This is a genomic window from Marmoricola sp. URHB0036 (genome assembly GCF_000426045.1).
Lineage (GTDB): Bacteria > Actinomycetota > Actinomycetes > Propionibacteriales > Nocardioidaceae > Marmoricola.
This window is the reverse complement of sequence record NZ_AUEP01000014.1, coordinates 1-114447: the sequence shown is the minus strand read 5'-3', so window position 1 is coordinate 114447 and position 114447 is coordinate 1. Positions and strand designations below refer to the sequence as shown.

Sequence of the window (114447 nt, the reverse complement as noted above, 5' to 3'; positions counted from 1 at the left end):
GACCAGGGCGCCGGTGATCGCGAACACGAAGATGCCCGCCAGGTCGAGCACCAGCAGCAACGTGTCCTGACCAGCCATGCGCCCGAGCGTAGATCGGCGAGTCGCCCTGCTCAGTCGCGCCTCGCGCTGAAGTAGGCTCGGGCCGCAGGTGGAAGCGAAGGAGCGAGAGATGGCCAGGTCCAGGGGGGCGTGCAAGCGAGCGCCGCTCAACGCGTGCGCTGGCAAGGCGGAGGAGGGAGCCGTGGCGGAGCCACGGCGACTGACGACAACGCCGTCCAGCGTGCGTGGTGAGTGGGGCGTAGCGTGCGCCCCCCTGGGCGTGGCCATCTAGAGATGCAGGACCTCACCCCGGTGGGGCTGAACGAGGACGGCACACGGCTGGTCCTGGTCAATGCCTCGGGCGAGGAGTTCTCGGTTCCGGTGGACACCCGACTGCGCTCGGCTATGCGTGGTGAGAACGCACGACTCGGTCAGTTGGAGACGAAGATGGACAGCGCACTGCGCCCCCGAGACATCCAGGCGCGCATCCGCGCGGGCGAGTCGCCCGAGGACGTCGCGGCCGCCGCCCAGACGAGTGTCGAGGCGATCATGCCCTTCGCCGGCCCGGTGATCGCCGAGCGCCAGCACGTCGCCAGCACCGCGCTCAAGGCGTCGCTGCGACGACCCGCCGCCGACTCGACCTCCCCGCGCACCCTCGGCGAGGCGGCGGACCTCTTCTTCGAGGAGCACTCCCTGCACGACGAGGACGTCGAGTGGGACGCCTGGCGCCGGGCCGACGGTCGCTGGGCGCTGGTGGCGACGTACGCCGTCGGCGGGAAGCCCCGCCGCGCGGAGTTCACCCACGACCAGCCGGGTCGCTATGTCGTGGCCGACAACGACGACGCCAGGATCTTCACCGGCGAGCTGCGCGCCCCCGACCAGCCGGGCGCCCCGGCCCGCCCCCAGGCGCGCCGGCTCAGCTCGGTGCACACCCAGGACGAGCTGCCGCTCGGCGACGACGCCATCGAGCTGGTCCGGGACGCCGACCCAGCGCCCCCGGCCGGACAGGTCACCGACGAGGTCACCGAACAGGCCGTCGACCCGACGGCCGACACGGCCGACGCCGACTGGCTGGCCGACCCGGTGCCCACGCCCGACGACGTACCCCTGATCGAGGAACCGGCCGCCGAGACGCCGCTGGACGGGCCGGTCGAGGAACCTGCCGCCAGCACCGACGAGGAGCCCGCCGTCGAGGACGCCGCCTCCGAGACGGACTCCGAGGACACCGTGGAGGTCAAGCAGGCGTCCTCGAGGCGCAAGGGACGCTCGTCGGTCCCGTCGTGGGACGAGATCATGTTCGGCGGCAGCTCCAGCGAGGACTGACCACTCCTGGGCGGGGGCTGACAGTCGGGGTTACCGACCGGTAATGTGCGCCGCATCGCGTGACCGCAGCTCGCGCGACGAGTTGAATGGCTCGCAGGACACTCCCCCATCAGCGAGAGCGGTGTACTCACCATGGCCTACTTCGTCACCGGCGCCACCGGCTTCATCGGTCGATTCCTCGTGCAGGAGCTGGTGGACAACCGCGAGGGCGAGATCTTCGCGCTCTGCCGGGAAGGGTCGCGGGACCGCCTCGAGCGGTTGATCGAGGAGTGGAGCGCCGACGGCGGGGACGGCAACCGCGTCACCCCGGTCATCGGCGACCTGAGCGAGCCTGACCTCGGCCTCGACCCGGAGTGGATCGAGTCGCACCGCGGCCAGATCGAGCACTTCTTCCACCTGGCGGCCATCTACGACATGACCGCCTCCGACGAGATGAACGAGACGATGAACGTCGGCGGCACCCGCAACGCCGTGGGGCTGGCCGGCAAGCTCGAGGTGGGTCACTTCCACCAGGTCTCCTCGGTGGCCGCGTCCGGCGACTTCCGCGGTGTCTTCGACGAGTCGATGTTCGACGAGGGACAGCGACTGCCCTCACCGTACCACCGGACCAAGTTCGAGTCGGAGAAGATCGTCCGCGAGGAGGCCGAGGTGCCGTGGCGGGTCTACCGCCCGGCGATCGTGGTCGGCCACTCCGAGACCGGCGCGATGGACAAGATCGACGGGCCCTACTACTTCTTCCCGCTGCTCAAGCGGATGCGTGACACGCTGCCCGGCTGGGTGCCGCTGGTCGGGGTCGACCTCGGCGACACCAACGTGGTGCCGGTCGACTACGTCGCCAAGGCGATGGACCACATCGCGCACCAGCCGGATCTCGACGGCCAGGCCTTCCACCTGGTCAACCCCGAGCCGCTGAGCACCGTGGGACTGATCAACTCCTTCGCCTCGGCCGCGAAGGCGCCGCAGTTCGCCGTCCCCGTCGATCGCACGGTGACCTCCAAGCTGCCCACCGCCCTGCTCCCCCCGGCCCTGCGTCCGGCGGCGCTCGTCGGGGCGGCCCTGCGGCTGGCGCCGGTGCACGTCGCGCTCAACCAGACGATCGGCCGGATCGGCGTACCCCCCGAGGTGCTGGAGCACGCCTCGTTCCCCTCGGTCTACGCCTCCCGGTCCACCGAGAAGGCGCTGGCGGGGTCCGGCATCTCGGTGCCCGACATCGAGTCCTACGCCTCGACGCTGTGGTCGTACTGGGAGGAGATGCTCGACGACTCCATCAAGGGCCAGAGCTCGGTCGTCAAGGCGCTCTCGGGCAAGACGGTCGTCATCACCGGGGCGTCGTCGGGCATCGGTCTGGTGACCGCCGTCCAGGTCGCGAAGGCCGGTGCGATCCCCATCCTGGTGGCGCGCGGGGCGGAGAAGCTCGAGGCCACCAGGCGGCTGATCGAGAGCCAGGGCGGTACGGCGTACAGCTATCCCTGCGACCTCTCCGACCTGCACGCGATCGACGCGCTGACCAAGCAGCTCTCCGAGGACTTCGCGCACCTCGACTTCGTCGTCAACAACGCGGGCCGCTCGATCCGGCGCTCGCTGAAGCTCAGCGAGGACCGGTTCCACGACTTCGAGCGGACCATGCAGCTGAACTACTTCGGCGCCATCCGGCTGGTGATGGGGATCCTGCCGAAGATGCGCGAGCAGAAGTCCGGCCACGTCGTGAACATCTCCTCGATCGGCGTGCTCACCAACCCGCCCCGGTTCTCGGCGTACGTCGCTTCCAAGGCCGCCCTCGACGCGTGGAGCAACGTGGTGTCAAGCGAGCTGATCAGCGACGGCATCTCCTTCACCAGCATCCACATGCCGCTGGTGCGCACGCCGATGATCGCGCCGACCAAGATGTACGACCGCTTCCCGGCGATCAGCCCGGCCCAGGCTGCCGGCAAGGTGATCACCGCCCTGGTCGAGAAGCCCCACGAGATCAACACCAAGACCGGCAACCTCGGCGCGCTCGCCCACACGCTGGCGCCCAAGGCCGCCTTCCGGGTGCTGCACGTCGCCTACCAGGTCTTCCCCGACTCCTCGGCGGCCCGGGGGGACAACCCCGAGGCCCGCACCGAGAAGGTCAGCCTGCAGAAGGCGCTGGCCAGGGCCTTCCAGGGCGTGCACTGGTAGTCGATGGAGATCTTCCACATCGCCACCGAGAACGACTGGGCCGGTGCACAGCATTCCGGCGCCTACGCGACCTCGACCCGAGGCCGGACGCTCGAGGACGAGGGCTTCCTGCACGCCGCCCGACGCGACCAGGTCGCCGGGGTGTTCGACCGCTACTACGCCGACGCCGACGAGCCGCTGGTGCTGCTGACGATCGACACCGACCGGCTCGACGTGCCGTGGCGGGAGGACCCCGTCGGGGACGACACCTTCCCGCACATCTACGGACCGCTCGCCCCGGCTGCCGTCACCGACACGCGGCCGCTCAGCGGTCGCCCGTAGCCACCGGCCGCCCGGGATCGGCCACCCACTCGCTCCACGAGCCGGGGTAGAGCGTCGCGTCGATGCCGGCCACCGCCATCGCGAGGATGTCGTGGACAGCGGTCACGCCCGAGCCGCAGTAGGCGGCGGTCTCCTGCTCCCGGGCGGCGGCGTACACCTCGGCCAGCTCGGCGGCGGACCGGAACCGTCCGTCGTCGCGGAGGTTGGCGCCGGTCGGGACGTTGACGGCGCCCGGGATGTGCCCGGCGACCGGGTCCACCGGCTCGACCTCGCCCCGGAAGCGCTCTGGTGCGCGCGCGTCGACGAGCACGTGGGCAGCGGCGAAATCGAGCACGTCGTCGGCCTCGAGGACGGGTAGCTGCCCCGGCCTGGCGGTGAAGTCCCCGAGCGGAGGGGCCACCGGCTCGGTGGAGACCGGGTGCCCACCGTCGACCCAGGACGACCAGCCGCCGTCGAGCACGCGGACGTCGCGATGCCCCGCCCAGCGGAGCAGCCACCAGCACCGCGCGGCGGCCCGGCCGGCCCAGTCGTCGTACACCACGACGGGGAGGTCGTCCCGGACGCCGGCCGCGCGCATCGCCTCCTCGAACACCGCCACCTCGGGCAGTGGGTGCCGGCCGCGAGGGCCGGGCGCGGCCGCGAGGGCGGTGTCGAGGTCGACGTACGCCGCGCCCGGGACGTGGCCGGCGGCGTACTCATCGGGGCCGGACGGGCCGCCCATCTGGTAGCGGACGTCGAGCACCGAGCAGTCCTCACCTGCGACCAGACCGGCCAGCTCCTCGACGGAGATCAGGGGACGGGAAGGGGATGCCTGCATGGCATGATCCTCCCCGATGGCTGAACTCCAATTCTTCACCGGCACGATGGATTCCGGGAAGAGCACCCTCGCGCTGCAGACCAACCACAACCACGCGGCGCGTGGACGGGTGGGCCGGATGTTCACCACCCACGACCGCGCGGGCGACGCGCTGATCTCCTCGCGGCTCGGCCTCACCCATGACGCGATCGAGGTCGACGAGGACTTCGACTTCTGGACCTACGTCGTCCGCGAGCTGACCCATGGAGCGCGGATCGACTACCTGATCTGCGACGAGGCCCAGTTCTACACCGGCGTACAGATCGAGCAGCTGGCCAAGATCGTCGACGAGCTCCAGATCGACGCCTTCGCGTTCGGCATTCTCAGCGACTTCCGTACCGAGCTGTTCGAGGGCTCGCGCCGCCTCGTCGAGCTCGCCGACCGGATGAACGTGCTCCAGGTCGAGGCGCTGTGCTGGTGCGGCAAGCGCGCCACCCACAACGCGCGCACCGTCAACGGCGAGATGGTCACCGAGGGCGAGGTCATCGTCGTCGGCGACGTCGAGAACGAGGAGCTCCCGGCCGAGGTCGCCTACGAGGTCCTCTGCCGCGCCCACCACCGGCGGAAGATGACCGCCGCCAGGGCCCGGGCCATCTCGATGATCGCCGAGCCCCTGCCGTTCGCGTGAGGGGTGCACGGATACCCGGTCAGCCGGGTGCTCCGTCACCCCTACCCCACGAGGATCGGGATGTTCATCTCCCGCGGCGTGAGCGAGCCGTGCAGGCCGATCAGGGTCATCTCGTACTTGAAGTCGACCGAGCTCATCAGGGCCCAGTTGTCGTGGGCGGCCGCGACCACGTCGCCGAGACGCAGCCGGACGCGGGAGTCGACCTGGCCGAACCAGCCGCGCGCGATGGCGTCGTCGCGGGTCAGGACAGTCGCCCGGTCGCGGAGTACGCCGCGCCAGCTGGCGACCACGTCGTCGACCGCTCCCGCGTGGCAGTACACGTGGCGGAAGCGGGCCTCGCCGCCCAGCAGGACCACCCCGTCGCGCAGCGCGGGGTGCTCGTCGACGTCGATGTGCGACTCCTTGGTCGAGTCGACCATTCCGTGGTCGGCCACCACGAGGAGGCGCACGTCGTCGGGCAGCTCGTCGCGCAGCTCCTGCACGTCCTCGTCGATGTCGCGCAGCTGCGCCCGCCAGCGCTGCGAGTCGACCCCGGCGCGGTGGCCGTGCCAGTCCAGGTCACCGTCGTACACGTAGGTCAGCGACGGCCGCCGCTCTGCCCCGGCGAGGGCGCCGGCGATCCGCTCGCCGATGTCGTCAGCATCGACGTAGGTCGCACCCCGCTGACCGCAGCGAGTGAGCCCGGAGCTGCGGAACTCGCGCTTGCTGACGACGCTCGTGTGCACCCCCGCCGACTCGAGCCGCGCGAACGCGGTCGGGTTCGGCTGCCACTCGAGCGGGTCGACCGGCTGGTCCCAGAACAGCGAGTTCAGCAACGCGCCGGTCTCCGGCACGCGCGAGGTGAACCCGACCAGGCCATGCTGCCCCGGGGTGAGTGCGGTGCCCAGGGAGGTGAGCGAGGTGGCGGTTGTCGAGGGGACCCCACAGGTGGCGGGCGGCTGACCCAGCAATGAGTGGAGGTACGGCGCCTGCACCCGGTGCTCGGCCAACAGGTCGTGGCCGAGGCCGTCGACCAGCATCACGACGTACGCCGGGGCCGGCGGCAGCACCAGCGCGCTCGACTCGAATCCGGGCACGCCGAGGGAATGGGCGACTGCGGGCAGCACGTCGCCCAGCGTGCGGCCGGCGTAGTCGGGCTCGATGAAGTCGGGCTCGACCTGGGTCCCCGCCACCTCAGCCCTGGGTGCGGGCGGACAGCGTCTCGGCGAACGCGAGCAGCGCGTCGACCGCGTCCTGTCCGTCGGCGGCCGAGCTCAGCCGGAGGGAGAAGTCGTCGGAGGCCAGGACGCCGGTGTAGCCGTGGTCGGCGTCGCAGTCCGGGTCGGCGCAGGCCGCCGGCTCGAGGTCGATGCGGTTGACCCCACCCCAGCCGACGGTGACGACCGCCTCGCTGGGCGTGGGCTCGCCGCCGCCGTCGAACGTCGCCGGGTTGGCCACCATCCGGTTCACCACCACCGCGCGCACCTCGGCCAGCCGGATGGCCTCGGTCGAGGTCGACGTGTAGGGCTCGGGCAGCAGGTCGTCGGGCGCGTGCTCGTCGGTGTGGCACAGGATCAGCCGGGTCGAGGTGAGTACGACGACGGTGATGTGGCGGCGAACCTCGTCGCGGTCGATCGTCGGCTCGTGGTGCACCAGGAAGGAGACGACCTCTTCGCCCGCGACCGCGGCGCGTACGCCGGCGGAGACCACCTGCGGGTAGTAGCCGGTCTTCTCGATCGCCACGACGAGATCATCGAAGCTGTCCCTGGAGGCAACAGAACGCATGCGACCAGTCTGTCACGCCGAAAACGGTGGTCGAGGAGCGAGCGCCACCGACCAGCCGTGACTAGCCGGGAAGGGTGTCCCCGGCCGGTGCGGTGAGGCGGCGTACGAACAGGTCCGAGCGGGCGTCGGCCACCCGTGCCACCCGGCCGGAGGCATGCAGGACGCTGACTCCCTCGGCGGTCGCGTGCACGAGCATCAGGTCGATCTGGCTGACCTGCGGCAGGTCGATCTTGAGCTGCGCGACCCGCCGGATCAGGTCCTCGACCGCGGCGACGTCGACCTGCTCGCTACCGCGGTAGCCGAACAGCAGAGGGGCCGCCTTGATCGCGCGCACCGTCTCGGCCGCGTCGAGCGCGCTGATCGGCGGGATTCGGTAGACGCGGTCGCCGACGAGGTCGGTGAGGGCGCCGGAGATGCCGAAGGAGATCGCCGGCCCGAACAGGGGGTCCTCGAGGCCGCCGATCGCGACCGGGACGCCCGGCGGAGCCGTGCGCTGTACGACGAACTCGGCATCGGCCGGGTCGCTGATGATGCCCATCAGCGACTCCCAGGCGTCGCGCATCTCCTCCGCGTTGTCGATGTTGCGCCAGACGTGGGCCTGGTCGGGGCGCTGGCGCAGTCGCTCGGCCGTGGCCTTGAGCACGACGTCCCAGCCCAGTCGTTCGCCCGCGGCAATCGCCTCGTCCACGGTGGCGGCGTGGATCCGCTCCCACACCTTGACGCCGTAGCTGCCCAGCAGCTCGCAGAGTTCGTCGTCGGTGAGCTCACGACCGTCGGGGCTGTCCATCAGCACCTTGTTGGCCAGCCGCTTGGCGCTCTCGGGATCGATCTCCTCGACGACGCTCGCGGAGTCGTCGTGCCGTTGCAGCCACGCGGCGTACTCGACCACCCGCGCCAGCGCCCGGACCGCCGCCTCGACCGCGGGGTAGGACGGCACCGAGCCACGACCGGCGGTGTGGCCGGCCAGGTCGGGCACGCGGAGCAGCTCGGGGACGCCCTCACGCCCCAGGAAGGTGGAGACCAGCGGCTTGTCGGACTGCTCCCCCACGGCCGCGAGCACGTTGGCGACACCCTCGCCGCCGGCGTCGAGCGGCGGGATGTAGACGGCCACGACGGCGTCGACGTGGCCGTCGTCGATGGCCGCGTCGAGCGCGTCCTCGAAGTCCTCGGCCGTCGCATCGGCACCGAGGGCGGTGGCGTTGGTGACGGTGAGGCCGCTGGCCACGGCCGCGTCGACGGCCAGCAGGCCGAGGGCGTCGGAGTTGCCCACGATCGCGACCCGGGACCCGCTCGGCAGCGGCTGGTGCGCGAGCAGCTGGGCGACGTCGAACATCTCGTCGAGGGTGTCGACCTGGATGATCCCCGCCTGGCGGAACATCGCGTCCACGGCGGCCGGCGGGGCGGCGATCTGGCGTACGGCGTGTCCCATGGGCACCCCCTGCGTCGTACGACCGGAGCGCACGGCGATCACCGGCTTGACCCGCGAGACCCGGCGGGCGATGCGGGAGAACTTGCGCGGGTTACCGATGGACTCCAGGTAGAGCAGGATCACCTCGGTGGCGTCGTCCTCCTCCCAGTACTGCAGGAGGTCGTTGCCGGACACGTCGGCGCGGTTGCCGGCGCTGACGAAGGTCGACAGGCCGAGGCCGCGACCCCGCACCTTCTCCAGGATCGCCGTGCCGAGGGCGCCGGACTGGCAGAAGAAGCCGGCCCGGCCACGGGGCGGCATCAGCGGTGCCAGCGAGGCGTTCAGCGACACCTCGGCAGCGGTGTTGATGACGCCGAGGCAGTTGGGGCCGATGAGGCGGAGGCCGTAGGAGCGCGCCAGCCCGACCAGCTTGCGCTGGCGCTTGCGACCCTCTTCGCCGGTCTCGGCGAAGCCGCTGGAGATGACGATCAGGCCGTGCACGCCCTTGGCCGCGCAGTCGAGCACCACGTCCTGGACCGCCTCGGCCGGGACGGCGACGATCGCGACGTCGACGTCACCGGGGATGTCCCCGACGGAGGGGTACGCCGGCATCCCGGCCACCGCGTCGGCCGCAGGGTTCACGACATAGACCCGGCCCGCGTAGTCACCGAGGACGAGGTTGCGCACCAGCGCCGCCCCGATGGTGTCGCTGCGACGCGAGGCACCGATGACGGCGACGTTCCTGGCGTTCAGGAAGGTCGCGATGGACGCCGCCTCGGAACGGTGCTCGCGGGCCGCGATGACGCCGATGGCGGTCTCGGTCGGGTCGATGTCGAACTCGAGGTGCATCACGCCCTCGTCCCAGCCGCCCGTGACCTGGTAGCCCTGCTCGCGGAAGACCTGCATCATTCGGCGGTTGTCGGGCAGCACCTCGGCCACGAACCGCTCCACCCCGCGTTCGCGACCGGCCTGGGCGAGGTGCTCGAGCAGCAACTGGCCGATCCCGCGTCCCTGGTGCGCGTCCTGGACGAGGAAGGCGACCTCGGCCCGTCCGGGCTCGATCACGTCGTAGCGGCCGACGGCGATGATCCGCTCGGCCACCGTCATCACGAACGCGACCCGGTCGCGGTAGTCGACGTTGGTGAACCGCTGGACGTCGCGGTCGGAGAGGTTGGGCATCGGGGCGAAGAACCGGAGGTACTTCGACTGCTCGGAGACCTGGGAGTAGAACTCGACCAGTCCCTCGGCGTCCTCCGGCACGATCGGCCGCAGGTGGGCCGTCCGCCCGTCACGCAGCAGGACGTCGGCCTCCCAGTGCTCCGGGTAGTCCCGGGGCGTCGGGGTGGGCTCTGCGTCCTGCGCGGTCATCCGTGAAATGTACCGAAGGGAGGCGAGGGGGTGCCTCCCCGTCCTCTGCCGTCGCGAGCGTCGTCCGGTGGAGTGCATCGCAAGGCGGAGGAGGGAGGCGATGCGCCAGCATCGACGACCGACGACAACGCCGCGAGGTGCCCACCGGGCGGCGTGCAGCAGGCAATGGGGCGGGGAGTCGCCCCCTTGCGGCGTGGCCCGGTGAGATTGCGCTCGGGCGTTGGGGAGAATCACCTCATGGCACGCCGTACCGCCCCCATCCCGGAGGACTTCGAGGAACACATCGTCGACATCGACGTCGGCGACGAGATGCGCACCAGCTTCCTGGAGTACGCCTACTCGGTCATCTACTCCCGCGCGCTCCCCGACGCCCGCGACGGGCTCAAGCCGGTGCAGCGCCGGATCCTCTACGCGATGCACGACATGAACCTCCGGCCCGACCGCGGCCACGTGAAGTCCTCACGCGTCGTCGGCGAGGTCATGGGCCGGTTCCACCCCCACGGTGACGGGGCGATCTACGACGCCCTGGTGCGGATGTCGCAGTCGTTCTCGATGCGGCTGCCCACGGTCGACGGGCACGGCAACTTCGGCTCGCCCGACGACCCGCCCGCAGCAATGCGCTACACCGAGGCCCGGATGGCTCCGGCCGCTGTCGCGATGACCGCGTCCATCGACGAGGACACCGTCGACTTCCGGCCCAACTACGACGGCCGCGAGCAGGAGCCGTCGGTGCTGCCTGCCGCGATCCCCCACCTCGTGGTCAACGGCGCCTCCGGCATCGCGGTCGGCATGGCCACCAACATCGCACCGCACAACCTGGTCGAGGTCATTCAGGCGCTGCGTCACCTGGTGACCCATCCCAAGGCCGACCTCGACGCCATCATGCGGTTCATCCCGGGCCCCGACCTGCCGACCGGCGGCAAGATCATCGGGCTCGACGGCGTCCGCGACGCCTACGAGTCGGGACGCGGCAGCTTCCGGATGCGCGCCACGACCCGCATCGAGTCGGTGACAGCGCGGCGCAAGGGCATCGTCGTCACCGAGCTGCCCTACGGCGTCGGCACCGAGCGCGTGATCGCCGCCATCAAGAAGCTCGTGCAGACCAAGAAGCTGCAGGGCATCGCCGACGTCAAGGACCTCACCGACCGCGAGAAGGGCCTGCGGCTGGTGATCGAGGTCAAGAACGGCTTCCACCCCGAGGCCATCCTCGAGCAGCTGTTCAAGAGCACCCCGATGGAGGAGTCGTTCGGCATCAACGCCGTCGCCCTCGTCGACGGCCAGCCGCGCACCCTCGGGCTCAAGGAGATGCTCGAGGTGTTCCTCGAGCACCGCTTCGACGTCGTACGCCGGCGCTCGACGTACCGCCGCGGCAAGGCAGCCGACCGGCTGCACCTCGTCGAGGGGCTGCTGCTGGCGATCATCGACATCGACGAGGTCATCCAGCTGATCCGCGGCAGCGACAATGCCGAGCAGGCGCGCGAACGACTGATGTCGGTCTTCGACCTGACCGAGATCCAGGCCAACTACATCCTCGACATGCCGCTGCGCCGCCTGACGAAGTTCTCCAAGATCGAGCTGGACAAGGAGGCCGACGAGCTCAAGCTCACCATCGAGGCCCTCGACGAGATCCTCGGCGACGACACCCGGCTGCGGAAGGTGGTGGCCGACGAGCTGGCCGAGGTCGCGAAGACCTACGGCACGCCCCGTCGTACGGTCCTGCTCGAGTCGTCGGGTCAGACGACCACTGCCTCGGCGACGCCGCTCGAGGTGGCCGACGACCCCTGCTACGTGTTCCTGTCCTCCTCCGGACTCCTCGCCCGTACGACGAGCCTCGATCCTCCCGGCGACGGCGGTAGCCGGACCCGTCACGACGCGATCGTCTCGGCGGTCGCCACCACCGCGCGCGGCGAGGTCGGCGTGGTCACCTCGGCCGGCCGTGTGGTCAAGCTCGGCGTGCTCGACCTGCCGACCCTGCCGAGCACCGCCAACCACCCCAACCTGCAGGGCGGGGCGCCGGTCGGCGAGTTCGTGACCCTCGAGGGCGAGCGGGTGCTGTGCCTCACCGGCTTCGATCCCGACTCCGCGGGGCTGGCCCTCGGCACCCGCCAGGGCGTGGTCAAGCGGGTCAACCCCGAGTACCTCTCCGCCCGCGACGACTGGGACGTCATCACGCTCAAGGACGGCGACGAGGTCGTCGGCGCGGTCGAGCTGCGCACCGGCGAGGAGACGCTCTGCTTCGTCACCAGCGACGGGCAGCTGCTCCACTTCGGGGCCGGCGGCGTACGACCGCAGGGTCGCTCCGGGGGCGGCATCGCCGGCATCAAGGTCGGTGCGGGCGCCCGGGTGATCTCCTTCACCGCGCTCGACCCGGACGACGCCGTGCTGGTGTCGGTCTCGGGCGCCTCCTCGGCCCTCCCGGGCACCGAGGCCGGGTCGGTCAAGGTGACCCCGTTCTCGGAGTACCCCGCCAAGGGCCGCGCCACCGGTGGCGTCCGCTGCCACCGGTTCCTCAAGGGCGAGGACGAGCTGGTCTTCGCCTGGGCCGGCGCTGCCCCGCCGCTCGCAGCGGCCGACAGCGGAGCACCGGTCGACCTGCCCGAGCCGGTCAACCGGCGGGACGGTTCGGGCACGCCGGGCAGCCAGCCGATGATCGCCTGCGCCGCTCCGGTGAGCTCGTCCCTGCCCGCCTCGGCGGGGAGCGACGTGGCAGGCTGACGCCATGCTTCCCGGTCCTCACCCTGCCCGCGGCCGCCTGACGTCGCTGCTCGGCGTGCTGCTCTCCGCCGCGCTCCTGCTCTCCGGCTGCGGCAGCGGCAGCGACTCGAAGGACAGCCCGAAGTCCAAGAGCCCGACCGAGGTGATGGAGCACGCCAAGAAGCTCTTCGACGACGCCTCCAGCGTGCACCTGGCGCTCTCCACCGACTCCAGCCCCCCGGCCGGCTCCAACGGTGTCCTCGGGGCGACCGGCGACCTCACCCACGACCCGGCGTTCAAGGGCGACGTCAAGGTGGTGCTGAGCGGCCTCACCGCGACCGTCCCGATCACCTCCGTCGACGGCAAGGTCTACGCCAAGCTGCCGCTCTCGACGGGCTACGCGACAATCAACCCGGGCGAGTACGGCGCCCCGGACCCGGCCGACTTCGCCGACCCCGAGAAGGGCCTGTCCTCGTTGCTGACCCAGCTCGACGGGCTGGAGAAGGGCAAGGACACCCGCTCCGGCGACCAGATCCTGACCACCTACACCGGCACCCTGCCCGGCGCCGCGGTCAAGCAGATCATCCCGAGCGCGAGCGCCAAGGAGACCTACGAGACCGCGATCGGCGTGGACGAGAAGGGCTACGCCATCACGGTGAAGATCACCGGGATCTTCTTCAGCGCCGGCAAGGACGTCACCTACAACGTGAAGTTCAGCGACTACGGCAAGGGTGTGAAGATCACGGCTCCCTGAGCCTGGTCGCAGTCTGATGCCGAGCCCCAGGGCCGTGACCGCCAGACCGGGGCGTTCGGCCCGGCTGCTGCTCGGCCTGGCCGCCGTGGCGGTGATGTTCGCGGCCGCCGACACCTACGTCGTGGTGCTCTCGCTGCCGGACATGATGGGCTCGGTCGGGCTGAGCGTCGACCAGCTCCAGCGGGCCGCCCCGATCGTCAGCGGGTTCCTGCTCGGGTACGTCGCGATGCTGCCGCTCATCGGCCGGATCGCCGACCTGCGCGGACGGACGCCGGTGCTGGTCGCGGCACTCGTCGTGTTCGCCTTCGGCTCGCTGGTCACCGCGGCGGCGTACGACCTCGGCTCGCTGGTGACAGGCCGCTTCCTGCAGGGCGTCGGCGGCGGCGGGCTGGTGCCGGTGACGCTCGCCCTGGTCGCCGACCTCTACCCCGCCGAACGCCGCGGCGTACCCCTCGGCGTCGTCGGCGCGGTCCAGGAGCTCGGCAGCGTGCTCGGTCCCCTGTACGGCGCCGTGGTGCTCGCCTTCGGCACCTGGCGCGACATCTTCTGGATCAACCTCGCCGTCGGCCTCCTCCTCGCCGCCGCGATCCTCACGCTGGGTGGATCAGCCAAGCCGGATAGTCCCGAACGTTTGGCCCCCTCCGACCGGCGTGTCGAGGGTCCGAACGCTCGGGACTATCCGCTTCGGCGGTTCGACTGGATCGGGCTGGTGCTGCTCGCTTTGACCCTGGTCTCGCTGCTGCTGGTGATGCGGCAACCGAGGTCGCTCGTCACCTCGGTGGACCTGGGTGGCCCGTTCGTGCCGTTCTCGCCCGGCGGGTCGATCTGGGCCTCCCGGATCGGGGTGACGACCGCCGTGCTCGGCGTACTCCTGCTGGTGCGGCTGCTGACCGCTCGGCGACCGCTGGTGGACCTGCGCGACTGGTGGGGATCTGTGCGGGAGGCCGACCTGCTCGGCGCCGCACTGCTCTCGGTCGCGCTCGGCGGCATCATCCTCGCCTTTGCCACCGCCGACCCGGAGGTGCACGTGTTCAGCCCGGCCGGTCCCTGGTACCTCGCCATCGCCGCCGTCGCCGCCGTGCTGTTCATCCTGCACAACCGCCGCTCGCGTGCGCCGCTGGTGCCGCACGGTGCGTTCGCGACGCGGGCCGCCTGGGGCTCGATCGTGGTCAGCTTCTTCGTGGGCGCGGCCCTGATCGCCGCCCTGGTGGACATCCCGATCTTCGCGCGGATCACCGTCGCCGACGGTTCGCAGATCAAGGCGGCCCTGGTGCTGGTCGAGTTCCTGGTCGCACTGCCGGTCGGAGCACTGCTGGGCGGCGTACTCACCCGGCGACAGCCGGCGGGGGTGGTCGCCGCCGTCGGGATGGTGCTCGCCACGGTCGGGTTCTGGCTGATGTCCGGGTGGGGCCACGATTCGCTGCACCACCTGTCCTCCTCGGTGGTGCTGGCGATGGCCGGGCTCGGCTTCGGCCTGGCCCTGGCACCGGTCAACGCCGCCCTGCTCGCGAGTACGGCCGACAAGGTGCACGGCGTCACCAGCGCACTGCTCGTCGTGGCCCGGATGGTCGGGATGCTGGTCGGCATCTCGGCCCTGACCACGATCGGGCTGCGGCGCTACTACGCCGTCGAGTCCGGCATCCCGTCACCCAACAGCGTGTGCGGCGGGGACAAGACCCGGTGTGCGGCGTACACCCGGCTGGTCGAACAGGCTGGCATCGAGCAGCTGCAGGCGATCTTCCTGGGCGCCGCCCTCTGCGCGGCGCTGGCCGGGATCGCGGCGATCTTCCTCTTCCACGGCGCCCGCACGCGCGGCATTCCCGCCGACCGGGCCGTGCTCGGCACCGGGTAGTTTGCTCCCGTGGCTCACGACTTCGACGACCTCCTCGAGGCGAACCGTCAGTTCGCCGCTACCTTCGACAGCTCCGGGTTCGACGGTGTCGCCCATGCCGGCATCGCCATCGTCACCTGCATGGACTCCCGGATTGTGCCGCTCGACATGCTCGGTCTCGGGCTCGGCGACGCCAAGATCTTCCGCAACCCCGGGGGTCGGGTCACCGCCCAGGCGCTCGAGGCACTGGTCCTCGGCGTACACCTGCTGCGGGTCGACCGGGTGCTGGTCATCCCGCACACCCGCTGCGCGATGGCCTCCGCCACCTTGGCCGAGCTGCGCGAGCGGGTCGGCGAGTCGGCCGGCCTGGACGCGACCTGGCAGCCGTTCAACGTGGTCGAGGACCAGCGCGCCGCCCTGCGCGACGACGTCGCCAAGGTGCGCTCCCACCCCCTGATCCCCGAGACCACCAAGGTCGGCGGCTTCCTGTACGACGTCGACACCGGCCTGCTCGAACAGCTCACCTGACGTCCGGTCGCCCTTGCGTCATACGAATCGTGGCCTTGAGCCCACGATTCGTATGACGCACAGGACGGTTCAGTGGCCGTCGTCCTGCTCCGGGGCGATCGGCCACTCCTCGAAGTGGGAGCAGCGGCCGTCGTCGGCGAACCGGAGCACCCAGAGGTCGCGCCACCGTTCGCCGGTGTCGACGTAGTCGACCTGGGCGCGGACGACCGCGGTCCTGCCGTCGACCGCGACCACCTCCGAGCTCATCGTGAACTCCTCGTCAGGACCGTCGCGCTCGTCGTCCCAGAACTCCGCGACGGCCGCGAGTCCCTCGACGGGATCGGCCCACGGGGAGGCGAGGTAGCGGACGTCCTCGGTGAAGACGCCGGCCAGCTTGTCGGTTCCCGGAGAGCGCCAGGCGGACTCGTACATCCGCACCCAGCCCCTGACGTCCGTGTGTTCCATGGGTCCATCATGCGCATCGCGGCAGACTGAGTTCATGGAACTCGACCGCGCCATCGACTTCATCCGCAGCAACCACCGCGCCGTGCTCGCCACCCGCACGCCCGACGGCATCCAGCAGAGTCCCGTGCTCGTCGGTGTCGGTGAGGACGGCCGCCTGGTCGTGAGCAGCCGCGAGGCGGCGTACAAGACCAAGAACCTGCGCCGCGACCCGTGGGCCCAGCTGTGCGTCTTCAACGACGGCTTCTTCGGCGACTGGCTCTACGTCGAGGGCGAGACCGAGGTGGTCTCGCTGCCCGACGCGATGGACCTGCTCGTCGAGTACTACCGCGGCATCAGCGGTGAGACCGACTGGGACGACTACCGCGCCGGAATGGAGCGCGAGCACCGCGTCGCCCTGATGATCACCCCGAAGAAGGCCGGCCCCGACCGCAGCGGTTGATCAATGGGGCTGACGCTCAGGCGTCGATCGCGTCGGCATCCACTTCATAGGCGCCGGCGACCAGGAAGTCCTTGCGCGGCGCGACCTCGGTGCCCATCAGCAGCTCGAAGACCTCGGCCGCCTGCTCGGCGTCGTGGGCCGTGATGCGCCGCAGGGTGCGGTGGCGCGGGTCCATCGTGGTCTCCGCCAGCTGGTCGGCGTCCATCTCGCCGAGGCCCTTGTAGCGCTGCACGGGGTCCTTCCAGCGCACGCCCTTCTTGGTCAGCTCGGCCAGCTTCCGCTGCAGCTCGGGGTCGGAGTAGGTGTAGATGTACTTCTCCATCCCCTTCTTGGGGTTGGTCAGCTCGATCCGGTGCAGCGGAGGTACGGCGGTGAACACCCGCCCCTTGGTGACCAGGTCGGGCATGTACTTGAAGAACAACGTGGCCAGCAGGCAGCGGATGTGCGCGCCGTCGGAGTCGGCGTCGGCCATGAAGATGATCCGGCCGTAGCGCGCCGCCTCGAGGTCGAAGGTGCGGCCCGACCCGGCGCCGACCACCTGGATGATCGAGGCGCACTCGGCGTTCTTGAGCACGTCGGCGACGGTGGCTTTCTGGACGTTGAGGATCTTGCCGCGGATCGGCAGCAGCGCCTGGAACTCCGAGTTGCGGGCCAGCTTCGCCGTACCGAGCGCCGAGTCGCCCTCGACGATGAACAGCTCGGAACGGTCGACGTCGTTGGACCGGCAGTCGGCGAGCTTGGCGGGCAGCGCCGAGGTCTCCAGGGCGTTCTTGCGGCGCTGGGTCTCGCGGTGCTGGCGCGCGGCCAGCCGGGTCTTGGCTGCCCCGGCGACCTTCTCCATCACCAGCTTGGCCTGGGCCTTCTCGGCGCGCTTGGTCGAGGTCAGGAAGCGCTTCAGCTCCGCCGCCACCACCTTGCGTACGACGGACCGGGCAGCCGGCGTGCCGAGCACCTCCTTGGTCTGTCCCTCGAACTGCGGCTCGGCGAGCCGGACGGTCACCACGGCCGTCAGTCCCTCCAGCACGTCGTCCTTGATGACGTCGGTGTCTCCGGCCTTGAGCACCCGCGACCCGCGCATCGACTCGTTGAAGGTCTTGGTCAGCGCCGCCTCGAAGCCGGCGACGTGGGTACCGCCCTTGGGGGTCGCGATCACGTTGACGAACGAGCGCATCTCGGTCTCGTAGCCCATCCCCCATCGCACCGCCACGTCGACGGTGAGCTCGCGCTCGACGTCCTGGGGGGTCATGTGTCCCTTGTCGTCGAGCAGCGGCACCGTCTCGGTGAAGGAGTCCGACCCCTGGAGCCGGAGCACGTCGGTGACGGGTTCGTCGTGGGCCAGGAAGGTGCAGAACTCGGTGATCCCGCCGTCGTGGCGGAACGACTCGTGCAGGGGCTCGGAGCCGCGCAGGTCGGTGAGGTTGAGCTGGAGGCCGGGAACGATGAACGAGGTCTGCCGGGCCCGGGTGACCAGCTCGTCCCAGGTGAACTTCGCGTCCTTGGTGAAGATCTGGCGGTCGGGCCAGAACCGCACGCGGGTCCCGGTCACGCCCTTCTTGACCCGACTGCCCTTGTGCAGCCCCGACTGGGCCTCGAACGAGGCCGAGGGTCCGTCGCCGGAGAAGACGCCGGGGAAGCCGCGCTGGAAGGACATCGCCTGGGTCGCCGGCGAACGGTCGACCTCGACGTCGAGGCGCGAGGACAGGGCGTTGACCACGGAGGCCCCGACGCCGTGCAGGCCACCCGTCGCGGCGTACGAACCGCCGCCGAACTTCCCGCCGGCGTGCAGCTTGGTGTAGACGACCTCGACGCCGGAGAGCCCCGTCTTCGGCTCCTTGTCGACCGGGATGCCGCGGCCGTTGTCGTGGACCTCGGCCGAGCCGTCGGGGTGCAGCGTGACGTCGACCTTGGTGCAGTGGCCGGCCAGGGCCTCGTCGACGGCGTTGTCGATGATCTCCCACAGGCAGTGCATCAAGCCGCGGGTGTCGGTGGAGCCGATGTACATGCCCGGGCGCTTGCGGACCGCCTCGAGCCCCTCGAGGACGAGCAGGTGCTGGGCGTTGTAGGTGTTGTCGATGGGTCTGACCTCTGTGCGCGTCGGCGGAGCGTGACGAAACCGGTGAACCCGAATCTACCTACCCGGGTGCGGCGCCAATCCGCGACGCGCCACGTCTCGAATCACCAGCGGGCAGTTGGAGCGATGTGCTGAACTGTCCAGAACGGGCACTTCCAAGGTGAGTTGGTGGGTTTCGCTCCGTATTTACGGGGCGGGGAGCACACTCTTCATCAAGGACGTGTGAGGAGCACCACCCATCTCAACGATGGGAGGCCTCCCGACCGGGAAGCATCCCCCGTGGTTGACTGTTGTGACTGATGAAAGCGAATGAGCAGGGAACGTTCTCCTTGTTGCTTCGTTGAGAAAGTCACCCAGATGAGAGTGAGGCCCGACGTGACCACTGCGACAGCCCCCACCGCCGCGCCGCTCACGGCGATCGACCGGTGTGACCGATGCGGCGCCCAGGCCTACCTCCGCGTACAGCTCAAGAGCGGCGGCGAGCTGCTCTTCTGCGCCCACCACGCCCGTGAGCACAGCGAAAAGCTGCGCGAGATCGCGGAGCACGTGCACGACGAGACCGGCAAGCTCGGCGACACCCACGCCACCCCGGCCGACGACGCCTGACCCACACCAGACGCATCCCGAGGCCCCGGTCAGCTGACCGGGGCCTCGGCGTCTGTGTGGGGGCTCGGTGAGAGAGTCCTCCCATGAGCGGAGTCGAGGTGCTGGTGGCAGTGGCCATCGCGATCGGCGTCGTGGGGGTGGTGGTGCCGCTGCTCCCGGGCTCGTTGCTCGTGCTGGGCGCGATCCTGGTCTGGACCATCCACGAGGGCGGCGCGACCGCCTGGACCGTGTTCGCCGTGGCCGCGGTCGTGCTCGGCCTCGGCGTGGTCGTGAAGTACGCCGTGCCGGGTCGCCGGCTCAAGGAGGTCGGCATCCCCGGCTCGACGATGGCGCTCGGCGCTGTCCTCGGCGTCGTCGGGTTCTTCGTGATCCCGGTGGTGGGTCTGCCCGTGGGCTTCGTCCTGGGCATCTACCTCGCCGAGCTCAACCGGGTCGGCGGGTCTGCGGCGTGGCCGGCGACGGTGCATGCACTCAAGGCCGTGGGCCTGTCGCTGCTGATCGAGTTCACCGCGAGCCTGCTGGCCGCGGCCGTCTGGGTGACGGGGGTCGTGCTGACGTGAGCGGGCCGAGATGATCACCGTTCTGCTCTCGCTCGGGGCGGCGCTTGCCTACGGGCTCTCCGACTTCCTCGGCGGCGTCATCTCGCGACGTACGTCGGTCTGGCCGGTCGCCATGCTGGCCTGCGCCGGAGCCGCGCTGGGCACCCTCGTGCTTGCCGTCACCGTCTCCGGGACGGCCACCGGGGCCGACATCGCCTGGGGGCTGCTGGCCGGGGTGGGCAGCGGCACCGGCACCGCCTTCCTCTACAGGGGGTTCGCCAAGGGCCGGATGGGTGTGGTCGCACCCGTCTCCGCGGTGGGCGCCGCACTCCTCCCCGCGGCCATTGCGGTCCTCACCGGCGAGCGTCCGAGCGCGGTCGTGTGGGTCGGCATCGTCGCGGCCCTGCCCGGCATCTGGCTGGTCTCGCGCGAGCCGGCCACCGACGCCTCTGCGGGCCGGGCCGCCGGGTTCCTCGACGGGATCCTCGCCGGCGCCGGGTTCGGCGTCCTCTTCGCCGCCCTGGGCCAGGTCCCCGACGGTTCCGGCTACTGGCCGGTGATGGCCGCCCAGATCGTCTCGCTGATCTCCGTCGTGGTGGCCGCCCTGCTCCTGGGCGGGGACCCGCGCCCCCGCCAGGTCGAGGCGTGGTGGGGGCTGGCCGCCGGTCTGCTCGCGACTCTGGCCGTCGTCGCCTTCCTGCTGGCGACCCACGAGGGCCTGCTCAGCGTGGCCGCCGTGCTGACCTCCCTCTATCCGGCCTTCACGGTCCTGCTCGCCACCCTGCTGCTCGGAGAGCGGCTGCATCGCAGCCAGACCATCGGCCTGGCCCTCTGTGCCGTCAGCGTGGCCTGCGTGGCTGCCGGTTGAGCGACAGTCAGACGGCTGCGTGCCGTCTCTCCAGCACGGCCTGCAGCGGGTTGCTCAGGAGCAGCACCAGCAAGGCGAGGTAGCCCAGCTGGGGAAACGCCAGCGCGAGCACCAGCGCCAACAAGAGCGTCACCGCGACCGAGAGCGCACCGGCCATGCTGGAGTAGTCGGGCCGGTTTCCCTGCCCCCAGATGACGGGGCTGCGCAGCACCAGGAGGCTCATCCCGGTCATCACCAGGGCGTTCACGAGCATGGTGCCGATGTAGATGACGGTCTGCAGGCGGTCGGTCTTCATCGAACCGACCATGGCGGTGACCACCGGGAGCACGACCACCGTCAGCATCCACACGATGTTGAGCACCATCAGCCATCCGGTCCAGCGCTCCACCGAGTCGAAGAGCCGCTCGTGGCTCACCCAGAAGCGCGCGATGATCGCGAAGCTGAGCACGAAGGCAAAGATCTGGTCGCCGTGGTCGCCGAGGTAGGTCGCCGTGTCGACGCCGTCCTTGGCGGCGTCAGAGACGCTCTCCAGGAGCGGCAGGATGAGCAGCGTCATGGCGATCGCGACGACGGCGTCGGTGAAGAACTTCAGCCGCTCCGCGCTGTCCAGCCCCGTCGACTCGGCCATGCGCCGGAATCTACCGGCAGCGCAGGTCTCAGTCGGGCACCGACAGCGACAGGGCGAAGTCGTCGGCCGGGTCGGTCCACCAGTGCACGAGCCGGAGGCCGGCGGCGGCGAGCTCGCCCTCGATGCCTTCGCGGCGGAACTTGGCCGAGATCTCCGTGCGCATCTGCTCCCCGGCGGCGAAGGAGACGTCGAGGTCCAGGGCCGCGACGTGGACGCGTTGCGCCTCGATGGACTCCAGCCGCATCTCGATCCACTCGTGCTCGGCGTCCCACACCGCGCGGTGCTCGAAGGCCTCGGACTTGAAGTCGGCTCCGAGCTCACGGTCGAGGACCGCGAGCACGTTCTTGTTGAAGGCGGCCGTCACACCCTGGTCGTCGTCGTACGCCGCGACCAGGCGGGCCGGCTCCTTGACCAGGTCGGTGCCGAGGAGGAAGGCATCGCCCTCCCCCAGCGTCGCGCGGACCTCGGCCAGGAAGGTCGAACGGGCGGCCGGCTCGAGGTTGCCGATCGTCGAGCCCAGAAAGGCCAGCAACCGGCGCGGGTGGCGCGGCAGCTCGCCGAGGTGGCGCTCGAAGTCGCCCACCACCGGCTCGAGCTCGAGTCCGGGGAACTCCTCGGCCACGGCGACGCTAGCCTCCTCGAGGACCACGGGGTCGACGTCGAAGGGCACGAACCGGCGCAGGGTGCCGGCGTCGGTGAGGGCGCGCAGCAGCAACCGGGTCTTCTCCGAGGTGCCGCTGCCGAGCTCGACGAGCGTCTCTGCGGAGGTCAACCGCGCGATGTCGTCGACATGGCCGTCCAGGATCGAGCGCTCGGTGCGGGTCGGGTAGTACTCCGGGAGCCGGGTGATCTCGTCGAACAGCTCCGAGCCGCGGGCGTCGTAGAAGTACTTGGGCGGCAGCGTCTTGGGGGTCGAGGTCAGCCCGGCGCGCACGTCGGCGGCCATCTGGCCGGCGAGGGCTCCCGGGTCGAGGTGGACGTGCGGCTGGACGGTGGTCATCGCTCCTCCAGAGCAGTCACGGCGACGCGGTCGGGAGTCGCCTCCAACAGGTGTCGATCGGGTACGTCGACCCAGCGCGGGTCGTCGTCGTAGGGCTCACTGGCCACGACGACGCCGTCGGGCTCGACGAGATAGCTGAGCGGGTCGCCCCACGTCGTCGCGAGGATCCGTTCGCCGTCGCTGAGCAGCAGGCTCAGCCGAGCCACCGGGTCGAGCCGGGCCACCTCGGTGACGATCTTGGCGAGGTGATCGGGACCCTGGGCGAACACGTGGGCCGCGAGAACGGCCGAGTCGCACACCGACTCTGCCTCGGCGTACGACGGCAGCACGGCGCGGTCGACCCGGCCGTTGTGGGAGAGCAGCCAGCGGCCGTCGGTGAACGGCGCCGAGGCACTCTCGTCGGTGGGCATGCCGGGCGTGGCGGAGCGTACGGCGGCGACCACGCAGCCCGAGCTGAGCACCGGTGCGACCGAGGCGAACGACGCGTCGCTCCACAGCGGGCGCGACGAGCGCCAACGCACCGGCTCGGCGCGATCCGGTGCGAGCAGGCCGACGCCCCAGCCGTCGGCGTTCATCAACCCGTGGGACTGTCGACGCGGCTGGTAGCTCTGTCGCAGCAGGCCGAGCTCGGGCTCCAGCACGAGCGAGGAGACCGTGCGCGGCTCGCCGAGCCAGGCCAGGTGCCTACACATCCCAGGCCAATCGCAGACCGGTGAAGATCTGGCGGCGGATCGGCAGGTCCCAGTTGCGGAACGACGGCCGGATGGACGCGCCGCCCACCGCCCAGGAGCCGCCACGCAGGACCTTGTAGTCACCACCGAAGAACGGCTTGCTGTAGTCGGCGTAGAGCATCGTCTCGAACCCGGGCCACGGTTCGAGGCTCGACGACGTCCACTCCCAGACGTCGCCGATCAGCTGCTCCACCCCGTAGGCCGAGGCACCCGTCTCGTAGGCGCCGACCGGAGCCGGACGCAACGCCTCGCCGCCGAGGTTGGCCAGGGCCGGCGTCCACTCGGAGTCGCCCCACGGCCACCGGCGCCGCCGTTGCGCGACGGGATCCCAGGCGCACGCCTTCTCCCATTCCTGCTCAGTGGGCAACCGTGCTCCGGCCCACGCGGCGTAGGCCTCGGCCTCGAAGAAGCAGACGTGCTGCACCGGCTCGTCAGCCGGGATCTCCTCGACGATGCCGAAGCGGCGTCGTGAGCCGTCGGCTGCCCAGAACAGCGGCCGGTCCAGCCCCGCGTCCAGGCGGTGGCGCCAGCCGCGCTCGGACCACCAGTGCGGCTGGTCGTAGCCGCCGGCGTCGATGAAGGCCTGCCACTCACCGTTGCTCACCGGGACGCGGGCGATCCGGAACGCGGGCAGGTCGACGGTGTGGGCCGGGCGCTCGTTGTCGAGCGACCACGGCTCGCTCTCGCCGTCGACGCCGAGCGTGAACGGTCCGGCCGGGACCAGCACCGAGTCGGCGGGGACCACCCGTCCCGGCGGCAGCGGCGCGCCCTGGCCGAGCAGCGGCTCACCGACCCGGAGCTGGTGGGTGGCCGTCATCGTCTCGACGTGCTGCTGCTCGTGCTGCTCGACCATCACGTAGGGGAAGAGCTGCCCCGGGTCTGGGTCCTCGAGCCGGTCGAGACCGTCGAAGACACGGCCCCGGACGTCGGCGATGAAGCTGCGCGACTCGCGCGGCGACATCAGCGGCAGGTCGATCCGGCTGGCGCGCGGGTGCTCGAAGGCGTCGTACAGCTGCTCGATCTTGCACTCGAGGAGCCCCTGCGCCGCCGCGTTGCCGCCACGCAGCAGCCACAGGTCTTCCTGCTGGCCGATGTGGGCGAGGTCCCAGACCAGCGGGCTCATCAGCGGGCTGTGCTGGGTGGTCAGCTCGACCTCGTCGAGGTCGGTCAGCCGCAGGGTCCTGTTGCGGGCGGCCTCCAGGCCGCGTGCGGTCTGCTCACGCATGCGCTTCCTCCTCGAGTACGGCGAGCGGGCCGCCCTGCTCGACCCGGCTTCGCAGCTCGCCGCTGGGCGTGCGTCCGGACGCGATCAGCTCGGCGTAGTCCTCGACCTCGTCGCGGAGGCCGTCGGGTGCCCGGCGAGCGGCCAGGTCGACACACGCCGTCGCCGCCGCGCGGATCAGTGGATGCTCCAGACCACGGCGAGCGGCGGTCTGCCAGGCATCGGCCACCGGCGCGCACAGGTCGGCGGCCTCGTCGGCGGCCACCGGGTCGTCGACCAGGGTCGCGACCATGGCTGCCACTGCCGGCCACCAGCGGTCGGGCAGCGCGTCCAGACAGCGGATCTCCACGTAGCCGCGGGGCCGCACCGGTGGGAACAGGGTGGTCAGGTGGTAGTCGAGGTCGACCATCGTGGGCCGGCGGCCGAAGGGAGCCCGGCCGCCCAGCCAGTCGGCCAAGGACACCCGCGACGTCACCGGCCGGAGCTGTCCGCCGGAGTCGACCAGCATCACCGGGGCGTGCAGCGCATAGGTGGCCCATGCCTCGGTCGGCTCGCCCTTCGGCACCGGGTCACTGCGGCCGTGGTCGATCCCCTGCCAGGTGCCCTGGCGCATCGAGTGCCACCCGGAGGTGTGACCACCCAGGTAGGGCGAGGTGGACGAGGCGGCGACCAGCATCGGCACCAGGGTCCGGATCAGGGAGAGCCGCTGCGACCAGCCGGCGATCGGTCCGGCGTCGAGGTTGACCTGGAGGGCGGCAGTGGCCGTCATCATCTCCTTGCCGGCACCCGCGCAGCCGAGCGCGTCGAAGTGCATCTCCATCGCCTGGTAGCGCGCTCCCGGATTGATCCGCGCGACCGGTCGCGCCAGGTCAGCGCCCAGGGGCGCCGCCCCGAACCCCTCGTCGCGGAGCCGGGCACGGAGGACCTCCCGGTCGGCCCGGAGCGCAGCCACGGCCGAGACCACGTCGCCGCCCGGCGGCGTGGAGAGCTCGATCTGGCCGCCGGGCTCGAGCGTGACCAGGCTGCGCGACGGCAACGGGCCGATGCCGTCGGCCAGCCGGGTCGCCTCGGCCCAGGTGGGCCGACGAGCAGGATGCACCAGGTCGACGAGGTGGAACTCCAGCTCGAGCCCCACCTGGCCCCCAGGACCGTCGGTGAGAGCCGCCTCGGCGACGTGCTGCCGGGCGGTCTCGAGCGGGTCGGAGGACGCCAGCAGTGCGTCCTCGATCAGGTCACGACCAGGGGTCGTTGCGGTAGTGAGTCGTTGAGCGGTCATCCGCCCCCTCCAGGTCCGGACCGGCTGCGTGGGGCAGCCGCGGGTCGGTGCGGGGGCGGCCGTCAGGGTCCCGACCGTCCTCGTGGTGCTTTCGACCACCCTTGCAAAGGGCACTGACAATTCCAACCGGGGACCAGGCCGGTCAGCGGTTGTTCACGCAATCGTGAGGACTTCGCCGGCCGGTAACGGAACGGTCAGGCTTGCTCGGGCTCCGGTCGCCAGGCGGCGTGGCTGCGTTGCGGCGGTGGCCGGTGGGGCTGCGGGGACTCCGAGGGTGCGTAGACCTCGGTGCCGAAGTAGCAGGCGACGTCCTCCAGCAGGTCGCGAGAGCGGGAGAAGAACACGTAGCGCTTGCGCATCCGCGGGCCCAGCATCGGAGCCCGGAAGTCGAGGTGGTACCCGGCGTCGTTGGCGATCATCCGCAACGAGCGCGGCGAGTAGTACGACGTGTGGTCGGGGTAGAAGATGTAGCCGTCGCGGGCCAGGTCGTTGCCGGCGTGGATGTTGGTGGAGGCGACGATCAGCCCGTCGTCGGCGACGTAGCCGAAGAGCCGCTCGAAATCGGTGCGCGGGTCGCGGAAGTGCTCGACGACCTCACTGGCGACCACGATGTCGAAGCGTTCCCGGGCCGGTTTGGTCAGGTCGACGAACTCCGCGTCGTCGCGCAGCTTCATGATGTCGCCGATCGCCACCCGCTTGACCTGGTCGAGCTGCTCGATGTGCAGGTTGTCGAGGTTGCCACCGGCGCCGTACACCAGCACCGAGAGTCCGTCGCGCCCGAGGATGTCGGCCGCCAGCTTGCCCATGTGGAACTCCCGACCGACCCGCTCCGCGGTGCCGACACGGCCGGAGGAGTGGTCGAGGCTGGTCTTCTCCTTCCAGATGCTCTCCTCGGTGCGCAGGATGGCGACGTAGCCGCAGTCGAGGCAGCGGCGGATGTCGCACTCCTTGGTGGTATCGCGCACGAAGGTGAGGTGGCGGTGGCGCAGGTGGCCGCTGCCGCACACCCGGCAGCCTTCCCCGGATGCCGCTGGGGAGCGGCGCAGCAGTCTTCGCGCCAGGGAACGCGTGCGGGGCAACCGGGTCATGCGAGCGACCCTAACGTGGTGCGACCGCCACCGAGCCTCACACGACGCGCAGCGCGGCCGCCGTTCTCTCGAGGTCGTCGACGGTGAGGTCGACGTGCGGGCTGAGCCGCAGCCACGGCTCGTCGATCCGCTCCCCCGGCGCGCGCCACGGCAGGCAGAGGCTGGTCAGGATCTCGTGCCGGTGGAGCAGCAGCTCGCGGGCTCGCACGGTGTCCTGCCCCGCGGTCGACCGCAGCGAGGTCGTCGCTCCCGCCGGCGCGTGCGGGTGGACGACCTCCCACCCGTCCAGGGTGGCGGCCATCTCGCGCACGGCACGTCCCACCTCGGCGAGGCGGTCGGCGACGGCACCAGGTCCGTGGTCGAGGTGCTCGCGTACGGCGACCCCGAGCCCGACCCGGCCCGCGACATGGGCCTCCTGCGACTCGAGCAGCTGGACGACCGGTACGTCGGGCAGCTTCGCGGGTCGTCGTACGCGGAGGTCGGGGCGGTGCTGCTCGGCCACCGCCACCATCCCGACGCCCCGCGGACCGGTGAGCCACTTGCGGCTGGTGGCGACAACCGCGTCAGCCGGGGGTACGGCGACGTGGCCCACCGACTGAGCCGCATCCAGCCACACGGGTACGCCGTGCTCGTGCGCCACCGCGACGATCTCGGCGGCCGGTTGCACCAGCCCGCGATGGGCCGAGACCTGGTCGACCAGGACGACGTCGACCGGCCCCGCGCCGACCCGACGGCCAAAGGCGTCGAGGTCGACCACACCGTCGTCGTCGGTCGTGATCGGCTCGGTGACCAGACCATGCCGCTCCAGCAGCTCGAGGTTGGGTCCCCATTCCGACGGCGCGACGAGCACGTGTGCGCCGGGTGCGAGCGGCCAGGCCCGCACCAACGTGTCCAGGGCCGTCATCGCGCTCTCGACGAAGGCGACCCCGTCCGTGTCGGTGCCGAGCAGCCCGGCCAGGTCACGTCGCAGCTCCTCCAGCTGTGGCGCCGCCTGCTCCTGGGCCACGTAGCCACCCCGCTCGGCCTCCAGGCGAGCGTGTCCGGCGACCGCCTCGAGGGTGGCGACCGACGAGCGTCCGACGGCAGCCGTGTCGAGGTGCAGGAGCGAGGTCGGCGGTCGGGCCTCCCGCCAGGCCACCCAGGCGTCGTCGGTCACGGGCGGACGAGGGCGTACTTCACGTGCGTCACGCCGGGTGACGCCACCACCTGGACCGGTTCGAGGTCGGTGCGCGGCACGCCGTCGAACAGCCGCTCCCCCGGTCCGCCCAGCACGATCGGCGCGATGTGCAGGTGCAGCTGGTCGACCAGTCCGGCTGCGAGGTACTGGTTGGCCGTGCTCGCGCCGCCGGCGATGGCGACCCGTTGCTCACCCGCCGCTGCCCGTGCCTCGACGAGGGCCGCCGCGATCCCCTCGGTCACGAACAGGAAGGTCGTCTGCCCGACCTGGATCGACGGGCGTGGACGGTGGCCGAGGACGAACACCGGCACGCCGTACGGCGGCTCGTCGCCCCACCACCCGGTCCAGTCGAGGTCCCACTCGCCACGGTCGGGACCGAACATGTGCCGCCCCATGATGTAGGCGCCCACACCGGTCTGCCACTCCTCGACGATGGCGGCGTCGGCGCCCTCGGCACCGAAGTGCCACTGGTGCAGGGCCATCCCGCCTTCGCCGATGGGGTTCTCGACCGACTGGTGGGGGCCGGCGACGTAGCCGTCCACGGACACGCTCAGGTCACACGTCACGATGCTCATGCGCTGTCGACCTGCGTCAGGACTTCGACTCATCGGTCGCCAGCGGTTCGGGCTCTGGTTTCGCCGCGGTCCGGGACGGCTTGAGCACCTTGCCGTAGACCAGCTCGATGGCGAACCCGACGCCGGTGAAGGCCCAACCGAGCGCCCGCGCCCACTCCTGGTGGCCGATGCCCCAGCCGAGGATGATGAACACCCCGCCGATGCCGATCATGATGAACTCGACCCGCCGCGCCAGCACCGCCCGCGCGTTGGTGTCGCTCGTGGTCGGGACCTCCGATGCGTCGCTGCTCACGTCTCGCAGTGTAGGCGTCAGGTCGGTCCGTCCCGTGGTTCGCCTGGCGAGACGATGCGTGACCTCCGTAGTTCCCGTCGAGTTGTTCAGGGTGTCAGCACACTCACGAGACGCTCGGGAGCCAACCATGGAAGACAGGCCAGCCGGTCAGGACGTCGGGGTCGGATCAGTGAGCGCGTTCATCGAGGTGCTGCACGAGCCGGGGCTGAACGACCAGCTCCCGCCGTGCCCCGACTGGCCGGACCTGAACTGACCCCACGCACCGAGAAGCCCTGATCGCCCATCCCCCCGGACGGACGATCAGGGCACACGGGTTCAACGAAGGGCTCGACCGTCCGGTACGGCGCTGCCCACGGGGCGAAACGCGCGTCTCACGGCCGGCCTCATTGAGGGGGACGTGGCCCGGAATTGGTGGAGTCGTCCGAGACCCATCAACCCGGAGTGGCCTCGGACGACTCAGCACGTCAACGACTCACTCGCCTCATTGGTCACGCTCGACCCAGCGAGGAGTATCCGGGCCCCGAGCGGGTAGGAGACAGGAGTCACGAGGCGGGCAGCATGCCCGGATCCCTCCATGAGGGCGCCGCCCGCAGACCGGTCCTCGTGACAACGGAGCCGTCCGTGCGCATCAACCCCGCACGGGCGGCTCCGGCGAACTGGTCTGGTCCATCCGCTCGCGTTCGGCGCCAGCGTGGAGGGATTCGGTCGCCGGGGCCTTACGTTGCTTGCTCGGCGTCCAGAGGCGCTCGTCATCATCGACACACGGGGGAAACTCAGTGCGCATCAAGGCAAGCCTCGCCGCGGCCGCAGTAGCCATCGGATTCGTGACCGCCTCGACCGGATCCGCGGTGGGTGCCACGACACCCGCGCCGAAGAACGGTGACCTCGTCTTCCTCGTTGGCTTCGGTGGCATCACCACCCAGGCGCCGGGCGAAGGCAGCTACCACGGGGTCACGGAGGGTGACGAACCGAAGTACTCCCCCAACGGCAAGCAGCTCGCCTTCCTCCGGAGCGGCGACGTGTGGGTGCGCACGCTCAGCACCGGAGCCGAGCGACAGGTCACGCACACGGGAGGAACCGTCGGCGCCTACCTGGCCTGGTCCGGGGACGCGAAATCCATCGTCACCTCCGACGGCAACCAGCTGGAGAAGGTCAAGGTGTCGACCGGTGCCGTCACCACCCTCTACACGGCCAGCACCGCTGTGCAGCAGCCCGCCTGGTCACCTGACGGCACCCTGATCGCCTTCAGCACCGGCACCGCCATCAAGACGATCACCTCCAGCGGCACCGGGTTGAGGACGGTGTCCTCCGGCGGCAGCAACACCTTCCCCGACTGGCGACCCGACTCGAAGGTCCTGGCCTTCATCACCACTCGCTTCACCGGCAAGAGCGAGATGGTGACCGTGCCCCGCACCGCGACGTCAGCCACGACACCCTTCCGGGTGAGCTGGAAGGCCTACCCGCAAGGCCTGCACCACATCGGCGTCGCCTGGTCACCGGACGGCAAGAAGATCGCGGTCCTGCAGTTCAACGCCAACCACGAGCCCAACGACCAGGACACCGACGAGCGCTTCAAGGTGCGCGCCTACCTGCCCGACGGGACGCACAGCTACTCGCTGACCGGTCCGATCGTGGGCGACGACGGCCCCGAGGGACTCGACTGGGCTCCCAAGCTCACCTCGTAGCCGCGGTTTCCGCGGGCGCCCGGGGTGACTTCGGATCTCAGGCGAACCTCAGTCGAGGTAGTCGCGCAGAACCTGCGAGCGACTCGGGTGGCGCAGCTTCGACATGGTCTTGGACTCGATCTGGCGGATCCGCTCACGGGTCACGCCGTAGACCTTGCCGATCTCGTCGAGCGTCTTGGGCTGGCCATCGGTGAGGCCGAAGCGCATAGAGACCACGCCTGCCTCGCGCTCGGAGAGCGTGTCCAGCACGGCGTGCAGCTGCTCCTGTAGCAGCGTGAAGCTCACCGCGTCGGCCGGCACGATCGCCTCGGAGTCCTCGATGAGGTCGCCGAACTCGGAGTCGCCGTCCTCGCCGAGGGGGGTGTGCAGGGAGATCGGCTCGCGGCCGTACTTCTGCACCTCGATGACCTTCTCAGGGGTCATGTCGAGCTCCTTGGCGAGCTCTTCCGGAGTGGGCTCACGGCCGAGGTCCTGCAGCATCTGGCGCTGGACGCGGGCGAGCTTGTTGATGACCTCGACCATGTGCACCGGGATGCGGATGGTGCGGGCCTGGTCGGCCATGGCGCGGGTGATCGCCTGGCGGATCCACCAGGTGGCGTACGTCGAGAACTTGTAGCCCTTGGTGTAGTCGAACTTCTCGACGGCACGGATCAGCCCGAGGTTGCCTTCCTGGATGAGGTCGAGGAAGAGCATGCCGCGGCCGGTGTAGCGCTTGGCCAGTGAGACGACGAGTCGCAGGTTGGCCTCGAGCAGGTGGTTCTTGGCGCGACGGCCGTCCTCACAGATCCACTCGAGCTCGTCCTGGGCCTTCGGCGTGATCTTGCCGCCCTTGTTGAGCTTCTCCTCCGAGAACAGGCCGGCCTCGATGCGCTTGGCGAGCTCGACCTCCATCTCGGCGTTGAGGAGGGGCACCTTGCCGATCTGCTTGAGGTAGTCCTTGACCGGGTCGGCGGTCGCGCCGGCCACCATGACCTGCTGCTCGGGCTCGTCGGTCTCGTCGGCCGAGGAGACGATGAAGGTGGCCTCCTTCTCGTCCTCCTTGATCGTCGGATCAGCCTTGACGTCGACCTCGAACTGCTCGTCGGGGACGTCGGCGAGGACCTTCTTGCCGTCAGGACCGACCGCGACGACCTCGGCCTGGATCTGCTCGGCCGTCTTGGTGGGACTCGCCTTCTTCGCTGCTGCCTTCTTGGCGGGGGCCGACTTGGCGGTGGCTGACTTCGCCGGTGCCTTCTTCGCCGCGGTCTTCTTGGCGGTCGAACTAGCAGAACTCGAGGACACGAATACCTCTCGGGTTGTCCATTCAGGGGCTTCTCAGGAATCTACAAGGGCGCGACAAGACCCGTAGGTGTCAACAGCCGCACCCCCTATTGTGTCATGCCACCCAAGGTGGTTCGACCAGACCTCATGCGCGCGCAGCCGCCTTCTTCTCCTTCTTGTACGCACGGACCTTGTCCAGCGAGGCGGCGTCGACGACGTCGGCGACCGAGCGGTAGCCCTCGAGGCTGTAGTCGCCCACGACGGCCTCCCAGCCCTCGGGGCGTACGCCGAGCTGCTTGGCCAGCAGGGCCACGAAGATCTGGGCCTTCTGCTTGCCGAACCCGGGCAGTGCCGTCATCCGCCGGAGCAGCTCCGTGGCATCGCCGGACTCCGTCCAGATGCGCTCGGCCCGACCGTCGTACTCCTCGACCACGATGCGGGCCACCGCCTGCACCTTCTGGGCCATCGAGCCCGGGAAGCGGTGCACGGCCGGCGGCTCGGAGCACAGCGAGGCGAACTGCTCGGGATCGGCGGCCGCGATCTCGGCTGGCTCCAGGCTGCCGAAGCGGTCCAGGATCTTCGCCGGGCCACGGAACGCGTGCTCCATCGGGTACTGCTGGTCCAGGAGCATGCCGAGCAGCAGCGCGAACGGCGACCCGTCGAGAACCTCGTCGGCCTTGTCGTCGCCGGTGATGTGGATGGCCATCAGGACATCATGCCAACCCTGTGGAGCGACCGGTCGCCGCGGGCCGTCCTGGGGCAGGGTGGGCGACATGCAGGCCGAGCTCGCCGAGGCGATCACCCACGAGCTGCGGGTCTTCGTGGCGGCGGCCAGCACCAGACGGTCGCTCCCGAGCACCGTCCACGTCGGGCAGCCGGCCGGGGAGCACGTCGTGCTTCCCGAGGTCGTCGACCAGGGTCTACGGACCGACCTCGTCGTGCGGGCGATCGACGGGCTCGTCGCGACCGAGGGCGCGTGCGGGTGGGTGACCCGAGGAGGCGAGATCGGCACCACCGACCTCGACGCCGCCTGGTTCGCAGCGACGCGGGCGGGGTTCGCGCGGCACGGCCTGGTGCTGCCGGCCTTCGCGGTCGTGACGAGGACGGCGTGGTTCGACCTGGTCAGCGGCGAGCAACGGGTCTGGCGACGGATCCGGACCCGCCGCCGTGTGGCGTAGCCCTGCTCAGAGCGGCCAGGTGTGCACCGGCTCGTTGGCGTGCATCAGCTCGCGGTACTCCTGCAGGGTCAGCCGCAGTGCCTCGGCCCGGTCGGTGCCGTCCTCCTCGAGCGCGGTGACCCGGTCGACGTACCAGGAAGCGCCGTTGCGGCCCAGGATGCAGCGCTGCTCGATGATCCCGAGCAACCGCGACGCCTCGTCGGCCTCGACCCCCCACCGCTCCAGCCCGGCGTGGGCCATCGGCAGCAGCCGGCGCAGCACCAGCTCGGTGGCGTCGACCTCGCCGATGCCCGGCCAGTAGACCCGGGCCCGGATGCCGTGCTCGGCGGCGACGTGGAAGTTCTCCTCAGCGGCCGAGAACGACATCTGCGACCACAGCGGCCGGTCGTCCTCGGCCAGCGTGCGGGTGAGCCCGAAGTAGAAGGCTGCGTTGGCCATCGTGTCGATGACCGAGGGACCGGCCGCGAGGACGCGGTTCTCCACGCGCAGGTGCGGCACGTCGTCGACGACGTCGTACACCGGGCGGTTCCAGCGGTAGATGGTGCCGTTGTGCAGCTTGAGCTCGGAGAGCGTCGGTGTGCCACCACCCTCGAGCACCTCCAGCGGGTCCTCGTCGTCGGTGATCGGCAGCAGTGCCGGGAAGTAGCGGACGTTCTCCTCGAACAGGTCGAAGATCGAGTTGATCCACCGCTCGCCGAACCAGACGCGGGGCCGGACACCCTGCTCCTTGAGCTCCTCGCTGCGGGTGTCGGTGGCCTGCTCGAACAACGGGATGCGGGTCTCCTGCCACAGCTGCTTGCCGAGGAGGTACGGCGAGTTGGCGCCGACCGCGAGCTGGATGCCACTGATCGCCTGCGAGGCGTTCCAGTACGCCGCGAAGTTGTCGGGGCTGACCTGGGTGTGCAGCTGGGTGCTCGTGCACGCCGCCTCGGGCATGATCGAGTCCGACGTCGTCTGCAGGCGCTCGGGACCGTTGATGTCGATGACGAGGTCCTCGCCGCGCGCGGCCAGGATCTGGTCGCTGAGCAGCTTGTAGCGCGGGTTGGGGCTGACGTTCGACGGGCTGAGGTGGCCGTCCTCGAGGGTCGGCAGGATGCCGATCATCACCATGTGGGCCCGGACCTCGTTGGACTTCGCCTCGGCATGGTTCAGGCTGCTGCGCAGGTCGTCCTCGAAGCCGGAGACACCCCGGGCACCCAGCCGTCGCGGCCGGACGTTGATCTCGAGGTTGAACTGCGCCAGCTCGGTCTGGAAGCTGGGGTTGGCGATGGCCTCGAGAGCCTCCGCGCTCTTCAGGGAGGGGTGCCCCTCGTCGTCGACCAGGTTGAACTCGATCTCCATCCCCGTCATCGGGTCCTCGATGTCGAAGTAGGACTCGCGCAGCATCCGGGCGAAGACGTCGAGGCAGCGGCGTACCTTCTCGCGGTGTCGCGTGCGATCGGAGCGGGAGAACTCCTGCAGGTCGACTTCGGTACCCATGCCGGAACAGTAGACCGATGAGCGGGCCGCCTACGAGGGTCGAACGGCCCTGCCGGTCGACGGTGCCTCCCCGGCGAAGACGGGCAGGTCCTGCTCGGGGATGGGCTCCCAGACGCTCGGCGGCACGGCCCCGGTCAGGATCTGGGCCACGCAGTGCGCCATCGAGTAGTCAGGGTCGACCTCGAGGCAGCGGTCGACGGCGCACCAGGCCAGGGCACCGTCGCCGTGCTGCCACGCGGCGAAGGCGAGCAGCGAGCAGGCGCCGGGCAACAGGTCACGAGGCGCGCGACGCACCAGTCCGCGCCAGAGCTCGACGTGCTGGCCGGAGGACTCGCGGGTGATCTCGGCCCAGGCGACGTCACGGGTCGCGACGATCGAGGCGAGCACCAGCAGCCGGCCGGCGTCGACCGCCGCGACGGGAGCGTCGAGGTGCGACCTGATGAAGCCCTGCAGCCAGCGGGCCTCGGTGCGGAGCATCCCGGTCTCCGCCGAGGACGCGACCAGGTCGGCGAACCGGGTCGCGGCCAGGGCCACCTCGACGGCGTCATCGTCGTCGGTGCCCACCAGGGTGTCCGCCAGCGCGGCCCGGTCGCGGTGCACGACCTGGCCGTCGTAGACGCCCTGGGCGGTGAACGGGTGCCCGTCGAGGTCGTACGCCGTGCCGGGTGAGCCGTCCTCCGGAACCACGTGCCAGCGACCCTCGTCGACGCGGAGCACCTCGATGACCTCGACACCGTGGTCCAGCAGCCGCCCGAGCAGCAGGGTGGCCTGGGAATGGGCGACCTCGACGTCGTCGGTGTAGAGGAGCACCGCCACGCGATCGACCCGGTTGGCAGCGACGGCTCCCATCAGCAGGTCGGCCACCTCCTCCTGCTCGCCCATCGCCAGTGGGAGGTCGACCCGGGCGTGGAAGGCAGCACCGCGACCTCGTCCCGGCCCACCGAAGGTGAGCACCACCACGGAGTCCCGCGGATGGAAGCCGAGCACCACCGGCACGACGGCGACGAGGTCGGTGGCACTGCGGGCGATGAACGTGGAGGCACTGGTCGAGGACATGGCTTCACCCTCGGAGCGCGGACGGACAGGCGGCAGCCACCCACCGGCGACCGGTGGACAACCGTGGGGTCGGGCTGCCCTGTGGACGCGAACTGGGCCGCACGAGCGCGGAACCGGTCGGTGCTGCGTGACACCATCACGGCGTGCGCTCCGAGTCGACGATCCTGCACGTGGATCTCGACGCCTTCTTCGCGGCCGTGGAGCAGCGCGACAAGCCGTCGCTGCGCGGCAAGCCGGTCGTCGTCGGTGGCGTCGGCGGTCGCGGCGTGGTGGCGACCGCCTCCTACGAGGCACGCACCTTCGGCGTGCACTCGGCGATGCCCACCGCCGAGGCGCGCCGCCGCTGTCCCAACGCGGCGTTCCTGTCCGGTCGGTTCCACGCCTACCGCGACACCAGCCGGGCGGTGATGGCGCTGCTGCGCGAGATCAGCCCGCTCGTCGAGCCGCTGTCGCTCGACGAGGCCTTCGTCGACCTCGAGGCCGCCGACCTGCCGGACCTCTCGGTCACCTCGGTCAGCGCCCTGGGCCGTGAGCTCAAGGAGCGGGTGCACGAGGTGACCGGCGGGCTCACCGGCTCGGTCGGCATCGCCACCTCCAAGCTGGTGGCCAAGATCGCCAGTGACCTCGACAAGCCCGACGGTCTCGTCGTCGTGGCACCCGGGATGGAGCAGGACCTGCTGCGCCCGATGCAGGTCACGGTCATCCCCGGCGTCGGGCCGGCCACCGCCGAGCGGCTGCGCCGTGTCGGGGTGCACACCGTCGAGGAGCTCGAACGACTGACCCAGGACGAGCTGGTCCGGTTGCTCGGCCGGGCCCACGGCACCGGCCTCTACGCACTCGCGCGGGCCGAGGACGACCGCAGCGTCGAGCCCGAGCGCGAGACCAAGTCGATCAGCGTCGAGGACACCTACGACACCGACCACGTCGACCCGCGGCTGCTGACCGCGCTGCTCGAACGGCAGGCCGTGAAGGTCACCGAGCGGCTGCGCAAGTCCCACCTGTCCGGCCGGACGGTCTCGATCAAGGTCCGGCTGCACGACTTCTCCACGCTGAGCCGCTCGGCCACGCTGTCCGAGCCGTCCGACGACGCCCGCCAGATCTCGCGGGTGGCGCGGACCCTGCTCGGCGAGCTCGACACCTCCGGCGGCGTACGCCTCCTCGGCGTCGGTGTCTCGGGCCTGGCCGACTGGATCCAGGAGGACCTCTTCGCCGACGACGAAGGCGAGGACGGGCCGGAGCCCGACCATGCGGACGGCTGGGACACCGAGGCGGCCGTGGCCGCGGCCTCGCGCCACCGCGGCTGGGCGCCGGGCATGGACGTCGTGCACGAGGCCCACGGGCGCGGCTGGGTGTGGGGCTCGGGCCGGGGCGTTGTCACGGTGCGCTTCGAGACCGCCGAGACCGGACCCGGGCGGGTGCTCAGCTTCGCGGTGGACGACTCCGCGCTGGCGCCGTTCAGGCCACCGGAAGAGTGAACGAGTCCGGCGCAGCGTCTCGGCGTGGGCCGCGGACCTCGGCCGTGCCGCCGCACTCGAGGAGCAGGGCCCGGTCGCCGAACGAACGCACACGCATGTGGCGATCCTCGCAAACCGTTGTCGGCGCGGACGGGATGCGGGCACTCTGGTTGCCGAAGATCAGCACGGAAAGACCAGCTGAATTAGACGTGGGGTCTGCGGAAAGTATGAGTTTCCGCAGACCCCACTCGCTGGGACGCGTGTGATGCCCCGTCCCGAACCAGGGACTACCGCGGATCCGGTCGCCCCATCACAAGCAACCTCCGACGAGTCACCCCGTCGGACGGATCCGCTGTATTCATCCGATCCCCCGCGGCCCTTGCGGGCTGCGGTGAGAGATTTCTACGCGACGCCGGGGCCGGGCACAAGAGCAATTCAAAAGTTGTTCCGACCATTTTCGGCCGACGGCCACCTCACCCACAGATCTCGGTGATTCCTCCACAGCGGTGGGCAGTTGTCCACACGTCGTCCACAGGATCCTGTGGACAACTGGGCCGCTCCGGACTAGCCAGGTGCCTTCTCACCGGGCCCATGGCCGCACGGCGTACCCGGCCCCGGACAGCGCTGCACATACGGCGCGCGCGGCATCGACCGCTCCGGGCGAGTCCCCGTGCACGCACAGCGAACGCACCACGCCGTCCCGAGCCATCTGCACGGGTGACCCGGGTCCCGGACTCCTCGGCGATCGTGGTCAGCAGGTCCACCTGTTCGCGGACCCACCCGGCGAGCACCTCGTCTCCCGGGTCCATCTGCCGGCGCCCGAAGTTCTCCCGGTCGAGGTAGGAGACCTGGGTGCCGACCACGACGCCGCGAGCAGCCGCGGCCGTGCACACCGAGCGCATGGTGGCCTCGTCGCGGCGTGGAAACCGCAGGCGAGGTTGGCGCTGGTGACCACCTGCAGCAGCCCGTCGTCGTCGGTCACCCCCTCGCCGAGGTCGGCGTTGAGGTCGATCTGCGTCTCAGCCCCGGAGACGGGGTGAGAGTCCGAGTGCATGGATCCAGCCTGCCCGGGCACTGGACCCGCACCGGGGCATCACTGAGAAGTGCCTGAGAAGTGTGGTCAGGGTGCAACTTCACGGAGGGTCGGGCCGTCACTACAGGTGAGACCGCACGGCGCGGTCACACCGACGGGGCACCGTCCGTGGGGAATCCTCCGGCCCGGGACAACGTTGGACATGGCAGGACCAGTTCCACCGGTCCACCCCTGTAGGAAGGGAGCACGTCACCCCCATGGCTACCACCGCCACCACCACCCGGAACGACCGCGAGATCGAGGGCCGCGACAGCGTTGGGCTGTACCTCGACGAGATCGCCCGCACACCGCTGCTCGACGCCGCCACCGAGGTCGAGCTCTCCAAGACCATCGAGGCCGGCCTGTTCGCCGGCAAGCTCCTCGAGGAAGGCCGCGTCGGCCGCAAGAAGGGCGGCGCGCCCAAGTACGCCAACGAGGCCGAGCTGCGCTGGCTCGTCGACGAGGGCGAGCGCGCGATGCAGCGCTTCATCAACGCCAACCTGCGCCTCGTGGTCTCCATCGCACGCAAGTACGGCCGCAGCCAGATGCCGATGCTCGACCTCATCCAGGAGGGGAACACCGGCCTGATCCGCGCGGTCGAGAAGTTCGACTACGCCAAGGGCTACAAGTTCTCGACGTACGCCACCTGGTGGGTCCGCCAGGCGATCACCCGCGGCATCGCCCAGCAGGCCCGCGTCGTACGCCTGCCGGTGCACGTCGTCGAGGAGCTCAACCAGGTGGGCTCGGCCCGCCGAACGCTCGAGCGCCAGCTGGGCCGCGACCCGGAGCCGGAGGAGATCGCCGCCGAGCTCGACATGGACATCGAGCGCGTCCTCGACCTGATGTCGTGGGGCCGCGACCACGTCAGCCTGGACACGCCCGTCGACGAGGACGGCGACACCTCGCTGGGTGACCTGATCGCCCAGGAGAGCTCGCCCGGCCCCGACCTGACGGTGCTGGACACCGAGTCGCGCGACCGGCTGAACACCCTCGTCGACCTGCTCGACGAGCGGTCGGCCGACATCGTGCGGTCCCGCTACGGGCTCACCGACGGACGCCAGCACAAGCTGGCCGACATCGGCGCCCGGCACGGCATCTCCGCCGAGCGGGTACGCCAGCTGGAGCGCGAGGCGATCACCAAGCTCCGCCGGCTGGCCGACCCCGACCTGGCGGCCTGAGCAACCCAGCCCTGTCGAGACCGCTCGGCGGGCTCGGAACGGCCTGACCGCTCAGCCGCCCGGTTGCTCCGCCGAGACCACCTCAGCAAAGACCTCCGCGACCCGCCCGCGGAGGTCTTTGCGCGTCCCGGTGTTCTCGATCACGTGGGTGGCGATGGCTCGTCGTTCCTCGCGCGTCGCCTGGGCGGCGATCCGGGAGCGGGCGTCATCCTCGGTCCACCCCCGGTCGCCGGTCATCCGCTGCAGCTGCAGTTCTTCCGGCGCGTCGACCACGATCACCGCGTCGAAGTCCCCGGCCCGGCCATTCTCGGCGAGCAGCGGGATGTCGTGCACGACGACGGCGTCGGCAGGGGCCCGCTCCTCGAGCTCCACGATCCGCTCGAAGACCAGGGGATGCACGATGGCTTCGAGCCGGCGCCGGGCGGACTCGTCGCCGAAGACCAGCCGTCCCATCGCGGGACGGTCGAGCTCGCCGTCGGGGCCGAGCAGCTCCTCGCCGAACTCCTCGACGACAGCGGCCAGTCCCGGCGTACCCTTCGCCACCACCTCGCGCGCCAGCGCGTCGGCATCGATGACCACGGCGCCCAGCTCCTCGAGCATCGCCGCGACGGTGCTCTTCCCAGACGCCACTCCTCCGGTCAGCCCCACACGCATGGGCGAGACGCTATCGGGTGAGGGTCAGTCCGTGGTCCCGGTCTCGCCGCGCTCGCGGCGCTCGCGCTCCAGCCGCTGCTCGCGATAGGCGCGCCGCTGCTCCTCGGCCCGCTCGCGGACCTTGCGCAGGAACTCCTCGTCGTCGTCCGGGCTGGTCGCGGCAGCGCGTCCGGGCCGGTCGTACTCCGGATACGTCGGCACCGCCCGCTCGTAGCGAGAGGGCCGCGACGGCCCCGCCGGACGCCCGGCGACCAGCCACGCGACCGAACCCGCGAACGGGAAGAACAACACGATCAACAGCCACCACACCTTGGGGAGGTGGCGGATGGCACCCTCGTCACTGCTGATCACGTCCACCAGGGAGAAGACCCACATGGCGAAGACGATCAGCCCGAAACCCAGCTCGAAGCGAATCACGACGAGAAGTGTGCGGTACGACGGACGTCCTGTCCCGGTTTCTGCGCAACTGTGACCGGCTGACAGGATCGACCTGTGGACCCGCACGACCTCGCACCCGGCGACCGGGTCGTCCTGCTCGTCCCCGGGTCCGTGGCGTACGCCGAGCTGGTGATCTCCCTGCTGCGGCGGGGCGTCTTCCCGGTGCCGATGGACGTCAAGCTGACTGCGAGCGAACGCGCCGGGCTGCTCGCCGACCTCGACCCGGCCCTCGTGGTGACCAGGCAGGGGCAGCTCGAGGACCTGCTGGCCGCGCTGCCGGACGATCCGTCGCTCGGACCTCCCCGTGGTCGCCCCATCCACCTCACCAGCGGCACGACCGGCCGACCCAAGGGCGTCTTCTCCGGCCTGCTCGATCCGGCCGACGCGGAGGCACTGGTGGCCGAGGAACGCGAGCTCTGGGGGTTCTGCGCCGACGACGTCAACCTGGTGCTGAGCCCCCTCCACCACTCGGCCCCGCTGCGGTTCGCGATGGGCACGTTGCTCGCCGAAGGCCGGGTCGCGCTGCCGGGTCAGTTCGATCCGGCCACTGCAACGGCCACCATCGTCGAGGAGCGGCCGACCTCGATGTTCTGCGTCCCGGCGCACCTCCAGCGCCTCTTCGCCCACTGGGACGAGCACGGGTCCCCCGACCTGTCGTGCTTCCGGCTCGTCGCGCACGCCGGAGCGCCCTGTCCGGAGTGGGTCAAGCGCCGGCTGATCGAGGAGTTCCCGGCCGGTTCGACGTGGGAGTTCTACGGGTCCACCGAGGGCCAGTTCACCGCCTGCCGGAGCGAGGAGTGGCTCGAGCACCCCGGCACCCTCGGTCGTGCCCGGCCCGGCCGGGAGATGACCGTCGACGAGGACGGCCACCTCTGGTGCGTCGTACCTGCTCATGCGCGGTTCAGCTACTTCGGCGACCCCGGGAAGACGGCCGGGGCATGGCGCGGGCCGGCGTTCACCGTCGGCGACCTGGGGCGCATCGACGAGGACGGCTACGTCTACCTGGACGGCCGCCGCGAGGACCTGATCATCAGTGGTGGGGTGAACGTCTACCCAGCCGAGGTCGAGCAGGTGCTCGGCGAGGTCGCGGGTGTCGACGACATCGCGGTCTACGGCGTGGACGACGAGCAGTGGGGCCAGCGGGTCTGTGCTGCCGTGGTCGGTGCGGCCGAGCACGCCATCCTCGAGGCCCATGCCCGCGCGCACCTGGCCCCGGCCAAGCGACCCAAGGAGTACCACCGCCTCGACTCCCTCCCCCGCACCCCCACCGGCAAGGTACGACGCCTCGACCTGCCCGACCTGTTGACCGTGGAGGACTGATGGGCTTCACCACCGAGGAGCTGCAGGCCTTCCGCGACGTCGAGGTGCCCGACCTCCTTCCCGAGCCGCCCGACCCGCTGAAGCTCCTCTTCGTCGGCATCAACCCCGGCCTGTGGACCGCCGCGGTGCAGACCCACTTCGCGCACCCGGCCAACCGGTTCTACCCGGCCCTGCTCGGCGCCGGCATCGTGACCGAGCCGGTGAGTCCGTCGGCCGGGATGACCGACGAGGACCGCGACCGGTTTCGCAAGCGCGGCCTCGGCATCACCAACCTGGTCAGCCGGGCCTCCGCCCGCGCCTCGGACCTGAGCGCCGCTGAGCTGCGCGAGGGTGGCGAGCACCTGCGGTCCCTCGTTCGCGAGCGGAATCCACGGGTGGTCGCGATCCTCGGCATCACGGCGTACCGCCAGGCGTTCGGCGCCCGCAAGGCCACCCTCGGTCTCCAGCCGGAGCCGTTCGAGGGTGCCGAGCTGTGGGTGGTGCCCAACCCGAGCGGCCTGAACGCCCACGAGACGATCGCCTCGCTCACCGAGGCCTACGCCGAGCCGGCCCGCGCGGCCGGAGTCATCTGAGGCGCGGGAGTTTCTCCAACCGCTGGTGCGGCGACGTCCGACGCGTCACCATGGGATCAGTGGACCAGGCAGGTCCGTCGTCACGGGAGGCAGCATGCGCGCACTACTGCAGAGACTGTGGCGGGAGCACCGGGTCCGGAAGTACGCCAAGACCCGGTATCGCGAGGAGCTGACCGACCAGCGCGAAGCCGAGCACCTCGAGCGCCAGCGCGCCGGGATCCGCGACGTCCGAGGGTCCAGCTTCTAGCGGCACCCGACACCTCGCCGCGCTACCTGGTGGCGCGGACGGCCAGCGTCACGTGGTCGGCCAGGGCTGCTCTCATCACCGACCGTGCGTAGACGAGCAGCGCGCGGTGGTTCCCGGTGCCGGCCGGTCGCAGCCGCGTCACCCGGACCAGCAGGTCGACCGAGCGTCCAGGCGCCAGGGCAGCCGTGCGCAGGCTGCCCGCCACGGCACCGGCAGTCACGTTGCGACCGCCCAGGAAGTAGCTCACCCGGAACTTCCGGTTGCCGGGCGTGGCACGGACCTGGAGCCGGTCCGGGCGGACGCCGTCGTTCTGCAGACGCACGGCCGCCGCCCGCACGGCACCGTCGCGCGGGAACAACCGCCGGAGAGTCTGCCCGGCCTGCGTGGAGTAGACGTCGCCGCCTAGCCAGGCGCCACCCGCTCCTCGGATGAGCGCGTCGGGCCGGAACAACGGCCTGACCGTGTAGCCGACGTCGCGGGTGGTCCGGTTGCCCGCCCCGTCGGTGGCGACCACCCGGAAGGTGCGCCGCCCGCTCGTGGAGGTGTCCAGCCGACCGCGCGCGATCGCACAGGACGCCAGGCTGGAGCCGCCGCGGTCGGTGCAGCTCGCGTCCACCGTGACCACCTGCCCCTGGGTGTACGACGCTCCCTGGACCGGCGTGGTCACCACAACGACCGGGCTCTCGACGTCGGGCACGACGGCGGGGATCGCGCGGTAGGACAGATAGCCCGCGTCGTTCTTGAGTTCCCAGAGGGTGGTGCCCTGGGGAGACACCTCGCTCGCCGTGGCCGCGGTGGCAGCAGCCCAGCCGACCAGGGTGTTGCCGTTGCCGAGCCGACGGGCCGACCCGGCGAAGTAGGTGAACCTCCCGTTGACCTGAAAGCTCCAGACCAGCGTCGCCGTGCCCACGCCCGGATCGAGGGCGTACTCGGTGACCCGCGACTGCTGTCGAGCGATCGTCGGTCCCGTCGGGTCCGCCGGGTCGACACAGTGCTTGGGATCAGAACCCAGCGTGATCGAGCCGTTGTCGTAGATCAGGATGTGTCCGTTGGCGAGCTGGGTCGCGGAGTGCTGAGCACACGGCCCGCTCGGATAGGGGTCGTCCACGAAGTCGAAGTCGCTGTGCCGTCCACCGAGCCGCCACACGACGTCACCGCGCTGGAAGCCGTCGTGCGGGTGCCAAGCGATCTTCAGGACCGCGCTCAGGTGCCGGAAAGACGCCAGGATGTCGCCGTCGGACATCACCGCGATCGAGTTGAGGTGGGCGTAGTCGGCATCGCCCGGGGTGGTGGTCGTCTCGGCCGCGGGGTCCAGGTGCTCCGCGCTGTTCCAGGTGTAGACGACGTCGCCGACGGCATCGACCTCCTGGATCACGGCGTCGGTCAGGTGGGTCTGGCTGTTGGGCTCGTACGCCAGCAGGATCCGGCTGCCGTCGGCACGCAGCAGTGAGTCATGGTTGTCGGTGTTGAAGAGCCCCTGGGTCTCGTAGCGGCGTACCTCGTGGAATTTCGCGTCGAGCTCGACCAGCTGCGTGCCCGACCGGCCGGGAGTGGTGGTCGGCCGGCCCACGGTGAAGTGGCCAGGGGCGCCACCGGGCTTGAAGTCTCCCGAGACCTGACCTGCGGGGAACGACTGCACGTGCCGGGGCACGCCGCGACGGTCGAGCACGGCCTCGAAGTTCGGGGTGTCGTCGTTGGTGTACCTGCTCAGGTTCACCAGTACGTCGCTCGTGCTCGTGCCGGGGGCCGCCGGGACCGCCTCGGTCATCTTCGGGAAGCCCATCGGGAGGTAGACGAGCGAGTAGGCGCTGCTGCCTCCGGAGTCCTCGAAGATCACCGAGATCTCGTCGCCCTCGGTGAGTTCGTCGACTGTTGCGTTGCCTCCGGGTGCGACCCGGCCGTCCACGAGCACGACCCCTGCCACGTCACTGGTGGTGGCGTGCACGGTGACGCTGCCCGCGGTACCGGCCGTCGTGGTGAGGCCGTAGCGCGCGACCTCGTTGGAGAACGCCGGCCACATCTCCACACCAGTGCCGGTCACGGTGATCGAGTGGGTGGCAGGAGGCGCCGCAGTGGCCGTGCCGGTCGTGGCGACCATCGCGGGGATCGCGAGCACCGCGCAGCACAGCACGAAGATGCCGAGAGGTCGCCTCATCCCCGGAGGCTAGCGGCGATCGACCAGGGCAGTGGGCAGAACGCCCAGGAGCCCGGCCCCCTCGCGGGGACCGGGCTCCTGTCTCAGATCGACCAGCGGGTCAGTTGCCGCCGCCGGTGAGCTTCTCGCGCAGCGCCTGCAGCGCCTCGTCGGAGGCGAGCGAGCCGCCCTCGGCCTCGCTGCTGCCGCCCTCGGCCGCGGCGGTGTCGCCGCCGCTGGAGTACGACGTGGCCTCGCCGGCCTCGACCTCGGCCTGCGCGGCCTCGGTCTGCTGCTTGACGTGGGCCTCCCAGCGGGCGTGCGCCTTGGCGTACTGGTCCTCCCAGAGCTTGCGCTGCTCGTCGAAGCCCTCGAGCCACTCACCCGTGTCGGGGTCGAAGCCCTCGGGGTAGATGTAGTTGCCCTGCTCGTCGTAGGTCGCGGACATGCCGTAGAGGGTCGGGTCGAACTCCTCGGACTCGGCAGCGGTCGCGGTCTCGTTGGCCTGCTTCAGCGACAGCGAGATCCGGCGACGCTCGAGGTCGATGTCGATGATCTTGACCATCACGTCGTCGTTGACCTGGACGACCTGCTCGGGGATCTCGACGTGGCGCTCGGCCAGCTCGGAGATGTGCACCAGGCCCTCGATGCCCTCCTCGACGCGGACGAACGAACCGAACGGCACCAGCTTGGTGACCTTGCCCGGGACGATCTGGCCGATCTGGTGGGTGCGGGCGAAGTGCTGCCACGGGTCTTCCTGGGTGGCCTTCAGCGACAGGGAGACGCGCTCGCGCTCCATGTCGACGTCGAGCACCTCGACGGTCACCTCGTCACCGACGGTGACGACCTCGCTCGGGTGGTCGATGTGCTTCCAGGACAGCTCCGAGACGTGCACCAGGCCGTCGACGCCGCCGAGGTCCACGAACGCACCGAAGTTGACGATCGAGGACACGACGCCCTTGCGGATCTGGCCCTTCTGCAGCTGGGTGAGGAACCCGTGGCGGACCTCGGACTGGGTCTGCTCGAGCCACGCACGGCGGGAGAGCACGACGTTGTTGCGGTTCTTGTCCAGCTCGATGATCTTCGCCTCGAGCGTCTGGCCGACGTACGGCTGCAGGTCGCGCACGCGGCGCATCTCCACCAGCGACGCGGGCAGGAAGCCACGCAGGCCGATGTCGAGGATCAGGCCGCCCTTGACGACCTCGATGACGGTGCCCTCGACGACGCCGTCCTCCTCCTTGACCTGCTCGATGGTGCCCCAGGCGCGCTCGTACTGCGCACGCTTCTTGGACAGGATCAGCCGGCCTTCCTTGTCCTCCTTCTGGAGAACCAGGGCCTCGACCTTGTCGCCGACCTCGACGACCTCGTTGGGGTCGACGTCGTGCTTGATGGAGAGCTCGCGCGAGGGGATGACGCCCTCGGTCTTGTAGCCGATGTCCAGGAGGACCTCGTCGCGGTCGACCTTGACGATGGTGCCTTCGACGATGTCGCCGTCGTTGAAGTACTTGATCGTCTCGTCGATGGCGGCGAGGAAGTCAGCCTCGGAACCGATGTCGTTGACCGCTACCTGCGGCGCATCGGAAAGAGTGGGGGTGATCGTCATGTGGAAGGAGATTCCTTGGATGGATGGGTGTCGTGCGGGCACGCGCAGAAACCCTTTTCACCATCACGATGTGTTTCGCTGCCCAGCACGGTTTCCCACGTTGGGCCGACAGCGAGCGAGAGGCTGCTCCGTCTGAGACTCAGGCAGACTTCTGGCGCACCGCCCAGTCTATCGGCCTGCAGGCGCGAGCGTCCAACCGAGCGCCCGCGCGGGCACGGGTGAGGGCTGGGGCTAGCCTGCCAGCGTGTCAGGTGTACGCCCCGAGCGGCGCGAGGTCGACGAGGCGGAGTCCCTGCGGGCCAACCGTGCCGATTGGGACGCCTACGCCGACGAGTACCAGTCCACCCACGGGGAGTTCCTCGGGGACCACGGCTTCCTGTGGGGTCCGGAGGGGGTCCGCGAGGACGACCTGCACGCCCTCGGTGACGTCGAGGGCAAGGACGTGCTGGAGATCGGCAGCGGCGCCGGGCAGTGCTCGCGCTGGGTCCTGGTCCACGGCGGTCGGCCGGTCGGCATCGACGTCTCCATGAGGCAGCTCCAGCACAGCCGGCGCATCGACGAGGAGCACCGGGTCGTCGTACCCACCCTGTGTGCGTCGGCGGCCGGGATGCCGTTCGGAGACGCGACCTTCGATGTCGTCTTCTCGGCCTTCGGCGCCCTTCAGTTCGTCGCCGACGCCGAGGCCCTGGTCGCCGACGTCGCGCGGGTGCTGCGGCCCGGAGGCGTCTTCGCGTTCTCGATCACCCACCCGACCCGCTGGATGTTCCCCGACGATCCCGGCGAGGAGGGACTGGTCGCGTCGCAGTCCTACTGGGACCGGACGCCGTACGTCGAGGTCGACGACGTGACCGGCGAGACCAGGTATGTCGAGCACCATCGCACCCTCGGCGACTGGGTGGGCGCGCTGGCCCACTGCGGCTTCCGGATCACCGACCTGCACGAGCCGGAGTGGCCGGCCGAGCACGACCGGACCTGGGGCGGCTGGAGCCGGGTCCGGGGCATGCTGACGCCAGGTTCGGCGGTCTTCGTGGCCCGGCTCGACGGACCCCGCCCCGGCCGGGCGACCTAGCCGACCCGGTCCGGCAGGTGGTCGTGGGCCCAGAGCGCGGCGCTGGTGCGGTCGGCGACACCGAGCTGGCGGAACACCCGGCCGAGGTGGGCCTTGACCGTGCGCTCGCTGATCCCGAGGCGGCGCCCGATCTGCTTGTTGGCCAGGCCCTGCGCCACCAGCCGCAGGACCTCGAGCTCGCGGGGGCTCATCGCATCCTCGGGACGACCACCCGAGTCGGGGAGCAGCACGCCGGCCACACGCGGGTCGAGCGGGACGTGGCCCGCAGCGGCGGAACGAACCGCCGCGAGGAGGTCACCCGGCTCGCAGTCCTTGAGGAGATAGCCGACCGCGCCGGCGCCGAGTGCGTCGCTGACCCGGCCCCGGTCGGAGAAGCTGGTGAGCACGACGATCTTCACCTCGGGCTGTTCGGCGAGGATCCGGCGGGTGGCCTCGACCCCGTCGACGCCGGGCATCGACAGGTCCATCAGGACGACGTCGGGGTAGGTGCGCGCGGCCTCGGTGACCGCCTGGTCCCCGCCGCCGGCCTGGGCGACCACCCTGATGTCCTCGGTGGCGCCGAGCAGGGCGTCCAGTCCGGCGCGGACCATCTGGTGGTCGTCGACCAGGAGCACGGTGATCAGCGACGGGTTCGGTTCAGTCATCGGGGGTGTCCTCCGGCTCGGGGGGGGTCGGGTTCGGGTGGGTCGCCGCGGCCTGCGGCACCCGCAGTCGCCAGTGCGTGCCGCGGCGCGGAACCGAGGCGACCTGCAGCAGGGCTCCCCCGGTGGCCGCAGCGTTGGCGAGCAGCTGCAGGCCGAAGTGGCCGGGCTCCGGGTCGGCGAGCTGGGCGTCGACGTCGAAGCCGTTGCCGTCGTCGAGCACGTCGAGGACCACCTCGTCGCCGACCCGGTAGAGCGTCACGCTCGCGGTGCACGGCACCGCGTGCTTGGCCGCGTTGCGCAGCGTCTCCTGCGCGACCCGGTAGACGAGCCGCTCCTGCTCCGGAGTGAGTCCGAGCTCGGCCTCGTCGTCGTGGTGCAGCCGGACCTCGAGCCCCGGAGCACGCACGGACTGCACGAGATCGCCGAGGGCGGCCCCGAGACCGGCCTGCGCGAGGCTGGCCGGGTAGATGTCGACCAGCAGCGAACGCAGGGCCCGGATGCTCGCACGCACCGAGCCGGCGACGGTCTGGAGCTCGTCGACCAGCCAGTGCTGGCCGGCCGCCTTGGCTCGCGCCGTCGCGCCCGCGACCACGAACGAGGTCGCGGCGAGGTCCTGGACAGGGCCGTCGTGCAGCGAGGCGGCGATCAGGCGACGCTCGTTGCTGGAGGCGTCCACCGACCGTTGCAGCAGGAGCTCGCGTTGGCGCTGGTTGCGGCGTACCCGCGACATCAGGTGCCAGAACAGCGGCGTGATCAGCAGCAGGAAGAGGAGCAGGCTGCTCAGGGTGACGCCGGCGAAGCCGCGCCAGAGCTGGCTGGTGCGCTGGCCGACCTGCTCGTACGGCGCGTAGATCTCGAAGAGCAGCTTCTTGCCCGAGTCGGTGTAGACGGGTCGGTAGACCTCCACCAGCTTGTCGCCGGCCTTGCCGTCGAGGGTGTTCTCGTCCCGGTCGAGGTGGGAGATGTCAGCCCGGGTCTCGGACTTCTCGAGCGCATCGGTCTGGTCCTCGTCGAGGTGGAAGGTCCGCCCGACCAGGCCGGACTCGTCTGCGTAGACGACCTTGCCGCCAGGGGTCCAGAGCTTGACGTGCGTGACGGACGGCCCAAGGACGTGGGCGTGCACCAGGTTGTCGAACGTCTTCCGGGCGGCCGGCTGTCCAGCGGCCAGCTGGTCGGTGAGCGCCGGGCGGATGACCGTCTCGGCGAAGACGTCGGTCAGGTTGACGGCGTCGTTGACCGCCTCGCGCTCGGCCAGCTTGCGGGCGGCCAGGGATCCGCCGACCGTGACCGCCACGAGCACCAGCACGATGCCGAGCACGAGCTGGGCGACCACGCGACGCACCTGCATCGGCTCCTCGCCCATGACCTCGCGCTCGGGCGTCGCGATCGTGCGCCAGCTGACGTCTGACGGCCCGTTCTCCGCGCTGTCGTCGGCACCCTGGTCCGGCGTGGCCGACGCAACGGAGGACTGGAGGTCAGTCGTCGGATCCGTGGCCACCGGACCCACCGTCGTCCGAGCCACCGCCGTGGCGTCCGTCGTCACCGCCCGAGTGGTGCCCGCTGTCGTTGCTGCCGTCGCCGCCACCCGAGTGGGAGCCGCGGTCGTCGCCGGCATCGTGGTTCGCACCGTCGTCCGCGCCACCGCCACCATTGCCGCTGGTCGACCCGGGACCCTGGTTGTCACCCGACCCGTCGTGGCCTCCGCCGCTGCCCGACGAGCCACGCCCCGAGCTGTCGCCGGAGCCGTCGTCGCCGCCCCGGTTGCGGTCATCGCCCCGGTCGTCGTTGGCGTCGTGGTTCGGACCGTCGTCCGCGCCTCCCCGCCCACGGTCGTCGGCGGCGTCGTGAGTGGGGGCGGTGCTCGGCTGCGGCGTCGGGGTGCTGCTCGCGTCGTCGCGCGACACCTGGTCAGGGACGCGCACGGGGACCGACTGGGAGAACGAGGCGTTGCCCGTGAGTCCCAGCACGGCCGGGACCAGTGCGACGACGATGCCGGCGACGTAGAGGTAGATGCGGTTCATCGGGACTCCAGGTGATAGCCGGGGCGCGGTGCTCCCTCAGCCACAACCATGGATCCTAGACAGGACAGCCCGCTATCGCGCGATGGTCGTAGTACCTCCGCCGTCGGGAGCCCCTGGCGTCAGACGTGGGCAGGCTCGCGGTGTTCCGCAGTCGGTGTGTCGCGGCGGCGGCCGGCGATCAGCAGGAACGCGGCGATGCCGAGGCAGATCACGCCACCGACGATGCCCACGACCGGGACGATCCACTCGACCAGGCTGAGCAGGCGCAGGTTGCTGTCGGAGTCGTCGACGCTCTGCTGCTGCTGGGCGCTGGTGAAGGCCAGCTGCAGGTCGAGGACCTTCTCGCCGCTGTCCAGGAAGCGCTGCTGGTCATCGGTCTGGTTGAGGATCGCACCGGTGCGCGGCTCGACGTAGATCGTGGTCTCGTCGGTGTAGGTGCCCTTGACGCCCTCGGCGATGTCGATCGGTGCGTCCTTGGTGACGACCTTGAAGACGTAGGTCTCGGCGCCCTTCACCTTGGCCGTGCCGGAGTACTTCGCGTCGACGGCCTTGCCGAGCGTGCCTTCCCAGTAGGGGTAGGTCTTTTTCTCGGTGTCGAAGGGGAACTTGTTCACCAGTCCGTGGTGCTCGACGGCGTCGGAGGGGAGGTACTTGCTGTCGTTGACCGCCAGCGCCGACACGCGGTCGGTGGCGAACACGTCGGTGCTGGCCGATATGAGGCGCGGGTCCTGGCCGTCAACGCAGTCCGGAGGGTTGTCCGTGTCGATGACCAGGCAGCTGCTGTTGGTCCAGACGACGACGTTGTCGCTGGAGGCCTTCGAGTCCGTCTTGGTCACGCTGGTCGCGTTCACGGGGTTGGACTCGAGCTCCCCGGTCGCGGTGTTGAGCTTCTGGGCCTGGCCGCTGAGGTGAGTCGTGGTGCTCACGTCGAGCGGGGTCTTCTTCACCACTCCCGGTGCCCAGAGCCAGCAGACGAGGCCTGCTACGAGAAGAAATCCACCGAGTCCGAACAGCACCGGAATGATCTTGCGCATGTAGTCCCTCCCAGAACTCGTCGGCGTAAGGTAGCGCACTCCGTGCCGGGGGCGCATCAGGCGCCCCGATATGTGCCGGACACCCTCCCGAAACAAGGACGTAGGATTCGGGCGCCCAGCATGATGGCCTCCACGCGATGCCACGCCGTGCGTGCCACGCGTCGCAGCCGAAGGAGGACGGGGTGCTCGCAGTGACCACCCCGTTGCGTGCGCTCGCGGCCGTCTGGACCTCCCGGGACCGTGCCCAACGAGTCTCCGCCGTCGCCGCCGTCATGGTGGTCGCGCAGGTCGCCTTCCGGGCGTGGGTGCTGCTCCCGTCGTGGTTCCTGTACGACGACTACAGCTTCCTGTACGACGCCCGCAGGTCTGCCCTGAGCGTCCATTTCCTGATGCGCCCCTACGAGGGTCACCTGATGCCCGGTGGGCGCCTGGTCACCTGGATCGTGGCCCACTCCGGCGAGCTCAACTGGACCCTGGCCGCCTCGTTCACCCTGGTGCTCCAGGCCGCCGCCAGCCTCGCGGCCTGGTGGATGCTGCGCACCCTTTTCGGCACCCGACCGGCCATCCTGGTGCCGTTGGCGATCTACCTGACCAGCGCCCTGACCCTCCCGGGTTTCACCTGGTGGATCGCGTCCCTCACCTCGCTGCCCGCCCAGGTCTCCTTCTTCGTCGCCGTCGGGGCGTGGGTGGTCCACCTGCGCACCAGGCGCTGGCTGCCCCTGGCGGGGACCGTTGTCGCCGTGGCCGTGAGCCTCGCCTTCGACGTGAAGGCCGTGCTGGTGCTGCCCGTGCTGGCCTACCTCGCCGTGGCCTACTTCTCCTCCGGCTCGCTGCTGCGTCGGCTCTGGCACGTGCTCTGGTCCTACCGCTACAGCTGGTTGCTGCTGATCCTCCTGGGCGCGGCCTACAGCGGCTACTACCTGCTCGAGGTCCCGCAGATCACCAAGGACGCACCCACGACGTCGCTGGGCGAGCTGGTCTCGCTGCTCTTCGGTCGAGCCCTGGTGCCCGGAATCCTCGGAGGACCGTGGCAGTGGCGCGACCCGAGCCCGCCGACGGCGTTCAGTGACACCCCGGACCTCCTGGTGAGTGCCTCGTGGGCCCTGGCCGCGCTGGTCATCGTCTACCTCGCCCTGCGCCGGACCCGGACGCTGCGTGCCTGGGTCCTGCTCGGCCTCTACCTCGTGATCGTCGCCGGGCTGCTGGCCAGCGCCAGGTCCGACTACGGTCAGGTCGCCGGGCGCGACTACCGCTTCCTCACCGGAACGGCGTGCGTGGCGGTGCTCTGCATCGCACTCGCCTCGATCGAGCTGAAGGGTGCGGTCGAGAGCAGCGAACCGCGCGAACAGCCGTTGGTGCTGGCCCTCCCGCGGTGGTGGCCGGTGTTCCTCGTCTCGCTGGTCAGTGTCTCGGGGATCGCCAACTCGGTGGCGTACGGCCACATCTGGCACACCGGGAACGCCAGCAACGCCTACGTGCACAACCTGCGCAACGACCTTCGGCACGCCGGCCGAGCGGACCTCGTCTCGACCAGCCCGCCCGAGTCCGTGCTGACGCGACTCCTCTACCCGCGCAACACCACCGAGCTGCTGGCGCGGCTCGTCTCCGAGCACGTGACCTTCCCGTCAGTGAGCCGGCGGCTGCTGGTCGTCGGGCCGAAGGGTGGGCTCCACCGGGCCGACATCAAGCTCGGCGTCGCGTCACGCGAGGGACCGTCGGAGGGCTGCGGCTGGCACGTGACCTCGGCGGGGCTCGACATCCCGCTCGAGGGCCGGGCCTTCGAGTCGACCTGGTGGCTACGGGTCGGCTACCTGGCCAGCGACCCGTCCGAGCTGACCATCACCACCGGCGACGACGAGCGTCGAGTCCAGGTTCCCGGTGGTCTGGGTAATCTCTTCCTGCGGGTGACCGGGACGTTCGACTCGGTCCGCATCGACGGGCTGGAGCCCGGCCAGACCATGTGCGTCGACCGCATCGAGGTCGGACAACCGGTGGCAGGGGGAAGTCTGTGACGCACGAGGACACGATCTCCTCCCCCGTCCTGACCCCCGAGCAGGGTCCGGTCTTCCCTGCTCTCGACGCCTTGCGCGCGGTCGGTGCCTTGGCAGTGTTCACCACGCACGCGGCGTACTGGGCCGGCGCCTACATCGGGCACGGCGTGTGGGGCTCGGTGCTGGCGCGCCTCGACGTGGGAGTGGCGATCTTCTTCGTCCTGTCCGGTTTCCTGCTGGCGCGGCCCTACCTGGCCCGTGCCCTGGACCGCCGTCCAGCACCCGCGCTGGGGCACTACTACTGGAAGCGGGCCCTGCGGATCCTGCCGTTGTACGTCGTGACGGCACTGCTGGCGCTGGGGCTGATCACCAAGAACAACGACCTCGGGCCACGCGACTGGGCCGTCACCCTGGGACTGGGCAACACCTTCGTCGACCGCCAGCTGCCGGACGGGCTGACCCACATGTGGAGCCTCGCGGTCGAGGTCTCCTTCTACGTGCTGCTCCCGCTGTTGATGCTGATCGCCGTCGGCCGGTCGGGCCGGCTCCACCCGCGCCGGGTGCTGGCGCTCGTGCTGGTCCTGGTGGCGGTGACGGTCGGCTGGGAGCTGTGGGGTTCGCCGTGGGCGAGCGGGTGGACGTCGGGGCAGCCCAACGAGTGGCTGCCGGCGTACCTCTGCTGGTTCGGGGTCGGCATCCTGCTTGCCCTGGTCGAACTGCTCCACCGGCGCGGCAGCACGTCACGCTGGATCTCGCGGGTCGTGTCCCTGGCCGGGCAACCCGGCAGCTGCTGGGCGATGGCCGCCGGGCTGATGCTGGTCGCCGCCACTCCCCTGGCCGGCCCGTCGATGCTGGTCGCACCGACGCCCGGGCAGCTGCTGGCCAAGAACCTCGTGTACGCCGCGATCGGCGGCCTTGTGGTCATGACCGGGATCTTCCCGGCACCGGACAGCGCGTATGCGCGGGTGCTGAGCCAGCGCTGGGCACGCCACCTCGGGTTCATCTCCTACGGCTTCTTCTGCCTGCACCTGCCGGTGCTGCACTTCGTCATGTGGGTGACCGGGTGGCCGCTGTTCGAGGGCCGGTTCGTGGCCATCTGGGCGATCTCGCTGGCGCTCAGCCTGGCGGCGGCCGAGGTGGCCTACCGGCTGATCGAGGTGCCCGCGTCGCGCCTGCGTCCGCTGGGCCGGGGCGAGAGCCCGATGAGCGCGGCCACCACCGGGGCCAGCACGAGGTAGTGCGGCCAGGACTCCTGGCCGGCCCAACCCGCGACGTCGGCCCAGGGGTGGAAGAAGTAGCCCACCGAGGCCAGCAGGCACAGGCCACCGAAGATCCATGGACCCGCCTGTGCCAGCTCCCCGCGCAGGGCCGCTGAGCCGACGGCCACGATGACAGCGACGAGCAGGCCCGCCCAGCCGGCCACCAGCAGCGCACCACCGCCGGCCAGGCCGTAGGCCAGCAACCAGGGCACCCTCGCCTCTCCGAGTGGAGGCGGCTCGGGGCCGCGGCGTCGACGCAGCCCCAGGAGGACGGTGGCGCCGATGAGCACGGCGAGGCACAGCAGGCCGACCCCGAGCCCGATGCGGTAGAGGGCGTCAGGTCGGAACGTCGCCACCACCGGCCTCGAGTCGCGCAGCTGCCACCCCTGCTGCCATCCGTTGAGCACGACCGGCGCGAGCGTGTGCCCGTCCTGGCCGGCCCGCCAGCCCGGGTTCGCGTTCTGGCCGAGGTTGACCACGTCGTGCGAGCCACCGACGGTCGGCTGGATCACGGTCCGGACGGCGCCGTGCCGGGTCGAGGGGGCGGCGTACGACGCACCGCCGGCGCTCGCCGCGGCGGTGTTGCGCAGGACGAGCGACTGGAACTGGAAGGCATCGGATCCCCGCACGGTGACCTCGTTGGTGCCGCCACGAAGATCGACCGGGCTCGTCGGAGTCGCCGTCTGACCCGCCGTACAGATCCTGGCCGGCACCGGCCGCCCTGAGAACAGCCGCGCTGCGGTGGCGACGACCCGGGTCGGGTAGGACGTGCCGTTGACGCTCACCTGCGGGCCGGTGCCGCAGCTGGTGCGGGTGACGCGGGTCGAGAGCACGGTCGGCACGTAGGGCAGCCCGCGCAGGCGGAGCTCCCCGATGCCGACGCCGATCTGGCTCGAGCGCCCGTCGAAGCCCACGTCGGTGGCGAACGCAGCCTCCCGCACCAGGATCCGCAGCCGCGCGGTGCGGATGGCCGGGAACCGCGCCTGGCCGTCGGCGTCGAGCGTCACGTCGCGGTGGCCTCGCGGCCAGATGAGGGTGATCTCCCGGGGTTGGCGGGCGGCGACGTCGTCGGAGGTGCTCATGCTCACGCCGCTGATGGCGCGGCGGCCGATCCAGCTCAGGTCGAGGGTTGGCTTGAAGTCGGCCACGTTCGCGATCCAGGTGGTGCCGGGGTCCCCGTCGATGGCGGCGATCGGCGAGGCTCGCGGGTCGGGGACTGCCGTCGAGGACGCCGTGATGTTGATCGGCTGGCCACGCAGGATGAGCGCGTCGAGGGCCTCCCCCGCGAGCGGTCGCACCCGCATCCGGGGCGCGAACCGGCCCACCTCCGGCAGGGTGAAGGCCCGGCCGACGCCGGTGGCCTCCTCGCTCGGCCGGTCCTTGTCCTGGGCACAGCGCACGCTGCCGTCGACCTGGGTGCAACCTCGTCGGGCATCGAGGTCGGCGCGCAGCACCACGGCGCTCGGATCGCCCCAGGAGTCGGGGACACGGGGCAGCACCAGCTCGCGGTGCACGTCGAGACCGTCGAAGGACACGTCGGCCAGGGCCATCAGCCGGTTGTTGGTCCCGGGCGCCTCGACCTGCACCCAGCGGGTCCGTCCGGGCGGTGGCGTGAGGTCGACCTTCTCCCGAGGGCCGGTGGCCTGGGCCGCGCTCACGCCGTTCTCGGTGCGGACGCGGACCACGCCGTTGTCGACCGCGCGCGAGCCCAGGTTCACCGTCACCGTCCCGACGTCCCGGGCTTCGGGCAGCGTGACGCGCCACCAGATGTGACCCGACCGCGAGGGGTTCGAGACCCACTCGGTGGCGGTCGACCCGTCGACGGCGGCGTACGGCAGCTCGCCGCGGCGGGAGCCGCCGGGTGCGTCGGAGTCCGACTCCGAGGAGGAGGCGGTCACGGAGCGCGCCCCGACGTAGCGGGCGACGGTCTGCCAGCGACGTTGGTGGGCCGTCAGGTAGTCCAGGTGCGGGTTGAGCGCTCGCGCCCGGTCGCGTTCGGCCTGGGTCGCGGAGTAGCCGTCGTGGATGCGGGCGTAGGAGCGCTCACGTCGGCGCAGCCCGTCGGTGAGCACGTACGGCGCCGCGCCCGGTCCCACCTCGACGTGCGAGTCGACGTCGGAGCCGAGCACCGTCGGTTCGGTCCCGATCACGTGGAAGTCCTGGAGGTCGAGGAGGTCCTCTGGCCCCCCGACCACGACGGTCGGACTGGTCCCCGAGGTGGTCGAGGAGACGCCCGGCACCCGGTAGATCTCGACCGCGGGGTACTCCGCCTGCCACCCGCCGTTGACCACGGTCCGGATCTTCCCGGTGGTGAGGTGTGCGCCTCCGCCGACGTCCGGCCCGAAGTGGGCGACCCTGGTCAGTCCGGGCGACTGGGCGATGGCCTGGTGCACCACCACCGGATCCGGCACGTCACTGCTCGGATGGAGGTCGTTGCGTACGACGAGGAACCCGATGCCGTTGCGCTGGAGGTACCTCGTGAACCCGATGGACCCGTGGCCCTGGGCGAAGCGGTCCTCGACGGTGTCGAGCATCCGGATGTTGTTCACCGGTGCGAGCGGGATGGCGTTGCGCACGGCCCACGGCGAGTGGGCCAGGAACTGGAGCGGCTCGTCCTTGGGTGACCCCCACAGATAGGTCCCGAAGGCCGAACCTGGCGCGAGCAGGGCGGTGCCGTCGCCGGGGTGGGCCGCGAGATAGGTGGCCGTCTGCTTCCAGTACGTCGGCACCTCGGCCACCGGGTTGGCCGGTTCGAGCCGACCGACCAGGATCGGCGAGAAGGACCCGATGAGCCCCACCATCACCAGGCCCAGCACCGCGGTCTGGTTGACGCGTTCGAGCATGGGACCGACGTCGTCCGTCGTCCGTGGGGTGGCGCGCCGCGCCGCGAGCAGTCGCTCGACGACCAAGGCCAGGCCGATCACGAGCGGCAGCCTGATGATCGGGTCGAACTTGTGCACGTTGCGCAGCGGTGCCAAGGCACCGTCGAGCAAGGTGCGGATGTCCCCGGCGAAGAGACCGTGGACGGTGCCGGTGTGACCAGCCGTCACCATCAACAGGCCGGTGAGCACCGAGATGGCGAGGAACGGTCGGTGCGGGTTGCGGCGGTCGATCAGCCCGGCGAACCCGGTTAGCAGCAGGACGCCACTGTTCACGGCGAGAAAGCCCGCGGTGACGAGGTCGTTGCCGGCTCGGGAGTCGGGGCTGACGTAGGGGATCCAGTTCGACGTACCCCTCAGTGCGTCGAAGACCGTGGTCGGGAACGTCGTGACCGACGTCGTCTCGATGAAGTCGAGGAAGGGCGGGCTGTAGGAACCCATCACGAACAGCGGCACCAGCCACCACAGCGTCCCGACCAGCGTGAAGGTCGGCCACCAGATCATCAGGCTGCGACGTCGCGGGCCGCCAGTCCGGGTGAGGATCCAGATGACGCCGAGCGGCAGCACTGCGAACGTGGCCGAGGCGTTCACCCCGCCGACCAGGGCGACCGCGACGGCCGACAGCGCGGCTGCGCGTCGGGGTGATCCCGAGTTCGAGCCCAGGATCAGCGGCAGCAGGACCCACGGCGCCAGTGCGCTCGGCCAGGCCTCGATGGAGATCGGTCCGAGCACGGTGAGCATGCGCGGGGAGAGTGCGAAGGCGAGCCCGGCCGAGATGCTCGCCAGGTCCGAGCGGACGCCCAGCGCCCGCACCACGCGGACGGTGCCCAGGAACGCCACGATCATGATGAGCGCCTGCCACAGCCGCTGGACGATCCAGCCGGGAACGGCGGCGGCGTGCAGGAGCGCGAAGAACGGCCCCATCGGCCACAGGTAGCCGTAGGCCTGGTTCTGCAGCTGGCCGAAGGCGCCACCGTCGTCCCACAGGTGCAGGGCGCGCTCCAGGAACTGCTGCGGCGACACCGCCAGGTCGAACTTCGTGTCCGAGACCAGGAAGCCGGAGTTCTGGATGAACGCCAACCCGACCAGGAGCAGACAGACGGCGAGCAGGCGGACGGCGGTGCGGAACCTCACCTCTTGCGCAAGACGATCACGAGGTTCCACGTCACCACCTCTCGTACCAGCGGCACCCGCAGCAGCCATCGCGACCACCAGGGGTTGTACCGCGGGGTCAGGGCGATCACGTCGGCGGCGGTCTGCTTCCTGGCCCAGCGCAGCCCGGCGCTGACCGTGACCGGGAAGAGTGACTCGCCGTACTGGTTCTTGGGCTCGTGGCCGTGGGTGCGCCGGTAGCGCCGTCGCGCGTAGCGCCCGCCGAGGTAGTGCCAGGGCCCGGTCTCGTGCCCGCCGTGGGGGCCCCACCAGACGGTGTAGCTGATGAACACGGTCCCGCCACTTCGCGTGACACGCACCATCTCCTCGGCCATCAGCCACGGATCCGGCACGTGCTCGAGCACGTTGCTCGAGTAGCAGAGGTCGAGCGAGCCGTCCCGGAACGGCAGCCGCATGCCACTGCCGATCACCGTCCGGTGGGAGATCTCACCCAGGCCGGCGAGCTCGCCGACGTCCGCATCGAGGGCGAGGTACGTCGCGCCCGCGGCCTCGAACGCGTCGCGGAAGTAGCCCGGTCCACCGCCGACATCGAGCATCACCGCACCGGTCAGATCGGTGTAGCTGCTCAGCTGGGCCGCCGAGTCCGCGGCCAGCGCGGTGTAGAAACATCCCGGGTCGGGCTGCTCGTAGCGGAACTCGCGCAGCAGCCTCACCGAGCGGCTCCACGACGCCCGCCACGACGACGCAGACGTGGCGGGCGGGCTGGACACGCGGTGACCCTACCGGCGCATTCCACAGAACGAGACGCGGGCTAGCCTGTCCGCCATGACCGAGCTGGAGCAGCTGGCCGGGAAGCGCGTGGTCTTCCTGAGCTGGCGCGACACCCACAACCCCGAAGGGGGCGGGGCCGAGCTCTACCTCGAGAAGGTGGCAGCGGGACTGGTCGACCGCGGGTGCGAGGTCACCATCTTCTGCGCGGCCCACGCGGCCGCGCCGCCCGACGAGACCGTCGACGGCATCCGGTTCGTGCGACGCGGTTCCAAGCTCTCGGTCTACCCCGTGGGCATGGCGTCCCTGCGACGCGGCGATCTCGGCGACCCCGACGTGGTCGTGGACGTCCAGAACGGACTCCCCTTCTTCTCCCGCTTGGTCACCCGAAAGCCGGTCGTCGTGCTCGTCCACCACGTGCACCGCGAGCAGTGGCCGGTCGTCTATCCCGGGCTGACCGGGCGGGTCGGCTGGTGGATCGAGCGCCGTCTGGCGCCGTGGCTCTACCGGCGAGAGCAGTACGTCGCCGTGTCCCGGGCGACCCGGGGTGAGCTCCGACAGCTCGGCGTCACCGGTCCTCGCGTCGCCGTGGTCCACAACGGCACCGATCCTGCCCTGGCGGTGGACGTCACGAAGTCACCGACCCCGATGATCGCCGTGGTCGGACGCCTGGTCCCCCACAAGCAGGTGGAGCACGCCATCGACGCGGCCATCTCCCTGCGCGCCGAGTTCCCCGACCTCAGGCTGCACGTCGTCGGTGGCGGCTGGTGGGAGGGCAACCTGCACGAGTACGCCGAGCAGCAGGGAGCAGGGGACACCGTCGTCTTCGAGGGCCACGTCGAGGAGCAGCGCAAGCACGAGGTCTACGAGCAGGCCTGGGTGCTGGCCCTGCCCTCCCTGAAGGAGGGCTGGGGTCTCGTGGTCGGCGAGGCGGGCATGCACGAGACACCCGCGGTCGCCTACCGGAGCGCCGGTGGGACGCGGGAGTCGATCGAGGACGGCGTGTCCGGAATCCTGGTCGACAGCCAGGCCGACCTGACCGACGCGCTGCGCGAGGTGCTACGCGACCGGGCGCTGCGAGCGCAGCTGTCGAAGGGGGCGCGCGAGGTGAGCGACACCTTCACCTGGGGGCACGCCCAGGAGTCGTTCGCCGTCGTGCTCCGGGAGGTGCTCGACGACCGCCGGGTGGACAGCCAGGACCCGGAAGAGCCCGAGCTCTAGGCGAAGGGGACGACGCTCCGAGGCGTCAGCCGTTGCTGCCGTAGTCGATCGTGACCGGCTTGGTCGCGTCCGTGGGGTTGGCCCCCGGTGACGTCTGCTGGTTGACCAGACCGACGACGGTGACCGTCGCGATCACCGCACCTGCAAGCACGCTGCCCACGGTCGCCAACAAGGCTGAAATACCCAATTTATTTTGTCCTCCCTCAAACCCGCGGGTAACTGTAACAGCGGGTCAGCGGTTTGGTGCTCTTCTCCGGACGCGGCGTCGGAGGGCCACCACGACGGCCGCCAGGGGCGCCGCCACGAAGACCGTCCAGGCGCCTGCCATGGCCACGATCCAGGGCGTCGGCGTCGTCTGCTCGTGCACGTCCCGCAGCTGCTGCACGAGCACCCCGGGCCGGTCGAGCAGCGCGTGTCCGGCCACCAGCGGCGACCGTCCGGCGTCCCGCTCGGTGACGACGAAGCCGACCCCCAGCCCACTGAGCCCACTGGCTCGTTGCCCCGGGGTGGGCGCTCGCAGGACTGCGGCAGCGGCCCGCGCCCGCTTGTCCTCGCCGGCGATGCGCACCCCGTCGACGAAGAGGTCGTCGCTGGCCACGTAGTCGAGGGGCAGCAACCGGCCCACCGGGTCGAGCACCTTGTTCCCGTGGTTCCAGGACGGCTGCCGATAGCTGCTCATCGGCAGCAGCAGCACGTCGCCCGGCGCTCCCCGGTCGTGTGCACTCGCCACCACGCCCCGAGCCGCGAGCAGGTCATCGGGGTAGGCGACCGGCTGGAGCCGACCGGCGATGCCGAGGGCCGCGTCGGGCAGCAGGGCCAACGGCACCAGCACGAGGGCGAGCAGGGTCCCGGGGCGCGCGGCGACCGGCAGCCGGCGTACGAGCGTCGAGGCGCCGTACCCCGCCACGACCGCCAGCCCGACTGCGCTGAGGGACAACAGCCGCGAGCCGTCGCGGAGCAGGCCGAAGCCCGGGACGTGTGCGACCAGCCAGCCCAGGGGCGTCGGGGCCAGCCAGGTGAGTACGGCGAAGCCCCAGCCGACGGCCCAGCACCACACGAAGCCCGACACGTCACGAGCTCCGACGTCACGTCGCCAGCGGCGCCAACCGACCGCGACGATCCCGACCACGAACAGCAGCGAGACCCAACCGAGGACGCCGGTGCGCGACGCAGGGACCACCTCGCTGTTCCAGATGCCGCCGAGGGACAAGGCGGCGAGCGGCGCCGGCACGGACCCCTCGCCGTGCAGCGCGAAGGTGCCGGCCCCGACTGCGCTGGTCACCGTGTCCCCGGCGTGCAGCAGGCCGGACACGATCCACGGGGCGTTGCCCGCCAGCACCAGCGCCACGAGCATGCGCGCGCGTCCGGCACCACGGACCAGCGCGAACGCCAGGAGCGCGACGGCCGTGGCCAGTCCGGCACTGGCGCTCAGGCTGCCCACCGGCACCAGCCACCACAGCCGGAGCGGCAGCTGCCCGCTGGTGCGCCACGTCTGCGCGGCGTCGATGACCCAGGGCAGCACGGCGTACCCCACCAGCACCGGCCAGTGCCCGATGACCAGCCGCTCCGCGACGAACGGGTTCCAGACGTAGGCCGTGACAGCGACCAGCTGGGCGGCCAGGGATCTCTCGGTCAGCCGCACCACCCCGGCGCCGGCGACCACCAGCACCCCCAGCAGCACGATCTTCTGGAGCAACATGCCGGGGACGATCTCGTCCAGCACGGCCACGACCGCGTCCGACGGGACGGCCCGGGGCAGTCCGCTGCCGAGGCCCAGGAACGACGACCGCAGGCTCAGGTCGGGCACCCAGACCATGTCGTAGCTGAGCACGTATCCCCGGCCGAGAGCCGGGCCGAGCATCAGTAGTGCCAGCGCCACCGACCAGACGTAGGGCACGTACCGGCGCCAGCTCGCCACTCGTGCCTCCGTCCCACCGCCGAGCGTCGATGCCCGTACCTATCCCCGGTCGCGATCGTGTCGTCACCGATCCAACCATCCGCGCAACAGGCCCGTACCCTCACCGATGTGATGGCCGAGCGAAAGCAGCTGCGGGGTGGCACCACCCTCGCGGTGGCGATGGGCATCATGAACGTCACCACCTACCTGTACACGATCCTCGCCGCCCGGCTGCTCGGTCCGCGCGACTACGGCGCCTTCGCCGCGCTGATGGGTCTGCTGCTGGTCATCACGGTCGCCTCGCTCGCGCTCCAGGCGACGGCGGCTCGACGCATCGTGGCCACGCCCGGCCACGTGCACCAGATCGAGCAGCTCATCCTGCGCGTCGGGGTGCAGGCCTCGGTCGGCCTGGGCGTGCTGTGCCTGCTGCTCTCCCCCGTGATCAACCAGGTGGTGCGCCTCGACAGCCTCGGCACGGCGGCGCTCGTCGCCTTCGCGGCGGCGCCGCTGACCATGATGGGTGCGCAGGCCGGCATCCTCCAGGGCGAGCGCCGGTGGATCGCGCTCGCCATGATCTACGTCGGGGCGGGCGTGCCCCGACTGATCATCGGCACGGTGCTGATCGTGTGGTGGCCGAACGAGTTCGCCGCGCTCCTCGGCGTGGCCATCGCGGCGTACATCCCGGTGGCGGTGGGCTGGCTCGCCCTGCGACGTCCGCGCGACCCCGGCGAGCACTCCGAGGAGCACCGGGTCGGCGCCCTGTGGAGCGAGACCCTCCACAACTCCCACGCGCTGCTCGCGTTCTTCGCCCTCTCCAACGTCGACATCCTGGTGGCCCGCAACGTGCTCGACGAGCACCAGGCCGGCCTGTACGCCGGAGGCCTGATCCTGGTCAAGGCGGTGCTGTTCCTCCCCCAGTTCGTGGTGGTGCTCGCCTTCCCGTCCATGGGCGTGGCGGAGTCGCGCCTCCGCACGCTGCTGCAGAGCCTCGTGGCGACGGGGCTGATCGGCGCGATCGTGGCTCTCGGCGTCACCGTGCTCTCGGGGTGGGCGATCATCTTCGTCGGCGGCAAGCAGTACTCCGCGATCAGCGACTGGCTCTGGGCCTTCGCCCTGCTCGGAGGCGTGCTCTCGATGCTGCAGATCGTCGTCTACAGCGTGCTGGCCCGTCAGGCGCGCAAGTCGGTGTACCTGCTGTGGTTCGCCCTGGTCGCCGTCATCGGCCTCGGCTCGCTCGCCGACACCTTCGACGAGCTGTTGCGGAGCGTGCTGGGCGTCGACACGACCGTGCTCGTCATCCTGGTGGCGATCAGCCTCGTGAGGCTGCGCCACCCCACCGCCGCGGCCGGGCCCGGGTCAGTGGGCGGCGGCGTGCCAGCTGCTCCCGGTGCCCACGGAGACGTCGAGGGGGACGGTCAGCGACGCGGCTGAGGCCATCTGCTCGCGGACCAGCGCCTCGAGGGCGTCGTGCTCGCCGTCGGCGACCTCGAAGACGAGCTCGTCGTGGACCTGGAGGAGCATCCGGGACGCCAGCCCCTCGTCGCGGAGGGCGCGGTCGACGTTGAGCATGGCGACCTTGATGATGTCGGCCGCCGACCCCTGGATCGGGGCGTTCAGCGCCATCCGCTCGGCCATCTCGCGGCGCTGGCGGTTGTCGCTGGTCAGGTCGGGCAGGTAGCGGCGTCGACCCATGATCGTCTCGGTGAAGCCGCTGCGCCGGGCCTCGTCGACGATGCCGCCGAGGTAGTCGCGGACGCCGCCGAAGGTCTCGAAGTACTCGTCCATCAACCCCCGGGCCTCGCTGGTGTCGATGCGCAGCTGCTGGGAGAGGCCGAAGGCCGAGAGCCCGTAGGCCAGGCCGTAGTTCATCGCCTTGATCTTCGCGCGCATCTCGCCGGTGACCTCGGTCGGCTCGACCCCGAACACCCGGGCCGCGGTCACCGAGTGGAAGTCGTGGCCCGAACGGAAGGCGGCGATGATGCCGTCGTCCTCGGAGAGGTGCGCCATGATGCGCATCTCGATCTGGGAGTAGTCGGCGGTCATCAGCTCGGAGTAGCCGTTGCCCACCACGAAGCCCTCGCGGATGCGGCGGCCCGCCTCGGTGCGGACCGGGATGTTCTGCAGGTTGGGGTCGGTGCTGGAGAGCCGTCCGGTTGCTGCGATCAGCTGGTTGAAGGTGGTGTGGATGCGGCCGTCCTCGGCCACCGTCTTGAGCAGTCCTTCGACCGTCTGCCGGAGCCGGATCGCGTCGCGGTGCTCGAGCAGGTGCTCGAGGAACGGATGACCGGTCTTCTCGTAGAGGCCCTGGAGCGCGTCGGCGTCGGTGGTGTAGCCGGTCTTGGTGCGCTTGGTCTTCGGCATGCCGAGCTCTTCGAAGAGGATCACCTGGAGCTGCTTGGGCGAGCCGAGGTTGACCTCCTTGCCGACCACGCCGTAGGCCGCCTCGGCGGCGTCGCGCACCCGGGTCGCGAAACCCTCCTCGAGCTCGGTGAGCAGGTCGTGGTCGACCGCGATGCCGACCTGCTCCATGCGGGCGAGCACGTCGATGAGCGGGAGCTCCACGTCGGTCAGCAGGCCGGTGCCGCCGCGGTCGTCGAGCTCGTCGTCCAGCGCGGCCGCGAGGTCGAGGACGGCGCTGGCGTGCAGCATCGCCGTCTCGCTCGTGTCGTTCTCCAGCCCGTCGAGGCTGAGCTGTCCGTCGTCGGCCTCGCTCTGCTTCAGCTCGCGCTTGAGGTAGCGGACCGTCAGGTCGGCCAGGTCGTAGGAACGCTGGTCGGGGCGGGCGAGGTACGCCGAGAGCGCGGTGTCGCGACCGAGGCCCACCAACGGCCACCCCCGAGCCGCGAGGGCGAGCATCGGACCCTTGGCGTCGTGCAGCACCTTGGGCTGCTCGGGGTCACCGAACCAGGACACGATCGCCGCGTCGTCCTCGGGCGTGATGTCGGCCACCACGACGTGGGCGGCGGTGCCGTCGGCCGTCGCGAACGACAGTGTCTGCACGTCGCCCGTGCCGCCGCGCCAGGATCCCTCGGCGAAGACACCGACCCGGCGGCCGTCGCGGGCGTTGTCGGCCAGCCAGCCGCCGACCTCACCCGGCGCCAGTCGCGTCATGTCGAGCGCGAAGCCGGAGTCGTCGATGTCCTCCTCGGACTCCAGGGTCTCGAACAGCCGGTCGCGCAGCACCCGGAACTCCAGCCCGTCGAACAGCGTGTGCACCTCCTGGCGGTCCCACGGCTGCATCGCGAGGTCGGCGGGCCTCAGCGGCAGATCGAGGTCGAGGACCAGCGCGTTGAGCTGGCGGTTGCGGATCACGTCATCGAGGTGCTCGCGCAGGCTCTCCCCCGCCTTGCCCTTGATCTCCTCGGCCTGGTTGACCACGTTGGTGAGCCCGTCGTAGGTCAGGATCCACTTCGCCGCCGTCTTGGGGCCGACACCCGGCACTCCGGGCAGGTTGTCGGACGACTCACCCACCAGCGCTGCGAGCTCGGGATAGCGCTCCGGGGGCACGCCGTACTTCTCCTCCACCGCGGCCGGGGTCATCCGCTTCATCTCGGAGACGCCGCGCATGGGGTAGATGACGGTGGTGCGCTCGCCGACCAGCTGGAAGGAGTCGCGGTCGCCCGAGCAGATCAGCACCTCGAAGTCGTCCTCGAGCGCCTGCGTGGCGAGGGTGCCGATGATGTCGTCGGCCTCGAAGCCGTCCTTCTCCACGAACGGCACCCGCAGCGCGTTGAGCACCTCCTTGATCAGGGAGACCTGTCCCTGGAACTCGTCGGGCGACTTGGAGCGGTTGGCCTTGTAGTCGGAGTAGGCCTCGCTGCGGAAGGTCTGGCGCGAGACGTCGAAGGCGACCGCGAGGTGGGTTGGCTGCTCGTCGCGCAGGACGTTGATCAGCATCGCGGTGAAGCCGTAGACGGCGTTGGTGTGCTGGCCGGTCGTCGTGGAGAAGTTCTCTACCGGCAAGGCGAAGAACGCGCGGTAGGCCAGCGAATGACCGTCGAGGAGGAGGAGGCGCGGACGGTCGAGGGTGACATGGCTGGGGGCAGTGTCAGGCACGGATTCGACCCTAACGCCTGCCACCGTCAGGTTCCCCCGCGCATATGCTCCCTACGAGCAACCAGCCCGCCAGGCGTCCACAGGGAGGAAGGTACGACGGTGAGCGAACCGACCCCGCTCCGTCGAGCCGACCCGGGCGAGTCCCCTGACCCGGCGAGCTTCAGCTACTCGATCGTCATCCCGGTCTTCAACAGCGTCGGCGTCGTCGCCACCACCATCGACCGGGTGGTCGAGGTGTTCGAGAGCGCCGGTCTGCGCTACGAGATCGTGCTGGTCAACGACGGCAGCCGCGACGGCAGCTGGGACGTGATCGCCGAGCGCGCCCGCACGTCGCCACACGTCGTCGCGCTCAACCTGCTGCGCAACTACGGCCAGCACCACGCCAACCTGGCCGGGATGCGCGAGTCCACCGGCGACTACGTCATCACCATGGACGACGACCTCCAGAACCCGCCCGACCAGGCGCTCCTGCTGATCGAGAAGGCCATGCTCGGCCGCCACGACGTCGTGTTCGGCCGGTTCGCGCAGAAGCAGGCCGGCGGCTACCGGCGGCTGGGCAGCAGGCTGATCAGCCTGATCAACCGCCGCGTCTTCGGGCAGCCTCCCGGGCTCGCCGTCTCCAACTTCCGGATCCTGCGCCGCGACGTGGTGGAGCGGATCTGTGAGTCGCGCACCGCCCACCCCTACATCACCGGCCAGGCGCTGCTGTACTCCAACAACGTCGCCGACGTCGTGGTCCGGCACGACCCGCGACCGGTCGGCACCAGCAACTACGGCATGCGACGGATCATGTCGCTGGTGCTGGCGATCCTGTTCAGCTACTCGGTCTTCCCGCTCCGGGCCGCTGCGGGGGTCGGTTTCGTGGTGGCGCTCGGCAGCTTCGTGCTCGGCGCCTTCTACCTCGTGCGGTCGCTGTTCGTGCAGACCCACGTCGAGGGCTGGACCACGATCGCCGTGCTGCTCGCCGTGTTCAACGGGGTGGTGATCATGCTGCTCTCGATGCTGGGCGAGTACGTCGTACGCACCCTCAACGCGGTCAGCGCGGTGAACACCTACCACGTGACGGAGCGGGTCTCCTCGTGATCCACCGGCGACCGGGACACCTGCTCGTCATCGGCGCCCAGCGCTCCGGGTCGTCGTACCTCAGCAAGGCCCTGGACGCCCATCCCCAGATCACGATGGCCCGGCCCCCGTGGCCCGAGCCCAAGGTGTTCTGCGACAGCGACCAGGCCGCCCGTGGCCTGGAGTGGTACCACGCGACCTGGTTCGCACACGCCCGCGACGAGCATTTGCTGGGTGACAAGAGCACCAGCTACCTCGAGGACCCGAAGGCTCCGGTGCGGGCGGCGGACATGCTCGGCGAGGCGCAGGTGGTCGCCGTGCTGCGCGACCCGGTGCAGCGCGCCGTGTCGAACTGGAGGTTCAGCACCAGGCACGGTCTCGAGACCAGGCCGCTGGAGGTGGCGCTGCGCGCCGATCTCGAGGCCGAGCAGCCATGGGACCGGACCAGGACCTCGGTCTCCCCGTTCGCCTACGTCCGGCGCGGCCGCTACCTCGAGTACCTCGAGCCCTGGACCGCCACGTTCCCGGGCACCACCCACGTGGTCCTCACCGAGGAGCTGCTCGCCGATCCCGCCGTCCTCGACGGCCTGTTCCGCGACCTGGGCGTCGACCCCGGCGTGGCACCCGCCCCACCCGGCGAACCGGTGAACACCAGCCTGGGCGACCCCCCTGTGTTGAGTGACGCGCTTGTGGGCACACTTCAGTCGTACTTCGAGGCGAGCAACGCCGCCTTGGGTGCCCACCTCGGCAGGACGCTGCCGTGGTGACCGAGGCAGAGGGAAGGGGCCGGCCGGTGGAGCTCCCGGAGATCCCGTTCAACGTCGCTGCCGTGGCGGGCCGCGAGCTCGAGTACATCCAGCAGGCCATCCAGGGTGGACACCCGGCGTCCGGCGGCGAGTTCACGCGCCGCGCCGCACAGGTCCTGGCCGAGCACACCGGCGCGGCCGAGGTGCTGATGACCACGTCGTGCACCTCGGCACTCGAGCTGTCCGCCATGCTGCTCGACCTCCAGCCCGACGACACGGTGATCGTGCCGTCGTTCACCTTCACCAGCACGGCGCTCGCGTTCGCGCGTCAGGGCGCCGGGCTCGTCTTCTGCGACATCGAGCCACGCACGCTGAGCGTCGACCCCCAGCACCTCGCGTCCCTGCTCGACGAGCACGTGCGGGCCGTCGTCGTGGTGCACTACGCCGGCGTCGCGTGCGACATGGAGGGCATCCAGGAGGTGCTGGCCGCGTGGCCCGAGGTCCGCCTGATCGAGGACAACGCCCACGGACTCTTCGGCAGCTGGCGGGGACGGCCGCTGGGCAGCCTGGGGCGCTATGCCGCGTTGAGCTTCCACGAGACCAAGAACTTCGTCTGTGGTGAGGGCGGCGCACTGGTGCTCAACGATCCGGTGGACGTCGACCGGGCGCGGGTGCTCTACGACAAGGGCACCAACCGGCGCGCGTTCATGCTCGGGCAGGTCGACAAGTACACCTGGAAGGACACCGGATCGTCGTTCGGTCTCTCCGACGTGCTGGCGGCGTACCTCCTCGCGCAGCTGGAGGAGCGCGACACCATCCAGGCCAAGCGCCGCACCATCCACGACCACTACTCAGCGGCGTTGGCGCCGTACGCCGAGGAGCTCGACTTCCAGCTGATGCAGGTGCCGGAGGGACGCGAGTCGGCGTACCACATGTTCTACGTGCTGCTGCCCGGGCGCGACCGTCGCAACGACTCGCTCGAGATGCTGCGCAAGCTGGGCGTGCAGGCGACCTTCCACTACCTGCCGCTGCACACCTCGGACGCCGGCCGGGCGTTCTCGGTCCGCGAGACCGAGTGCCCGGTCTCCGAGCAGGTCAGCGACCGGTTGCTGCGCTTGCCGTTCTACAACGACCTCAGCGAGCACGACGTCGACCGCGTCGTGGCCGCTTTCCTCGACACCGCTTCCGCGACCCTGCGCGACAGGTGAGCTCCCACCCGACCGCGCAGCCGGGGTCCTCCTCGCTTCGTCAGCAGGGCTACTGGTGGCACCGGGCCCGCACCGACCTCCTCGAGGTCGTGATGGCTCCCCACCTCGGTATGCCGCGGCGCACCCTCGACGTGGGGAGCGCCGACGCCCCCAGCGTGGGGTGGATGCGCACGGGCCAGCAGCACGTCAACCTCGACCTGCTCCCGGAGGGGCTGGTCCCCGGTGAGGGCGTGTGCGGGTCGGCGACCCGGCTGCCCTTCGCCGACGAGACCTTCGACGTCGTCTCCGCGTTCGACGTCGTGGAGCACTGCGAGGACGACACGACCGCCGTCTCCGAGCTCGCGCGCGTGCTGGTCCCGGGCGGCCGGATGCTGCTCTCCGTCCCGGCGTACCAGTGGGCGTGGTCGGACCACGACGTCCAGGCCGGGCACCACCGGCGCTACACCCGGCCGCGACTCACGCGGTTGGTGGAAGGGGCCGGGATGCAGGTGCTCCGGTCGACGTACGCCTTCGGGGGCGTGTTCCCGGTCTTCCTCGCCGAGCGGGTACGCCGACGGCTCGGCCCCGCACCGCAGGGCGACACCCGACTGCCGCCCGTCTCTCCTCGTGCCGACCGGGTGCTGATGGGGTTGTGCGCGGTGGACGCGCGAGTGTTGCGCCGCCGTGACCTGCCGTTCGGGTCGTCGGTGTTCCTGGCCGCGGTCAAGCCGGGCTGACCTCACCCACGGCGCAGCGTGCGCACCGCCAGGACTGCCAGCACCAGTGTCGCGGCGACCTCGGCCACCAGGAACCCACCTGCGGACCTGGCCACGGGTGACTGGCTGCTCAGCGCGACGACACCACCGGCTCCGACGAGCACCGCCACTCCCCAGGCTCCTGCCACGCCGGCCGGTCGGTCCTGGGCCAGTGCACTGACCATCAGGGCCAGGTTGGCGACGGCAACGGTGCAGCCGACGGCGAGCACCGCGGCCTGCCCGGACGAGACGTCGACGGAGTCGCCGAAGACGAGGTGCAGCACCTCCGGGCCGAGCAGTGCACCCAGCGCACCGGCCAGAGCGGCAGCCACGACGGCGACGGTGCCCAGGCCGCGCAGCAGCGACCACAGCACGTCGTACTCCCCCGCGACGGCGTGCCTGGTGACGCGCAGGGTCAGCTGTGGAACCGACCCGAGCGCGACCATGTACGGCGCCCGGAACAGGGCCAGGGCAGCGAACATCGCGGTCACCTCGCGCGCCGATCCGCCGAGCAGCGCCAGCAACACCGGTCCGCCCGTCAGGACGGTCTGGCTGATCAGCTGTCCGGTGGCGGCGCCGCCGAGGAAGGCGAACGGCCGCGACTGACCGGCGCCGGCGACCGTGAACCTGAGCGCGTCGGGCCACAGCACCACGACGAGTGACCCGGCGACCAGGCACAGGCCGTGCGCCACGGGGTCGTGGACACCGGCCAGCAGGAGCCCGCCGACGAGCAGGCAGCGCAGGCCGTTCTCGGCCACCAGGCTCCATGCCACCGCCTCGAAACGGCCCCGGCCACCGAGCCCTCCGCGCACCACGCCGATCACCGCCGAGCCGAGCGTCACGAGGACGACCATCGCCGGGAACCATGCGTCCTCGCGGTGGAACAGCTGGTCGCGGACCGACCAGGAGAGCAGGCCGAGTGCCAGGGCCGCGGCCAGCACCAGCAGCGACACCCGGGCGGCGGCTCGGCGTACGTCGCCCTCGTGGCCGGCTCCGACGCTGCGCGTGATCCAGTGCTGCAACGGGAAGGTGAACGCCGCGCCGGCGAAGGCCCACAGCGTCCAGAGCACCGACACGGGCGCGGCCGCTTCAGCACCGAGACCCCGGGTGATCAGGGCGAACAACAGGTAGGCCAGCAGCCCGCTGACCACCGAACCGAGCGCGAGCGCCGTCGTGGAGCGGTCGGTCCGGGTCATGGGGCGGAGTCCCCCAGTCGGGCCAGCGGGTCGAACGGGTCGAAGTTCGCGGCCTTGCGCAGGGCAGCGATCCTGGCCTCACCGAGCGACGCGCGGGCGTACCAACCCCAGTCCGGCGCCCTGCCGACGTAGACGTAGTCGGGTTCGATCGACCTCCGCCACCGATGGGAGACGGTCTCTCCCACGGCGACCAGGTCCGTCTGCCGGGCCACGAGGTCCCGCTTGAACCCGTCCAGCCCTCCCGGCCAGGTGTCGTCCATGTAGTCCTGGAGGCCGCCGCGGAAGGTCTGGTAGCGGGTGGGGTTGGTCCGACCGGTGAGCACCAGCGGCTGCGGTGCCTCGATCGAGGTGATCGTCGCGTCCTTCGGCAGCTGCCCGAGCACGGCGTCGACGTCGCGGCGTTGCACGTCCAGGGTGTCGTCGCGCACCGACACCGAGTACTGCAACGCCAGCACCACCGCGACGACCGACAGCCCCGCCGCGACCACGCCCGCCGTACGACGGGCCAGGTGCTGCGCCACCGCGGCGAAGACGGCACCGACACCGACGGCCGAGAAGGGCAGCACCGGGAAGAGGTCGGGCCACGCGTCGTAGTCCTTCAGTGTCCACGCCAGCCCGGCCACGACCCCGACCGTGCAGGCCGGCAGCATCAGGACGTTGGGGTTGGCAGCGCGGGCACGTCGGGACAGCGCCGCGACCGAGCACACGACCAGGGCCAGCAGGCCACCGAACAGCAACCACACGGTCGAGCCGTAGGCCGCCTGCATGTCCGTCCAGACCGCGTCGAGCTTGTCGGTGACGGGGTTGGGGACCGTGTAGACCCAGTTGATCACCGCGAACGCCTCGACCGACGCGTGCAGCGAGCCGGCCAGGGCGAACCACACCGTCAGCACGGCGACCGGCGTGAGACCGCCGAGGACGATCCGGAGCAGCGCACGCACCCGACCGCCACGCGCCAGCAGCAGCGCGGCGACCACGACGGCGGCGAAGGTGCTGACGAAGGAGGTCTGCAGGCACAGGGTCGCCAGGCTGACGCAGACACCGGCGAGGAACCACCGCCTCCGGGTGGCGGCCCAGAGGGCGCAGATGATGAACAGGGTCATCGGGGTCTTCTCGCGCGGCCCGTTCGAGGCGTACTGGATGAACCCGTGGAAGGCCAGCAGGGTGGCGGCGGTGACCATGCCCGCGGCCCGCGACCGGAACAGGTCCCGGCCCAGCAGGTAGGTGGTGCACACGCATGCAGTGGCGATCAGCATGAACAGGACCCGCATGGTGATCAGCTCGTCGAACCCGCCGGCCCGGGCGATCAGGGCGCCCACTCCGGGAAGGACGTGGGCGAGCGGGCCGGCCCGGTTGAGGATGCCGAGGTACGGCGGCACCCCGTCGGCCATCTGCTGGCCCGCGTAGCTGTAGACGCCGAGGTCCCGGGTCAGCGCCCCGTGGAAGCCGTGCAGGGTGTAGACGATGAGGGAGACCCCGGCGACCACGAGGACCAGCGGGTCGGCCCGCCTCCACCGGGACGACGGGAGCGCCTCGCGGGCACTCATCCGTGAGCCGGGCGTGGAGACACGAGGCCACCCTAGAGGGGCGACGCTCCGCTCAGGCGGTGCCCTGGCGCCGGCGCATCGACCGCCGCTGGGCCAGCACCTCGACGAGGTGTCGGTTGCCGCCGCTGCGAGCGCGCTCGGTCGTGAGCTTCTTGCGCAGGGCCGCCGTGTGGGCGTGCCGCACGTTGCCGAGCGTGCCGAGGCCGAGGCGGGCGAAGAACCGGTTGGTGTCGCGGTTGCCGTCGGTGACCACGGTGATCTGGGTGATGTCCTTCTCCTCGGCCCAGGCCAGGGCGGCCTCCATCAGCGCGTGGCCGTAGCCGTGGCGGCGGTAGTGCGGGAGCACCAGGAGGAAGGAGCTGTGCACGGCCTGGTCGAGGGCCAGCGGCCAGAGCGGACCGCGGCTCAGCTTCATCGCGGCGACGATGCGGTCCTCGTGCTCGGCGACCAGCAGTCGCTGGTCGGGGTCGAGGGCGATGGTGGCCAGCGCCTGCTCGGCGTCGGCGAGGCTGCGGTCGGGTGAGCTGGAGTGGTCTCCGATGCCGGAGACTGCGGCCCACAGGTCGAGCAGGTCCCAGGCGTCCTCGGGGACGGCGTCACGGATGCGTGGTGCCTGACGTGGCATGGGAACCTCCTGCCCGCAGGCCTTGGACACAGATCCGCGGTGAGACACTGTCTCGCCGCAGTCGTTGCAATATAAAGGAGATCGGGTGCTCCCCGGAATCGGTACTGCCGTGAACGTCGTCACGGTGCTTGCCGGCACCTCGATCGGCGTCCTCGTCGGACACCGCCTGCCAGAGCGTACGCGCAAGGTCGTGACCGACGGACTGGGCCTCGTCACCCTGCTGATCGCGGGCCTCTCGGCTGCTCACGTCACGGACGCAGCGCTCTCGGACGCGGTCGGTGCGTCGGCCCCGATGCTGATCGTGCTCGGGTCGGTGCTGATCGGCGGGATCGCCGGTTCGCTGCTGCGGATCGAGGACCGGCTGGAGGACTTCGGCGGCCTGCTCCAGCGGGCCGCCGTACGCCGCTTCGGGGCCGGGTCCGGGGATGAGGCACGGACCCGCTTCATCCAGGGCTTCGTGACCAGCTCTCTGGTCTTCTGCGTCGGACCGCTGACCATCCTCGGCTCGATCAACGAGGGCCTGGGCAACGGCGCCGACCAGCTGCTGCTCAAGTCGGCACTCGACGGCTTCGCCGCGATCGCGTTCGCCGCCTCGTTCGGCTGGGGCGTCGGGTTCAGCGTCATCTCACTGGTGGTGATCCAGGGTGGCCTGACCGCCCTGGGCGTGGCCCTGGGCAGCTTCGTGCCCGACGCCCACCTCAGCGCACTGACCGCCACCGGCGGCCTGGTGCTGCTCGGCGTCGCCTTCCGGCTGCTCGACATCAAGCAGGTCAAGGTCGCCGACTTCCTGCCCGCGCTGCTGGTCGCGCCGCTGCTGACCGAGCTGGTGATCCGGATCCGCTAGCCCGCGATGCCTAGCCGGGGCCGTCGCCGCCCATCTCCGGGCCGTGCGCGACGACGCCCTCGGCGACCTGGCGCATCGAGAGGCGCAGGTCCATCGCGGTCTTCTGGATCCAGCGGAAGGAGTCGGGCTCGCTCAGCCCGAGCCGCTGCTGGAGGACGCCCTTGGCACGGTCGACCAGCTTGCGGGTCTCGAGCCGCTCGGTCAGGTCCTCGACCTCCGACTCCAGCTGGCGCAGCTCGGTGAACCGGCTGACCGCCATCTCGATGGCCGGCACCAGGTCGGTCTGGTCGAACGGCTTGACCAGGTAGGCCATCGCGCCTGCGTCCCGCGCCCGCTCGACCAGGTCGCGCTGGCTGAACGCCGTCAGGATCACGACCGGGGCGATCCGCTCGCCGGCGATCTTCTCGGCGGCGGCGATCCCGTCGAGCCGCGGCATCTTGACGTCGAGGATCACCAGGTCGGGCCGGTGCTCCAGGACGAGCTCGACCGCCTTCTCCCCGTCCTCGGCCTGCCCCACCACGTCGTACCCCTCCTCGGCGAGCATCTCCGCGAGGTCGAGCCGGATCAGCGCCTCGTCCTCCGCGATCACGACGCGGCGGCGCGAGGCACCCGTGGGCTCCGGTGTGGCGGTCACAACCGGGAAGGCTATCGGTCGCGCGCTCGGGTAGCCTGTGCGGTCGCGCGGCCCCGGTATCCCAACGGCAGAGGAAGCGGTCTCAAACACCGTCCAGTGTGGGTTCGAATCCCACCCGGGGCACCCATTTTCCGTCGGTGCCCTCGTTGACCCTGAGGGCATGTACCCGACGTCCGTCCGCCAGGAGGCACTGCGTCTGCTGGCCGAGGGTCGCTCGATCAACTCGGTGAGCGGCACGCTCGGCATCAGCCGGGCAGCGATCCGCGACTGGCGCGACAACGGCATCGATCGCGCTGCCGCGTTCGACTGCCCGGCGCACCCCACCAGTCCGCAGTACGCCGCTCTCTTCGGCTACTACCTGGGCGACGGGTGCCGCTCGGTCGTCGGTCGCGCGTACGCTCTTCGCGTCTCGTGTGACAGCACCTGGCCGGGGATCGTCGATGACGTCGAGGCCTGCATCCGGGCCGTGCACCCGAACCGGCCGGTCTTCCGGGTCCGCGCACCGGGCGCCATCGTCGTGCAGCAGTACTGGCAGCACTGGCCGTGTCTGTTCCCCCAGCACGGCCCAGGGCGCAAGCACGAGCGGCGGTTGGGGATGGCCGACTGGCAGCGCGAGATCGTCGCGGCTCATCCCGGGGACTTCCTGCGCGGGCTGTTCCACTCCGACGGTGCCCGGGTGCGCAACTGGACGACGCGGATGGTCGCGGGCGAGCGGAAGCGCTACGACTACCCGCGCTGGCAGTTCGTGAACATGTCCCCGGAGATCCTCGCGTGGTGCGGCGAGGCACTCGACCTCGTCGACGTCGCGTGGCGCCGCTCCAACCACAAGACCGTCTCGGTGTCACGTCGCGACGCTGTGGCACGGCTGGACGCGCTGATCGGGGTCAAGCGGTGAGGACCCTAAGTGGACCACGACTAGACCAGTTGAAGAGCGAATGTTTCGACTCGGATACGACCGGCCCGGACGCTTGACTCTGCCCCCACTGGCGACAACTGTCTCACCAGCGGTCTCGTCCGAGACCCTTTTCGCGTGGCCCTGATGGGCCCCGACAACGGAGGAATTGCATGCGGACTCGCCCATTGGCGAAGCTGGCTGCGGTCGGAGTCATCGGCGCTCTCGCGCTCACCGGTTGCGGCAGCTCGAAGGACGACAACGGCAGCGGCGGCCTCAGCGGCGGTGGCGGCAGCAAGGACAGCAACGCCACCTACACGATCGCGTTCGAGGGCCCGCTGTCCGGTGACAACCAGCAGCTCGGCATCAACGAGGTCAACGGCGTGCAGCTGGCCATCGACCAGGCCAACAAGGACACCAGCCTCGGCTTCAAGCTGAAGCTGCTCAAGGCAGACGACGGCGGCGTACCCGAGAAGGCTCCTGCGGCTGCGGCCCAGGTCCTCCAGGACAGCACCGTCATGGGTGTCGTCGGCCCGTCCTTCTCCGGCGCCTCGCAGGCGGTCGGCAAGAAGTACGGCGACGCTGGTCTCACGATCGTGAACCCGTCGGCGTCCAACGGCGAGCTCCAGGACCAGGGCTTCAAGACCTGGCACCGCGTGATGCCGAACGACTTCGCCGAGGGCCCCGCCGCGGCTGACTGGCTGGCCAAGAAGGCCAAGAAGGTCATCGTGGTCAGTGACAAGTCGGCCTACGGTGACGGTGTCGCCAAGGCTGTGTCCGACGAGCTGAAGAAGAAGGGCGTCTCGGTCATCAACCAGGCCGCCGACCAGACGACGACCAAGGACTACGGCCCGATCGCACAGACCGTCAAGCAGTCCGGTGCGGACGCCCTGTTCTACGCCGGCTACGACGCCCAGGGCGCGCAGTTCGCCAAGGCGCTGAAGTCGGTCGGCTACAACGGCATCCGGATGTCCGGCAACGGCGTCAAGTCCGACGTCTTCGTACAGGGCGCCAAGGCCGACGGCGAGGGCTGGTACATGTCCTGCGGTTGCCAGGACGCCACCGTGGCACCCGCGGCGAAGGACTTCGCCTCGGCCTACCAGGCGATGTTCAACACCCCGCCGTCGACGTACTCCCCGGAGGCCTTCGACGCCGCGAACATCGTCATCCAGGCCATCAAGACGGCCAAGGAGTCCGGCACGGTGACCCGCCAGGCCGTCAACGACGCGGTCAGCAAGATCGACTACAAGGGCATCACGGCGGACATCAAGTTCGCCGCCAACGGTGACCTGCCCCCGGGTGAAGGAACGGTCAACCTGTTCCAGGTCAAGGGAGGCAAGATCGTCAGCCTCGGCGACATCACCCAGGCGCCCTGACGGATCCGTTCCGTCTGACGTGTGACCAGTAGCAGAGGCGCCGCTGCCACCTTTCGCGGTGGCAGCGGCGTCTTGCACGTTCTCTGCCTTACGATTCCCTCGAACGGCTGCCCCGAGGCCGGTCCTCAGAGAGGATGCACCCCGTGCAAGACTTCTTGAACTTCCTGATCCTCGGGCTGACACGAGGTTCGCTGTACGCCCTGATCGCCCTGGGTTACACCCTCGTCTACGGCGTCCTGCAGCTGATCAACTTCGCGCACAGCGAGGTGTTCATGTCCGGCGCCTTCGGCAGCTACCTCGTCGTCAACTCCGTCGTCGAGGACGGCAGCCGGCCCCCCTGGTACGGCGTGCTCGCGGTGATCATCCTCGGCCTCACCTCGGGCGGGTTGGTCGGAGCCGGCGTCGCCTGGTGTCTCGAACGCGTTGCCTACCGACCGCTGCGACGGCGTGGGGCCCCCAAGCTGGCCTTCCTGATCAGTGCGATCGGAGCCTCGTTCTTCCTCTCCCAGCTGTTCGGGAAGCTGTTCAACCGGCTGAACAACAACAACTTCCCGTCGTTCTTCGACCAGAACAAGCACGTGGTCCAGATAGGCGGCGTCTACATCACCCTGATGCAGGCGATCATCATGGTCTCGGCCCTGATCATGATGGTCTTCCTCGACTCACTCGTCTCGCGCACCAAGCTCGGTCGCAGCATCCGCGCGGTCGCCGAGGACGCACCCACCGCAGCCCTGATGGGGGTCAACATCGACAAGACCATCTCGCGGACCTTCGTCATCGGCGGCTTCCTCGGCGGCGCCGCCGGTTACCTCTACGGCAGCGCGCTGTTCTTCTCCAACACCATGGGCTTCATCCCGGGCGTCAAGGCGTTCGCCGCCGCCGTCCTCGGCGGCATCGGCAACATCCGCGGCGCCATGCTGGGCGGTCTGCTCCTCGGCGTCGTCGAGGCGACGGTGCCGACAGCCCCCTGGTACAAACCCGGGTGGATCGGCATCGAGTGGACCGACGTGGTCGCGTTCCTGGTCCTGGTCCTGGTCCTGGTCGTCCGACCCACAGGTATCCTCGGCGAGCGTCTGGGGCGTGCCGCATGAAGCGCCGCTCCGTCGAGGCCGAGGCCCGCATCGAGAACCTCAAGCGCTTCGGGGCCTGCCTGGCCGGCGGCTTCGTGCTCGCCCTGATGGTCGGCACCCAGGAGGGCACCCAGCAGGACTTCGGCTACGCCTTCCGCCAGTCGGTGGCCATGCCGCGGATCCTCATCTTCCTGGGCATCGGGGTGCTGCTCTACCTCGCCATCACCTTCGGTCCGCGGGCCAAGCCCTACCTGACCCGGCCGGGCCTGCGGCCGCTCGGGGCCGGCGTGCTGACGGTCATCATCTCCCTGACCTTGCTGAAGTGGACCGACAGCCCGCAGATCAACACCGGCAAGTTCCGGCCGCTGGCCGACGCCGCCGCTCCCACGCAGGCCCTCGACTCGCTCGCGCGCCTGTGGTTCGGGTCGGCGTTCTCGCAGACGGCCTGGCTGCTGCTCATCATCGTGACGGTGCTCGCCGCGGCGGGGATGATCCGGCGCAGTGCCCCGCTCTCCTACGCCGCCGCGATCCTGGCGGGAGTCCTCGGCATCTGGGCGGAGTACGCCTCGGCAGCGGTCAGCAAGTTCCTGCACTACCCGAGCCACGCCACCGGTGGTGCCGTGGCGATGCTCGGCTTCTTCACCATCGCGGTCGCCTCGCTCGTCTCGGCGCGCAGCCAGGCCGCAGAGGCCGACACCGACGGGTTCATCGACCGGGTGCTGGGCTGGCGCCCGGGCCTGGCCCTGGTGGTCCTCGGGTTCGCCGTCGGCCTGGTGGGCGTCTTCAACGCCGCGTGGTTCTCCCCCGGCGACCGCAACGCCACGCTCTCGACGACGGCGTCGATGTTCGGGGCGACCAACCTCAACGGCTTCGCGCAGACCTACCTCGACTGGCTCGGCTTCGTGCTGTTCTTCGTCACGCTCGTGGTGGCCGGCGTCGCGTCGTACCTGCGTCACCGGCTCCTGGCGTACGCCGCCATCGTGCTCGGCCTCGTCTCGACTCTCCTCACCCTCGTGGTCGTGCACGACTTCTCCGCCCTCGGCGGGAAGCAGGGCTTCGACGGTGCGCAGGGTGCCTGGGACAACCTCGGCACCGGGGCCTGGATGACGTGCGCCGCACTGTCGCTGTTCGCAGGCGCCGGCTACCTCGTCCTCAAGGACCTGCGGATCGAGGCCAAGGGCGTCCGCGCGGGCTCCGACATCGTCGGCAGCGGCACCGCCGGTGCCCGCGGCCAGGTGGCCGCCGCCACGATGCTCGTCGTGATCATCGCCGCGCTGTTCTACCCGCCCACGGCGACCGAGTTCTGGCAGACGGTGCTCGTCTCCGAGATCGGCATCTATGTGCTGCTGGCCATCGGCCTCAACGTCGTCGTCGGCTGGGCCGGACTGCTCGACCTCGGTTTCATCGCGTTCTACGCCATCGGCTCCTACACCACGGCCTACTTCACCGGTCGGCTGCCGGTGCAGCCGCCGGACTGGCTGCTGCTCAGCCCGTTGGCGTGCATCCCGTTCGCCATCGCGGCCTGTTTGATAGCAGGCGTCGCGCTCGGATTCCCGACGCTGCGGCTCCGCGGCGACTACCTCGCGATCGTCACGCTGGGCTTCGGTGAGATCATCCGGGTCATCGCCAACAACGCCAACGGCTTCACCAACGGTCCGCGCGGGGCGTTCAACATCCCGGCGCCGCAGATCCACCTCGGTCCGATCCACCTCACCTGGGGCGACAGTGCCCTCGGGTTCTGGTACCTCCTGCTCGTGCTGATCGCGATCATCGTGCTGCTGTTCAACCGCTTGGAGAACTCACGGCTCGGCCGCGCCTGGGCCGCCATCCGTGAGGACGAGGTGGCCGCGCAGGCGACCGGTATCAACACCAGGAACGTCAAGCTGCTCGCGTTCGCGATCGGTGCCTCGACCTCGGGTGTGGCCGGTGTCTTCTTCGCCAGCCAGGTCGGGTCGTTCACGCCCGAGAACTTCGTGCTGAACAACTCGATCCTCGTCGTCGCCTACGTCGTGTTCGGTGGCATGGGCTCCCTCCCGGGTGCGATGGCCGGTGCCGCCGTACTCACCTGGCTGCCGGAGTTCCTCAAGGACCAGGTGCCGGCCGAGGACCGCCAGATGTGGATCGGTGCCCTGATCCTGGTGATGATGATCTTCAGGCCAGCCGGTCTGATCCCGGCCAGGAGACGCAAGGCCGAGCTGTCCGGGCTGGACCGACCATCGAGCGCCGAGGCCACCGCCGTACCTGCCGGTGAGGGGATGTGACGAGATGACTGCGACTGCACCCGAGCAGCAGACGGCCGAGGTCGTCTACGACGTCAAGGACGTGACGCTGCGCTTCGGCGGTGTCACCTCCTTGAACAAGGTGTCCCTGCAGATGCACCGGGGCGAGATCCTCGCGGTGATCGGCCCCAACGGCGCCGGCAAGACCTCGCTGTTCAACTCCCTCACCGGCGTCTACACGCCGCAGGAGGGGTCCATCACGCTGGCCGCCAGGAAGGGCGACACCCTCACCTCGGTGCTCGGCCAGAAGACCCACGTCATCAACCGCATGGGCGTGGCCCGCACCTTCCAGAACATCCGGCTGTTCCCGGCGCTCACCGCGCTCGAGAACGTCAAGGTCGGCGTCGAGACGCGGCAGAAGTCCGGTCCGATCGCCTCGATGCTCGGGATGCCCTGGCAGCGTCGCGAGGAGCGGGAGTCCACCGAGAAGGCCTACGAGCTGCTCCGGTTCGTCGGTCTGACCCGCCGGGCCAACGACCTCGCGGGCTCGCTGGCCTACGGCGAGCAGCGGCGCCTCGAGATCGCCCGCGCCCTCGGCACCGAGCCCGGGGTGATCCTGCTCGACGAACCGGCGGCCGGCACCAACCCCAACGAGAAACAGGAGCTCGCCGCGCTGATCCGCAAGGTCAACATCGAGGACAACATCTCGGTGCTGCTGATCGAGCACGACATGAAGCTGGTCATGTCGGTCGCCCACCGGCTGGTGGTGCTCAACTTCGGCGAGAAGATCGCCGAAGGCACCCCCGAGCAGATCCAGAAGGACCCGGTCGTGGTCGCTGCCTACCTCGGCACCTCGGAGGACGAGGCCCAGGCGATGACCGAGGGTCTCGAGGTCCAGACGATCGACGTACGAGAAGGCCTCCTGGACGAACCAGGCGCCGCCGGGACCGAGGGAGGTCAGTCATGAGCCTGCTCGAGGTCGACGACATCGAGGTCCGCTACGGCGCGATCCGGGCCCTCAAGGGCATCAGCTTCCACGTCGAGGAGGGCGAGGTGGTGGCACTGCTGGGCGCCAACGGTGCCGGCAAGACCACCACCCAGAAGACGGTCTCCGGGATGATGCGTCCCTCGCTGGGCGAGATCCGCTTCGACGGCGAGCGCATCGACGGGCTGCCCGCCCACGACCTGATCAACCTCGGCATCTGCCACGTCCCCGAGGGTCGTCGTGTCTTCCCGCTGATGAGCGTCGCGGAGAACCTCGAGATGGGCGCCTTCCGCTTCAAGCGGCCCGACCCCCAGCTCCTGGCCCGGTGCTTCGAGATGTTCCCGCGGCTCAAGGAGCGCGAGCACCAGTACGCCGGCACCCTGTCGGGCGGCGAGCAGCAGATGCTGGCCATCGCCCGGGCGCTGATGGGCAAGCCCCGACTGCTGCTGCTCGACGAGCCGTCCATGGGCCTGGCGCCACTGATCGTGCGCCAGATCTTCGACATCGTCCGCGAGATCAACTCCACCGGCGTGACGGTGCTGATCGTGGAGCAGAACGCCGCCCAGGCGCTCGGCCTGGCCAACCGCGGCTACGTGCTCGAGACCGGCGAGATGGTGCTGTCCGGCACCGGCAAGGAGCTCCTGGCCGACGACCGCATCCGCGCGGCGTACCTCGGCGAGGAGATCACGACCTAGTCAGCCCCGGCGATAGGCCGGCGCGACCTCGTTGATCGCGTCGCCCATCCGGTGGATCCGCAGCGCGTTGGTGGAGCCGGGGATCCCGGGCGGGCTGCCGGCGATGATGACCACGAGGTCACCCTCCTTGACCCGGCCGGTGTTCAGCAGCTGCTCGTCGACCTGGCGCACCATCTCGTCGGTGTGCTCCACCGCGGCGGTCAGGAACGTCTCGATGCCCCACGTGAGCGAGAGCTGCGAGCGCACGATCGCCTCGGGGGTGAACGCGAGCACCGGGATCGGTCCGCGGTAGCGCGCCAGCCTGCGGGCCGAGTCGCCGCTCTGGGTGAACGCGACGAGGTACTTCGCACCCACGCGTTCCCCGACCTCGGCGGCCGCCTTGGCGATCACGCCGCCACGGGTCTTGGGCTGCCAGTCGATGGCGGCCATGTGGTGCAGCTCGTGGTCCTCGGTCGAGGAGATGATGCGCGCCATCGTCCGGACCGTCTCGATGGGGTACTCCCCCACGCTCGTCTCACCGGACAGCATCACCGCGTCGGCACCGTCGAGCACCGCGTTGGCGACGTCGGAGGCCTCGGCCCGGGTCGGTGCCGGGTTGCTGATCATCGACTCGAGCATCTGGGTGGCCACGATGACGGGCTTGGCGTTGCGACGGGCCTTCTCGACCACCCGCTTCTGGAGGAACGGCACGTCCTCGAGCGGGCACTCCACGCCGAGGTCTCCACGGGCCACCATGAAGCCGTCGAAGGCCTTCACGATCTCGTTGAGGTTGTCGATCGCCTGCGGCTTCTCGATCTTGGCGATGACCGGCAGCAGAACACCCTCCTCGCGCATGATCTGGCGCACGTCCTCGACGTCGGAGGCCGACCGAACGAAGGAGAGGGCGACGAAGTCCACGGTCAGGTGCAGGCCCCAGCGGAGGTCCTCGATGTCCTTCTCCGACATGGCCGGGACGCTCACCGGTACGCCGGGCAGGTTGATGCCCTTGTGGTCGCTGATCCGCCCGCCCACGACGACCTGGGTGTGCACGTCGGTGCCCTCGACCTCGGTGACCCGCAGCCGGACCTTGCCGTCGTCGATCAGGATCTGGTCGCCGGCCGACACGTCGCCGGGCAGCCCCTCGTAGGTGGTCGAGGCGATCTCGTTGTTGCCCGCCAGCTCGCGCGTGGTGATCGTGAAACCCTGACCGGGCTGGAGGCGCGAGGACCCCTCCTTGAACTTGCCGAGCCGGATCTTGGGCCCCTGCAGGTCGACGAAGACACCGACGCCGTGCCCGCTCTCGTCAGAGGCCTCCCGCACGCGGCGATAGACCTCCTCGTGCTCGGCGTACGTCCCGTGGCTGAGGTTGAGGCGGGCGACGTCCATCCCCGCGTCGACCAGCTCCCTGATCCGCTCCTTGGACGACGTCGCCGGCCCGAGCGTGCACACGATCTTTGCTCTTCGCACGGGCCGAGCCTAGTACCTGAAACTTGAACGATCCAATAGGTGCCGGAATCCCCGGACGTCCGGGGATTTTGGGGGCTGGCAGGCAAAGTATTGCCCGCCAGCCCGGAGTTTCCCGGACGTCCGGGGAACCCCGCGGACCCTCAGGCCATCAGCGGGCGCTCGGTCGGGGGGATCGGGGCGGGCAGGTTGGTGGCGCCGGCGAGCCAGGTGTCGACGGCGGCGGCGGCGGCGCGGCCCTCGGCGATGGCCCAGACGATCAGCGACTGGCCGCGGCCGGCGTCGCCGGCGACGAAGACGCCGTCGACCGAGGACAGGTAGCCGGCGTCGCGGGCGACGTTGCCGCGCTCGTCGAGCTCGACTCCGAGCTGCTCGACCAGGCCCTCGCGCTCGGGTCCGGTGAAGCCCATCGCCAGCAGGACCAGCTCTGCCGGGATCTCGCGTTCGGTGCCCTCGATCTCCTCGAACTTCCCGTCCTTGAACTCCACCTCGACCAGCCGCAGCGCGCGGACGTTGCCGTCGTCGTCGCCGAGGAACTCCTGGGTGGAGACCGAGTAGACGCGCTCACCCGCCTCCTCGTGGGCCGAGGAGACGCGGAAGATCATCGGGTACGTCGGCCAAGGCTGGTTGGCCGGGCGCTCCTCCCCCGGTCGGTCCATGATCTCGAGCTGGGTGATCGACCGCGCGCCCTGACGGGTCGCCGTACCGAGGCAGTCGGCCCCGGTGTCGCCGCCGCCGATGATCACGACGTGCTTGCCGTCGGCGCGGATCTGGTCCGAGCCATCCGATGTCGCAGGTTCGCCCAGGGAGGCCCGGTTGGACTGCGGGAGGTACTCCATCGCCTGGTGGATGCCACCGAGCTCGCGGCCCGTCACGGGCAGGTCGCGCGCGGCGGTCGCCCCCATGGCCAGCACGATCGCGTCGTAGCGGTCGCGGAGCATGTCGCCGGTCAGCGTCTCGCCGACGTTGACGCCGGCCCGGAAGACGGTGCCCTCGCGGCGCATCTGGTCGAGGCGCCGGTCGAGGACCTTCTTCTCCATCTTGAACTCGGGGATGCCGTACCGCATCAGCCCGCCGATCTTGTCGGCACGCTCGTAGACGGCGACGGTGTGCCCGGCCCTGGTCAGCTGCTGGGCGACCGCGAGGCCGGCCGGACCGGAGCCGATCACGGCGACTGTCTTGCCCGAGAGCCACTCCGGCGGTTGGGGACGGATCGCGCGGGACTCCCAGGCGCGGTCGGCGATCGCCACCTCGACGTTCTTGATCGTCACCGCCGGCTGGTTGATGCCCAGCACGCACGCGGTCTCGCAGGGCGCGGGACACAGCCGCCCGGTGAACTCCGGGAAGTTGTTGGTCGCGTGCAGCCGCTCGCTCGCGCCGTCCCAGTCGTCACGCCAGACCAGGTCGTTCCACTCCGGGATGATGTTGCCGAGCGGGCAGCCCTGGTGGCAGAACGGGATGCCGCAGTCCATGCAGCGACCGGCCTGCTCAGTGATGATCGGCAACAGAGCCCGTCCGGGTCCTCCGGGGTAGACCTCGTTCCAGTCCTGCACGCGCTCCTCGACCGGGCGGCGCTCGGCCACCTCGCGGGTTGCTTTCAGAAATCCCTTGGGGTCAGCCATGAGCAGGTGCCCCTCCTTCCTGCGTCCGGGGCAATGGAACCCGCCTTGGTGAGAAGCCTGCTCGTCTCATCCATGAAGCGCATCCATCATGGCGTTGGCGATCTCGTTGTCGTCGAGCCCGTCGGCCTCGGCCTTCGCCTTGGCGTCCATCACGATGCGGAAGTCGCGCGGGATCACCTCGGTGAACCGGGTCAGTGACGTCTCCCAGTCGGCCAGCAGCTCCTCGGCGACCGTGGAGCCGGTCTCCTCGAAGTGCGTGCGCACCAGCCCCTCGAGCTCGGCGGCGGCCGTGTCGGTGACGGGTGCGAGCTCGACGAGCTCCTTGTTGACGCGCTGGTCCTTCAGGTCGAGCACCCACGCGACGCCACCGCTCATGCCGGCGGCGAAGTTGCGCCCGGTCTTGCCGAGTACGACGGCACGACCGCCGGTCATGTACTCGCAGCCGTGGTCACCGACCCCCTCGGTGACGAGGTGCGCCCCCGAGTTCCGTACGGCGAACCGCTCGCCCACGCCACCCCGGATGAAGATCTCACCAGAGGTCGCGCCGTAGGCGATCGTGTTGCCGGCGATGATGTGCTCCTGGGCCTCGAAGGTCGCCGCCCGGTCCGGTCGTACGACGAGTCGCCCACCGGAGAGTCCCTTGCCGACGTAGTCGTTGGCGTCCCCTTCGAGCCGCAGCGTGATGCCGCGGGGCAGGAAGGCGCCGAACGACTGCCCGGCCGAACCGACCAGGGTGATGTCGATGGTGCCGTCGGGCAGGCCGTCGCCCCGGTAGGCCTTGGTGACCTCGTGTCCGAGCATCGTGCCGACGGTGCGGTTGACGTTGCGGACCTCGACCTGCGCCCGGACCGGTTCGCCCTTCTCGAGGGCGTCCTTGCTGAGCCGGATCAGCTCGTTGTCGAGCGCCTTGTCGAGACCGTGGTCCTGCGGGCGGATGTTGCGCCGCGCGGTGTCCTCGTGCAGCTCGGGCACGTGGAAGATCGGCGTGATGTCGAGGCCCGCGGCCTTCCAGTGGTTGACCGCCTCGGTGGCGTCGAGCACGTCGGCGTGGCCGATCGCCTCGTCGAGCGAGCGGAAGCCGAGCTCGGCCAGCAGCTCGCGCACCTCCTCGGCGATGTACTGGAAGAAGTTCACGACGTAGTCGGCCTTGCCGGAGTAGCGCTCGCGCAGCACCGGGTTCTGGGTGGCCACGCCGACCGGACAGGTGTCGAGGTGACACACCCGCATCATGATGCAGCCGGAGACCACGAGCGGTGCGCTCGCGAAGCCGTACTCCTCGGCGCCCAGCAGGGCCGCCACGACCACGTCGCGACCGGTCTTCAGCTGGCCGTCGGTCTGCACGACGATGCGGTCGCGCAGGCCGTTGAGCAGAAGCGTCTGCTGGGTCTCGGCCAGGCCGAGCTCCCAGGGACCGCCGGCGTGCTTGAGCGAGGTCAGCGGCGCGGCGCCGGTGCCGCCGTCGTGCCCGGAGATGAGTACGACGTCGGCGTGCGCCTTGGACACACCGGCCGCGACCGTGCCGACCCCGACCTCGGCGACGAGCTTGACGTGCACACGCGCCTGCGGGTTGGCGTTCTTGAGGTCGTGGATCAGCTGCGCCAGGTCCTCGATCGAGTAGATGTCGTGGTGGGGAGGGGGCGAGATCAGGCCCACGCCGGGCGTGCTGTGCCGGGTCTTGGCCACCCACGGGTAGACCTTGTTGCCGGGCAGCTGGCCGCCCTCACCGGGCTTCGCACCCTGCGCCATCTTGATCTGGATGTCGTCGGCGTTGGTGAGGTAGTCCGAGGTGACCCCAAACCGTCCCGAGGCCACCTGCTTGATCGCCGAGCGGCGCTCGGGGTCGTAGAGGCGGTCGGTGTCCTCACCGCCCTCACCGGTGTTGGACTTGCCGCCGAGGCGGTTCATCGCGATGGCGAGGGTCTCGTGGGCCTCCTGCGAGATCGACCCGTAGGACATGGCTCCGGTGGAGAACCGCTTGACGATCGCCGAGACCGGCTCGACCTCGTCGATGTCGATCGGCTGCCGGCCGGTGGCGTCGGCATCCTTGAACCGGAACAGCCCGCGCAGGGTCATCAGCCGCTCGGACTGCGTGTTGACGCGGCTCGTGTACTGCTTGAAGACGTCGTACTTGCCGGCCCGGGTGGCGTGCTGGAGCCGGAACACGGTCTCGGGGTCGAACAGGTGCAGCTCGCCCTCGCGGCGCCACTGGTACTCGCCGCCGATCTCCAGCTCCCGGTGGGCCGGCGCGATGCCGCCGACGGGGTAGGCGATGCGGTGGCGGCGGGCCACCTCCTCGGCGATCACGTCGAGCCCGACGCCGCCGAGCTTGGAGGTGGTGCCGGTGAAGTACTTGTCGACCAGCTCCTGCGACAGGCCGAGGGCCTCGAAGATCTGGGCCCCGGTGTACGACGCCACGGTGCTGACGCCCATCTTGGACATCACCTTGAGCACGCCCTTGCCGAGCGACGTGACCAGGTTGGCGACCGCCTTCTCCGGCTCCTCCTTGACGTAGTAGCCGTCGCGGGCGAGGTCCTCGACGGACTCCATGGCGAGATAGGGGTTCACCGCCGCGGCGCCGTAGCCGATCAGCAGGGCGACGTGGTGCACCTCGCGGACGTCACCGGCCTCGATGATCAGGCCGACCTGGGTGCGGGTCTTCTCGCGGACGAGGTGGTGGTGCACGGCGGCGGTCATCAGCAGCGACGGGATCGGCGCGGTGGTGGCGTCGGCGTGGCGGTCGGAGAGCACGATCACACGCGCCCCCTCGGCGATCGCCTCGCTGACCTCCTGGCAGATCTCGTCGAGTCGCCGGGCCAGGGCCTCGCCGCCACCACTGACGTCGTAGAGCCCGCGGGAGACGTGCGTCATGAAGCCGGGCATGTCGCCGTCACGGTTGATGTGGCGGATCTTGACCAGCTCGTCGTTGGTGATGACCGGGAACGGCAGCACCACCTGACGGCACGACGCCGGCGTCGGGTCGAGGAGGTTGGCCTCGGGCCCGATGGTGCCGTTGAGACTGGTGACCAGCTCCTCGCGGATCGCGTCCAGCGGCGGGTTGGTCACCTGCGCGAACAGCTGCGCGAAGTAGTCGAAGAGCAGTCGCGAGCGGTCACTGAGCACGGCGATGGGGGTGTCGGTGCCCATCGAGCCGATCGGCTCGGCGCCTGTGTTCGCCATCGGCGTGAGCAGGATGCGCAGCTCCTCCTCGGTGTAGCCGAAGATCTGCTGGCGGCGGGTCACCGAGGCGTGTGAGTGGATCACGTGCTCGCGCTCGGCGATGTCGGCCAGCTTGATCAGCCCGGCGTGCAGCCACTCGTCGTAGGGGTGCTCGGTGGCGAGCTCCTCCTTGATCTCGCCGTCCTCGATGATGCGGTGCTCCTCGGTGTCCACCAGGAACATGCGGCCCGGCTTGAGGCGGCCCTTGCGGACGACCTTCTCCTGCGGGATGTCGAGCACGCCGACCTCACTGGCCAGCACGACCAGGTCGTCGTCGGTCACCCAGTAGCGGGAGGGACGCAGGCCGTTGCGGTCGAGCACCGCGCCGACCTGGTTGCCGTCGGTGAACACCACGCAGGCGGGCCCGTCCCACGGCTCCATCAGGGTGGAGTGGAACTCGTAGAAGGCGCGCCGCTTGGGCTCCATCTCGGTGTGCTTCTCCCAGGCCTCCGGGATCATCATCAGCACCGAGTGCGGCAGGCTGCGCCCGCCCATGTGCAGGATCTCCAGCACCTCGTCGAAGGAGGCGGAGTCGCTGGCTCCCGGCGTACAGATCGGGAAGATGCGCTCGAGGTCGCCCGGGATCAGGTCGGACTTCAGCAGCGCCTCGCGGGCCCGCATCCAGTTGCGGTTGCCCATGACGGTGTTGATCTCGCCGTTGTGGGCGATGAACCGGAACGGGTGCGACAGCGGCCAGCTCGGGAAGGTGTTGGTGGAGAAGCGCGAGTGCACGACCGCGATGGCGCTCTGCACCCGCTCGTCGACCAGGTCGGGGAAGACGTGGTCGAGCTGGTCGGTGGTGAGCATGCCCTTGTAGGCGATGGTGCGGCTGGACAGCGACGGGAAGTAGACGTCGGTCTCGTGCTCGGCCCGCTTGCGCAGCACGAAGGCGAGGCGCTCCAGCGCCATGCCCAGGATGCGGCTCCCTGTGGCCGAGACGAACAGCTGGATGAACGAGGGCATGCAGTCGAGCGCCGTCTGACCCAGTGACGACGGGTCGGTTGGCACCTCGCGCCAGCCGAGGACGGAGAGGCCTTCCTCGGCGGCGATCTCCTCGATGCGCTTGCGGGTCTTCGCGACCTGCTCGTCGTCACCGGGGACGAAGGCGGTGCCGACGGCGTAGTGGTGCTTGGAGGGCAGCTCGAAGTCGACGACGTCACGGAAGAAGGCGTCGGGGACCTGCATCAGGATCCCGGCACCGTCGCCGGAGTTGGGCTCCGCACCGGCGGCACCGCGGTGCTCGAGGTTGCGGAGTGCGGTGAGCGCCTGGCTGACGATGGCGTGGCTCGGCACACCGGTCATGGTGGCCACGAAGGCCACGCCGCACGCGTCGTGCTCGTGCGTGCCGTCGTACAGCCCTTGAGGCGGCGGGAATGCCTGCATGTGCACTCTCCCGTCGTCGGTCATCGCACTCTCGTCGGTCTCCCGAGGAGTGCGGCGAATGTGAGCATGCTGGTGCTGGGACGACATTGGCCCATGCGGAGATTGCAGCCTACATGAGGCCCCGGGCGCCAGATGGCGCCGTTTCGCGAGACGAATACCTCACGGTTTCGGCGTTTCGACCACTCATTCAGGCGGGGTTTGCGAGGGGTTCTTCGCGTTCAGGTCGTGCTCGGCCGAGGTGTCGACGGACTCGGTGGCGACGGTCGCCCCGGTGGCCCCGGTCGCCCCGTTGGCATCGGTGCCATCGGCCCGCTCCTCGACGTACGGCGAGGGCTCGCGGGTGTCGGGTGGCCGGTGTCGACGCCCCGTCACCAGGAAGTACGCCGCCGCGCCGGCGAACAGGATGATCGACATCCACACGCCCCACCGCAGCCCGAGCACGTTGTTGAGCTCGATGGTGTCGATCCGCAGCGACTCGATCCAGCCGCGTCCGGCGGTGTAGATCATGACGTAGAGCGCGAACACCCGGCCGTAGCCGAGCTTGTATTGGCGGTCGAGGTAGAGCAGCAGCGCGATGCCGGCCAGGTTCCAGAGCGCCTCGTAGAGGAACGTCGGGTGGAAGGTAGTCCCCAGCGGGAAGGTCATGCCGTCGGGCCACTTGTCGGGGCTGATCTCCAGGCCCCACGGCAGCTTGGTCGGCCGGCCGTAGAGCTCCTGGTTGAAGTAGTTGCCGAACCGGCCGATGGCCTGGGCGAGCAGCAGCCCGGGAGCGAGGGAGTCCGCGAGCACGCGCAGCCGGATGTTGTGGCGCCTGGTGTAGAGCCAGGCACCGAGCAGCCCGCCGGCGATGGCTCCCCAGATGCCGAGGCCGCCGTGCCAGACCTTCAGCGCGTCGATCGCGTGCTTGCCCTCGCCGAAGTAGAGGTCGTGGTCGGTGGCGACGTGGTAGAGCCGGGCACCGATCAGGCCGGCCGGCACGGCCCAGAGGGCGATGTCACCGATCTGTCCCGGGGTGCCGCCGCGGGCCACCCAGCGCTTCTCCCCCACCCACACGGCGGCGACGACGCCGAGGATGATCGCCAGCGCGTAGGCCCGGATCGGCAACGGTCCGATGTGCCAGACCCCCTGCGAGGGGCTCGGAATCGACAGGGGGATCGTCAGGGCGATCAGGTTCATGCGTCTGCCTTCAGGATCTTCTCGATGTCCGCGGCCATGTCCGACTGCGAGGTGCCGGCCGTCCAGAGGAGGTCGCCCTTGCCACCCTCCACCGAGATCACGTTGGCCGTGTGGTCGACCTCGTAGCCGCCGCTGGGCAGCTTCTGGCCCTTCTTGATGTACACGCCCATCGGCTTGCCGAGCGCGTCGATGCTGTCGATCGAGCCGGTCACGCCGATGAACTCGGGGTTGAACCGGTCGAGGTAGGTCCGCAGCGCCTTCTCGGTGTCACGGGCGGGATCGGTGGTCACGAACACCACCTGGAGATCGGCCTTCTCGGCGTCGCTGAGCCGGGTCAGCGCCGAGGCGATGGTGCTCATCACGACCTGGCAGACGTCGGGGCAGTTGGTGTAGCCGAAGAACACCAGGGAGCGCTTCTGCTGCGTGGCGAGGTCGAAGGGCTTGCCGTCGGTGTCGGTCAGGTCGAGGTGAGGTACGACGTACGGCTGGTCGAGGAGCACACCGTTGTAGCCGTCGTGGTCGGAGGTGGAGACCCCGCTGACCGCGGCACCGCCGCCCGACGAGCCGCAGCCGACGAGCGCGAGGGTGAGCAGCAGGGCCACCAGCAGCTTCCCGACCGTCCGGTCAGCCACGGCGTACCCCGGCCGCGAGGTCCTCCGTGAGCGTCGCCAGCGCTTTGAGACCACTCGCGCGGTCGTCGGCGTCGAGCAGGGGCCGGACGAAGGCGGAGCCGACGATGACCGCGTCGGCGTACGACGCCACCTCGGCCGCCTGGTCGCCGTTGGAGACCCCGAGCCCGACCCCGATCGGCAGGTCGGTGACCGCGCGGGTGCGGGCCACGAGGGGGCCGGCGAGCTCGGAGGTCGACGCCCGGGCGCCGGTGACGCCCATGACCGCGGTCGCGTAGATGAACCCCCGGCACGCCTCGGCGGTGTAGCGGAGTCGCTGGTCGGTCGAGGACGGTGCGACCAGGAAGACCTTGTCGAGGTCGCGGGCGTCGGCGGCGGCGATCCACTCCTCGGCGGAGTCGGGGGTGAGGTCGGGGGTGATCAGGCCCGCTCCCCCGGCGTTCGCCAGATCGGTGGCGAAGCGCTCGACGCCGTACCTCTCGACGGGGTTCCAGTAGGTCATCACCACGGTGGGGGTGCCGGTCGCGGCCACCGCTTCCACCGTGCGCAGCACGTCGGTGGTGCGGACGCCGCCCTCGAGGGCGCGTTGGGCGGCGGCCTGGATCGTGGGCCCGTCCATCACCGGGTCGCTGTAGGGCAGTCCGATCTCGATGACGTCGCAACCGCAGTCGACCATCACCTCGAGCGCCTCGATCGCGCCCGGGACGTCGGGGAAGCCGGCCGGCAGGTAGCCGACCAGGGCGGCACGGCCCTCGGCGCGTGTCGTCGCGAAGGCCTTGCCGGTGGTCACTTGGCGCCCTCGGCGATCTGCTCGTCGCTCGCGGGCTCGGGGGTGCCGTCGGCGTCGGCCTGGCCCAGCCCGAACCAGTCGATGGCCGTGCCCATGTCCTTGTCGCCGCGACCGGAGAGGTTGACCAGCAACGTCTGTCCGTGCCGCTCCTTGGCGAGATCGAGCGCGCCGGCGATGGCGTGCGCCGACTCGATCGCGGGGATGATGCCCTCGGTCCTGGCGAGGAGCGCGAGCGCCTCCATGGCGGCGGAGTCGGTGATGGGGAGGTACGTCGCCCGGCCGGTCTGCGCGAGGTGGGCGTGCTGCGGCCCGACACCGGGATAGTCGAGCCCGGCGGAGATCGAGTGGGACTCCACCGTCTGTCCGTCCTCGTCCTGGAGGACGTAGGTGCGCGCTCCGTGGAGCACCCCGACCTCGCCGGCCCAGATCGTCGCGGCGTGCCGTTCGGTCTCGACGCCGTCGCCCCCGGCCTCGAAGCCGTAGATGGCGACGTCGGGGTCGTCGAGGAAGGCGGTGAACAGGCCGATGGCGTTCGAGCCGCCGCCGACGCAGGCGGCGATGGCGTCCGGCAGGGCTCCGGTGAGCTCGAGGCACTGCGCCCGCGCCTCGTCACCGATGCCGCGGCAGAAGTCGCGGACCATGGCCGGGAACGGGTGCGGTCCGGCGGCGGTGCCGAAGCAGTAGGCGGTGTGGTCGACGCTGGCCACCCAGTCGCGGATCGCCTCGTTGATGGCGTCCTTGAGGGTGCGCGAGCCCGAGGACACGGGGATGACCTCGGCGCCGAGGAGCTGCATGCGCGCGACGTTGAGGGCCTGGCGCTCGGTGTCGACCTCGCCCATGTAGACGGTGCACTCCAGGCCGAGGTACGCCGCAGCAGTGGCTGTCGCGACGCCGTGCTGGCCGGCACCGGTCTCGGCGATCATCCGGGTCTTGCCCATCCGCTTGGTGAGCAGTGCCTGGCCGAGGACGTTGCGGATCTTGTGGGCGCCGGTGTGGTTGAGGTCCTCGCGCTTGAGCAGGATGCGCGCACCGGCGTGCTCGCTGAGCTTGGTCGCGTCGTAGAGAGCACTGGGCACTCCGGCGTACTCGTGGAGCATGCGGTGGAACTCGCCGGTGAAGGCGTCGTCGGCCATCGCCTCCTGCCAGGCCGCGGTGAGCTCGTCGAGAGCTGCCATCAGCGCCTCGGGCATGAAGCGGCCGCCGAAGTCGCCGAAGCGTCCGGCGTCGTCGGGTCCGGGGTCGACCTTGTCCGTAGTCATCGCCCGGCCGCCTTCATCGCGGCCACGGCGGTGCGCGGGTTGCCGTCCTTGACCAAGGCTTCGCCCACGAGCACCACGTCGGCGCCCTGGGCGGCGTAGCGGGCTGCGTCGTCGGGTCCGCCGATGCCGGACTCGGCGACCGTCACCACGTCGTCGGGGAGCAGAGCGGCCAGCCGACCGAAGGTGTCCGGGTCGACGTCGAGGGTCTTGAGGTTGCGGGCGTTCACGCCGATCAGCTCGGCGCCGACCGCGAGCGCGCGACCGACCTCCTCCTCGTCGTGCACCTCGGTCAGCACGGTCAGCCCCAGCTCACGGGCCTGCGCATGCAGGTCCGCGAGCAGCGCGTCGTCGAGGGCGGCCACGATGAGCAGCACCAGGTCGGCGCCGGCGGCCCTGGCCTCGAGCAGCTGGTAGCCGGTCACCATGAAGTCCTTGCGCAGCAGTGGGGTCGACACCGCACCACGGACGGTCCGGAGGTCGTCCAGGCTGCCACCGAAACGGCGCTGCTCGGTCAGCACCGAGATGGCGTCGGCACCGCCGGCGTCGTAGGCCGCCGCCAGGGCGGCCGGGTCGGGGATGTCGGCCAGCGCGCCCTTGCTGGGTGAGCGGCGCTTCACCTCGGCGATGACCGAGAGCCCGGGCGAACCGAAGGCCGGCATCGGGTCGCGCGGGGGCGGGAGCACCTCCGCCGCGGCGGTCAGGTCGGCCTCGGACAGCGCAGCCTGACGGGACGCGAGGTCCTCGCGCACACCGGCGACGATGTCGTCGAGCACGGACATGCGAGGGCCTTCCGGGAGCGTCTGTCATGCGTCTGTTTGGGGCCGCGCTGGACCTGCGCGGGTGTCCCAAGGTTCTCACACGGCCCACAACTGCACGGTGGCCCGGTCAGGGTGCCAGCCAGCTCCCCATGGGCAGGTTGCGCACCACCGCGAACACGACCAGCACGATCGCGAACACCACGATCCAGGCCCCCACCCGCACGCCGAAGCGGTCACGGGGAGCAGGGGCCGGGACACCGGTCCAGGCTCGGCCCGTCCACCGCAGCCACACCACCACGATGACCGGGATCAACGCGACGAAGAGCAGGTTGCTGCTGGCGGCGGCAGCGAGGTCGCCGTGGGTGAGGTCGTTGACCGCGCGGAGGCCTCCACAGCCGGGGCAGTAGAGGCCGGTGAGCGCGTAGAACGGGCAGTAGCCCCAGCTGCCGGAGGAGTGCGGGTCGCGGAAGTGCAGGGCGATGGTGAGGCCACCGACCAGGCCACCGGTGAGCAGGGGGTCGCGGAGGCGTTCCCAGCGGGTCCGCTGCCGCAGCACGGGCGACGCGTCGCTCTCTGCCGCTACGTGGTGCTCGGTGGCGGGACCGTCCATGGCGAACGCCTAGGCGTTGAGGCCCATCTTCGCCATGATCATGCCGACGACGACCGCCAGCGGCGCGAAGAGGCAGCCGATCCAGAACACCAGCCAGCTGCCGACCATCAGGCCGATGCCGGCGATGATGAACGCGGCAAGTGCCAGGCAGACGGCGGTCCAGGCTGCCGGGGTGTTGCCGTGGTGGGCCATGGAGCTCCTCAGGTCGTACGGTCGGGCGTCGGCGACAGTGTAGTGGGAGCGAGACCGGCTCCTGCGAGCTACTGGTCCCGACCGGTGTCGGTCGGGTCACGCCCCTCGTCGAGGGCGGCCCAGAGGTCCTGCTCGCGGGTCGCCTCGGGCTCGGTGACCGGCGTGGGAGTCCCCGGTGCGTCGTACCTGCTGCCCATCTCCGGCCAGCTCGGGACGAGTCGGACGGCGAGGACCGCCGGGACCAGTGCGAGCACCGAGCAGACCGCCGCGGTCCAGAACCAGCCGGTGAAGCCCTGGTCCTGCGAGCGGCCCATCAGCTGCTGGTAGGAGCTCGAACCGCTGTCGGGCAGGGTGACGTAGCCCGCGACCACGGCCGCGACCAGGCCGACGGCTGCCACGACCGCCACGACCGCGAAGACCCGGCGTACGACGCCACGGGTGACGAGCAGCACGCCCCATGCGGCGAGCAGCACCAGGCTCACCGCCGAGGCGAGCGGGAAGCGGGTGCCGGAGTCGAGCGCGGTCAGCGAGGCGTCGCCTCCGCCGCTGGTCGCGCCCATCCACGGCTTGGCACTGGCCACGGCGGCCAGGCCGGCGGTGGCGAGCCCGGCCAGCACGACCGGGCCGAACGTACGACGGGCCGGGTTGGCGTCCTCAGCCATCGTCCTCAGCCACGTCCCCAGCCACGTCCCCAGCCACGTCTCGGGCCCCGTCCCGGGCCGCCAGCAGCACGTCGTCGTCGAAGCAGGTGTGCGCACCGGTGTGGCAGGCGGGGCCGCTCTGGTCGACGGTCAGCAGCACGGTGTCGCCGTCACAGTCGAGCCGCACCTCCACCACGCGCTGGGTGTGACCAGAGGTCTCGCCCTTGACCCAGTACTCCTGGCGCGACCGGCTCCAGTACGTCCCTCGCCCGGTCGCCAGGGTGCGGTGCAGCGCCTCGTCGTCCATCCAGCCGAGCATCAGCACCTCGCCGCTGCCGTGCTGCTGCACGACCGCGGCCACGAGGCCGTCGGCGTTGCGCTTGAGCCGTCCGGCGATGGCGGGATCCAGTCGGGAGTCGGTGGTGCTCACGCCCTCCAGTATCCGGGAGCGCGTGGCAGGACACCGACCGGGCGCCCCGGGCCAGGCGGAGAGACCCGATCAGGCACCCGGTCGGTGTGCAGGGGAGGTCCGGCTCAGAGGTCGGCCGGACGCAGGACGCGGTTCACGCCGTGGGCGATCTGCTTGTTGCCCTGGTTGATGTTGCGTGCCGACGCCTTGACCAGGGCGTTGGCGGCGTCGGGGTCCCGGTCGATCAGCGCGATCCGACCGTGCTTGCGGACGTTGACCCGGATGACCGGCCCCAGCGCGCTCTTCAGGGCCGCCCCGTCGGAGGCCTTGGCCTTGGCGTAGGTGATCGTCGCTCCCGGCACCACGTGGTAGAGCAGCACCTGCTCGATCGTGTTGACCCCGGCCGCCTTGACCAGCCGGTTGAAGGTGGCGCGCTCGCTGTGCGGACGCTTGCCGGTCAGGTCGTGCACCAGCCGGCGGAAGGCCCGGTCGGTGGGCAGGAAGGCCGTCAGCGCCACCGACCCGTCGGCCAGCACGCCGACCGCGCTGTTCGGCTTGGCCTTCAGCACCGCGGTGACCGCTGCGTCGAGGATGTCGAAGTCGCCCCACTTGTGGTCGAAGTGGTGCCCGTCGGCCGCCAGTACCGTCGCGAGGCTGCGCTGGCCGGGAGCGGCGGAGGCAGGAGCCGCCGGCAACGCCGCGACCGAGGCTCCGAGGGCGACGGTCGTGAGGACCGAGGCAAGGACTTTCTTCTTCATGGTGGTTCCTTTCATCGGGGGTGGAGGGGTCGTGCACTCAGGAGCGGGCCTTGCCCGGATCGGCGTACGTCGCACGGAGCACGGAGGTGACCGAGTGGGCGGGATCGCCGTCGTCGGCCTCGAGGCTCACGTCGATGGCGGAGTACGCCGCCACCAGCGACTCCGGGATCTCGAAGGTGGCCACCCGACCGGGCGTCACCTGCCCGAGGGGGAGCATCTTGTTGGTGCGCGGGTCGAAGAGCCAGGCGTAGTAGAAGTCACCACGCGGCGCGTTCGGCAGTGACTTGGTGGCCAGCCGCATGCGCGTGATGGCGTGCGCGGTCCCCATCGAGACGGTGCCGGTCGCCGAGCCCTCCACCGGTTCGAGCGTCGCCGTGCGCTGCGCCGCGGGAGGTGGGGTGGAGTCCTCGCCGCGCGCGACCTGGAGGGCCCCGATCCCGACCCCGGCGCCCACCGCGACGAGGGCCACGGCGGCGACGCCGGCTCGCAGCGCCCGGGCGTGGCGGTGGCGGCCCAGCTCGCGCTGCAGCCCCGGCGGGAGCGTCGCGGGCGCGGCCGCCGGCACGGCGGTGCGGTCGCTGTCACGGTCGCTGTCTTTGTCGGCCAGGGTGCGGCGGGCGGCGCTGAGCAGTCCGTGCCCGAGGGCATCGTCGACCAGCTCGCTGCGGCAGCGCTCGCAGCCACGGGCGTGGTCGGCGGCGGCGATCGCCTCGGCATTGGTCAGCTCGCCGCGCAGGAGCGCGATCAGGTCGGGATGCTCGTCGTTCATCGTCGGCTCCTCGAGGTCTCGGGGCGGGTGGCGCTCATCAGCCCGGCCAGCCGGCGGGTGCCGCGGGAGGCCCGCGCCTTGACGGTCCCCAGGGGTGCCCCGAGGACGGCGGCGACCTCGGCCTGGGCCAGGTCGGCGAAGTAGGTGAGCTCGATGACCCGCCGCTCGTGCTCGGGAAGGCGAGCCACGGCCGCGCGCACGTCGGCCGCGTCGGCGTACCGCTCAGCGGTCTCCCGGCCGTCCTCCCCCACCAGCTGGCGGGCCTGGTCGACGTCGACCACGTCGTGGCGGCGGCTGCGCAGGCTGTCGATGGCCCGGCGCCGCGCGATGGTGAACAGCCAGCCGGTGAAGCGCTGTTCCGGGTCGTAGCGCGAGGCGTAGCGCCACACGTCGAGGAAGGTGCGCTGCACGACGTCGTCGGCCTCGCTGGGCCCGACGAACCGGGTCACGTAGGCCCGGACGGCCGCGCCGTACGCGGCGTACGCCTCCTCCAGCGCGCCCGCCTCCAGGCGGGAGAGCCGCAGGCCGATGGCCTCGCCGGGTTCCATGGCGGTGTTTCGTGCCCGGCACCACGAACGGTTGCCGTTTCACCCACATACTTCGGGTAGGTCGCCGGGTGAGGGCTAGAGGCTCTGCTGGGCCACCCACGAGGAGTGCAGGCGGGCGTAGACGTCGGGCTCGCCCTCGGGGGTACGACGGCCGACGAGCTCGACGTGCGGCCCCCGCTGGACGACGCGCCCGCGGTCGAAGACGATCACCTCGTCGGCGTTCTCGGCGGTCGAGAGCCGGTGCGCGATGGTGACGCTGGTGCGACCGGCCATCAGCCGCTCGAGGGCGCGACCGATGCGCATCTCCAGGGCCGGGTCGACCGCGCTGGTCGCCTCGTCGAGGACGAGCAGGTCAGGGTCGGCCAGATGCGCTCGCAGCAGGGCGACCAGCTGGCGCTCGCCGGCCGAGAGCGACTCGCCGCGCTGCCCGACCCGCGTCTCCAAGCCGTGGGGCAGCCCATCGAGCCAGTCGCCGAGGCCGAGCTCGGCGGCGGCGGCGCGTACGTCGTCTGGGGTGGCGTCGAGGTCGCCGTAGCGCGTGTTGGCGAGCAGCGTGGAGTCGAAGAGGAAGCCCTCCTGCGGCACCAGCACCACCCGCCGGCGCAGCGAGGCGAACTCGACCGAGCGGATGTCGACGCCGTCGAGCAGCACGGTGCCGGTCGTGGGATCCATCAGCCGGGTGAGCAGCTTGGCGAAGGTCGTCTTGCCCGAGCCGGTCTCCCCCACCACGGCGATCCGGCTGCCGGACTCGATGTGCTCGGTGACGTCTCGCAGCACCAGGGGTCCTCCCGGGTAGCCGAAGGACACGTCCTGGAAGGCGACATCCATCGCGCCGCGGGGCAGCGACTTGCCGGACGGGCCGGGGTCGTCGAGGTCGGCCGGCGTCTCGAGGATGCCGATCACCCGGCGCCAGCCCGCAATGGCGTTCTGGGCGTCGGTCAGCACCTGGGTGCCCATCTGCACGGGACCGACGAACAGGGTGACCAGGAACGCGAACCCGATCACCTTGCCGGAAGTGATCTCACCGGCCAGTCCGAGCCAGATGCCGAGGATCAGCACGCCGGCGTTGGCCAGTCCGGCCGAGACCCCGCCGAGGCTGAACGAGAAGGCCGTCAGCCCCTGCGCCCGGGTGGCGGCCACCTGGTTGGTCGAGATGGCCTCGTCGATGCGGTCCTGGGTGCGCTTCTCGATGGCGTAGGTGCGCACGGTCACCGCGCCCACGACGGGCTCGGAGATGGCCGACAGCATCGCGCCCACCGAACGGCGGACCAGGCCGTAGGCCGCCGACAGCCGCCGCTGGAAGTAGCGCAGGGACAGGAACAGGGGCAGGAAGCAGACCCACACCAGGATCGTCAGCTGCCAGGAGTAGAAGAGCATCACCACGGTCGCCAGGAGCACCTGGCCGACGCTGATGATGCCGAAGACGCCACCGAAGACGAGGAACTGCGAGACCTGGTCGACGTCGCTGGTCACGCGCGAGACCAGGGCCCCGCGGTGCTCGGTGTTCTGGGTGAGCAGGGGCAGGTCGTGCACGTGGCGGAAGGCCTTGGTCCGCAGCGTGGCCAGTCCGCGCTCGGAGGCGGTGAACAGGCGTGCGGTCATCAAGTACGACGACACCCCGGTCGCCACGATGGCCAGCGCCGCCAGCACCGCCATCTGGGCCACGAAGGAGACGTCGACGCCGTGGGGTCCGTTGATGCCCTTGTCGAGGGTCTGCTGCACCGAGATGGGTACGACGACCCGGCCGGCGGTCCCGATCAGGGCCAGCACCATCGTCCAGCCGAAGCCGACACCGAGCTCGGGCGAGAAGCGCAGGCCACTGCGGATCGTGTCCATGGCCGAGATCTCGTCGCCACTGGCGACGCTGGTGCCGAGGTCCTGCAGCTCCTCGGGTTCGAGGTCGATGCTCATTCGGAGCCCCCGCGGCGATGCGAGCGCAGCGAGCAGCGTCGTGGGGTGGTTGTCACGGAGCCACCCCCTCGGACTCGTAGGCGTTGACCAGCGTGGCGTAGGCGGGATTGCGCTGGAGGAGCTCCTGGTGGGTGCCCCGGTCGACGATGCGGCCCTGGTCGAGGAAGAGCACCTCGTCGGCCAGCGAGATCGTCGCCTTGCGGTAGGCGATCAGCAGCATGGTGGAGTCACTGCCCCGCTCGCGCATCGCCGCCAGGATCCGCGCCTCCACCTCGGGGTCGACGGCCGAGGTGGCGTCGTCGAGCACGAGCAGGCGCGGTCGGCGGACGATGGCCCGGGCCAGCGACAGACGTTGGCGCTGGCCGCCGGACAGGGTGGTGCCGCGTTCCCCGAGCCGGCTGTCGAGGCCGCGCGGCAGGGCGGCCACGAAGCCGTCGGCCTGGGCCGTCCGGAGGGCCGACCACACCTCGTCGTCAGGGATCTCCGCACCCAGGGTCACGTTGCCGCGCACGGTGTCGTCGAAGAGGAACGCGCTCTGCGGGACCAGCGCGACGTGCTCGGCGAGCTCGCCTCGTGGCAGGTCGCGCAGGTCGTGGCCGTCGATCAGGACCGCGCCGGCCAGCGGGTCGACCAGCCGCGTGACCAACGAGGTGAGCGTGCTCTTGCCCGAGGCGGTCGCGCCCACGACGGCGACCGTGCGGCCCGGCGCGACGGAGAAGTCGAGGCCCTCGAGGAGCACCTGCCCCTCCTCGTAGGTGTAGGTCAGGTCGTCGACCTCCAGCGCGGCGCCACGGGTCGAGGGAGCCAGCCGGGTCTCGCCGTACGTCGTGTCGCTGACCGTGTCGAGGACGCGGTGCACGCGGGTGTAGCCGACCACCGAGCGGGGGAACTCACCCAGCATCCAGCCGATCGACCGGATCGGGAAGGCCACGATGGTCAGCAGGTAGGCGACCGTCACCACGTCACCGGGGTCGGCGCCGCCTGACCTCACCCGGAGTACCCCGACGCCGAGGACCGCCAGCACGCCGAGGTTGGGCAGGCTCTCGAGCAGCGGGTCGAAAGCGGCCCGGATGCGCCCCGCCCGGATGCCCTCGTCGCGCAGGTCGCGCGCCTTGGCGGCAAACCGGTCGGTCTCCTCGCTCTCGCGCCCGAGGGTCTTGACCACCATGGCGCCGTCGAACGACTCGTGGGCGATCTCGCTCAGCTCGGCGCGCAACGCCTGGATGCGGGTGAAGATCGGTGAGGAGAGGCGCTGGAAGACGACGTTGACGACCATCACCAGCGGAAAGACCAGCAGCCCCACGAGGGCCATCGTGATGTCGGTGAACAGCATCTGCGCGATCGCGATCACCATCATCGCGAGGGTGCCGACGGCCATCGGCAGCGGCGCGATTGGCGCCCAGGCGGCCTCGACGTCAGCGTTGGCGTTGGACAGCAGCTCGCCGGTCGGGTGCTTCTGGTGCCAGGCCATGGGGAGGGTGAGGTACTGGCGGGTGACCTCGCGGCGGTAGGCGGCCTGCATGCGGTACTGCATCACCCCGGCCCCGAGTCGCCGCGCCACGATGCCCACGGCCCGCAGCAGGGCGACACCCAGGAACAGGGCCAGGATCGCGACCAGACCACCGGTGGTCGTCGCCCCGGTCTCGAAGGCGGGCAGCACGACGTGGTCGGTGGCCCAGCCGAGCACCCAGGCGTCGGCCACCGTCAGGGCACCGAAGACGACGCTGCCGAGCGTGGAGAGGGTGAAGACCCAGGGCTCGCGGCGGATGGCGACCCCGAGTACGCGAAACCCCGCCGTCAGGGTGGAGTCGGTCGAGGTCTGCGTCACAACGGTGCAACCCTAGGTGGGGGTGCCGACATTCCGCACGTCGATATCGAGGCCACCCCGCAGGACGCCGCCCTAGGATCGCTCCATGGAGCAGATGTCGCGCACCGAGCGCGCAGCGCTGTGCAACTCAGCCCTCGAGGCCGGTCAGGACGCGCCGACTCTGTGTACCGGTTGGACGGTCAAGGACCTCGTCATCCACCTGCTCATCCGCGAGCGCGACCCGATCGGCGCCACGGCCATCGTCGTCCCGCAGCTGGAGAAGCTGGCGAGCCGCTCGGAGCGGCGACTGGGCGAGCAGGACTTCGCGACGCTGGTCGAACGGGTCCGCAACGGGCCGCCGCTGTGGTCGCCGATGGCCATCCCGAAGGTCGACCAGCTGCTCAACTCCCTGGAGTACTTCGTGCACCACGAGGACATCCGCCGCGCCTCCCCCGGCTGGGAGCCGCGGGAGCTGACCGACCGGGAGCGGCGGATCCTGTTCAAGGGCGCGGCCGTGGCGGGCAAGCGGTTCGTCAAGCCGGTCGGCGTACCCGTCCAGATCCGCTGGACCGACGGCGAGCGCGAGCGCGACGCGGTGCTCTCCGCGGGCGACGACCCCGTCGTGGTCACGGGCGAGCCCGCCGAGCTGACCATGTTCCTGTTCGGCCGCCACCAGCACACCGGCCTGAAGTTCGAGGGCCCCCAGGACCGCGTCGAGGCGCTCCAGGCCGGCGACCTCGGGCTCTGACCGGAGTCGACCCGCGACGGGTCAGTTCACCGACACGTGCACGTGGTCGAAGTGGTTGGCCGTCTCCGAGCCGCGGTCGGACATCGAGCGCCAGCCCTCGCTGGACCGCACGGGGGTCCAGATGTGCTGCTGCCAGATGATGTCGTAGAGGTTCAGCTCCGAGGCGTGGGCCTGCAGGAAGGCCGCGATCTGGTCGCCGGTGCTCGAGTCGGAGGTCATGATGTCGATCGCCCTGCCACTCGAGTGCTCGCCGTGAGCGTCGTACCCGCCGTACTGCGTGATCTGCGGGAAGTTGTTGCACACCGCCCGGTAGACACGGACGGCGCCACTGGTCAGGCCGCTCTCCACGCCGGACGTGCCGGGGCAGGGCCGGTCCACCAGGCCGAGCGAGCCGGGCGGGCGCTCCTTGCTCTTGCTCAGGTAGTCGTCGGTCACCCAGCGGGTCAGGCGACCCACGATGACCTCGGCGTACCCGTTCTGGCGCTTGCCGGTGACCGGCACGTGCTTGCCCGTTTCCAGCAGGCCGGCGGTCCGGGCCTTCTCACGGGGCTCGGTGCGCAGGTCGAGGGGGGCCGTGGTCCAGAGCTTGCCGGTGGCCTTGGGCACGCGGTTGTTGATCAGGGCGACCCGGTCCTGGGAGCGGGTGGTGCCCAGGACGCGCTCGTGGGTGTCGGTGGCGGCAGCGGCGCCGATCGAGCTGGCGGCGCGGCTGGGCGCGTCGGGGCGGGCGAAGCCGCTGGTGGCGACTCCGGTGCCGATGGCCAGGGCGGTGACAAGCGGTGCGGCCACGAGGGCCAGACGACGGCGCCGGAACACGGTGTGGAACGACGCGGACCTGGTGGGCGCCAGGGTGTGCTTGCCTCGGGAATGTCCTCGGGGCACGGGGGGATTCCTAACGTTGCGGGCGTGGAACCCAACGACCCAACCATGTCTCGACGGCCAGATCCAACCCAGCCCCCCAGGTCAGCGGCGTGACGCTGCCCACGCCGACCGGCTCCCGTGTGCCCGAGATCACCGTGCTCGGGGCCCGAATCTGTTCGGGAAACACGATGGTTGAACGATAAAGTTACTGGTGCGTTCGGCCGACTTCGCCGCACGCCTCGGGCCAGGCCCGACCTTCCTCACCACCACGACGCAGTCCTGTGCGCCTCCGCGCACAGTCGACTGCGTCGACTACGCGTGCGCCCGCGCACGGAAAGAGCCAGACCGTGAACATCAGCCTCGCGAGCGCCGTCGGCCTCGCCGGAGCCCTCCTCGCCTTCGCCTGCACCCTCCCCCAGGCCGCCAAGCTGATGCGGATGCACGCCGCCACCGGCGTGAGCGTCGCCGCACTCGCCAACTCGACGATCAGCGGGCTGGCGTGGACGGCGTTCGGGGTGCTGGAGCACGACGCCTGGGTTGCCCTGACGGCGATCGTCGCGGTGCCCGCCACGGCTGCCGCGGCCGGGTTGGCCTGGTTCCGGGGCGGGTCGCGCGAGCGTCTGTGGATGCCGTTCGCCTGGGCGGTGACCCTGCTCGTCGCCATCACGGCGTCGGCCTGGACCGGTACCGGCCTCCTGACGCTGCTGCTCGGCTGCTCGATCTCGATGCTGGTGACGCCCGCGGCGGTCACGGCCTGGCGCAGCCCGGATGTCTCCGCGATCGCTGCCTCGGCGTGGCTGATGATGCTCGCCGAGGCACTGCTGACAGGTGTGTACGGCGTCCTCGCGGGCATCGACGCGAACATGCTGTACGCCGCTGTGGCCATCACCGGCTCGGTCGCGATCCTGACCCGGATCGCCCTGCCCAGCCGCGTGCACGCGCGCCTCTTCCCGCTCCCGAACGGCCCCGCCGACCGGCCCGAGCCCAACGCCTGGGAGTCGTTCCAGCTCGCCTCCTGAGACCCGCCCCGGACGTCATACGAACTGGTGCCTGTAGCGCTCGATACGGATGACCTCCCGCGGTACGAACCGGAGCTCAGCCGCCGGTCGTCTCCGAGGCCTCTTCCCGTACGACGGAGCCGGTGCCGTCGGTGTCGTCGAGCCACCCCTCGGGGAGCGCCACGCCCTTGCGCGGACTGCCCTGGCGGCCCCGCGGAGTGCCGAGCTCGGCCACCGGGAAGGCGGCCTCCGGGTCGAGCTGCTCGAGGAGGCCGTCGAGCTCGGCGAGGGTGCTGATCAGGGCCAGGTCGCGTCGCAGGTCGCCCCCGGCGGGGAAGCCCTTGAGGTACCAGGAGACGTGCTTGCGGAACTCCTTGCAGCCGCGCTCCTCCCCCATGTGCACGGTCAGCAGCTCGGCGTGCCGACGCATCATCGCGGCCACCTCGCCGAGCCGCGGCAGGGTCGCGACCTCGCTGCCCTCGAAGGCCGCCGCGAGGTCCCGGAACAGCCACGGGCGACCGAGGCAGCCACGGCCGACCACCACCCCGTCGGCGCCGGTCTGCTCGACCATCCGGAGGGCGTCGGCCGCCTCCCAGATGTCGCCGTTGCCGAGCACCGGGATGTCGACGTGCTCGACCAGGCGGGCGACGGCGTCCCAGTCGGCGGTTCCGGAGTAGCCCTGGATCGCCGTACGTCCGTGCAGGGCAATGGCGGCGACGCCGGACTCCTGCGCGATCCGGCCGGCGTCGAGGTAGGTCAGGTGGTCGTCGTCGATGCCCTTGCGGGTCTTCATGGTCACCGGTACGCCGTACCGCGACCCGGCCGCGACGGCGGCCTCGAGGATCTCGCCGAGCAGGGTGCGCTTCCACGGCAGCGCCGCTCCCCCGCCCTTGCGGGTCACCTTCGGGACCGGGCAACCGAAGTTGAGGTCGACGTGTGCCACGCCGTACTCCGCGCAGAGGATCTCGGTCGCCTTGCCGACGTACGCCGGGTCGGTGCCGTAGAGCTGCACCGAGCGCACCGACTCCTGCTCGTCGAAGACCAGCATCTGACGGGTCGTCGCGTCCCCCTCGACCAGGCCACGGCTGGTGATCATCTCGCAGACGTAGAGACCCGCCCCCTGTTCGCTGCACAGGCGGCGGTAGGCGGCGTTGGTGATGCCGGCCATCGGGGCCAGCACGACCGGCGTCGGGACCTCGAGGTCGCCGAGTCGCAGGGGGCGCCGCAGCGGTGGGGCGGGTGTTGCGGAGGTCAGGGCTGGCTCTTTTTCTTCTTCTTGGCGGGCTTCTTCACCTCGGGCTGGGTGATGGTGCCCTTCCAGGTGATCGGCTCGTACTGCTGCAGTGGGCGGTAGCTCATCTCGACCAGCGTGCGGCCGGGCGGGAGCAGGTAGGCGAGGCACAGGTTCGCGGTCTTGCCGGCGGTGAACCCGGCAGGAAGCGTGGTCGACGGGCACTGGGTGAAGGTGTTGTTGAAGCTCACCGCCTGCACCAGCGCGTTGGTGCTGTCGACGGCGTAGATCGGGGCGATGGCGTGGCTGAGGTCACCGGTGCCGAGGTTCTTCACCTGGACCCGCGCGTAGTACGGCGTGGACTTCTTGCTCGCCGGGTCGAGCTGGTAGGCGGCCAGGTCACCGATGCGGCCCTTGGCGACCGAGTTGACCGTCAACCCGAGCACCGAGCTCCGCTGGGAGTTCTGCTCGTAGGCCACCGTCGCGGTCTCCCCGAACTTCAGGGCGGTGCCTGCCTTGGTCAGCGTGACGCCGCTGGGGACGTCGACGTCGGCCGAGGGAACGGGAGCCGACGGCTTGGCCGCTGCCGGCTTCTTGGCGTTGTCGGCGCCGCACGCCGTCAGGACGAGCGCCGAGGCGACCAGGACGGCCACCAAAGTCGCGCGGGCACGCTGGGGAGGGCCGCTTCTGGTCACCGCCACATTGTGCCCGTCGCCCGCGCGCTTCGTGGGCATTCGCCCTCGCGCCGCCGCGGTACGTCTTCCCCCTGCTGCCGCGGTCAGCACCCGACGAGTCGTTCGGCGAACCACGTGCGGACGCCCTCCAGGGGGATCCGCTCCTGCTTCATGGTGTCGCGCTCGCGCACGGTGACGGCCTGGTCGTCGAGGGTGTCGAAGTCGACCGTCACGCAGTACGGCGTGCCGATCTCGTCCTGGCGACGGTAGCGGCGACCGATCGCGCCGGCGTCGTCGAACTCGACGTTCCACAGCTGGCGCAGCTCGGCGGCCAGTGCCTTGGCCTTCGGGGTGAGGTCCTCGTTGCGGCTCAGGGGCAGCACGGCGACCTTGACCGGGGCCAGCCGCGGGTCGAGGCGCAGCACGGTGCGCTTGTCGACCCCGCCCTTCGTGTTCGGCGCCTCGTCCTCGGTCCAGGCGTCGACCAGGAAGGTCATCAGGCTGCGGCTGAGACCGGCCGCGGGCTCGATGACGTAGGGCAGGTAGCGCTCGCCGGCAGCCTGGTCGAAGTAGGACAGGTCCTGGCCGGAGTGCTCGGAGTGGGTCTTGAGGTCGAAGTCGGTGCGGTTGGCGATGCCCTCGAGCTCGCCCCACTCGGAGCCGGCGAACTTGAAGCGGTACTCGATGTCGACGGTGCGCTTGGAGTAGTGGCTCAGCTTCTCCTTCGGGTGCTCGAAGTGGCGCAGGTTGTCGGGGTTGATGCCGAGGTCGACGTACCAGCGAGTGCGCTCGTCGATCCAGTACTGGTGCCACTCCTCGTCCTCGCCGGGCTTGACGAAGTACTCCATCTCCATCTGCTCGAACTCGCGGGTGCGGAAGATGAAGTTGCCGGGAGTGATCTCGTTGCGGAAGCTCTTGCCGATCTGGGCGATGCCGAAGGGCGGCTTCTTCCGGGCGCTGGTGACCACGTTGGTGAAGTTCAGGAAGATGCCCTGAGCAGTCTCGGGACGCAGGTAGTGCAGGCCGGACTCGTCCTCGAGCACGCCGAGGTAGGTCTTGAGCAGGCCGGAGAACTGGCGCGGCTCGGTCCACGCGCCGCGGGTGCCGCAGTTGGGGCAGGCGATCGCCGCGAGGTCGACGGTGTCCGGGTCCTCGATGCCCTTCTTCTCCGCGAACTCCTCCTGGAGGTGGTCGGCCCGGAACCGCTTGTGGCACGACTGGCACTCGGTCAGCGGGTCGGTGAAGGTCGAGACGTGGCCCGAGGCCTCCCAGGTCTGGCGGGGCAGGATCACGCTGGAGTCGAGGCCGACCATGTCGTCACGCGACTGCACCATCGAGCGCCACCACTGGCGCTTGATGTTGTCCTTGAGCTCGACGCCGAGCGGGCCGTAGTCCCAGGCCGACCTGGTGCCGCCGTAGATCTCACCGCACGGGTAGACGAACCCCCGGCGCTTGGCGAGGGAGACGACGTTGTCGACGGCGGAGGGGGGCGGCTTGGCCACGGTGGTGCTCCTTGCAGAAGGCGTGCCCGGCCGCTGGCTGCGGTGGGCGAAGGACCCACCCTACCGAGGGCGGACGAACGACTTCAGCCCAGTTCCCGCGGGGAGGCGACGTTGAGCTCCCCGTCGAGGGGTTCGTACGCCGAGGGCTCGTCGATCGCCCTGCTCAGCAGCGGGACGGCACCCACCTTGACGTCGTACGACGAGAGGGCCCGGCGGTAGCTGCCGACGTCCTTCCAGCGGGTCACCATCACCCAGAGCGTCGGGTCGTCGACGTTGCGCCCGAGCCGCCCGTCGGCGTACCCCCGCTGCTCCGCGAGGAGCGCATGCGCCGCCTCCAGGTCCGCCCGGAAGGCAGCGTCGTCCTCGGGCACGCGGAACCTGTTCACGACCAGCACCCGCCGACCCTAGCCGACTGACTTGACAATGATTCTCATTCCAACTGAGAATCATTCTCATGTGGCGACGCCTCCCGCTTGCTCTCGCCCTGCTGCTCCCGGCAGGACTGCTCTCCGCCTGCTCGGTGGGAGACAGCGGCAAGGCCGAGGTGGTGGCGTCCTTCTACCCGCTCCAGTACGTCGCCCAACGGGTCGTCGGCGACCACGCCGAGGTCGTCAACCTGACTGCCCCCGGTGTCGAGCCGCACGACGTCGAGCTCTCTCCTCGGCAGGTGGCCACGATCTCCGGCGCCAAGATCGTCTTCTACGAGAAGGGCTTGTCCCCCGCAGTCGACGACGCCGTGAAGAACAACGGCCCCCACCGTCGGGTGAATGCTGCCGACGCCGTGCAGCTGCGTCACGGGAGCACGTCCGAGGACGGCGACATCGACCCGCACTTCTGGCTCGACCCGACCCTGATGGCCAAGGTCGCCCAGCGGTTCACCGACGAGATGAGCAAGGCCGATCCCGAGCACGCCGCGGACTTCGCGGCAGGCAACGACCGGCTGCAGAACGACCTGCAGAAGCTCGACCGTGAGTACCGTGCGGGACTCGCCCACTGCACCACCCGGACAGTGGTGGTCAGCCACGACGCGTTCGAGTACCTCGGCGCTCGCTACGGGCTCGACGTGCATCCGATCACCGGGCTCTCCCCCGACGCCGAGCCCTCGGCCAGGCACCTCTCCGAGCTCGCCGACCTCAGCCGCAAGGACAAGATCACCACCGTGTTCAGCGAGCGGCTGGCAAGTCCCCGGCTCGCCGACACCCTGGCCGACGACCTCGGCATCCACACCGCGGTGCTCGACCCGATCGAGGGGCTCACGTCGTCGGACCCCGACGACGACTACCTGAGCCTGATGCGCGACAACCTCGCCGCCCTCCGCGACGCAGGTGGGTGCTCGTGAGCCGCGTCGTGGAGATCACCCGGGCCGGCGTCACGCTCGGCGGCCGGCCGATCGTGCGCGACGTCGACGTCACGGTGGACAGCGGCGAGGTGGTGGCGCTGCTGGGCGCCAACGGTTCCGGCAAGTCGACCCTGGTCAAGGCGATGGTGGGGCTCTATCCCCTGAGCACCGGCCGCATCCGGCTCTTCGGCGAGGAGCTCTCGAGGTTCCAGGAGTGGCACCGGCTCGGCTACGTGCCACAGCGCTCGGCCATCGCCACCGGAGTGCCGTCGACGGTGGCCGAGATCGTCGGGGCCGGTCGGCTCTCCCGCCGCAAGCCGTTCGTCCCGATGCGTCGCGAGGACCGGATCGCGATCCGCGAGGCGCTCGAGGCCGTCGACCTCGCGGACCGGTCGCACCACCAGGTCTCGACGCTCTCGGGAGGCCAGCAGCAACGCGTGCTGATGGCGCGCACGCTCGCCGGCCGTCCGGAGCTGCTGGTCCTCGACGAGCCCAACGCCGGGGTCGACCTGGAGTCCCAGCAAGCGATCGCGAACACCCTGGGCACCCTCACGGCAGCCGGAGCCACGATCGTCGTCGTACTCCATGAGCTCGGGCCGTTCGCCGACCTGATCCAGCGCACCCTGATGCTGCGCGAGGGCCGACTGGTGTACGACGGGCCGCCGATCGATCCCGCCCACCCCGACCACGCCGGCCACCACCATCACCACCGACCCACAACGCCACCCCTGCTCCGGCCCGGCGTACGAGCGCCGTTCGACGGGGGGCAGAGCTGATGGACATCCTCCTCACCCCGTTCATGATCCGGGCCCTGATCGCCGCCGCGGTCACGGGACTCTCCGCGCCGGCGGTCGGCACCTTCCTCGTGCAGCGGCGGTTGTCGTTGATGGGCGACGGCATCGGGCACGTCTGCGTCACCGGGGTCGCGCTCGGCCTGCTCACCGGCACCTCCCCCACCTTCATGGCCGTCGTCGTCGCGATCATCGGCGCGCTGCTGATCGAGCTGATCAGGTCGACGGGTCGGGCGACCGGGGACGTCGCGCTGGCGCTGCTTTTCTACGGCGGCATCGCGGGCGGGCTGCTGCTCGTCTCCCTGGCCGGCAACGGCGTCCTCGCCCTGCAGGGCTACCTGTTCGGGTCGATCGTCACCATCTCGACGTCGGCCATGGTGGCCAGCGTCGGGCTGGCGGCCGTCGTGCTCGTCGCGACGTTCACCCTGCTGCCGCAGCTGTTCTCGGTCGCCAACGACGAGGACTACGCGCGCACCACCGGGCTCTCGGCGCGTTTCTACAACGTGTTGATCTCGGTGCTCGCCGCCGTCACCGTCAGCGTCGCGATGCGGACCGTCGGCCTGCTGCTGGTGAGCGCGCTGATGATCATCCCGGTCGCGACGGCACAGCAGTTCTCGCGCGGGTTCAAGGTCACCATGCTCGGCGCCATGGCCGCGGGCACGCTGGCGTCCCTGACCGGCGTGACGCTCTCGGCCTTCGCCGACGTCCCTCCCGGCGCCACGATCGTGCTGGTCGCGCTGGCCGGCTTCGCCCTCACCTTCCCGCTGGGCCTGGTCGTCCAGCGGCGGCGCCGGGCACAGATGCCGTTCCCGGTGCAGGACGGCTTCGAGACCCACGAGCACGACACCGTCGACGAGCCGCACCGCCACGAGCACGGTCCCGGGTGCGGACACCCGGCGGTCGAGCACGGAGACCACATCGACTACATCCACGGCGGGCACCGGCACGCCGCCCACGGAGGTCACTATGACGAGCACTGATCCGAGCACGGGCACCCGACCCACGCGGCAACGGCGTGCGATCGCCGGCGTGATGGAGGCCTTCGACGACTTCCGCAGCGCCCAGGAGATCCACGGGCTGCTCTCCCAACGAGGTGAGCAGGTCGGGTTGTCGACCGTCTACCGGGCGCTGCAGTCGATGGCCGACGCCGGCGAGATCGACTCGTTGCGCACCGAGTCGGGCGAGAGCATCTACCGCCGCTGCAGCGGCAGCCACCACCACCACCTCGTCTGCCGCTCCTGCGGGGCCACGGTCGAGGTCGAGGGGCCGACGGTCGAGAAGTGGACGCGGTCGGTCGCGGCGGCGTACGGCTACTCCGACGTCAGCCACACCCTGGAGATCTTCGGGACCTGCGGCTCCTGCTGACGGCGACGTACGCTGGCGGCATGCCCGAGGAGCGCGAGGTCGAGGAGCAGGCGGTCGACAAGTACCGCCATCTCCCCCCGCGCCCGCGTCCCGAGGAGCTGCGCACCTCCCAGGACGTCGTGCAGCACGGCGAACCGGTCGGCGAGGCCGATCGCGAGCGCGACTGGCTGCTGCGGACCACCGGCATCTTCATCTAGGCCCCGCGGCCGCGGTCTCGTAGCCTGCCTGCGTGGCCACCTTCATCCTCACCGCGATTGGCGACGACCGGCCCGGGCTGGTGTCGGCACTCTCGGCCCCCATCAGCGAGCACGGCGCGAGCTGGGAGCGCAGCCAGATGTCGCACCTGGCAGGCAAGTTCGCCGGCATCGTGCTGGTCTCGGTCGCCGACTCGCGGCTGGACGCGCTGGTCGCCGACCTCACGGCGCTGGAGTCCGAGGGACTCCAGGTCGCCATCGAGCGCACTGGAGAGGCCGACGAGGCTCCGTCGCAGCGGTTGAGCCTCGAGCTCCTCGGGGCCGACCACCCCGGGATCGTGGCCGAGATCTCCGCGTCCCTCGCGGAGCGTCACGTCAGCATCGAGGAGCTCAGCACCGACGTACGTGACGCGCCGATGGCAGGCGGCACGCTCTTCGAGGCCCATGCCGTGCTCAATGCCCCGCCGACGGCGAACACCGACGACCTGCGCACCATGCTCGAGGGGCTGGCCGACGAGCTGATGGTCGAGATCAGGCTGTCGGACGACTGAGCTCGTTGCTCCGGGCGCGGGGTACGTCGGGCCGGAGCAGGTCGAGGGGCAACCGCACCTGGAACCGGCTGCCGCGACCGACCTCGCTCTCCACCTCGATCCGGCCGCCGTGGCTCTCCACGATCGACTTGATGATGCTCAGTCCGAGGCCCACGCCCTGGATCGACTGGTCCTGGGCGTGCCGGGCCCGGTAGAAGCGGGTGAACAGGTGGTCGCGATCCATCGAGTCGATGCCGATCCCGGTGTCGGTCACCTCGATCTGCACGCGGTCCTCGACCGCGAGGCTGACGTGGACCGAGCCGCTGGGGGTGTACTTGACCGCGTTGGAGATCAGGTTGTCGACCACCTGCGCGATCCGCTGGCCGTCCACCACCGCCCAGAGCTCGCCGGGTGTCTCGCAGGTGAGCTCGAGACCGGCGGCTTCGGCGGCTGACCTCGCCGTGTCGACCGAGTCCCGGACGACGGCCGCGAGGTCCGCGGGCTCGCGGATCATGTGCAGGGAGCCTGCATCGGTCTGCACGGTGTGCAGCAGGTCGGCGACGAGGCGTTGCAGCCGCTCACCGTTGCGGGCGGCCACCCGCAGGAAGGCACGTGAGTCCTCGCCGACGTCGTTCCCGTCGAGGACGAGGTCGACGTAGCCGCGGATCGAGGTCAGCGGCGTACGCAGCTCGTGGGAGACCGAGGCGACGAACTCGTCCTTGACCCGCAGCGCGCGCACGAACTCGGTGACGTCCTTGTAGGCCAGGGTGGCGCCGACCAGGCCGCCCGACTCGTCGCGGACGGTCCGGGCGGAGACCGACAGCGCCCGTCGGCCCTTGGGGTCCTCCCCGACCCAGATCAGGCAGTCGTCGAACTCCTCGCCTCGGATCGCGCGTTGCTCGGGCATCTCCTCGCGGGCGAGCACGGTGACGCCGTCCACGTCGTAGGCGAAGAAGTCCTCGGCGCTGCGCCCGCGCGGGAAGGCCTGTCGCATGAACGCCTCGAGCTGGTCGTTCATGGTGCGGATCGCACCTGTGTGGTCGAGCAGCACCAGACCCACGTCGACCGTGTCGAGGATCGCGTCGGCGAACCGGCGCTGCTCGGCGATCGTGCGGGCAGCCGCGTGCAGAGCGACCCGCTGCCGGCCGAGCTCGTCGCGATCCACGTTGAGACGGTCGATCCCCTCCACGAACGCCAGTCCGAGCGCGGTGACCGCCAACGGCACCAGGACCGACCAGGCCAGCGTGCCGCCGTCGGTGCCCAGGTAGGCGGTGCTCGGCAGCCCGAAGAGCAGCAGCGCCGCCAGACCGGCACCGATGGCTCCGACGCGGTAGTAGGTGCCCGCCATCCAGAGCACCGGCAGCACCAGCAGCGGAGCGACTGCCCAACCCGCCGGGTCCAGTGCGCACAGCCCGAGGGCGCCGATGTCGAGCACCGGCACCAGGACGGCCACCGGACGAGGCACCCGTGGCCAGGGCAGCACCATCACGACCGCGGTGACCGCCAGGCACAGCAACGACGCGGCGCCGAGCAGCGAGGCCGGCTCGAGCGTCGCACCTCCCACGGCCAGCAGGCCCATGGCGAAGGCGAAGGAGACCGCGAAGCTGAGCTGCAGCCAGCGCGGGTCGAGGACGTCGTGCACGGTGAACCGGTGATCCACGTACGCCGGTGGGCGTGATCGGCTCACCGTGCCTCCTCTGGCCCGTCCGACCCCCGTTCCCGCCCGGCAAGTCTGGCATGTGCCGCGCGTGTGTCGAGGTCGAACGCTCGCGGATGCCGGGACGAGTCACCGCAAAACGGCGGATACCGATCTCCGCTCGGATGCCGTTCGACATGGCCTGGAACTCGCGTCGTACGCCGTCGTGGCCGGAGCTCGTGCTCGAGCTGCTCAAGGCGTAGCGCCACCAAGGTGGTTGAGCAGCGAGCGCCAGCGAGCGTCTCGAAACCACGGACACCTCGCCTTGCGATCGAACATGTGTTCGAGTATGCTGGACATTGGCAGCCCCGCCGGACGCACACTCCCAGGTGTGCCTGACAGCGAGCGTGGGCGCATGAGTTCCGATCCGACTTGTGGTTCGAGTTCTGAGCCGATCCGCACCGGGCATCCGGTGCTGCGGTTCGCCCGCCAGCTCACCGGGCGACTCGACGAGGTCGCGGCTTCTCCGGTGTGGTCGATGACCCCGGCCGAGCAACGTGACTCCCTGCGTGAGCTCGCGCGAGCCGAAGCACAGCTCGCTGCGTTGCGGTTGCGGGTGCTGGCCGAGGCCGACCGCTCCGGTGCCGGAAGTGAGCGTGGTGCGCCCTCGGCGGCGGACTGGGTGGCCATCGAGACCCGTCAGACCAGGATCAGCGCGCGATCGGACCTGAAGCTGGCTGGGGGGGTGGAGGGCTACCCGGTGCTCTCGGCGGGCATGGATGCCGGGATCGTGAACCTCGCTCAGGCACGCGCCATCACCACCGCCCTGGACCGGCTGCCGAGCTCGGGTGAGTTCGCGGTCTCGGGCGAGCAACGCGCACAGGCCGAGGCCCACCTGGTGTCGTTGGCGGC

At 70.4% G+C, this 114447-nt stretch carries 107 protein-coding genes, 1 tRNA gene and 1 pseudogene (1 of these 109 only partly in view); 47 read left to right on the top strand and 62 right to left on the bottom strand.

Annotated features, from left to right (window positions below; translation table 11 throughout):
* Positions 1-78, bottom strand: the 5' end (the start) of a protein-coding gene (locus H976_RS0116710) for a trimeric intracellular cation channel family protein (protein WP_027862469.1). 552 nt of this gene lie to the left of the window's left edge; only the first 78 of its 630 coding nucleotides appear in the window; the start codon lies at positions 76-78; its stop codon lies off the left edge, out of view.
* Positions 79-333: 255 nt separating this feature from the next.
* Here H976_RS0116710 and sepH point away from each other — a divergent pair, with 255 nt between their 5' ends.
* The 3 genes from sepH to H976_RS0116695 all read left to right on the top strand — a co-directional run bounded on the left by sepH (position 334) and on the right by H976_RS0116695 (position 3843).
* Positions 334-1362 (top strand): septation protein SepH, encoded by a 1029-nt coding sequence (gene sepH, locus H976_RS29000; RefSeq protein ID WP_051276943.1) that lies wholly within the window; start codon positions 334-336, stop codon positions 1360-1362.
* A 132-nt stretch (positions 1363-1494) separates the two neighbouring features.
* Positions 1495-3522, top strand: coding sequence for an SDR family oxidoreductase (locus tag H976_RS0116700; protein ID WP_027862468.1), 2028 nt, complete (start codon positions 1495-1497; stop codon positions 3520-3522).
* Positions 3523-3525: 3 nt separating this feature from the next.
* Positions 3526-3843, top strand: coding sequence for a DUF952 domain-containing protein (locus H976_RS0116695; RefSeq protein WP_027862467.1), 318 nt, complete (start codon positions 3526-3528; stop codon positions 3841-3843).
* On the opposite strand, the gene H976_RS0116690 is transcribed toward H976_RS0116695, so the two are convergent.
* Positions 3827-4660 (bottom strand): sulfurtransferase, encoded by an 834-nt coding sequence (locus tag H976_RS0116690; RefSeq protein WP_027862466.1) that lies wholly within the window; start codon positions 4658-4660, stop codon positions 3827-3829. The two genes, H976_RS0116695 and H976_RS0116690, sit on opposite strands and share 17 nt — an antisense overlap.
* Before the next feature lie 16 nt (positions 4661-4676).
* On the opposite strand from H976_RS0116690, the gene H976_RS0116685 reads away from it, so the two are divergent.
* Positions 4677-5327, top strand: coding sequence for a thymidine kinase (locus H976_RS0116685; protein ID WP_027862465.1), 651 nt, complete (start codon positions 4677-4679; stop codon positions 5325-5327).
* 41 nt (positions 5328-5368) lie between these two features.
* On the opposite strand, the gene H976_RS0116680 is transcribed toward H976_RS0116685, so the two are convergent.
* The 3 genes from H976_RS0116680 to H976_RS0116670 all read right to left on the bottom strand — a co-directional run bounded on the left by H976_RS0116680 (position 5369) and on the right by H976_RS0116670 (position 9867).
* On the bottom strand, positions 5369-6499 hold the full coding sequence (locus H976_RS0116680; RefSeq protein ID WP_027862464.1) for an alkaline phosphatase family protein: 1131 nt from the start codon (positions 6497-6499) through the stop codon (positions 5369-5371).
* Between the two features lies 1 nt (position 6500).
* Positions 6501-7091, bottom strand: a complete 591-nt coding sequence (locus tag H976_RS0116675) for a DUF5998 family protein (protein WP_027862463.1) — start codon at positions 7089-7091, stop codon at positions 6501-6503.
* 61 nt (positions 7092-7152) lie between these two features.
* The gene (locus tag H976_RS0116670; RefSeq protein WP_027862462.1) at positions 7153-9867 is read right to left on the bottom strand and encodes a bifunctional GNAT family N-acetyltransferase/acetate--CoA ligase family protein; all 2715 of its coding nucleotides are present in this window, start codon (positions 9865-9867) and stop codon (positions 7153-7155) included.
* A 237-nt stretch (positions 9868-10104) separates the two neighbouring features.
* Between H976_RS0116670 and H976_RS0116665 the strand changes: the two genes are divergently transcribed.
* The 4 genes from H976_RS0116665 to H976_RS0116650 are packed head-to-tail and all read left to right on the top strand — an operon-like array spanning position 10105 to position 15674.
* Positions 10105-12582, top strand: a complete 2478-nt coding sequence (locus tag H976_RS0116665) for a DNA topoisomerase (ATP-hydrolyzing) subunit A (protein WP_027862461.1) — start codon at positions 10105-10107, stop codon at positions 12580-12582.
* Positions 12583-12586: 4 nt separating this feature from the next.
* Positions 12587-13315: an LppX_LprAFG lipoprotein gene (locus H976_RS0116660; protein WP_051276942.1), complete on the top strand. Its 729-nt coding sequence runs from the start codon at positions 12587-12589 to the stop codon at positions 13313-13315.
* 34 nt (positions 13316-13349) lie between these two features.
* Complete coding sequence (locus H976_RS0116655) at positions 13350-15167, top strand: MFS transporter (protein ID WP_027862459.1); 1818 nt, start codon at positions 13350-13352, stop codon at positions 15165-15167.
* 9 nt (positions 15168-15176) lie between these two features.
* Positions 15177-15674: a carbonic anhydrase gene (locus tag H976_RS0116650; RefSeq protein WP_027862458.1), complete on the top strand. Its 498-nt coding sequence runs from the start codon at positions 15177-15179 to the stop codon at positions 15672-15674.
* A gap of 69 nt (positions 15675-15743) precedes the next feature.
* On the opposite strand, the gene H976_RS0116645 is transcribed toward H976_RS0116650, so the two are convergent.
* On the bottom strand, positions 15744-16118 hold the full coding sequence (locus tag H976_RS0116645) for a nuclear transport factor 2 family protein (protein WP_027862457.1): 375 nt from the start codon (positions 16116-16118) through the stop codon (positions 15744-15746).
* A gap of 34 nt (positions 16119-16152) precedes the next feature.
* On the opposite strand from H976_RS0116645, the gene H976_RS0116640 reads away from it, so the two are divergent.
* Positions 16153-16557, top strand: a complete 405-nt coding sequence (locus H976_RS0116640) for a PPOX class F420-dependent oxidoreductase (protein WP_027862456.1) — start codon at positions 16153-16155, stop codon at positions 16555-16557.
* Positions 16558-16573: 16 nt separating this feature from the next.
* Here H976_RS0116640 and H976_RS0116635 read toward each other — a convergent pair whose 3' ends face one another.
* Positions 16574-18631 (bottom strand): type IIA DNA topoisomerase subunit B, encoded by a 2058-nt coding sequence (locus H976_RS0116635; RefSeq protein ID WP_036226943.1) that lies wholly within the window; start codon positions 18629-18631, stop codon positions 16574-16576.
* A 354-nt stretch (positions 18632-18985) separates the two neighbouring features.
* Here H976_RS0116635 and H976_RS0116630 point away from each other — a divergent pair, with 354 nt between their 5' ends.
* The 3 genes from H976_RS0116630 to H976_RS0116620 all read left to right on the top strand — a co-directional run bounded on the left by H976_RS0116630 (position 18986) and on the right by H976_RS0116620 (position 20641).
* Positions 18986-19234, top strand: a complete 249-nt coding sequence (locus H976_RS0116630; RefSeq protein ID WP_196804123.1) for a hypothetical protein — start codon at positions 18986-18988, stop codon at positions 19232-19234.
* Positions 19235-19317: 83 nt separating this feature from the next.
* Positions 19318-19794, top strand: a complete 477-nt coding sequence (locus H976_RS0116625; protein ID WP_027862453.1) for a DUF456 domain-containing protein — start codon at positions 19318-19320, stop codon at positions 19792-19794.
* A gap of 10 nt (positions 19795-19804) precedes the next feature.
* Positions 19805-20641: a DMT family transporter gene (locus H976_RS0116620; RefSeq protein WP_231388967.1), complete on the top strand. Its 837-nt coding sequence runs from the start codon at positions 19805-19807 to the stop codon at positions 20639-20641.
* Positions 20642-20648: 7 nt separating this feature from the next.
* Here H976_RS0116620 and H976_RS0116615 read toward each other — a convergent pair whose 3' ends face one another.
* The 9 genes from H976_RS0116615 to H976_RS0116575 all read right to left on the bottom strand — a co-directional run bounded on the left by H976_RS0116615 (position 20649) and on the right by H976_RS0116575 (position 28630).
* The gene (locus H976_RS0116615) at positions 20649-21269 is read right to left on the bottom strand and encodes a TMEM175 family protein (protein ID WP_027862451.1); all 621 of its coding nucleotides are present in this window, start codon (positions 21267-21269) and stop codon (positions 20649-20651) included.
* A 28-nt stretch (positions 21270-21297) separates the two neighbouring features.
* Entirely contained in the window at positions 21298-22269 is a 972-nt protein-coding gene (egtD, locus tag H976_RS0116610; RefSeq protein WP_027862450.1) for an L-histidine N(alpha)-methyltransferase, read from the bottom strand.
* On the bottom strand, positions 22266-22961 hold the full coding sequence (gene egtC, locus H976_RS0116605) for an ergothioneine biosynthesis protein EgtC (protein WP_027862449.1): 696 nt from the start codon (positions 22959-22961) through the stop codon (positions 22266-22268). Before egtC ends, egtD begins: the two co-directional genes overlap by 4 nt.
* The gene (egtB, locus tag H976_RS0116600; RefSeq protein WP_027862448.1) at positions 22954-24225 is read right to left on the bottom strand and encodes an ergothioneine biosynthesis protein EgtB; all 1272 of its coding nucleotides are present in this window, start codon (positions 24223-24225) and stop codon (positions 22954-22956) included. Before egtB ends, egtC begins: the two co-directional genes overlap by 8 nt.
* Complete coding sequence (egtA, locus tag H976_RS26905; protein WP_051276940.1) at positions 24218-25498, bottom strand: ergothioneine biosynthesis glutamate--cysteine ligase EgtA; 1281 nt, start codon at positions 25496-25498, stop codon at positions 24218-24220. The genes egtB and egtA overlap by 8 nt, the downstream gene beginning before the upstream one ends.
* A gap of 194 nt (positions 25499-25692) precedes the next feature.
* Entirely contained in the window at positions 25693-26586 is an 894-nt protein-coding gene (locus H976_RS0116590) for a class I SAM-dependent methyltransferase (RefSeq protein WP_081682976.1), read from the bottom strand.
* A 37-nt stretch (positions 26587-26623) separates the two neighbouring features.
* Positions 26624-27742, bottom strand: coding sequence for an aminotransferase class V-fold PLP-dependent enzyme (locus H976_RS0116585; protein WP_027862446.1), 1119 nt, complete (start codon positions 27740-27742; stop codon positions 26624-26626).
* Positions 27739-28338: a dihydrofolate reductase family protein gene (locus H976_RS0116580; protein WP_027862445.1), complete on the bottom strand. Its 600-nt coding sequence runs from the start codon at positions 28336-28338 to the stop codon at positions 27739-27741. Before H976_RS0116580 ends, H976_RS0116585 begins: the two co-directional genes overlap by 4 nt.
* 16 nt (positions 28339-28354) lie before the next feature.
* On the bottom strand, positions 28355-28630 hold the full coding sequence (locus H976_RS0116575; RefSeq protein ID WP_027862444.1) for a hypothetical protein: 276 nt from the start codon (positions 28628-28630) through the stop codon (positions 28355-28357).
* Between the two features lie 127 nt (positions 28631-28757).
* On the opposite strand from H976_RS0116575, the gene H976_RS30955 reads away from it, so the two are divergent.
* Complete coding sequence (locus H976_RS30955) at positions 28758-28883, top strand: hypothetical protein (protein WP_255337325.1); 126 nt, start codon at positions 28758-28760, stop codon at positions 28881-28883.
* A 523-nt stretch (positions 28884-29406) separates the two neighbouring features.
* Positions 29407-30315 (top strand): DPP IV N-terminal domain-containing protein, encoded by a 909-nt coding sequence (locus H976_RS0116565; protein ID WP_027862443.1) that lies wholly within the window; start codon positions 29407-29409, stop codon positions 30313-30315.
* A gap of 48 nt (positions 30316-30363) precedes the next feature.
* On the opposite strand, the gene H976_RS26900 is transcribed toward H976_RS0116565, so the two are convergent.
* Positions 30364-31596, bottom strand: a complete 1233-nt coding sequence (locus tag H976_RS26900; protein WP_081682975.1) for an RNA polymerase sigma factor — start codon at positions 31594-31596, stop codon at positions 30364-30366.
* Between the two features lie 124 nt (positions 31597-31720).
* On the bottom strand, positions 31721-32281 hold the full coding sequence (locus tag H976_RS0116555; RefSeq protein ID WP_027862442.1) for an HhH-GPD-type base excision DNA repair protein: 561 nt from the start codon (positions 32279-32281) through the stop codon (positions 31721-31723).
* A gap of 67 nt (positions 32282-32348) precedes the next feature.
* Here H976_RS0116555 and H976_RS28995 point away from each other — a divergent pair, with 67 nt between their 5' ends.
* The gene (locus tag H976_RS28995; RefSeq protein WP_155918371.1) at positions 32349-32753 is read left to right on the top strand and encodes a hypothetical protein; all 405 of its coding nucleotides are present in this window, start codon (positions 32349-32351) and stop codon (positions 32751-32753) included.
* A gap of 6 nt (positions 32754-32759) precedes the next feature.
* Here the strand turns inward: H976_RS28995 and H976_RS0116545 are convergent, their stop codons facing one another.
* Positions 32760-34232, bottom strand: coding sequence for a glutamate--cysteine ligase (locus H976_RS0116545; protein ID WP_027862441.1), 1473 nt, complete (start codon positions 34230-34232; stop codon positions 32760-32762).
* Positions 34233-34262: 30 nt separating this feature from the next.
* On the bottom strand, positions 34263-35288 hold the full coding sequence (locus tag H976_RS0116540) for a DUF4192 domain-containing protein (RefSeq protein WP_027862440.1): 1026 nt from the start codon (positions 35286-35288) through the stop codon (positions 34263-34265).
* 143 nt (positions 35289-35431) lie between these two features.
* Here H976_RS0116540 and H976_RS0116535 point away from each other — a divergent pair, with 143 nt between their 5' ends.
* Complete coding sequence (locus H976_RS0116535) at positions 35432-36763, top strand: DNA polymerase IV (protein ID WP_027862439.1); 1332 nt, start codon at positions 35432-35434, stop codon at positions 36761-36763.
* A 559-nt stretch (positions 36764-37322) separates the two neighbouring features.
* Here H976_RS0116535 and H976_RS30740 read toward each other — a convergent pair.
* Both H976_RS30740 and H976_RS30735 read right to left on the bottom strand, forming a co-directional pair.
* On the bottom strand, positions 37323-37451 hold the full coding sequence (locus H976_RS30740; protein WP_231388972.1) for a LamB/YcsF family protein: 129 nt from the start codon (positions 37449-37451) through the stop codon (positions 37323-37325).
* Positions 37452-37518: 67 nt separating this feature from the next.
* A pseudogene (locus H976_RS30735) lies at positions 37519-37796 on the bottom strand (LamB/YcsF family protein); the annotation flags it as partial.
* A 236-nt stretch (positions 37797-38032) separates the two neighbouring features.
* Between H976_RS30735 and H976_RS0116525 the strand changes: the two are divergent.
* On the top strand, positions 38033-38992 hold the full coding sequence (locus tag H976_RS0116525) for an RNA polymerase sigma factor RpoD/SigA (protein WP_027862438.1): 960 nt from the start codon (positions 38033-38035) through the stop codon (positions 38990-38992).
* Between the two features lie 51 nt (positions 38993-39043).
* Here H976_RS0116525 and coaE read toward each other — a convergent pair whose 3' ends face one another.
* Complete coding sequence (gene coaE / locus H976_RS0116520; protein ID WP_027862437.1) at positions 39044-39646, bottom strand: dephospho-CoA kinase; 603 nt, start codon at positions 39644-39646, stop codon at positions 39044-39046.
* A 24-nt stretch (positions 39647-39670) separates the two neighbouring features.
* Positions 39671-40063: a PLD nuclease N-terminal domain-containing protein gene (locus tag H976_RS26890; RefSeq protein ID WP_036226940.1), complete on the bottom strand. Its 393-nt coding sequence runs from the start codon at positions 40061-40063 to the stop codon at positions 39671-39673.
* Positions 40064-40138: 75 nt separating this feature from the next.
* On the opposite strand from H976_RS26890, the gene H976_RS26885 reads away from it, so the two are divergent.
* The 3 genes from H976_RS26885 to H976_RS30085 all read left to right on the top strand — a co-directional run bounded on the left by H976_RS26885 (position 40139) and on the right by H976_RS30085 (position 42223).
* Positions 40139-41404 carry a class I adenylate-forming enzyme family protein gene (locus H976_RS26885; RefSeq protein ID WP_051276938.1) on the top strand — a complete coding sequence of 422 codons (1266 nt, stop codon included), beginning with the start codon at positions 40139-40141 and terminating at the stop codon, positions 41402-41404.
* Positions 41404-41976, top strand: a complete 573-nt coding sequence (locus tag H976_RS0116505; protein WP_027862436.1) for a mismatch-specific DNA-glycosylase — start codon at positions 41404-41406, stop codon at positions 41974-41976. Before H976_RS26885 ends, H976_RS0116505 begins: the two co-directional genes overlap by 1 nt.
* 94 nt (positions 41977-42070) lie before the next feature.
* Entirely contained in the window at positions 42071-42223 is a 153-nt protein-coding gene (locus tag H976_RS30085) for a hypothetical protein (protein WP_155918369.1), read from the top strand.
* 22 nt (positions 42224-42245) lie between these two features.
* Here H976_RS30085 and H976_RS0116495 read toward each other — a convergent pair whose 3' ends face one another.
* Together H976_RS0116495 and rpsA are read right to left on the bottom strand one after the other, a co-directional pair.
* Positions 42246-44378, bottom strand: a complete 2133-nt coding sequence (locus H976_RS0116495) for an aryl-sulfate sulfotransferase (RefSeq protein WP_027862435.1) — start codon at positions 44376-44378, stop codon at positions 42246-42248.
* A 100-nt stretch (positions 44379-44478) separates the two neighbouring features.
* Positions 44479-45960: a 30S ribosomal protein S1 gene (gene rpsA / locus H976_RS0116490; RefSeq protein ID WP_027862434.1), complete on the bottom strand. Its 1482-nt coding sequence runs from the start codon at positions 45958-45960 to the stop codon at positions 44479-44481.
* 244 nt (positions 45961-46204) lie between these two features.
* Here rpsA and H976_RS0116485 point away from each other — a divergent pair, with 244 nt between their 5' ends.
* Positions 46205-47029, top strand: coding sequence for a class I SAM-dependent methyltransferase (locus tag H976_RS0116485; RefSeq protein ID WP_027862433.1), 825 nt, complete (start codon positions 46205-46207; stop codon positions 47027-47029).
* Here H976_RS0116485 and H976_RS0116480 read toward each other — a convergent pair.
* The 4 genes from H976_RS0116480 to H976_RS0116465 form a co-directional block, all read right to left on the bottom strand.
* On the bottom strand, positions 47026-47673 hold the full coding sequence (locus H976_RS0116480) for a response regulator transcription factor (RefSeq protein WP_027862432.1): 648 nt from the start codon (positions 47671-47673) through the stop codon (positions 47026-47028). The genes H976_RS0116485 and H976_RS0116480 overlap by 4 nt on opposite strands.
* Positions 47666-49171, bottom strand: coding sequence for a sensor histidine kinase (locus H976_RS28990; protein WP_196804122.1), 1506 nt, complete (start codon positions 49169-49171; stop codon positions 47666-47668). Before H976_RS28990 ends, H976_RS0116480 begins: the two co-directional genes overlap by 8 nt.
* On the bottom strand, positions 49149-49694 hold the full coding sequence (locus tag H976_RS30445; RefSeq protein WP_051276937.1) for a hypothetical protein: 546 nt from the start codon (positions 49692-49694) through the stop codon (positions 49149-49151). The genes H976_RS28990 and H976_RS30445 overlap by 23 nt, the downstream gene beginning before the upstream one ends.
* 119 nt (positions 49695-49813) lie before the next feature.
* Positions 49814-50728, bottom strand: a complete 915-nt coding sequence (locus H976_RS0116465; protein ID WP_027862430.1) for a DUF3068 domain-containing protein — start codon at positions 50726-50728, stop codon at positions 49814-49816.
* A 182-nt stretch (positions 50729-50910) separates the two neighbouring features.
* On the opposite strand from H976_RS0116465, the gene H976_RS0116460 reads away from it, so the two are divergent.
* Positions 50911-52740 (top strand): hypothetical protein, encoded by a 1830-nt coding sequence (locus H976_RS0116460; RefSeq protein WP_027862429.1) that lies wholly within the window; start codon positions 50911-50913, stop codon positions 52738-52740.
* Entirely contained in the window at positions 52737-53957 is a 1221-nt protein-coding gene (locus H976_RS29640; RefSeq protein WP_196804121.1) for an acyltransferase, read from the top strand. The genes H976_RS0116460 and H976_RS29640 overlap by 4 nt, the downstream gene beginning before the upstream one ends.
* On the opposite strand, the gene H976_RS0116445 is transcribed toward H976_RS29640, so the two are convergent.
* Together H976_RS0116445 and H976_RS0116440 are read right to left on the bottom strand one after the other, a co-directional pair.
* Entirely contained in the window at positions 53861-57991 is a 4131-nt protein-coding gene (locus H976_RS0116445; protein ID WP_027862427.1) for an alpha-(1->3)-arabinofuranosyltransferase family protein, read from the bottom strand. The genes H976_RS29640 and H976_RS0116445 overlap by 97 nt on opposite strands.
* Positions 57988-58740, bottom strand: coding sequence for a class I SAM-dependent methyltransferase (locus H976_RS0116440; RefSeq protein ID WP_155918365.1), 753 nt, complete (start codon positions 58738-58740; stop codon positions 57988-57990). The genes H976_RS0116445 and H976_RS0116440 overlap by 4 nt, the downstream gene beginning before the upstream one ends.
* Positions 58741-58795: 55 nt before the next feature.
* Here H976_RS0116440 and H976_RS0116435 point away from each other — a divergent pair, with 55 nt between their 5' ends.
* Positions 58796-59959: a glycosyltransferase family 4 protein gene (locus tag H976_RS0116435; protein ID WP_051276936.1), complete on the top strand. Its 1164-nt coding sequence runs from the start codon at positions 58796-58798 to the stop codon at positions 59957-59959.
* Between the two features lie 25 nt (positions 59960-59984).
* On the opposite strand, the gene H976_RS30950 is transcribed toward H976_RS0116435, so the two are convergent.
* A complete protein-coding gene (locus H976_RS30950) occupies positions 59985-60110 on the bottom strand; it encodes a hypothetical protein (RefSeq protein ID WP_255337324.1) in 126 nt (41 codons plus the stop codon).
* 81 nt (positions 60111-60191) lie between these two features.
* Entirely contained in the window at positions 60192-61877 is a 1686-nt protein-coding gene (locus H976_RS26870) for a hypothetical protein (protein WP_051276935.1), read from the bottom strand.
* Positions 61878-61988: 111 nt separating this feature from the next.
* Between H976_RS26870 and H976_RS26865 the strand changes: the two genes are divergently transcribed.
* The gene (locus H976_RS26865; RefSeq protein ID WP_196804120.1) at positions 61989-63287 is read left to right on the top strand and encodes a lipopolysaccharide biosynthesis protein; all 1299 of its coding nucleotides are present in this window, start codon (positions 61989-61991) and stop codon (positions 63285-63287) included.
* Here the strand turns inward: H976_RS26865 and polA are convergent.
* Complete coding sequence (gene polA / locus H976_RS0116415) at positions 63213-65912, bottom strand: DNA polymerase I (protein ID WP_027862424.1); 2700 nt, start codon at positions 65910-65912, stop codon at positions 63213-63215. The two genes, H976_RS26865 and polA, sit on opposite strands and share 75 nt — an antisense overlap.
* A gap of 99 nt (positions 65913-66011) precedes the next feature.
* On the opposite strand from polA, the gene H976_RS0116410 reads away from it, so the two are divergent.
* The 4 genes from H976_RS0116410 to H976_RS26855 are packed head-to-tail and all read left to right on the top strand — an operon-like array spanning position 66012 to position 69644.
* Positions 66012-66995 (top strand): glycosyltransferase family 2 protein, encoded by a 984-nt coding sequence (locus H976_RS0116410; RefSeq protein ID WP_027862423.1) that lies wholly within the window; start codon positions 66012-66014, stop codon positions 66993-66995.
* Positions 66992-67741: a sulfotransferase gene (locus H976_RS0116405; protein ID WP_027862422.1), complete on the top strand. Its 750-nt coding sequence runs from the start codon at positions 66992-66994 to the stop codon at positions 67739-67741. Before H976_RS0116410 ends, H976_RS0116405 begins: the two co-directional genes overlap by 4 nt.
* Positions 67738-68928: a dTDP-4-amino-4,6-dideoxygalactose transaminase gene (gene rffA / locus H976_RS26860; protein WP_196804119.1), complete on the top strand. Its 1191-nt coding sequence runs from the start codon at positions 67738-67740 to the stop codon at positions 68926-68928. Before H976_RS0116405 ends, rffA begins: the two co-directional genes overlap by 4 nt.
* Positions 68925-69644 (top strand): class I SAM-dependent methyltransferase, encoded by a 720-nt coding sequence (locus H976_RS26855; protein ID WP_036226938.1) that lies wholly within the window; start codon positions 68925-68927, stop codon positions 69642-69644. Before rffA ends, H976_RS26855 begins: the two co-directional genes overlap by 4 nt.
* Positions 69645-69646: 2 nt before the next feature.
* Here H976_RS26855 and H976_RS0116390 read toward each other — a convergent pair whose 3' ends face one another.
* Genes H976_RS0116390 through H976_RS0116380 form a run of 3 tightly spaced genes read right to left on the bottom strand, consistent with a single transcriptional unit; the run spans position 69647 to position 73030 of the window.
* Positions 69647-70858, bottom strand: coding sequence for a hypothetical protein (locus H976_RS0116390; RefSeq protein ID WP_027862421.1), 1212 nt, complete (start codon positions 70856-70858; stop codon positions 69647-69649).
* Complete coding sequence (locus tag H976_RS0116385) at positions 70855-72405, bottom strand: hypothetical protein (RefSeq protein WP_027862420.1); 1551 nt, start codon at positions 72403-72405, stop codon at positions 70855-70857. The genes H976_RS0116390 and H976_RS0116385 overlap by 4 nt, the downstream gene beginning before the upstream one ends.
* 52 nt (positions 72406-72457) lie before the next feature.
* Positions 72458-73030 carry a GNAT family N-acetyltransferase gene (locus H976_RS0116380; RefSeq protein WP_027862419.1) on the bottom strand — a complete coding sequence of 191 codons (573 nt, stop codon included), beginning with the start codon at positions 73028-73030 and terminating at the stop codon, positions 72458-72460.
* Positions 73031-73115: 85 nt separating this feature from the next.
* On the opposite strand from H976_RS0116380, the gene H976_RS0116375 reads away from it, so the two are divergent.
* Positions 73116-73874: a DUF554 domain-containing protein gene (locus tag H976_RS0116375; RefSeq protein WP_027862418.1), complete on the top strand. Its 759-nt coding sequence runs from the start codon at positions 73116-73118 to the stop codon at positions 73872-73874.
* Between the two features lie 10 nt (positions 73875-73884).
* On the opposite strand, the gene H976_RS0116370 is transcribed toward H976_RS0116375, so the two are convergent.
* A complete protein-coding gene (locus H976_RS0116370; RefSeq protein ID WP_027862417.1) occupies positions 73885-74508 on the bottom strand; it encodes an ANTAR domain-containing response regulator in 624 nt (207 codons plus the stop codon).
* Positions 74509-74558: 50 nt separating this feature from the next.
* Here H976_RS0116370 and H976_RS0116365 point away from each other — a divergent pair.
* The 7 genes from H976_RS0116365 (at position 74559) to H976_RS0116335 (ending at position 81745) form a co-directional block, all read left to right on the top strand.
* A tRNA-Leu gene (locus tag H976_RS0116365) sits at positions 74559-74631 on the top strand.
* 37 nt (positions 74632-74668) lie between these two features.
* Positions 74669-75403: a helix-turn-helix domain-containing protein gene (locus H976_RS0116360; RefSeq protein ID WP_027862416.1), complete on the top strand. Its 735-nt coding sequence runs from the start codon at positions 74669-74671 to the stop codon at positions 75401-75403.
* Positions 75404-75573: 170 nt separating this feature from the next.
* A complete protein-coding gene (locus H976_RS0116355; protein WP_027862415.1) occupies positions 75574-76776 on the top strand; it encodes a branched-chain amino acid ABC transporter substrate-binding protein in 1203 nt (400 codons plus the stop codon).
* Between the two features lie 143 nt (positions 76777-76919).
* Positions 76920-77867, top strand: coding sequence for a branched-chain amino acid ABC transporter permease (locus H976_RS0116350; protein WP_231388966.1), 948 nt, complete (start codon positions 76920-76922; stop codon positions 77865-77867).
* The gene (locus tag H976_RS30440) at positions 77864-80107 is read left to right on the top strand and encodes a branched-chain amino acid ABC transporter permease (RefSeq protein ID WP_051276933.1); all 2244 of its coding nucleotides are present in this window, start codon (positions 77864-77866) and stop codon (positions 80105-80107) included. Before H976_RS0116350 ends, H976_RS30440 begins: the two co-directional genes overlap by 4 nt.
* 4 nt (positions 80108-80111) lie before the next feature.
* Positions 80112-81032: an ABC transporter ATP-binding protein gene (locus H976_RS26845; protein ID WP_081682969.1), complete on the top strand. Its 921-nt coding sequence runs from the start codon at positions 80112-80114 to the stop codon at positions 81030-81032.
* Positions 81029-81745, top strand: a complete 717-nt coding sequence (locus H976_RS0116335) for an ABC transporter ATP-binding protein (protein ID WP_027862413.1) — start codon at positions 81029-81031, stop codon at positions 81743-81745. Before H976_RS26845 ends, H976_RS0116335 begins: the two co-directional genes overlap by 4 nt.
* Here the strand turns inward: H976_RS0116335 and pyk are convergent, their stop codons facing one another.
* The 17 genes from pyk to H976_RS26815 all read right to left on the bottom strand — a co-directional run bounded on the left by pyk (position 81746) and on the right by H976_RS26815 (position 101687).
* Positions 81746-83191 (bottom strand): pyruvate kinase, encoded by a 1446-nt coding sequence (gene pyk, locus H976_RS0116330; protein ID WP_027862412.1) that lies wholly within the window; start codon positions 83189-83191, stop codon positions 81746-81748.
* 140 nt (positions 83192-83331) lie between these two features.
* Complete coding sequence (locus H976_RS0116325) at positions 83332-84810, bottom strand: glutamate synthase subunit beta (protein WP_027862411.1); 1479 nt, start codon at positions 84808-84810, stop codon at positions 83332-83334.
* A gap of 66 nt (positions 84811-84876) precedes the next feature.
* The gene (gltB, locus tag H976_RS0116320) at positions 84877-89433 is read right to left on the bottom strand and encodes a glutamate synthase large subunit (RefSeq protein ID WP_051276932.1); all 4557 of its coding nucleotides are present in this window, start codon (positions 89431-89433) and stop codon (positions 84877-84879) included.
* Positions 89434-89592: 159 nt separating this feature from the next.
* Positions 89593-90585 (bottom strand): prolipoprotein diacylglyceryl transferase, encoded by a 993-nt coding sequence (gene lgt / locus H976_RS26840; protein ID WP_081682968.1) that lies wholly within the window; start codon positions 90583-90585, stop codon positions 89593-89595.
* Positions 90582-91217 carry an SCO family protein gene (locus H976_RS0116310; RefSeq protein ID WP_051276931.1) on the bottom strand — a complete coding sequence of 212 codons (636 nt, stop codon included), beginning with the start codon at positions 91215-91217 and terminating at the stop codon, positions 90582-90584. The genes lgt and H976_RS0116310 overlap by 4 nt, the downstream gene beginning before the upstream one ends.
* Complete coding sequence (gene trpA / locus H976_RS0116305) at positions 91210-92004, bottom strand: tryptophan synthase subunit alpha (protein WP_027862408.1); 795 nt, start codon at positions 92002-92004, stop codon at positions 91210-91212. The genes H976_RS0116310 and trpA overlap by 8 nt, the downstream gene beginning before the upstream one ends.
* Positions 92001-93263 (bottom strand): tryptophan synthase subunit beta, encoded by a 1263-nt coding sequence (trpB, locus tag H976_RS26835; RefSeq protein WP_036226935.1) that lies wholly within the window; start codon positions 93261-93263, stop codon positions 92001-92003. Before trpB ends, trpA begins: the two co-directional genes overlap by 4 nt.
* Positions 93260-94042 carry an indole-3-glycerol phosphate synthase TrpC gene (trpC, locus tag H976_RS0116295; protein WP_027862407.1) on the bottom strand — a complete coding sequence of 261 codons (783 nt, stop codon included), beginning with the start codon at positions 94040-94042 and terminating at the stop codon, positions 93260-93262. Before trpC ends, trpB begins: the two co-directional genes overlap by 4 nt.
* A 106-nt stretch (positions 94043-94148) precedes the next feature.
* Positions 94149-94631 carry a DUF2752 domain-containing protein gene (locus tag H976_RS0116290; protein WP_081682967.1) on the bottom strand — a complete coding sequence of 161 codons (483 nt, stop codon included), beginning with the start codon at positions 94629-94631 and terminating at the stop codon, positions 94149-94151.
* A 9-nt stretch (positions 94632-94640) separates the two neighbouring features.
* Complete coding sequence (locus tag H976_RS0116285; RefSeq protein WP_036226932.1) at positions 94641-94823, bottom strand: HGxxPAAW family protein; 183 nt, start codon at positions 94821-94823, stop codon at positions 94641-94643.
* A 68-nt stretch (positions 94824-94891) separates the two neighbouring features.
* A complete protein-coding gene (locus tag H976_RS28975) occupies positions 94892-95485 on the bottom strand; it encodes a Trp biosynthesis-associated membrane protein (protein ID WP_027862404.1) in 594 nt (197 codons plus the stop codon).
* Positions 95478-95903 carry a phosphoribosyl-AMP cyclohydrolase gene (hisI, locus tag H976_RS26825; protein WP_231388971.1) on the bottom strand — a complete coding sequence of 142 codons (426 nt, stop codon included), beginning with the start codon at positions 95901-95903 and terminating at the stop codon, positions 95478-95480. Before hisI ends, H976_RS28975 begins: the two co-directional genes overlap by 8 nt.
* Positions 95904-95998: 95 nt before the next feature.
* Positions 95999-96631 (bottom strand): fasciclin domain-containing protein, encoded by a 633-nt coding sequence (locus tag H976_RS0116270; protein ID WP_027862403.1) that lies wholly within the window; start codon positions 96629-96631, stop codon positions 95999-96001.
* Between the two features lie 37 nt (positions 96632-96668).
* Entirely contained in the window at positions 96669-97400 is a 732-nt protein-coding gene (locus H976_RS0116265) for an anti-sigma factor (RefSeq protein ID WP_027862402.1), read from the bottom strand.
* The gene (locus H976_RS26820) at positions 97397-97948 is read right to left on the bottom strand and encodes an RNA polymerase sigma factor (RefSeq protein WP_051276928.1); all 552 of its coding nucleotides are present in this window, start codon (positions 97946-97948) and stop codon (positions 97397-97399) included. The genes H976_RS0116265 and H976_RS26820 overlap by 4 nt, the downstream gene beginning before the upstream one ends.
* Before the next feature lie 75 nt (positions 97949-98023).
* Positions 98024-99859, bottom strand: a complete 1836-nt coding sequence (locus tag H976_RS0116255; RefSeq protein ID WP_036226931.1) for an ABC transporter ATP-binding protein — start codon at positions 99857-99859, stop codon at positions 98024-98026.
* A gap of 52 nt (positions 99860-99911) precedes the next feature.
* Positions 99912-101687 (bottom strand): ABC transporter ATP-binding protein, encoded by a 1776-nt coding sequence (locus tag H976_RS26815; RefSeq protein ID WP_036226930.1) that lies wholly within the window; start codon positions 101685-101687, stop codon positions 99912-99914.
* A gap of 85 nt (positions 101688-101772) precedes the next feature.
* Between H976_RS26815 and H976_RS0116245 the strand changes: the two genes are divergently transcribed.
* Entirely contained in the window at positions 101773-102414 is a 642-nt protein-coding gene (locus H976_RS0116245; protein WP_027862400.1) for a TIGR03085 family metal-binding protein, read from the top strand.
* A gap of 21 nt (positions 102415-102435) precedes the next feature.
* On the opposite strand, the gene H976_RS29630 is transcribed toward H976_RS0116245, so the two are convergent.
* Positions 102436-103296 (bottom strand): mucin-2 protein, encoded by an 861-nt coding sequence (locus tag H976_RS29630; protein ID WP_155918357.1) that lies wholly within the window; start codon positions 103294-103296, stop codon positions 102436-102438.
* A gap of 326 nt (positions 103297-103622) precedes the next feature.
* Here H976_RS29630 and H976_RS0116235 point away from each other — a divergent pair, with 326 nt between their 5' ends.
* Positions 103623-104294, top strand: coding sequence for a hypothetical protein (locus H976_RS0116235; protein ID WP_027862398.1), 672 nt, complete (start codon positions 103623-103625; stop codon positions 104292-104294).
* Positions 104295-104370: 76 nt separating this feature from the next.
* Here the strand turns inward: H976_RS0116235 and dusB are convergent, their stop codons facing one another.
* The 4 genes from dusB to H976_RS0116215 all read right to left on the bottom strand — a co-directional run bounded on the left by dusB (position 104371) and on the right by H976_RS0116215 (position 108075).
* Positions 104371-105528, bottom strand: a complete 1158-nt coding sequence (gene dusB, locus H976_RS26810) for a tRNA dihydrouridine synthase DusB (RefSeq protein ID WP_051276952.1) — start codon at positions 105526-105528, stop codon at positions 104371-104373.
* Positions 105525-106199 carry a hypothetical protein gene (locus tag H976_RS0116225; RefSeq protein WP_155918354.1) on the bottom strand — a complete coding sequence of 225 codons (675 nt, stop codon included), beginning with the start codon at positions 106197-106199 and terminating at the stop codon, positions 105525-105527. Before H976_RS0116225 ends, dusB begins: the two co-directional genes overlap by 4 nt.
* Before the next feature lie 83 nt (positions 106200-106282).
* Positions 106283-107680 (bottom strand): glycine--tRNA ligase, encoded by a 1398-nt coding sequence (locus H976_RS0116220; RefSeq protein WP_027862396.1) that lies wholly within the window; start codon positions 107678-107680, stop codon positions 106283-106285.
* 83 nt (positions 107681-107763) lie between these two features.
* Positions 107764-108075, bottom strand: a complete 312-nt coding sequence (locus tag H976_RS0116215) for an antibiotic biosynthesis monooxygenase (RefSeq protein WP_027862395.1) — start codon at positions 108073-108075, stop codon at positions 107764-107766.
* A gap of 59 nt (positions 108076-108134) precedes the next feature.
* On the opposite strand from H976_RS0116215, the gene H976_RS0116210 reads away from it, so the two are divergent.
* The 6 genes from H976_RS0116210 to H976_RS0116185 are packed head-to-tail and all read left to right on the top strand — an operon-like array spanning position 108135 to position 111920.
* Entirely contained in the window at positions 108135-109019 is an 885-nt protein-coding gene (locus tag H976_RS0116210) for a metal ABC transporter substrate-binding protein (RefSeq protein ID WP_027862394.1), read from the top strand.
* Positions 109016-109795 carry a metal ABC transporter ATP-binding protein gene (locus H976_RS26805; protein ID WP_196804118.1) on the top strand — a complete coding sequence of 260 codons (780 nt, stop codon included), beginning with the start codon at positions 109016-109018 and terminating at the stop codon, positions 109793-109795. Before H976_RS0116210 ends, H976_RS26805 begins: the two co-directional genes overlap by 4 nt.
* Entirely contained in the window at positions 109795-110790 is a 996-nt protein-coding gene (locus H976_RS0116200) for a metal ABC transporter permease (RefSeq protein ID WP_027862393.1), read from the top strand. The genes H976_RS26805 and H976_RS0116200 overlap by 1 nt, the downstream gene beginning before the upstream one ends.
* Positions 110777-111175 (top strand): Fur family transcriptional regulator, encoded by a 399-nt coding sequence (locus tag H976_RS0116195; RefSeq protein WP_027862392.1) that lies wholly within the window; start codon positions 110777-110779, stop codon positions 111173-111175. The genes H976_RS0116200 and H976_RS0116195 overlap by 14 nt, the downstream gene beginning before the upstream one ends.
* 20 nt (positions 111176-111195) lie before the next feature.
* Positions 111196-111372 (top strand): hypothetical protein, encoded by a 177-nt coding sequence (locus H976_RS30075; protein ID WP_155918351.1) that lies wholly within the window; start codon positions 111196-111198, stop codon positions 111370-111372.
* 32 nt (positions 111373-111404) lie between these two features.
* The gene (locus H976_RS0116185) at positions 111405-111920 is read left to right on the top strand and encodes a glycine cleavage system protein R (RefSeq protein ID WP_027862391.1); all 516 of its coding nucleotides are present in this window, start codon (positions 111405-111407) and stop codon (positions 111918-111920) included.
* Here H976_RS0116185 and H976_RS26800 read toward each other — a convergent pair.
* Complete coding sequence (locus H976_RS26800; protein WP_155918347.1) at positions 111901-113586, bottom strand: cell wall metabolism sensor histidine kinase WalK; 1686 nt, start codon at positions 113584-113586, stop codon at positions 111901-111903. The genes H976_RS0116185 and H976_RS26800 overlap by 20 nt on opposite strands.
* An 86-nt stretch (positions 113587-113672) precedes the next feature.
* Here H976_RS26800 and H976_RS30945 point away from each other — a divergent pair, with 86 nt between their 5' ends.
* Complete coding sequence (locus tag H976_RS30945; protein WP_255337323.1) at positions 113673-113798, top strand: hypothetical protein; 126 nt, start codon at positions 113673-113675, stop codon at positions 113796-113798.
* A gap of 152 nt (positions 113799-113950) precedes the next feature.
* A partial coding sequence (locus tag H976_RS26795) for a DUF222 domain-containing protein (RefSeq protein WP_196804117.1) occupies positions 113951-114447 on the top strand: 497 nt, incomplete at its 3' end.

Coding starts and splice junctions, on each gene's coding strand:
- H976_RS0116255 (WP_036226931.1), bottom strand. CDS start 99,859: ATGAGCATCGACCTCGAACCCGAGGAGCTGCAGGACCTCGGCACCAGC.
- H976_RS0116590 (WP_081682976.1), bottom strand. CDS start 26,586: ATGACCCGGTTGCCCCGCACGCGTTCCCTGGCGCGAAGACTGCTGCGC.
- H976_RS28995 (WP_155918371.1), top strand. CDS start 32,349: ATGCAGGCCGAGCTCGCCGAGGCGATCACCCACGAGCTGCGGGTCTTC.
- H976_RS0116270 (WP_027862403.1), bottom strand. CDS start 96,631: ATGAAGAAGAAAGTCCTTGCCTCGGTCCTCACGACCGTCGCCCTCGGA.
- H976_RS0116525 (WP_027862438.1), top strand. CDS start 38,033: ATGGCTACCACCGCCACCACCACCCGGAACGACCGCGAGATCGAGGGC.
- rpsA (WP_027862434.1), bottom strand. CDS start 45,960: ATGACGATCACCCCCACTCTTTCCGATGCGCCGCAGGTAGCGGTCAAC.
- egtA (WP_051276940.1), bottom strand. CDS start 25,498: ATGACCGCTCAACGACTCACTACCGCAACGACCCCTGGTCGTGACCTG.
- H976_RS30955 (WP_255337325.1), top strand. CDS start 28,758: ATGGAAGACAGGCCAGCCGGTCAGGACGTCGGGGTCGGATCAGTGAGC.
- H976_RS30945 (WP_255337323.1), top strand. CDS start 113,673: ATGCCGGGACGAGTCACCGCAAAACGGCGGATACCGATCTCCGCTCGG.
- H976_RS0116265 (WP_027862402.1), bottom strand. CDS start 97,400: ATGAACGACGAGCATCCCGACCTGATCGCGCTCCTGCGCGGCGAGCTG.
- H976_RS0116465 (WP_027862430.1), bottom strand. CDS start 50,728: ATGCGCAAGATCATTCCGGTGCTGTTCGGACTCGGTGGATTTCTTCTC.
- H976_RS0116380 (WP_027862419.1), bottom strand. CDS start 73,030: ATGCCACGTCAGGCACCACGCATCCGTGACGCCGTCCCCGAGGACGCC.
- H976_RS0116620 (WP_231388967.1), top strand. CDS start 19,805: ATGATCACCGTTCTGCTCTCGCTCGGGGCGGCGCTTGCCTACGGGCTC.
- H976_RS0116580 (WP_027862445.1), bottom strand. CDS start 28,338: ATGAGCATCGTGACGTGTGACCTGAGCGTGTCCGTGGACGGCTACGTC.
- gltB (WP_051276932.1), bottom strand. CDS start 89,433: ATGACCGACGACGGGAGAGTGCACATGCAGGCATTCCCGCCGCCTCAA.
- coaE (WP_027862437.1), bottom strand. CDS start 39,646: ATGCGTGTGGGGCTGACCGGAGGAGTGGCGTCTGGGAAGAGCACCGTC.
- H976_RS0116355 (WP_027862415.1), top strand. CDS start 75,574: ATGCGGACTCGCCCATTGGCGAAGCTGGCTGCGGTCGGAGTCATCGGC.
- H976_RS0116690 (WP_027862466.1), bottom strand. CDS start 4,660: ATGCAGGCATCCCCTTCCCGTCCCCTGATCTCCGTCGAGGAGCTGGCC.
- H976_RS0116385 (WP_027862420.1), bottom strand. CDS start 72,405: ATGAGTGCCCGCGAGGCGCTCCCGTCGTCCCGGTGGAGGCGGGCCGAC.
- H976_RS0116660 (WP_051276942.1), top strand. CDS start 12,587: ATGCTTCCCGGTCCTCACCCTGCCCGCGGCCGCCTGACGTCGCTGCTC.
- trpB (WP_036226935.1), bottom strand. CDS start 93,263: ATGACTACGGACAAGGTCGACCCCGGACCCGACGACGCCGGACGCTTC.
- H976_RS0116210 (WP_027862394.1), top strand. CDS start 108,135: ATGTGGCGACGCCTCCCGCTTGCTCTCGCCCTGCTGCTCCCGGCAGGA.
- H976_RS0116555 (WP_027862442.1), bottom strand. CDS start 32,281: ATGGCCATCCACATCACCGGCGACGACAAGGCCGACGAGGTTCTCGAC.
- H976_RS0116285 (WP_036226932.1), bottom strand. CDS start 94,823: ATGGCCCACCACGGCAACACCCCGGCAGCCTGGACCGCCGTCTGCCTG.
- trpC (WP_027862407.1), bottom strand. CDS start 94,042: ATGTCCGTGCTCGACGACATCGTCGCCGGTGTGCGCGAGGACCTCGCG.
- lgt (WP_081682968.1), bottom strand. CDS start 90,585: ATGAACCTGATCGCCCTGACGATCCCCCTGTCGATTCCGAGCCCCTCG.
- H976_RS0116670 (WP_027862462.1), bottom strand. CDS start 9,867: ATGACCGCGCAGGACGCAGAGCCCACCCCGACGCCCCGGGACTACCCG.
- H976_RS30075 (WP_155918351.1), top strand. CDS start 111,196: ATGCCCGAGGAGCGCGAGGTCGAGGAGCAGGCGGTCGACAAGTACCGC.
- H976_RS30440 (WP_051276933.1), top strand. CDS start 77,864: ATGAAGCGCCGCTCCGTCGAGGCCGAGGCCCGCATCGAGAACCTCAAG.
- H976_RS0116675 (WP_027862463.1), bottom strand. CDS start 7,091: ATGCGTTCTGTTGCCTCCAGGGACAGCTTCGATGATCTCGTCGTGGCG.
- H976_RS0116480 (WP_027862432.1), bottom strand. CDS start 47,673: ATGACTGAACCGAACCCGTCGCTGATCACCGTGCTCCTGGTCGACGAC.
- H976_RS0116685 (WP_027862465.1), top strand. CDS start 4,677: ATGGCTGAACTCCAATTCTTCACCGGCACGATGGATTCCGGGAAGAGC.
- egtB (WP_027862448.1), bottom strand. CDS start 24,225: ATGCGTGAGCAGACCGCACGCGGCCTGGAGGCCGCCCGCAACAGGACC.
- sepH (WP_051276943.1), top strand. CDS start 334: ATGCAGGACCTCACCCCGGTGGGGCTGAACGAGGACGGCACACGGCTG.
- H976_RS30740 (WP_231388972.1), bottom strand. CDS start 37,451: ATGGCTCGGGACGGCGTGGTGCGTTCGCTGTGCGTGCACGGGGACTCG.
- H976_RS26820 (WP_051276928.1), bottom strand. CDS start 97,948: ATGGAACCCGGCGAGGCCATCGGCCTGCGGCTCTCCCGCCTGGAGGCG.
- H976_RS0116615 (WP_027862451.1), bottom strand. CDS start 21,269: ATGGCCGAGTCGACGGGGCTGGACAGCGCGGAGCGGCTGAAGTTCTTC.
- H976_RS0116540 (WP_027862440.1), bottom strand. CDS start 35,288: ATGTCCTCGACCAGTGCCTCCACGTTCATCGCCCGCAGTGCCACCGAC.
- egtC (WP_027862449.1), bottom strand. CDS start 22,961: ATGTGTAGGCACCTGGCCTGGCTCGGCGAGCCGCGCACGGTCTCCTCG.
- H976_RS26865 (WP_196804120.1), top strand. CDS start 61,989: ATGGCCGAGCGAAAGCAGCTGCGGGGTGGCACCACCCTCGCGGTGGCG.
- H976_RS0116645 (WP_027862457.1), bottom strand. CDS start 16,118: ATGGAACACACGGACGTCAGGGGCTGGGTGCGGATGTACGAGTCCGCC.
- H976_RS0116495 (WP_027862435.1), bottom strand. CDS start 44,378: ATGAGGCGACCTCTCGGCATCTTCGTGCTGTGCTGCGCGGTGCTCGCG.
- H976_RS0116700 (WP_027862468.1), top strand. CDS start 1,495: ATGGCCTACTTCGTCACCGGCGCCACCGGCTTCATCGGTCGATTCCTC.
- H976_RS28975 (WP_027862404.1), bottom strand. CDS start 95,485: ATGGCTGAGGACGCCAACCCGGCCCGTCGTACGTTCGGCCCGGTCGTG.
- H976_RS0116290 (WP_081682967.1), bottom strand. CDS start 94,631: ATGGACGGTCCCGCCACCGAGCACCACGTAGCGGCAGAGAGCGACGCG.
- H976_RS0116630 (WP_196804123.1), top strand. CDS start 18,986: ATGAGAGTGAGGCCCGACGTGACCACTGCGACAGCCCCCACCGCCGCG.
- H976_RS0116325 (WP_027862411.1), bottom strand. CDS start 84,810: ATGGCTGACCCCAAGGGATTTCTGAAAGCAACCCGCGAGGTGGCCGAG.
- egtD (WP_027862450.1), bottom strand. CDS start 22,269: ATGACCACCGTCCAGCCGCACGTCCACCTCGACCCGGGAGCCCTCGCC.
- H976_RS0116195 (WP_027862392.1), top strand. CDS start 110,777: ATGACGAGCACTGATCCGAGCACGGGCACCCGACCCACGCGGCAACGG.
- H976_RS0116625 (WP_027862453.1), top strand. CDS start 19,318: ATGAGCGGAGTCGAGGTGCTGGTGGCAGTGGCCATCGCGATCGGCGTC.
- H976_RS26845 (WP_081682969.1), top strand. CDS start 80,112: ATGACTGCGACTGCACCCGAGCAGCAGACGGCCGAGGTCGTCTACGAC.
- H976_RS30445 (WP_051276937.1), bottom strand. CDS start 49,694: ATGAACCGCATCTACCTCTACGTCGCCGGCATCGTCGTCGCACTGGTC.
- H976_RS0116640 (WP_027862456.1), top strand. CDS start 16,153: ATGGAACTCGACCGCGCCATCGACTTCATCCGCAGCAACCACCGCGCC.
- H976_RS0116360 (WP_027862416.1), top strand. CDS start 74,669: ATGTACCCGACGTCCGTCCGCCAGGAGGCACTGCGTCTGCTGGCCGAG.
- H976_RS0116665 (WP_027862461.1), top strand. CDS start 10,105: ATGGCACGCCGTACCGCCCCCATCCCGGAGGACTTCGAGGAACACATC.
- H976_RS0116245 (WP_027862400.1), top strand. CDS start 101,773: ATGGAGCAGATGTCGCGCACCGAGCGCGCAGCGCTGTGCAACTCAGCC.
- H976_RS30085 (WP_155918369.1), top strand. CDS start 42,071: ATGCGCGCACTACTGCAGAGACTGTGGCGGGAGCACCGGGTCCGGAAG.
- H976_RS0116545 (WP_027862441.1), bottom strand. CDS start 34,232: ATGGGTACCGAAGTCGACCTGCAGGAGTTCTCCCGCTCCGATCGCACG.
- H976_RS0116200 (WP_027862393.1), top strand. CDS start 109,795: ATGGACATCCTCCTCACCCCGTTCATGATCCGGGCCCTGATCGCCGCC.
- H976_RS0116505 (WP_027862436.1), top strand. CDS start 41,404: ATGGGCTTCACCACCGAGGAGCTGCAGGCCTTCCGCGACGTCGAGGTG.
- H976_RS0116695 (WP_027862467.1), top strand. CDS start 3,526: ATGGAGATCTTCCACATCGCCACCGAGAACGACTGGGCCGGTGCACAG.
- H976_RS0116435 (WP_051276936.1), top strand. CDS start 58,796: ATGACCGAGCTGGAGCAGCTGGCCGGGAAGCGCGTGGTCTTCCTGAGC.
- H976_RS0116390 (WP_027862421.1), bottom strand. CDS start 70,858: ATGACCCGGACCGACCGCTCCACGACGGCGCTCGCGCTCGGTTCGGTG.
- H976_RS0116335 (WP_027862413.1), top strand. CDS start 81,029: ATGAGCCTGCTCGAGGTCGACGACATCGAGGTCCGCTACGGCGCGATC.